The sequence below is a fragment of the Lysinibacillus sp. FSL M8-0216 genome (assembly GCF_038595555.1).
Lineage (GTDB): Bacteria > Bacillota > Bacilli > Bacillales_A > Planococcaceae > Lysinibacillus > Lysinibacillus fusiformis.
On record NZ_CP152007.1, the window covers coordinates 2940728 to 3056070 of the forward strand.

Consider the following 115343-nt stretch of genomic DNA (forward strand, 5'->3'; position numbering starts at 1 on the left):
CTGTCTCATTTCAATGAGGCAGATTTTTTTTCATTAGCAGAAAAATACTTCCAATGGCTTTTCTTCAAATCCACACTGCTCCCTCAACGATTAATGAACTTACTTCCCAGGGAAGCCGCATTGTCAGACATAGAAATGATCCATCCCCCTTTATAACCTACTATTCCTACGTGATTAACATAAAATAATCTAGCTAATTTTCTGAAATCACCCTTGTTCTTCTTGAATATCCATGTTAAATTGGTAACAATTATTGAGATTACTACTATTAAATGAAAAGCGAATAGTCCCGCTTTACATAATATTGGAGAAAAGAGTGACGTCATGACATTAAACAGAAGCATTGAAACAAAACTTGTACAACTAGGTAATTTAAGTGACCCAACAACGGGAGCGGTTAGTCCACCTATTCATTTATCAACGGCTTATAAACATGCTGGGATCGGAGAATCTACAGGCTTTGACTACACACGTACAAAAAATCCAACCCGTGCTCTTTTAGAAGCAGGCTTTGCTGATTTAGAGGGTGGCGATATGGGCTTTGCCTGTAGCTCTGGGATGGCTGCCATCCAATTAGTATTATCTATATTTAAACCAGGCGATGAATTAGTGGTGCCAGATGATTTATACGGCGGTACATATAGACTATTTAACTTCTTCCAAGAGACATATAATATTAAGCCTGTTTATTCAAAATTCGAATCAGTGGAGCAGGTAGAAGCATTAATAAATGAAAATACACGTGCATTATTCATCGAAACACCAACGAATCCGCTTATGCAGGAATTTGATTTACAAGTGTATGCTGAGCTTGCACATAAACACGGTGCTTTGTTAATTGTAGATAATACATTCTATACACCATACTTCCAACGTCCTATTGATTTGGGAGCAGACATTGTGCTTCACTCCGCAACAAAATATATTGGCGGACATAATGATGTCTTAGCTGGGATCGTAGTAGCTAAAGGCACAGAATTAGCTGAACGCATTGGCTTTATTCATAATGGTAGTGGCATGGTGCTTGGTGCTATGGATTCTTGGTTACTTATTCGTGGCTTAAAAACAATGCACCTTCGCTTAAAGCAACATGATGCCAATGCCAAAGCTATTGCTGCTTACTTAGAGGAAGAGGCACTAGTTACAGATGTCCTTTATACAGGAAAAGGTGGTATGCTGTCATTTCGTTTACAAAAACCAGAATGGATTGACCCATTCCTTCGTAACTTAAAGTTAATCACTTTTGCTGAAAGTCTTGGGGGTGTGGAAAGCTTTATTACATATCCAGCTACTCAAACACATGCAGATATGCCTTATGAAGAACGAGTTGAACGTGGCGTTTGTGATCGTTTACTACGCTTCTCAGTTGGTATTGAGGAAGCAGAAGATTTAATTGCAGACTTACAACAAGTATTTGATATCCTAAGAAAAGAGGCATAATGATGAAGCAACATATTGAAACTAGCCTCATTCATGCGGGTGTTCGTGATGGCTACTCAAATAAAAAAGGGGCAGTCAATGTTCCTATGTACCTTTCCTCTACTTTCCACCAAGAGAGTATAGATGAGTTTGGCGAATATGATTATGCGCGTTCCGGTAACCCTACGCGTGATGCTCTAGAAAAAGCGATAGCAGAGCTTGAAGGTGGAGTTCGTGCCCATGCCTTTTCTTCAGGGATTGCTGCGGTTTCAGCCGCCTTAATGCTGTTATCACAGGGCGACCATATCGTCATGACTGAAGATGTTTATGGTGGAACATATCGTTTTGTGACAAAGGTATTACCACGCTTTGGGATTTCCCACACTTTTGTAGATTTCACGGATTTAGCAGCCGTGGAAGCTGCAATAACGCCGGCTACAAAACTGCTTTATATGGAAACACCATCTAATCCAACGTTAGGCATTACCGATATTCGTGGTGTGGTAGAGCTGGCGAAACAACACCGATGTCTCACATTTTTGGATAATACATTTATGACGCCATTACATCAACGTCCGTTAGAACTAGGTGTTGATGTCGTTATTCATAGTGCGACGAAGTTTTTATCGGGGCATTCTGATATTATTGCAGGATTAACAGTCACAGCTGATGAAAAGCTAGGACAGGACTTATACTTTATCCAAAATTCATTTGGCAATATTTTGGGTGTACAGGATTCATTTACACTCTTGCAAAACATTAAAACGACAGATGTCCGTTTTAGCCGTTCTACACAATCTGCTCAAAAAATTGCTGAGTTTTTAGCAACTCATACACTGGTAGAACAAGTCTATTACCCTGGACTATCCTCACATCCAGGTCATGACATCCATCAGCGTCAAAGTACAAGCTCTGGAGCAGTTTTATCTTTCCGCTTACCAAGCTATGCTTCCGCAAAAGCATTAGTCGAGGCAATGAAAATCCCAGTTTTCGCTGTCTCACTTGGTGGTGTGGAATCCATTCTTTCCTATCCGGCAAAGATGAGCCATGCCGCTATGGAGCCTGAGGAACGTGCCAAACGTGGGATCACAGACGGACTTTTACGTTTTTCTGTAGGACTCGAGCATGTAGATGATTTAATAGACGATTTCGCACAGGCTTTAGAGGTCGCTGCAAAGGCTTAATCGAATAAACATTAAAACCGCGCCATTAATGACGCGGTTTTAATGTACGCTCAATTTTTCACCTTAGCCAATAGGCGATATAAATAATCGCCATGCCCCTTTGCTAACAAAGTATCCTGCTCAGCTGATATCCAGTAAAAAGAAAAAAGTAAATCTGCTTCATTCAACCCAGTAGGATAATGTTGCCAGGTTTCCATTGTTTCATCGGAGGTAGTTAAATGATAAAAATAACGTTTCTGTAAAACACCTGATGGATTGTTAAAGTAATCCTGTGCAATGAACCCTTGAACAACAAGTGTTGTTAGGCCTGTCTCCTCCAGCATCTCCCGCTTTACGGCCTCTAACGGTGTTTCCCCTTGTTCAATCGTACCTTTAGGAACTTGAATACCTGCCCCTACTGTATTTTGTTCAAATACGAGAACTTGAATTTGCTCCCCATGCTCTCTTGTAATATAGCCAAATGCTTTTTCAACTACTTCCATGAAGTCTTCCCCCTATCTAATTGTGCTTTACAATAAAGATAAAAATTGGAATTGCAGGTGAAAAGTGTTGACATCTATTATACGTCAGATGCAAGAAAATGACATTACTTTCGTACAAGAAATTACTATTCAAAGCCGGCTTCTAGTCACCTATTTTTGAGGGTCTTATTGGACTATTCTCATCAGAGCAGGAATTGGCATACATTTTTCAGTCTTATGCATTCTGCTATTTGCCCAGTACGCTACCACATGTTTTCTTTATGTAAGATTAATTTGTTCGGCCTGAATAACAAGCGCTGTTAATCCTGTTGTACTGCCAGATTCATGTGCTTGTCCTTGTTGCCAAAGAACGCCATCTCCTGTTTCAATATCGACTCTTTTTCCATCCTCACCACAAACCCAGCCTTCACCCTGAATAACAATCAATAATTGTGGTACAGGTGCTTCATGCATGCCTACCACACCATTTGGCTCAATATAGATAAAGCCTATATTCGTGGGAACTGCCGTTTTCATGATTTTTTGATAATACGCATTTATGGACTCATAAGAGTGAATTTGATTCGCTAAATCTTGAGAAAAATGAAATAGTTGCATTGAATTTAATTCCTTTCACGCTAAGCTAATTCTTCCTGGGCAAATGCTAATAATGTTCCATCCTCTTTTTTGTAATAAAAAACAAATGCATCATAGCCATTTCTTTTTACCGTCTCCCAATCTGTTGTTTCACCATTCATTAACTGTACATTTCCTTGTTCATCGACCTCATAGTCATCCACTTCTTCATCATAATCAATGTTATAAAAAAATGATAAGATAACCTCAGTGGCGGGCATATTATATAGCTGCAGAGGACGGTTGCCGCGTTGTTCTTCTGTATAGTCATCACAAAACAACGCATTATAACCGTGTAGAGTCGCATCAAAAAGCAAAATTTCCTCTGCTGTTAAAGGGTCCTTGGCAACGATTTTAGCAGTCGAACCTGAAATGAATGGTAAAACCTCCCCTTCTAAGGCTAATAAATCACCATAATACCAAATTTCAAATTGCGTATTATTTAAAGTAGAGCAAAGCTGTAATTGTGATTCGACCCCTTCTGGCTGTTGAATCCTTGTTGTGACATGCTGTAAATAAGTAGGAATAAGATTGTTCATAGTTGGCTTCACTCCCCTTTTTATTCAATTCCTTTTCAGTATTATCATACATTAAATTTTACACAAAAAGAAAAGCCCAGAAAATTTCTGGGCTTGATGACACTTACTTTTCTAGCATGATTAAAACTGACGGGCCTTTGCTTCGCTTCGCAAGAGACGGTTATGAAGAGTGATCTCCGTTTCCCCGTTTACTTGCGATTTTGATCGCTTAATCCTTGACCAGTTGCGGTGGATTTTTTGAGATTTGGGGTCTAATTGTTCGAACCTACTCATTTTTCATCCTCCTCATCATTATAGATTTCATAAGTGAAATCTTTTTTATTATGACCAGCTAGGATGGAATTATACAACGACGAAAATAACCGCTTACGTTTTCATATTATTTATTTTCTTGTAGCCAAGTTAACGCATATTGCACATATAATTCTGTTCCAATGCGCAAACCATCTTCGTCAATATCGAAATGGCCATTATGATGTGCCCAGCGTGTATCTTTTTCTGTATTTCCAGAACCTACTAATGCAAAACAGCCTGGCACTTCATCTAAATAAAAGCTGAAATCCTCGCCACCCATCGTTGGGTCGTCTAAATGATAAGCTTCAGTACCAAAATGCTCAATTGCTAAACGTTCAACTAAGTCGGCACTAGCTGTATCGTTGTTGACGGCTTGAGTACCGTATTCATAAATAACCTCAGCTGTTCCACCATAGAGTGTTGCAACTTGATCAGCATAATGGCGAATTTGTGCTTCCATATGCGTACGAACGTCTTGATCGAAGCAACGCACAGTTCCTTCCAAAATAGCGTCTTCGGCAATTACATTGAAACGGGTACCGACATCCATTTTACCAATGGTTAAGACAGCTGGTCGAAGTGGATTGACCGTACGCGATACAACCGTTTGAACATTCAACGCAAAGGTCGAAGCAATCATCACTGCATCGATAGCATCATGTGGCGCTGCAGCATGACCACCCTGACCTTTGAAAGTTACTTTAAAAATATCAGCAGAGGCAAACGCAGGTCCTTTATTGCACTGGATTTTTCCTGTGTCTATTTGTGACCAAATATGAATACCGAATGCGTTATCTACACCTTCCATAGCGCCTTGCTCAACCATTGCTTTTGCCCCTGTAGCAACTTCTTCAGCAGGCTGGAAAATAAATCGAACTGTCCCTTCTATTTCGTCACGGACTGCATGTAAAGTTTTAGCGGCAATTAATAGCATGGCTGTATGGGCATCATGACCACATGCATGCATCTTTCCATTTGTTTTAGATCGATATGGAATATCCTCTCGAATTTCATAAACGGATAAGGCATCCATATCCGCTCGTAGGGCAACTGTTTTTCCTTCCTTGTTCCCTTTTAATTCAGCAATAATACCTGTGGGTTCTGTTCGTCTATAAGGAATACCTAGCTTATCTAAATAAGCTGCTACATAATTCGTTGTTTCATATTCCTCCCACGAAAGCTCAGGCTCACTATGTAATTTTTGACGAATTGCCACAAGCTCGCTGTTAAGATCAGCAATGATAGGTTTAATAGTAGTCATGATTACTCTCTCCTTTTTTATAACCAATTGACGAAAATACCCGCTAAAATAACCGATGTTATGGTTACACTAATGAAGCCTCCAACAAGCATAGGTGGCAGCATACGACTGAGCAGCATTTCACGCTCTTTTTCATCCGTCGTCGATGATTTCACCACTTCATTCGTTAAAATATAATCTGCGGGGAAACCATATAGCGCTGTTAAGGAAACTGCAAACGCTAAGTTCGGGCTAACTTTTAATATTTTCCCTGCGATGAACGAGAAAATATACATGCCGACTACAGCTAGGACAATCGAAACAACTAACGGTACAATAATGCGCATTAGCATTTCAGGGGTTGCCTGTTTTAAGCCGTCGAATATAAAGAGCATTAAGCCCATAATGGCAAAGCCAAAGCCATTTGCTTTTTGTAACGGTTGTTTTTCTAAAAAACCAATTGTTGAAGCGAGTACACCAAATACTAAGCACAGTACTAGTGCATTAACTGTCACAATTGGAGCTAATACGGTCGATGTACCGTAGGCCAATAAACCAACAAGCGCTAAACGGAAAAATTTAAAATATTCTGTATTGTAATTTGCAGGTATCTTCCTCAATAATTTAGGCTGTTCAGTAGCAGCGTTTTCTTCTTCCTGCACTTGTGAAATCGTATGTAGCTTACCTTGTTGGTGTTCTTTTAATAAACGTTTTGCTTCACGTTTTAATACAATTGAAGTAATCGGATAGCCTGCAAATCCTTGAATGACATAAATAACAATTGCAAAAACTGCTAAATCCTCTAAGCCAGCTGCCGAGGCACCTTCTGACATGACTAATGCAGCCACAACTCCTCCAACTAATGGTGGAACTGCCACAATCATTGTTTTCAAATCAAAAATCATGGCGCCAATAGTAAATAAAATAGCAATAATTCCTACAATACCGGCCAATGAAATGACAATTGCCTTCCACTGGTTTTTCAATTCCTTGAGTGACAGAAGTGTCCCCATATTGGTAATTAATAAATACATTAACATCGTGGCAACTACTGGACCGATCCCGGCAATACTAACAATATCTTTCGGGAAAAACGTCCAATAGCCAATTAAAAATAATACCGCACAGACGAACACAGATGGAATCCAAGCCTTTGTTCTTGTTGCGACAATATCTCCGATGTAAAGAATAGCAAGTACTATCGTCAGTGCTAACATTTGAGACATATTAAATAATTCTCCTTACCTATTAATTTTTTAATGTCCTCTATAATAATACTTATTATTCTAAAAATTCTATTTTTACAGAAAAGAAGAAAATTAGCCCTTTTTCGAGCATATTCGCGACATTAAATTTTTAATTTCCTAAATATTCAGTTTTTTAAATATTGATAAAAAGTAGAACCATGCTTAATAGGCTCTACTTCATTTCATAAATTCTATGCTATTAATATATATAAAATAGTCATACAACATGCATAAATTATTGTCATTAGGACCAATCGCAGCATAGACCCTCCTCTAAAACAAGCCACCGAGGAGGGTTTATGTTTATGCTAAAACAAGTTCAGGTTATGTTGGTCACTGTTTCTTCTCTAATAAAACGTTGACAACTTTCTCTAGCTGAAGATCTAAAGAATATGGATCCTCCATGACGAATTCATCATCGAATTCACCATACATATAGACATTGCCATTTTTCACAGCAGGGGCTCCTTGCCAAATAGGGCTATTCAATATCTCCTCCGCATCTTCTTGCGAATTCACATAGACAAATACATGATCACCTAAATACTCGGGCAGCACCTCTAACGAAATATTTTCAAAGCCTTCTTTCATATTTAATGCTTGTTCTGTAGGAGGTAATTTCAACATCTGATAAATGGTATTACTACCATAATTCCCACCCTCAGCAGCTAACACAAACAAACCTGTAGGGCTTAATTGCACAATTGACACCGTTTCGCCTTCCTTAATGATACCTTCTATTTGTTCTCGAGCATCTTCTACCTTGCGTTCATATCCTTTTATCCATTCCTCCGCTTCTTGCTCTTTACCAAATACTTCAGCAATTCTTCTGAATTTTTCCAAAGGCCCTGCCGTTGAAAGTTCTTCCCAATACGGGATAAAAACTGTCGTTCCTATTTTTTCGTATTGTTCAATATTTTTTTCAATTGATCCAATAATTAAATCTGGCTCTAACATAATGAGTTTTTCCGGGTTCATTGGAAAATTACCTAAATTCTCAATTTTATCGAGTGTTTCTTGCGGAATACCAGATTTTTCTATCCACCCTTCCGTTAACATTCCTTCACGAACCCCGATTGGAATAATGCCTAGCTTTAATAGTTGTCCCATATATTGATCAGCCGCTACACGCTGTGGCTGTGCTGGAATTTCAACATCACCTCTTGGCGTAGAAACAATTCTTGTTTTCCCTTCCTGCATCACTTCTTGTCCACTATTCGCCTTTGTTTCTTGATTGGCAGCTGGTGTGGCTCCATTTGTAGTTGTTGCATTTGAGCATGCAGCTAATAATAATGATAGACACATAAACAACGTCATGGCCGTTACCTTCATGTTTTTAAACTTCGACATTTCGCTTGCTCCCTTTCGTTGATAATGATTTTCAATTTCATCATCAATATACCATTCGATATGATTGGGGAGAATAGCATATCTTCTTCTCCAAAGTGGCAATTCTTCATCTTCGCTTTTTTGTTTCCACGCTCTTTTAAATTGAGCTGGAGAAATGCCCTTATGTCGTTTAAAGCTTCGACTTAATGAATAGCCATCTGGATAACCAACATGATCCGCAATGTCCTGCAATGTCGCATCTGTTTGTACTAGCAATTTTGCTGCTTTATTTATACGTATTACACCCAAATAATGAATCGGGCTAGTATGCATTTTTTCTTTAAATAACTTAGATAAATAACCTACACTACAAGATAATTCCTGAGCCAGCTTTTCAAGTGTCAATGGCCTCTGATAATGTTCCTCTATATAACGAACTGCTTCTGTAACTATATCTGGCTTTATAGGGTGAATTCCCTGGGCATGCATTTGTCGTAGTAATTCATAAATATATTGATAAAACAATGCTTTTATATGTAAACGTTTCAGCTCTTTTTCATTGGGTTGTAGCCAAACCGTACTCATTTGCTCCACTTTATCAAGCAGAGTAAGTGGATTAGCTGGTGCGAAAGCATACTGGTATTGAAACGGATTGTCGTTTTCCAACAAAGCTACAATTTCTTGTCGATTTGGTAACGGTAGAGTGGTTTTATAGAAAATCAGAAAATACTCAAATTCCTTCTCTGCTACAATCTGTATACAGACCCCTTTGCCTGCATGAAAGGCATGAAAGGATTGTACCAAATGCCTATTTTTATCGACCCATATTTGAGCATCGCCTCTTTTTGTATACAGAAAGGCATTCGTAGGCAATGGATAAGGGCCGAATGCTTCTCCTTGTTCCATCATTGTAAAACGTATATCCATGATTTTAATGTACGCGTGATTCCACAAAAGTATATGGTCGTTTAATTTCATTTAGCTCAAGCACTCCTTCTAGTTTAACCATTGACATGGCTCTAGTTTAACAGAATTCTTGATAAATGATAATGATTCTCACACAAAGAAGGACTTGTCATTGTTGCGATCAAGTCCTTCTTTGTATTGTTTATTTTTTGAATCGATTGCCTGTGTTCATATAGATCATTAAAAAAATCGTAAGCACTACAAAAAGAACAAGACCGACAATAAATAACCACTGTGTGTGAAATAGTTCATTTAGCACCCATAAAAGTACACAAAAACAGTAGCCATACATCATCTTCCCCATAAATTTTGCAAGTGCTATTTCGTCATACGTATCTTTTTCGTCTTGTGACATTGTGTTAAAGCCAGCAATTAAAAAAGTTCCTTTCCCCTGTGATAATACAAGGGCAAAGATGAGAAATGGAAGCATGATGATTAAATATACAAAAACACCCACAGTGACTCAGCCTACTTTCCATAAATAAATTGTTGAATCGCTGGTAGTAAATCCTCATGTAGTGGAAGTGTTGGGTCTGCATACGTTGCTAAATTTGCGGCATAGTCTTCTGGTGCCTTTTTCAACACATGGTTCATCCCTTCCATATAAAGAAGCGTTGCATCAGGGTTACCTTTCTTCAATGCCTCTGCATCGACTTCCTTCACTTGTAAATCAGTCGTTCCTTGCACAAGTAGTACAGGACTCTTTACTTTTCCAAGCTCTGTGGCTGGATTATACTTTAACACGGAAATAAGGAAGGGCTGTACAGAAGGACGGAAGACTGCTTGTAATTCGGGCGAAATATTTTCCACTTGCTTTCCTTGCTTTAGAGCTGTCAAAATGTCCTTTGATTCTTTGAATAAATTTGGCGCTAGCTGACTTTTTAATTGCTCCACTAATACTTCATCCATTGGACGTCCAGCACCTGCAATCGAAACAAAGGATGCTACTCCTGTTTTTTGAGCCGCTAATAAACCAATTAATGAGCCTTCACTATGTCCAATGACATGAACACTTGTATAGGCTTTATTAGCCTGCAATGATTGGATGATTTGCACTGCATCTTCAACAAATTGGTCAAACGTCACATCTTCTTCTTTCGTCAAGAGTGCTTGATTATCCCCAATACCCCGTTTATCATAGCGTACAGTTGTGATTCCCTCCTGAGCCAAGCCTTCAGCCATCATTTTTAAACTATTATTTTTACCAGCTAAAACTGAATTACCATCCTTATCTGTCGGTCCAGAGCCAGCGATAATAACTGCGACGGGTGATGGAGATGTCGCATTGGCTTTTTGAAGAGCCACTATGAGGTCACCTTGCTGAACGGGAATCTTTACTGTTTCATAAGTTACTGGTTCCTCTTTATATGCTTGTAAGATAAGTGGGAAGGTCCCACCATTTTGTTGAAATGTAGCTTCTATTTGTTCATTTTTGAAAGTACCATTAATAGCAATTACTGAGCGGTTTAAATGAATGGAAACGCTTACCTGATCACCTGTATAGTTCACACTCTTCAACGGGAAATTAGATATGCCCTGTGCTGGCACGGATAGAGTACCACTATTTTTCTGTAAATCAACAATGATGGGTAGCTGTCCATTCGGTGTTTCAATATTGCCTTCCCATTTTCCAATAAACTGTTCGCTCATGGCACTTTCCCCTTTGGTCTCTTTATTTTCTACAATCTCTTCCTTTTGCCCACAGCCAGCTAAAAGTAAAAGCGTACAGCATAACACAAACAATTTTTTCAATTTAATCTCCCTCTCTATGTGAAACTTACTAATAAAATTGGCCATACTGCCCTACTGATTGTCATGTAACACCATTTTGCAAAATTGACTATCCCACCAATGCCTTATTGTTCTTAACTTACAAGGATGGATCGTATGTATTGGAATAAAAAATGCCCTTTTCCAAAGGTGAAATGGTGGTGCCAAAAATGCCTACTATTTATTAGCATAATACCCCTACTTCCATTGTTTTAAAATTCACTGGAATAATTTCGCTCTTTAGAGCAATCGCACAGCTATTCCATTAATTGATAGGCTAATGGACATCAAATAGAATCTGTTCTATATAGAGTAGTACAGATTGTTTTCATTGTCAAATGTAGGTATTATTGTAGTTTCTCCACCTCCCCCATTAAAAAGCAGCATAAAAAAGGATCCAGAAAAATTCTGGATCCTTGGACACTTATTGCTTCTATTTGATTTTTTACTGGAATGGTTTACGCTTCACCTTAATCTACAGTGAAACAGAACTCTGCTTCACCTTTAGGCTTAAGCTTTAAGAAGCTTCAACCATCCACAGTTGTGGCGGACTTTCCTGAGATTCTTGGTCTTTGGGTGTTTGACTATTACTCATTCTGCATCCTCCCCATCAGGTTAGATTAATAAGTGTTTCCGCTCTTATTATGAACCATTGCCCATTTGTTTATGCATGATGATAATCTTTTCTTTGGCGTACAATCATTTCTTATAAAAATCCCTCTACCATTTTTGTTCATCCAGTATGCAAGCCACGTTGAATATCTATGTTGGTCTTGTGGTGTTACACCATGTACAATTGCTGAGAAGCGACAATTATTAAGTCCTGATCGTGCATAGACACCACCATTCGAAAATTCAATAATCATTTTACGTAAACGATTCTATATCTACTAAAGCTTTGGATACGACCATCCTTGTAGCATCTTCTGCTGTAATCTATTGCTTAATTGTATCAAGTCTTTTAAAAAACGCTCAAGCATTTTGTCCTCTTACCACGTTTTCATACAAAAACCCCAATTCCGCGTCTCCAGAATTGGGGATTGTCCTTCACGTATGTAAGGTACTCTTTTTCACGTCACCCTCTGGCTTTGTTGAAAAAGGATAAGGTTTTCATAGCGCCTCACAGGACAGCTTTAATGAATATCTATGCAAAAGTCACGAGGACATGCACGCAAAATTAATGTTGGACAACTAGACAAGCTTGGGCTTTTTCAATTTGAATTTTGACTTGGTCAAAGCCAGTTCCCCCAAGGGAGTGACGGCGTCGGACAGCTGCTTCTGGCGCTAATACATCATAAATATCCGAATCAATTAGCTCGCTTTCACGCTTCATCTCATCCAATGGTAAATCTAATAAGTAAATGCCTTTTTGAATACATGTGAACACAAGTTTACCTGTCACCTCATGTGCCTCACGGAAAGGCATACCTTTTGTAGCAAGGTAATCAGCTAGCTCTGTTGCGTTCGAGAAGTCAGCATGAACAGCTTGCTGTAAACGTTCCTTATTGACAGTCATTGTACGAACCATACCTTCAAAGATTTTCAGAGAACCAAGAATCGTATGCACTGTATCAAACATGCCTTCTTTATCTTCTTGCATATCTTTGTTGTACGTTAATGGTGTTCCCTTTAAAACCGTTAACAAGCCCATTAGATTTCCATAGACACGTCCTGTTTTGCCTCGAATGAGCTCAGCCATATCAGGATTTTTCTTTTGTGGCATAATGGAAGAACCTGTTGAAAAGGCATCATCCAATTCGATAAATTTAAATTCATCTGTAGACCATAAAATAATTTCCTCAGCAAAGCGCGATAAATGAGCCATTAACAAGGATGCATTGCTTAAAAATTCTACAATAAAGTCACGGTCACTTACAGCATCCATCGAGTTGGCATAAACATCATTAAATCCTAGTAATTCTGCTGATTTTAAACGGTCTATTGGGAATGTTGTCCCTGCCATCGCTCCTGCCCCTAATGGCAAAATATCAATGCGTTTCATGGATTCTGTGAAGCGTTGCTTATCACGCTCTAGCATCCAAAAATAGGCCATTAAATGATGGGCAAAAGAAATTGGCTGAGCTCGTTGTAAATGTGTATAGCCCGGTGCAATCGTTTCAATATGCTCCTCGGCTTGGACTAATAAAGTTTGTTGGAATATAGCAATTAAATCAATCGTTTCCTGGACACGCTTTTTCAAAAAGAGATGCATATCCGTCGCAACTTGGTCATTACGGCTACGTCCTGTATGTAGTTTGCCACCAACAGGACCAATTAAATCAATGAGCATCTTTTCTAAATTTAAGTGTATATCTTCATTAGCAATGCTAAATTCAAGCTCACCTGCTATTGCCTTTTCTTTCAGTTGGGCAAGACCACTAAGTATGGCCTCTACATCAGCTGTTGGTAAAATCCCTGTTGCGCCAAGCATTGTGACATGTGCAACACTACCTTCAAGGTCCTCTAGCACAAGTTGTTGATCAAAGCCAATGGATGCACCGAATTCATCTACCCATGCTTCTGCTGATTTTTGGAAACGTCCACCCCAAAGTTTTGTCATGTCAGCTCACCTTTTCCTTTATTACTTTTCAAAAGGTGTAGGTCAAGCACAAATGCCTCACCCCACCCTGCTTATTACGATTACTTTTTATTAACAGCTGAGTTCACTACAGTCGGTAGACCCCATAGTTCGATAAAGCCAACAGCGGAAGCGTGGTTGAATTGATCTTCCTTCGAATATGTGGCTAATTTTTCATTGTATAGTGAATTTGGTGATTTACGTCCTTCTACAATGGCATGCCCTTTGAATAATTTCACACGCACTGTACCATTCACATATTGCTGTGATTGGGCAAGGAATGCCTCAAGTGCATCACGTAATGGAGAGAACCATAGACCATCATAAATTAATTCAGATAGTTTTTTCTCAATAACTGGCTTGAAGTGGGCTAATTCTTTGACAAGTGTTAAATCTTCAAGCTCCTTATGAGCCGTTAACAACACCTTAGCACCAGGAATTTCATAAACCTCACGAGATTTAATACCTACTAAACGATTTTCAACGTGATCGATACGTCCAATGCCATGTGCACCTGCAACTGCGTTTAATTCCTGAATTAAATCAGCAAGCTTCATTTCTTTGCCGTTTAAAGCAATTGGTTTACCAGCCACGAATTCGATTTCCACATACTCTGCTTCATTTGGTGCGTTTTCTACTGAAACCGTTAAGCCATAAGCTTCTTCTGGTGGAGATACCCATGGATCTTCCATAATGCCCGCTTCATTTGCACGACCCCATAAGTTTTGGTCAATTGAAAATGGAGAATCTAATGTTGCAGGAATAGGTACATTATGTTTCATCGCATATTCAATTTCCTCATCACGGCTCCAGCCCCACTCACGCACTGGTGCTAATACCTCTAGATCAGGATTTAATGCTTTAATAGAAACTTCAAAACGAACTTGGTCATTTCCTTTACCTGTGCAACCATGAGCTACAGCATCCGCACCTACTTGGTTCGCAATCTCAACCAATTTTTTCGAGATTAATGGACGAGAAAGAGCTGACACTAATGGATACTTTTGTTCATACCATGTGTGTGCTTGTAATGAAATTAATGCATAGTTTTCAGCAAATTCATCCTTTGCATCCACCATATAAGATTCAATCGCTCCTACTTGTAGAGCTTTGTTTTTTACAAACTCCAGATCTTTCCCTTCACCAACGTCAAGACATACTGCGATAACGTCCCAACCTTGTTCTTTTAACCATGGAATTGCTACCGAAGTATCAAGTCCACCTGAATATGCTAGTACAACCTTTTTATTTGCCATAAAAAATGCGCCTCCATTGCTCTACAGATATGTATGTTTATACATTCAATTAAAAGTTTATACACGAATAGTATCATGTTATAAAAATAAAAACAAGTGTATTTTTATAAATTAATAGTCTTTTATTTTTCTTATAAAAAGTCCGTTTACCCACACATTACTCTCAAGGAAATCAATGATAGATACTCAAAAAAACGCTTTTTCACTATAGACATAAATGTATACTGTATAAATTACAACAAAAAAGAATCCAATGTATAAACTGGATTCTTGTGACACTACTAATGGATAAATAAACGAACTATCCATTTTCATCTTAATCGGTCTTTGGGAGCCAATTGATTCATTGTTTACAAGTGAGAAGCGCTCACCCCCGCGGTAGTGTGGAAATCACCACATTGACTTTATGATGTCATTGGCTAGGTTTATTAGACCAAACCTTCTTTGGATTCATCAGTATAAGTAGAAAGGCTACTATTGAATACAGGATAGCGTTATACATCATTAAAATAATTAAATTCTCGTTTATAATGCCTATAAAAAAATTGAAGAATTGATGGATCATTATAGGAATGATTAAATTTTGATTAATTGTATAGAAGGCTGTCATAATAATGGTCGTAGAAATGATGGAAAGCATAAAGAATATGATGTATTTTAGTAGCTCCAGCCCTGTAAAACCTGTTGTGAACCAAATAGGTAAATGCCAAATTCCCCACCAAAATCCTATGATGATTGCAGATTGTAATGACCCATATTTCTTTTGGAGCTCAAGCAACGCAAAGCCTCTCCACCCTAATTCTTCTCCTATAGGTCCTGATAATAGATTTTTAAAGAAATAATAACTAAGCATTCCCCAGGAGGAAATAGTCAAAATAGCATCAGCTTTAGTATTCTTCATAACAACAAGTAAGATGATCATAAAGATGGTGGCTTGAATAAGCAGAACAGAAAGAATGACAGAAAATCGAAGTTGATTTTTAAATTTTTGTTTCACGAAATGTAAAAAATGCTGCCCTGGATAAATTTTTGAAAATAGTATGGCAAAGGCAAAAGTCGATGACCATGCAGATAGACAGCGTACTATATCGAATACCCATGTTGGAAAGCCTAACATTTTAACGGCTCCTACAAGGCAAAAAAGTGGCAAAAAGATGATATTAGTCAGGATAATGAAACTCGCTACTGGTCTTTTTAGCTTCTTTTTTTTGTTCATATAATAAATCCCCCGTTTCGTTCTGAATACTTTCAGCTTAAACCTGGGGGTTGCTCACAGGTCAATACATATTTCCATCTATCACTCTATCTTATGGGAACATACATTTCTAAAAATATTCGTTCTAGTCCTCCCTCGAAAGTAGCTAGTAATAAGTTAATATAAACGAGACCTAAAAGTTCATAGCCATTTTCTTTGGCTACTCTTCTAATTGTTGCTTCCACTTGGTCGTCTGTATTTTTGCCACCCGTCGACCATCTTCCATCTTCAATGACAGTATATAAACAGGTAGGATGATAAAAAACTTGCTCTTGTAACGCTTTCTCGTTTTCTTCTAGCTTTCGCACAATCATAAATTTATCTTCCTGCATGCCTTGTTCATTAAACTGTATTACTCTTCTTAACGATGTCAGGATAACCGCTTTTTTTAAACTGTCTGTATTTTCTTTAAGTGCGTCATATTCTTCATAAGCTGTATAATGGTCTATTACGCCTAACATGGCTAGTGGTTTCATTTCTTTTATCGTAAAGGTACCTAAGTATTGTTAAATTTTTTGGCAATCCTCTTGTGCATTTTGGAGTTTTTTTAACAGTAGGTTTTTATAGGCTATCTCCTCTAACACCTGTTGTTCTTTCTCCTCTAATAGGAGTTGGATTCCCTCAATACTCATGCCTTTTCTTACTTCTTGTATTCGTTTAATTTCAAAATCCAATTCTCGATAAAAATTGACGGTTGTTAAATTATATATATCCAATTGATTGTATGTTCTATAGCCATTCTCACTATTTTGTTGAGGCTTAACCAATTCCATTTCCTCATAATATTTGATCGTATCTCTAGAAATGCCTAAAAATTTTGCCACTTGTCCAATTGTATACATAATACCCCCCCTTTTCTTAGCCAGTATGAAAAAACTGTAGACATGAAAAGTACATGCTTACAGTTAGATGTTCATTATTTTTTATGGAAAAATGATTTCCCTAACAACTCAATGGTTGCAGGTGCCAGTGCATACAGTTTACTTGATAGCCCCATGATTTTGGGGAGGTTGATCTCTCGAACTGGGCGCTCAATTGTTTTAATTGTCGCCTGTGCCACTTCATCAGCTGATAATAAAAATCTACCTAAAGATTCGCGATAGCCACTTTGATCATTGGCCTTGTCTAAAAATGGTGTATCAATCGGACCCGGGTGAATAGCCGTTACTTTTACATGATATGGCGCAAGCTCCATCCGTAGTCCATTTGTAAATCCTACAATCGCATGTTTGGTTGCTGCATAAACACTTGCTTTCGGAGTGGCGACCTTGCCAGCCTGAGACCCAATAAAAATCAAATGCCCTTGATTTTGCTCCATCATCTTGGAAGCTAACCGTTTCGCAAGGTAAATAGGTACACTAATATTCACTTCAATCATTTGTGCAATATCCTCATCCATTAACTTTGGAGCCTCAGCAAATTTTCCAACACCAGCTGATAGGATGGCGACATCAATGGGTGGAAGCTGGGCACAAACAGCGTCGAGTGTATGTAAATGGGTTAAATCAGCTTGAATGACTTTGGCTCCCAAACGTTCTAAAACTTTTAAAGCTACAGCATTGCGGCCTGTGGCATAAACGGTATGACCTTGCGCTACTAGTAACTCCGTTATTTTTAAGCCTACACCACTTGTTGCCCCTGTCACAAAGATCGTCTTACTATTCATAAATAGTCCTACTTTCTTTTAAATAAATAGATGCCTTCTTCTGTCTTCGTTGAAGTAATATAATTATTTGCCTCTAAATAATCTAAATGCCCCAACGTTTTGGACAGTGTTAAACCAAGCATATGCTGGAAGATAGCTGGATACAATCGTTTCGTCACTTGCACAACCGTTAATTGATCTTCCCCTAGTAATTCACAAACTTTCATAGATTGCTGATGCTGTCTTTCTAGTCGTTTATCAATTAAGATCGGAATGTCTTGTAGTTCAGCCCCATGTCCTGTATACATCATTTTGACAGGCAATTGGCGTAAAATTTCTAGCGATTCATTATATTGTAATAATGATTTTGTGCGTCCCAATGAATGATCTAATGGTGGCTCAATTAAAGGGTTCGGCGTTATTTTTTCAAGTAATAAATCTCCGCCAATCACATGATGTGTTTGTTCATCCCAAAAAATAAAATGGCTTTGTGCATGCCCTAATGTTTCAATTGCCTTTAATCCTGGATGCCCAGGTACTTCATCTCCATCCGTCAAAATTTGTGTCAATGGACGTTCACCTACAAGCTCTAATTCGCGACGAACATGTACACTTTTAGCAATATACTCTTGTGGTACCCCATGTTCAAATAAACGTTCACTGTAAAATTGCTCGTGATAACGTAAAAACTCCTCGTCATGACGAAGCCACTTATCATTATAGGCATGACCTAAAATTTCAGCATGTGGAAATGCATCGACCCATCCCGCATGATCAGGGTGATGATGGGTGAGCACAACTTGTTCAATATCTCGCATATCGTAGCCTGCGGCGCGAATCCCCCATTTCAGAGCATCATAGGCTTCTACCGTTTTTGGTCCAACATCAAAAATGCTAAGTGCATCACCTTTCACAATAAATGCATTGACATCTCCTACTTCATAGGGTGTTGGTATTTCGATTTTGTATATAGACAAAGTTGTCTCCCCCTTTTTACTCGCTAGTGAATACTGATTCATTCTATTTTACAAGTTTTTTCTGTTTTCGTCATCTTCCTGTTGACAGGTTGCTTATCCATCACTATAATTTTGAATAATCTAATTATTAATGTGCGTTGAAGAAGCCGAGTACGTAATTGGTGAAGGTGTTAGAGAGTGTTACATTTGCTGAGAGTAACATCACCCACTCCCATTACCGAACCTATTTCTGAGCAGTTATGCAAACATAACCGTATCCCTTGCGATAAAAGGGCTAAGAGTTGTGCCAACATTGGCAAACAAAGGTGGTACCGCGGAAACAAAAGCGTTTTCGTCCTTCTAAATAAGGACGAGAGCGCTTTTTTATTTTGAACTGGAGGTTTTATTCATGAAAAAAATTTTATTTATCGGTGCGGGGTCAATGGCAGAGGCATTGATTCAAGGGTGGATAAAGCAAAAGGTATTTTCACCACAGGAAATTTACGTCACCAATCGCTCTGACAAAGAACGTCTACATTTTTTACAAGAAACATATGGCATTCACTGCATGTTTGATCAGGCCATTTTTCGTCAGGCAGATCTAATCATTTTGGCGATGAAGCCAAAAGACGCAATTGCAGCAATGCGTGAGTTAAAACCAAAAATCACAGCACAGTCTGCGATTCTGTCCATTCTAGCAGGTATTGGGATAGGGACGATTACTGAACTTTTAGGGAGCCGTCCAGTCGCACGAGTGATGCCTAACACGTCTGCCACTATCGGTATGTCCGCAAGCGGCATTGCATTTAATAACGAAGTATCTACTGCACAGCGTATTCTTTTTCTCCAGTTATTAGAGGCTGTTGGCTCCGTTATTGAAGTAGAAGAGGATCAATTACATGCAGTCACAGCCCTTTCAGGTAGTGGTCCTGCTTATATTTATTATTTAATGGAAGCGTTCGAGCGTGTAGGAACAGAGGTAGGTCTATCCAAAGATACAGTACGATTGTTGATGACACAAACACTTGCTGGTACTGCTGAAATGCTCAAGCAATCCGTAGATGAGCCGGATGTCCTACGCAAAAAAGTAACAAGCCCTGGCGGGACAACTGAGGCGGGGATTCAAGCGCTAGAGCAATATCAATTTAATGAGGCGATTGAAGCTTGTATTAAAGAAGCAGAAGCACGATCTCGTTCACTTGCAAATGGATAACATTAGGTGCAAAATAAAGTTTATCACTAGGAATTAGGGGGCTTTATTTTGAGTAAATTATTCGAACCTTATCAATTACAATCGATTTCCTTAAAAAACCGTGTTGTCATGGCACCAATGTGTATGTATTCAGCCGAGGATGATGGTATGGTCACACCTTTCCATCAAGTCCATTATGCGACACGGGCAGCTGGGCAAGTAGGATTAATCATTTTAGAAGCTACGGGTGTTGTACCAGAAGGTCGTATCTCCAACAAGGATTTAGGCATTTGGGATGACGCGCATATTGAAGGCTTACGTCAATTAGTAGAGGGCATGAAAGCATATGGGGCTAAAACAGGCATCCAGCTTGGTCATGCTGGACGTAAAGCAGCAATAGATGGCGAAATTTTTGCCCCATCAGCAATTGCCTTTAGTTCAGACTATCAAACACCAACAGCCATGTCTGAAGAGGACATTCATCATGTGATTGAAGCGTTTAAACAAGCGGCTATTCGTGCGGCAAAGGCAGGCTTTGACGTACTAGAAATTCATGGAGCACATGGCTATTTAATCAGTGAGTTTTTATCGCCTGCTACGAACAAACGTGAAGATCAATATGGTGGCTCACAGGAAAATCGCTATCGTATATTGCGCCAAATCATCGATGCTATTCGCAGTGTTTGGGATGGGCCATTATTGGTACGTGTTTCTGCAGAAGATTACGCAGAGGATGGCACTACAATGGAAGATTTCATCGTCTTTAGCCGCTGGATGAAGTCACAAGGAGTAGACCTAGTAGATGTATCAACAGGTGGCGTTGTCCCTGCTGCTATCAATGTTTTTCCAGGTTACCAAGTTTCTCATGCTGAAGCCATCAAACATGGGGCTGATATCCCTACTGGTGCAGTGGGCCTTATTACAACAGCCATTCAAGCCGAAGAAATTTTGCAAAATAATCGTGCAGATTTAATTTTCTTAGCTCGTGTTTTACTCCGTGAGCCGTACTGGCCCCTCCATGCAGCTAAAGAATTAAGCGAAGAACTGCAACCACCCGTACAATATGTTCGTGGTTGGTAATCCTCTTTCCATAACAAAACAGCTTGTGCGTTCACAAGCTGTTTTTTAATTAGAACAGTGGATTTTGTTTGATTTCTTCATCAATAGCCTGTACTAATGCCTCCGCATCATCCGCAGTGACGATTTCTCCGTTCACAATAGCAAAAATACCTTGCTCACAGATTTCACAATGCGATGTACAACCCGATTCCTCCATCTCAATATCTTCACGTTCTAGTAAGACATCATATGCATCTGCCGCACCTAACGATAAATTCGTGATGCAAAACTCAACTCTATTTTTTAATGGTTGTGAATCTTTCTTCTTTTTAAAAAGAGAAAATACCATGTTTATTCCCCCTTACAAACTATCATCTATCATACCATAATGGGACACTGTCTATGAAAACCCTTACAAACATTTCACTCAGATTCCCCTCATTTTTGAACATCGTGTGAATTATAAATAATTTCTAGTTAGTAACAACTCTAGTAAGTCATTTGGAACATTTGTCGACTCTTTATAGAACAAGTATACGGGTACATTTGGCAATGAAAAGCCTTCAAACGGTACAATATTAAAACGTCCCTCCATACGTTCTTTTCTTACGATCATACGAGGTAGAAAAGACATCCCTAACCCGTCTTTGATTAGTCTTTTTACGACATAGGATTGGGAAATTGATACTTGCCTCGTTAAAATATAGTTTTCTCTTAAATTATGTAAAAGCTCATTCCAAATAGTTGGGTGATGATGCGTAAATAATGTATATGTTTGAAATAGCTCTTCATAATCGATGTAAGCCCCTGTTTCATCATCATAAGCATCTAATGGAATCACTAATTCTAACGGGCTTTCAATAAGCAGCTCTTGATGCCAATGTCGATAGCGGGTCGGTAATAAGGAGATACCTATATGGGCTTGATGCTGATGAACTAAATCTTCAATTTTAGCTGAATCCTCCACTAAAATCGAAATTTCCAATGCAGGGTGATCATTGATAAATTGATACAAAACATGCGGTAAAATGGTTTCCACCATTAAAGGGGTCATAGCGATAATAACCTTTTCGTGAATGCCTTTACTCACTAAACGAATACGTTCAATACTTTGCTCCCACTGGAGGACCATTTGCTGTGCCTCTATTTGAAATAGCTTCCCGGCTTCAGTTAATTGGACACGGTTTCTTTCACGCTTAAACAATTGAACATGCAAAAATTCTTCTAACTGTTGAATGTGAACGGTGATACTTGGCTGTGAAAGATGAAGTTGTTGTGCCGCTGTTCGAAAATTACAAGTTTGAGCAGCTACAATAAAGGACTGTAACCATTTATACTCCATGTTTTCTCCTCCTTGATTACTATTTTTGATTAAGTTCATTACATATATTTAATTTACTTAATTATACAATAATAATAGACTGACTATTAAATAGATGATGCAAAAGGAGAGATATACATGTCTTATGCTACATTAAGTCGTCAATTTCGAATATTTGCCGAACAGGAATGTGTAGACTCTAGCCCCCTGTATGAACATTTAGCTAATAGTATTGCTGTGGATGAGGAGCTATTAGAGATTGCCTCCATGATTCCACCCAATCAACCCGCACCCAATTTATTGTTGGCGGCTGTGCAATATTTATTGGGTTCCTTGAAAGATCCTTTAGCTAAGTATTACGCGTCTTTTACGGCAACTCCAATTCCCATTCAAGGGGTTTACCCTGTCTTTAAGGCATTTGTAATGGCGCATAAAGCACAATTAAAGTCATTGTTTCAAGAAAAACTTGTCCAAACCAATGAAATTCGACGTTGTGCCTATCTCTATCCTATGATGACTGACATTTATCACAAGCATCAACGACCATTAGCCTTCATAGAAATAGGAGCAAGTGCTGGACTTCAGCTTGGTATGGATCACTACAATTATTGTTACAATCATCAATTATCCATTTACAATACGGACAATGGATGCACCATATCCTCAGAAAACCGTGGGGAAACACTTCCTGTGTCTGTGTCTAAGCCACCTGTTGTTTGTCAAAGGATTGGCATTGATTTAAATCCTATTGATCTCCGACAAAAGGAAGACAGTCAATGGCTACAAGCTTTAATCTGGCCTGAACACCATGAACGTCGATTGTTGTTAAATGAAGCTCTCCCTATCTTCGGTCAATTAGATATTCAGTTAATAAAGGGTGATGCAATCCAACTAATAAAAGAGCTTAGTCAAACAATTGAGCAAGAGGCAATGTTAGTCGTTTATCATACACATGTCGCCAACCAACTGCCATTACCATTACGGCATGAATTAATGGAGCAATTAAAGGAGATAAGCATGGAACGACCTCTTTATCATTGCTATAATAATTTATTTGACTTACAGCTACATCAAGATTTTATGCATCTTGGCACCATCGAGCCGATTCGTACAATGGAACGACCAGATGGGCATGCACGCTGGTTTAAATGGGCCAACTGCTAGCATGTACAATAAAAAGAAACGCTGTGCCCTATTGCTACACAGCGTTTCTATTAATCTTTAAAAATCGTATTCAGCATCTTTTTTCGCACGAATTTCTGCAAATGCGTCTGTTACCATTACAGTATCCTCTGCTAACCGTTCAAGACGGAAAAGAACATCATCATTGACAATTTCTTTGCGTAAAAAGTCTTTTTCTTCTATAAATACATAGGTTGGCACAATATGGGCCTTCATGTAAGCAAGAATTGGCTTTAATTGCTGCTCCACCATTAAGTAGTGCTTCGACGTACCTGCTGTGACAACAACACTGACCACTTTGTCGCGAAAGGCATTGACTGGTAATAAGTCAAAGATATTTTTCAATGTTGCTGGAATGGATGCCTGAAATGTTGGCGTACCAATAACAATAGCATCCGCAGCCATGATGGTTTCTGTCACATATTTTGTATCGCCCTCATAGTCAAAATAATTACGTCCATCACTAAAAATTAGTTGATAGTCAGCGAGATCCAGAAGTGTCACTTCATGCTCCGGGTATTTTTTTTGGACCATTTCGACAAATTTATGCATAGCTGTTCTTGTTTTTGAGCCGATAATAGAACCGGCAAGTGCGACAATTTTCATGACTGTTCGCTCCTTATTTTGCTGTATATTTTTTCATTGCAGGAATAATATCATTACCGATCATTTCAATATTTTTCATAATTTTATCGAATGGCACGCCTCCAAAATCAATTTGAGCCATAAATCGTTGCATACCATAAAGCTCATATTGATAAAGTAATTTCTCAATAATTTGCTCCTTGCTTCCGACCATTAACGCATCCCGTGTATCTGTTGCTTGTGCAAATTGCTGCTTTGGATAGCCTCCCCCACGAATCGCTTGGAAACCACCATTTAAATGTGGATACATCCCTTGCAATGCCTCTTTTGTTGTATCGGCTACATAAAACAGGCTTGTTGTGGCAACCGGCAATTCATTTGGATCAAAGCCTTGTCGCTCTGCCGCTTCTCGATATGCATCAACTGATGGCTTAAAGTTTGTAGCCGGCCCACCAAGAGTCGTTAGCATCATGGGAATTCCCATATATCCTGCCTTGATGGCACTTGCAGGTGGACCTCCAACAGCACGCCAAATTGGTAAGGAGCCATTTTTGGGCTGTGGTAAAATTTGAGCGTGATGAAGTGGAGCACGGAACTGTCCTTCCCATGTTACAAGCTCCTCTGCATTGATTTTCATGAGTAGCTCTAATTTCTCTTCAAAAAGTTCTTCATAGTCATGTAAATCTACACCGAGTAAATGGTAGGCACCTACTCGAGAACCGCGACCTGCCACAATTTCTGCGCGACCATCGGATAATAAATCAATAGTTGCAAAATCCTCATATACACGTACAGGATCGGAGACACTCAGTACAGTAGCAGAGCTTGACAGCTTAATTTTTGATGTTGCTTGTGCTATGGCGCCCAACACGACTGTATGTGCCTGCGTTGTAAAATACGATTGATGACTTTCGCCTACTCCAAATACATCAATACCCGCTTGCTCTGCTAATTGGCTAGCTTCAACTAGTTCTTGTAGTCGTTGCTGCGCAGAAATTCGTTCTCCTGTTAGTGGGTTGGGAATATGGTCTCCTAAAGAATACAGCCCAAATTCAAGTCCTTGTGATTGATCAATACGATATTTTTCCATTATGAATTATCTCTCCTTATTCAAGCGGCTCTAAAATCGCTTCAATTTCTGCTCGTTTTTCCTCTAAAAATGGCGGAAGATCTAGCTCTTTTCCTAGTTCATCTACTGTAGAATCCACCGTAAACCCTGGGCCATCTGTCGCCATTTCAAATAGAATTCCGTTACGATCTCTAAAATAAAGACTTTGGAAATAATAACGATCGACGACACCTGTACTAGTCAACCCTAGTTCTTTAATTTTTGTATCCCATTCTTGAAGCTCCTCCACCGTTGCTACACGTATAGCAAGATGGTGAATACTACCTTTACCTGGCTTTTCGCTTGGTCCTTCTAATTCTTTAACAAGAATCTCTCCAAGTACTTCTCCCTCTATCGATTGCAGGACTGTCCCTTGGTCATTTTCTGCAACAACGGTATAGTGAAATAAATCTTGTAGTAAATTCACAGTCCGTTGTAAATAACGCACCGTAATTTCAACTGTACCCATTCCTAAAATGCGATGCTCTTCAGGGATTTCATTGCCTTCCCATGGTTGCCATTGAGTTGGCGTTTCCTGACCATGATGATTTAATAACACCATTCTCAACCCTTCATGATCTTCAAAAAACAAGGCATCTTTCCCTGCATATGTGGTGATGTCACTATGTTCAACCTCAAGCTCTTGAAAGCGACCTTTCCAATAATGTAAACTCTCATAGCTTGGTACAAGTAGACCAATACGTGTTATCGCATTAGTTCCTCGCACTGTGCGGCCAGCAACAGGCATCTCAAAAAATGTTAATTCTGTTCCCGCTGAACCTGTTAAGTCCCCATAAAACAAATGATACATAGATGGGGAGTCTTGATTTACAGTTTTCTTCACACGTCGTAACCCTAAAATTTTTGTGTAAAAATGATTATTTTGTCTTCCATTTTTCGTTAGCATGGAAATATGATGGTGCCCACTTAATTTGTTCATTTGGCTGCTCCTCCTCGAAATCACTTGACTAAGCAAGTGATAGCGTAAAAAAAATTACGCTTGTGGCAATTTTTTTTCCTGACTATGCTTTTCCAGCTTTGTCATGACTTTATATAAAGTTTTCATTTCTTCATCTGTTAATACATCTTCAAAAAATGAGGATTGGAAGTGAAGCTGACTAGGTGTTGCTGCATCAATCATTTGCTCCCCTTTTGCCGTCAACGAAATCGCCTTCGTCTTCCAATTTTGCTTACGCTCAATCAGTCCCTCCTTTTCCAATCTTGCTAGCATGCGAGACATTCCACCTTGTGTGACCGTTACTTTCTCTGCTAGTTGACATTGTGTAATAGGTGCATAGGTTTTTATTTGGATCAGCACATCAAATTGTGCAGTTGTTAAATCAAAACGTTTTAAAAATTCATTGGATAATTGATTACTTTGGGCTGTAAAGCGCATCATGCGAATCCAGGTTAAAGTACCTAATGTATGATTTTTCACGACTTTATCCTCCCTTCTGTTATCACTTTACCACGCAAGTGATAAAGTAGCAAGGAAAATATCTCGAATTTGAGATATTAAATAAATAGGGAATATCCCTATATAATGCCGTGTGTGGTAATAGGATATAAATTGCCTTTAAAAGCAAAAGATATTCTCCCTGTCTCTTCTGATACGACCATAACAAGTGCATCACTAACCTCACTCAATCCCAATGCTGCACGATGTCTTGTGCCTAATTTCTTTTCACCTGTATAGCGCTCGGACAATGGTAATACATTGGCAGCCGATTCAATTTGATTATGATTGACTAATACAGCCCCATCGTGAAGAGGATTGCCCGGGAAAAAAATAGATTCTACTAATGAATGAGTTAAGTCCGCACCTATATGAATACCAGGCTGGACTAGATTCTCCAAAGCGTCTTCCCGCTGGATCACAATTAAACCACCATGTCTTCTCAGCGACATATTTTGTACACTATGCGATAGTTCTGGATACTTTTCAGTAAACGGGGAAAGATAACAATTTAAATAAAACGTGGCTGCTTTCATTTCTATTGCCACAAATTTTTCTTTAATTTTTTCGAAATTGCCAAGGAGACAATTTGTATCTGTATCCATCTGTTGAACACTTTGCTGTAATGACATACTCACTTGGAGAAGCTCATCTTTTAATGTTTCTTTCATTGGTGAAAAATCACAATTTATTGGATTCACAAAAAGCACCTCTCTTTTTTATAAAAGCTTTCCTCTCTTAGTTTCCCTGGAAAAGCTATTTTTATGCGTCACTGAAAGCTAGTGCTATGAAGCGTTCTTGTTTTCTAATAAGAAAGACAAGACAAACTCCTATGATACTAACAACAATACAGACGACTTTCTTCTCCTTGTCAAAAAAACGCGTTACCTGTAGAACTAATTTTCTACAAGTAACACGTATATGTTCTTACATATGTCCAGCCCTAATCTTTCTCACAATACTAAAAGTCGTATATGTAGCAGCTGGTGCCAAGACGACAATAAAAATAATCCAGACAGTTAGATTATTTGTTGCTTTCAAAGTTTCATAATTTGTTATGACAAACATGATGAGACCGAATAGTAATAAATAGCTCAGCACATTTGGGAAGATAACGATTAGTCTTAATAGTGCTGGCGGCATCTTTTGCTGATTCATTTTAACCACACCCCTTTTTTCAATTATACGGGAAATAAGTGATTTATCGTACTATATTTTTCCTTTTAGATACTATAAATGTATAGCATAAAAAATAAAAAACATCTATTAGCTGTCATTCCAATTAATAGATGTTTTCCAATATTAAAGCAATGTATTGTTTTGCCAACTATAAATCGCTTGATCGGAAGTTAGAAACGTTTGCGGGAAAGTTTCCTGAGCCTCTGCCAAAAATGGCGGTAAATCTTGTGGAAGAAAGCGAGCACTTAAATGATTTAGTAGTAAATATTGGGCCCCTGCTTGCTGTGCCACCTTGGCTGCCTCCACATTGGTTGCATGACCATAATTGGCTGCTAAATCCGTAGTTGTGCCGTCAAACGTAGCTTCATGGACAATGATGTCAGCACCCATTGATAGCTGAACAGCTTCCTCACAATATTTTGTGTCGCCTAAAATGGTCAGTGTAAAGCCTTTTTTGGCTGGTGCAACAACATCTTTCGCTTGTATGACATCGCCGTTATCAAGCACGACATCATGCCCTCTTTTCAATTGTCCTAAAAGAGGTCCCTTGGGAACACCTAAGTCCTTGGCTTTCTCGATTAATAATTCTCCAGGTAAATCCTTTTGTTCAATACGATATCCGTAGCATGGAACAACATGGCGCAATTCCTTCGCATATACCGTAAAACAATCATCCTCATATACAATCCCTTCTTGAACTTCTACAAAGTGCAAAGGATATGTTAAATGAGTCTTTGATAAAGAAAAAGTTTGTTCAATCCATTGCTGTAAGCCTGCTGGACCGAAGATCGTTAATGGTTCATCTCCACCTTGAAACGAACGGGAGCTTAAAAAGCCAGGCAATCCGAAAATATGATCACCATGCAGATGCGTAATAAAAATTTTTGACACCTTCCGCGGCTTTAACGACGTGTGTAAAATTTGATGTTGAGTCGCCTCTCCACAATCAAAAAGCCACATTTCGCTTATTTCGTCTAATAGCTTTACCATCAGGGCACTCGTATTTCGTTCTTTGGAAGGCATGCCTGCGCCTGTTCCTAAAAAATGTAGTTGCACAAATGCCACCTCACTTCATGTTTTATCATTTTATTGTACCTTATTGGGCCTCATAAGAAAAACCTTTGGTAAAAGCTTTCTCCAAAGGTTTTGTCGTTTATTTTGGTTGCCAAGAAACAAGGGCTGCATGAAAATCATGACGATAATAATAGCGTCCATCTTTTTCTTCAATAAAAGGTTGCAGCGATTCCTCAATGTGTTCTTGTTGGATATCTGTATTTAATATTTTTTTACTTTGAGTCGTCACTAGCTGTTCATAGCTTTCATAAGCATAGACGCGTTCCAAAGGAATGATTTGACAATCAGCGTAAATATCCATTTCGTATAGTAGATTTAAAAACTCTATATAATCTCTTCGGGGGAATTTGATCGTATAGCCGTACTTTTCATATAATCGTTCATAGTGTGGCTGAATGGGCCCAGTCGTCATCCCTATAATGGCCCGTTTCGTCGCGAGTCGATTCATATGTGCTAAAGCAGCTTTAATTTCATACATACGGTAAAAACAATTGACGCCTAAAACGATATCATGTGGCTCAATCTCATCTTTTTCTAAACGCTCCCATTTTGCATGGACATAGGAAACGTGCTCCTGATGAGGCATACACTGCTGTAAGTACTGCAACATACTTTGGGAGCTATCCACACATGTTAGCTTGTTTACTCTATCTGCTAAAGGAAAGGTGTAATTTCCCCAACCAGGTCCAATTTCTAATACAGAATGTTGGGGTTCAATACTTTTTTGAAGCTCCTGAAAAATGCGTGTAGCATACGGATCCGTTTGCCCCATATTTTTTCGAGCAACAGATTGAGCCCAAAATTGCTCTTCTAGCTGATCATTCAACATTCGCTCAGGCATATGCCCATGCCAGTCTTTCATACCTTCTTGCCATAATGCTTCGAAATTAATGGCTAATGGTCCTTTTCTCGTCATACAGATACCTCTATTGATAATAATTCATATATTTTTTTCATATCAAGATTTGCTCGTACGTGACTAGCTAACATATTGTAAGCATCTTCTCTTCGTTCAGCATCACTTTTTACCTCACGAGGTAAGGCAGCTAATCCTTTTTTTACACGGATGTCATTGATAAGCTGACGGGTATACGTACGATTATGGAATAAACCATGGAAATACGTGCCAATCACCTGTTCATCTTGACTAATAGCGCCATCCTCTCGACCATCCTCAAGCTGTAAAAAAGGTGTAACCTCATCACGTAAAATTTTTGTTCGTCCTAGATGAATTTCATAACCCGTCAATAGATCCTGTCCTCTTGTGCCAGTCATTTGTACCGTTTTTTTATTGCCTACAAAAATAGTTTCCATTGGCAATAAACCAAGACCATAAGCAGATTCACCATTGCCCTCCACTGCATCTGGATCTAATAGCGTCTCACCAAGCATTTGAAAACCACCACAAATTCCAATTATTTTAGTGCCATGCTCCCTTAATCGGGCAATAGCTTGATCGAAGCCATTTGCCTTTAACCAGGCTAAATCATCCATTGTGCTTTTCGTTCCTGGAAGTATGAGCAAATCTGGCGTACCGAGTTCATGTACTTTTCCAATTAATCGAACCCCCACTTCAGGCTCATCAAAAAATGGATCGACATCTGTGAAGTTTGAAATACGTGGTAAACGAATCATCGCCACATCCACAGCAAATTCCCCTGGTTTTGGCTTTTTAAAGCGTAATGATGATAAAGCGAGTGAATCTTCCGCTTCAATATTGACCTCTAAATAAGGGACAACACCTAGCACTGGAATGCCTGTTTCTTGCTCCACCCATGCCAAACCATCATCCAATAACTCACGCATACCTCTAAATTTATTAATAATTAGCCCTTTCACTCGTGCCCGCTCCGCATCATCTAGCAATGCCAGAGTACCAACAATCGAGGCAAAAACCCCACCTCGATCAATATCGGCAACAAGGACAACCGCTGCATCTGCTAAATGTGCCATTCGCATATTTGCAATATCACGATCCTTTAAGTTAATCTCTGCTGGGCTTCCTGCTCCCTCTAAGACAATGACATCATATGTATTTTGAAGCGTACGAACTGATTTTTCGACAATGGGCATCGCTTCCTGGACAAAATTATTGCGATATGTTTTGGCATCCATATTTAAAAAATGCTTTCCATGGACGATGACCTCAGACATCATATCTTGCTTTGGCTTGAGCAAAATAGGGTTCATATCAGTTGTCGCAACAACACGAGCAGCTTCAGCCTGTACTCCTTGTGCACGACCAATTTCCCCACCGTCTTTTGTTACAAATGAATTAAGCGCCATATTTTGCGATTTAAAGGGGACAACTTTAAAGCCATCATCCGAAAATATACGACACAACGCCGTACAAATCATACTTTTTCCAACATCGGAAGCTGTTCCTTGAATCATGATCGATTTTGCTGGCATAATCATTTTTCCTCCGTCATTATTGGTGTCACGCTGTCATATTTCTGTTCCACGAGACACGATTATTTGCCTTCGCTCTGGTAGTAATCACACTTATCCAACATGCGTTGCTCACCTAACTCAGAGTAATTCATCCACCCTGAAGGTGAAGGTGCTTTAAAATTCAAGCCCCTTCACAGCTGGAATACCTTCATCATAATAATGCTTAGTAGCGTCAATTGTAGAAACTAAATCAGCCATTGCTAGCAACGCAGGATTGGCACTTCTGCCTGTCACCACTAAATGCATAGTCGATGGACGTTGCTGAATTGCTTCGATAACTTCTGCCAGTGGAAGAACATCATCAATTGGAAACTTACTTATAGCTAATGCATTGTTTAGCTCATCTAGCACTAATAAATCAATACTGTCATCCTGTAGAGCAGCCTTCGTTTTTTTCCATGCCTTTGCTAAGGCTGCACGATGCTCCTCAGGTGTTTTGGTCCAAGTGAAGCCAATGCCCATTTGTTCCATTTCCACTCCTAGCTTACGCAAGGCAATTTGCTCTCCGTACGTACGCTCAGGTGATTTAATAAATTGCATATAGCGCACATTTAACCCACGACCAACCGCACGTAAAGTAACACCTAGAGATGCTGTCGTCTTGCCCTTTCCTTCACCTGTATATACTAAAAACAAGCCTTTTCTTGCCATGCTGTTAGCCTCCTTACAGCCAAGTTGTTTTTTCTTCAAATGGTGTACGCTTCTTGTCGTTAAGCTCTTGTTCTTCTGGGTAACCGATAAAAATCGTCCCTACCACTTTCTGTGCTTCACTTGCACCGATAAACGAATGCATGCGCGGATCATGAACAAGCCCAACACCACGTGTACGCCAAACAAAGCCAAGACCTAGCTCCTCGGCTGTTAGCCACATGGACATAATGGCACTGCAAACAGCAAAAACATTGTCCTCTGTCGCATCGGTATCACCCTCCACAACATCTGCTGTCACAACTATTGCGACAGGGGTTGTTTGTACAACCTTTAATGAGCTTTCCACTAAATTCGGCTTTGTTGGGAAGCGTTCCTGTAAATAAGCACTCGCCATTGCCTCATAACGCTCCATTGCTTCACCTTGAATGACGTAGAAATGCCAAGGCTCTCTCATTCTGTCATTAGGGGCAAATGTAGCTGCTTGTAAAATTTGCTCAATTTTCTCTTTTTCTACTAGCTGCGTTGTGTAATTTCGAATAGCTCGACGCTTTTTTAGTGCTTCGATAATTGTCATATTGCTTCCTCCTTCTGCTCTCCCAATGTGATGATTATGAGAAAGCAAGTCCCTGCTCTTCAAACCATTGAATTTTTTCACGTACATTGACGACATCACCAACTACAATCATGGAAGGATTATGATATCCTTCCCGTTCAATAATGTGCGCAATTTCATCTAGTTTTCCTGTTATAGTTCGTTGTTGAGCAGTCGTTCCCCATTCAATAACCGCTACAGGTGTTGTGGCTTTACGTCCATTGTCGATAAGTTTTCGAGCTATGTAGGCAATATTGCCAACGCTCATATAAAAAGCGACAGTATCAATTCCAGTAGCTAATGCTGGCCAATTCAAAAAATCCTGTCCTTTTTCTTCTCGGCCATGCCCCGTGACGAGGGCAAAGCTAGTGGCAAAGTCTCTATGTGTCACAGGAATCCCCGCATAAGCAGGAGCCGCAATCCCTGCTGTTATACCTGGCACAATTTCATAGGCAATGCCATGATTTTTTAAGATTTCAGCCTCTTCTGCACCACGGCCAAAGACAAAGGGATCGCCACCTTTAAGACGTGTGACAATTTTTCCTTGCTGCGCCTTCTCCACAAGTAATGCATTAATTTCATCCTGAATGAGGTGGTGCTTTCCTGGTAATTTCCCACAATAAACGAGCTCCGCTTCCTTTTTTGCGAAGTCTAGCAATGCTGGATTCACAAGACGGTCATACGCAATAATATCAGCCTTTTGGATACATTCCAGACCATAGACCGTAATGAGCTTTGGATCTCCAGGTCCTGCGCCAACGATATAAACTATTCCATCCTTCATTGCTTTTCTCCCATCAATAGTTGTTGTAAATAAGCTTCACGTCTATCCATCTCACCTTGACGTGTCCATTCAAGGATGTTTGGCTCTAGCAACGCCTGTAACGCCGCACGTCTTTGTGGGCCTTTATCAAACTTGGCAGCAACCATTAAACGAGCTTGCTGCAAAAAGCATACGTAATCCTCATAGGCATCATCAAATTGATCCTCTAACTCTGCTTTAATTTTACGAGCTAGCCCGGGACTTGCTCCTGATGTCGAGACAGTTAACACGAAAGGACCACGACGAACTGTCGCGGGGGTAATAAAATCACTTTCACTTTGTCTATCTGTTCGATTCATTAATTGCCAATGCTGTGCCGCCTCTTGCACGGCTTCGTTAACTGCCGTCACATTTGTGGCAGCAATAATAAGGATTGCATCATCCAAATCACGTGGTTCAAACTCTTTTCGTTTCCAGGTAATTTGCCCCAATTCGGCTAGTGGCTGTAAATCTTCATGTAAGGCCGGACTAACAATGACGACATTCGCCTTCACTGGTAAAAGGGATGCCACCTTTTGTGTAGCTACGTGACCACCCCCTACGATTACAACCGTTTTATATTCTAGATTCATATGAATAGGAAAATAATTAGTCATTATTCTTCACCTTCTTGCAAGCTGTTAACCAATTGTCAACTAGCTTTGGGTTTGATACAAAATGAAAATGCGTATAACCAGCCACCAAATTCCCTACTTGATAGCCTTCTTGCTTTTTGCCAAAGCGTCCAATCGTTTCGTAGGCCGGTGTGTGATGGGAGCCACTGTATTTTGAATAGTGGAATTCATGTCCCTTCGCCTGTTCCTCTGAACCGATTAAGAAATTACCTGCCGTACCAAAAATTTCACGATAGCCAAGCGCTGCTAGTTTTTTTTGCATCGCTACTTCCCCTGGGATTACACCTATCATGCCATAACGCTCCCCATGGCTATCTGTAATAGCTTCTGTTAAATACATAAAGCCCCCACATTCAGCCAATGTCGGTAGACCTTTGTTGATGGCTTCCCGTATAGATTGTTTGGCAATCGTATTTGCCGCAAGTGTCTGCGCAAATTCTTCAGGAAAGCCACCCCCTATATATAACCCATCCGCCTCTGCTGGTACTGGCTCATTGTCGAGTGGTGAGAAAAATTGTAATGTCGCACCTTTCGCCCGTAATAACGCCAAATTTTCTTCATAATAAAAATTAAATGCCGCATCTTTTGCTACAGCGAGACAAATATTTTGTGTAGGCTCCTCTGTAAATAATTTGCCTGTTTCCTGAAGTACAGGTGCCTTTGTTATGCGGAGTAATTGCTCTATGTCAATCGTCTCAGCCATTAGGTCTCCTAGCTTGTCAAAAAATGAATGAAGCTCTCCTCTTTCAATAGCAGGGACTAATCCTAAATGACGACTTGGAATATCAATCCCTTCCTCGCGCTTTAAGTAGCCGATTACAGGAATCCCACATTCTTGTTCAATAGCAGCCTTGGCAATTTCATAATGGCCAACACTACCAACTTGATTTGCTATTACACCCACGATATTTGGTTTATCTGATAATAATTGAAATCCTTTGACAACTGCCGCAACACTTCTAGCCATACTTGCACAATTCACGATTAAAATAACTGGACTTTCTGTTACTACACTAATATCAGCGGCAGAGCCAGCATCTGATAATGGACTTTTACCATCATAAAAGCCCATGACACCCTCGATAATAGAGACGTCTGCATCCCTACTGGCGCGAGCTACAATATCACATACTGCTTCATGCGAGAACATCCAACTATCAATATTGCGTGATACTCTACCTGTTACGGCTGTATGATAGGTTGGATCGATATAATCAGGTCCACATTTAAAGCCCTGCACGACTTTCCCTTTATTTTGTAGAGCCTTCATCAGTCCAATAGTAAAAGTAGTTTTACCTACACCACTGCCTGTCCCAGCTAGTACAAAGCGATTTGTTTGCATGGACTTCCTCCTTAAAATAGGTATCTAGCAACTGAAATCGTAGCATTACCTGATTTTTTCTTTTCTAAGATGAGTGATTTGACTTGAGCATAACGCATAGCTGCAGGTTCACTGACACCATATGCCCCTGTATATTTAAAGACTGTTTCTGAAGGTGATGGGAATTCAATTTCGTTTAATTCTGTCGGTGAGTAGGTAACGAACTCCCAATCATATTTTTTTGTAATATCCAGGAAGCATTGCTCATCTTTCTTCAGATCAATTGTACAAAGTGCCTTCACACTTTTTTTCGAAAGCTTAAGCTCTGCCAAGGTTTCATCAATGACTTGTTCAATCTCCTCAATAGATGTACCACGATTACAGCCCATGCCTAGGATAATTGATTTTGGTCGATAAATGACACCATTTTCAAGCAAAACCTCTTCTTCTCGTTCGATTATACGGTCCGTTATTAATAATGTTGCATGAGGTTTAGCCTCTATGGCCGTCCGTGTAGATGGATAAATTTTAATTTGCTCTGGCATTGGTGTATCACGCATCCACCAATCTCGCTCACCAGTTTCCTGTACAATAGCCACATGTTCCTCATTGACGACAGAAGCACTGACAGGCGTTAATTTATCGGCACTATCCCAAACCCAGCCAAAACGTGCACCAAATAGATCGACTGGAATAGTCTTTTGCACATCGGAGGCTGTTGTAATAATAGGGTTGGCACCAAGAGCTGCCGCTACCTCATGTGTTAGTTCATTGGCACCGCCAAGATGTCCTGACAAGACACTTATTACGTTTTCGCCTCGATCATCAATAACTACAACACCCGGATCAGTCTTTTTATCCTTTAAAATGGGTGCGATCATTCGGACAACTGCACCTAAAGAAATAATTAAAATCAAACCTTTGTATTGTTTAAATAGAGTCGGCAAAAGCAAACGCACTGTTCCAGTAAACAGTTGAATATGCTTTTCCTCCTCATCGCCCTGTTCAAATTTACTCATATAATACAAATCACTTGCTGCAAACGTTTGTTGGAGTCGACGTCCTATTTGAACACCATGCTTTGTAATCGCTACAACCGCATATGCATGGCGCTGATCAACTTCTGGTAATATCCCCTCTTGTAACTCAATCACTTGTCTTCACACCTTTTCTAAAGCCGTGTGTAAAGGTTGCATCATATAATTTCGAGCGATATTGATCCTTATCATGAATATCAGGGTCTAGCGCCCAGCCTGCTAGAATCATTGCATGCTTACGAATGCCATTCACGCGCATCGCTTCATCTAATTCGATTAATGTCGTACGAACAATTTTTTGATCTGGCCAAGAAGCACGTTGAATCACCGCTACGGGTGTGTCATCAGCCCAGCCAGCACTTTGTAGTTCTTTGACAATTTTCTTTGTGAGTGTCGCACTTAAGAATAGAGCAATTGTACAATGATGGCTTGCTAAATCACGTAATTTTTCAAATTCTGGTACAGGGGTGCGCCCTTCAGCACGAGTTAAAATTAAAGTTTGTGTTAAATCAGGAATCGTTAGCTCAGCCCCAATTGCCGCTGCTGATGCAAAAACAGAGCTAACCCCTGGAATAACTTCGTAGCCAATGCCTTGCTTTTTTAAGAGTGCTACTTGTTCCATAATCGCTCCATACATGGCCGGATCACCTGTATGCATGCGAGCTACTATTTTCCCACCATGGACCCGATCAGCCATCACAGCGACCATTTCCTCTAAATGCATACCAGCGGTACGAATAATTTCCGCATCTGGTCGAGCTTTCGCAATGAGATCTTCACTCACTAATGAATCTGTATACATAACAACATCTGCTGTTTGTAACATATGTAAGCCTTTAACTGTAATTAAATCTGGATCACCGGGACCCGCGCCTACTATATAGATCTTCTTCATTATTTACGCACCACCATTAATGTTAAATATTCTAAATCGACACCATCCAACTCGCGTACATCCCAAATTACTTCTTCGTCAGATGTTACCTTTGTCACAACAGATGCTTTATCTAGTAAATCTAAATCACGTAGTACCTGTAGCATTAAATCAATTACTTTTGCTACTTTAATAAAGACCACAGCATCATGACTTTCAATAGCTTCACGCATTGCCTCATAATCATCATAGGCAGGAATGATCGCGACACGGTCATCACCATCAGCTAATGCAATACCAAGTCGAGAAGCGGAGCCATTAAATGAGGATATCCCCGGAACCGTACGAATTTCTACATCTGGATGCATGTCCTGCATTAACTTCATCATATGGATAAACGTACTATATAATAACGGATCACCTTCTGTAACGAAGGCTACATCCTTACCCTCCTGTAATTTTTCATATACAAGCTCGACTGACTTTGTCCATTCACGCTCAAGGACAGCTTCGTCCTTCGTCATAGGAAATACAAGACCAAGCATATCTTTTTCCTCTGGATTAATATAAACATCTACAATACGATGGGCATAGCTCTTACTGCCTCTAAGTTTTTTTGGATAGGCAATAACAGGTGACTCTTGAATCACACGAAACGCCTTCACTGTAATTAATTCTGGATCGCCAGGACCTACGCCCAAGCCATATAAAACACCTAAATTAGTCATGATTTTCTTCCTTTCGATAAGCCGAAATAATATATATTGGATTTAATGGCACAAAGCGTGTCATATCTAAGATCGGTTTGCTACGCGCAAGCTGTGCCTGTAAAATATCAACCGCAAAATCACAAGCCTTAAACGCTTCCACTGCTTTATATAAATTTTCAATTGTCGCAGCATTTAAAACAATTCGACCATTTGGTTTTAAGCGATTACAGCACAATTGTAGTAATTCGACCATTTCACCACCAGTACCACCGATAAAAATGGCATCAGGGTCTGGGAAATGATCGAGTCCCTCTGGAGCTTTACTATGAATTGCTGTTATATCCACACGGAATTTTTGCTGATTGTGTAGACAGTTCTCTAAATCAGGTGCATTTTTTTCAACGGCGTATACTTCCCCCTCAGGTGCAAGCTTCCCCGCTTCAATGGCCATAGATCCTGTACATGTACCAATATCCCAAATAACACTATCCTGTTGAAGTTGCATCGCCTGTAAGCTTAAGACACGAATTTCTTTCTTAGTAATGAGTCCTTTATCTGGTTTTCGTTGTGAAAACTCTTCATCATCAATACCGAGTGTGTAGCGTTTTGGTTCAACAGTTTGTTGTAAAATAACTACGTTTAAAGGGGAAAAATGTGCATTCTCCATTTCATCTAGCGAATACCAATCACATTTTTCATCTTCACCCTGTAGATTTTCGGCTACAAATGCACGATATTCGGTCATACCAAAATGCTTTAAATAACGTGCGAGCGCATTTGGGCTATTTTCAGCATCTGTTAACAGAGCTATTTTCTTTTTCCCATCGATGCGCTGTGCCAAGCCTTTCATAGGTCGTCCATGAATACTTGTAACATAAGCATCCTGCCAGCTTTCTCCCATTTTCGCGAAGGCTAGCTGTACGGAGCTCATATATGGATAAACCTCCAAATCTAGCTTTTTCGCTAAATAGCCCCCAACGCCGTAAAACAATGGATCTCCTGATGCGAGAATAATCGTATTTCTTGTTTCCTCTGACAATCTCTCAACAAGTGCTGAAAGACCTCCTTTGATCATGATTTTTTCCCCTGTAAAATGCGGGAAAAAATCAAGCACGCGCTCACCACCTACAAGTACCTCACAGTCTTCAATCCACTGGCGGTATTGTGGGAATAAGCTTGCTAATCCGTTATCCCCGATCCCAATTAATTTCATCGATTGATGCAATGTCATCAGCCCTTCCTAATAATTGTCCCTGCATCGAATAAATCGATGTGGAAAGCGTTAAACCGCCCTTTATATGATGAATGGAGGAATAGCAGCAGGCCTCACACAAACGATGGAAAAATGATTCATATCCCTTTTCCATCATAATTTCACCTACTTGCGACGCTGTGTTGGCCTCTCGTATTTCGGCTATTGTGTCTGCATCTGCCCCTACATCTTCTGCAAGTTGTGCTAAAAAGTTAAAATCAATCGGAGCACTTTTGGAATGCACCATCATTACCCCTTGTGCCACCTTTGAAAATTTCCCCATCATCCCGACAAGGGACACTTGTTTAATACCAAGTCGCTTACAATGCTTTAAAGTAAAGCCAACAAAATCACCCATTTCAACAAAAGCTTCTTCAGGTAAATCGGGATATTGTTTCATCCCAAATTTTTCACTGCGACCACCTGTTGTCACTACTAAATGCTCACAGCCAGCCTCTTTAGCGACGCTAATGGCCTGTACAATACTAGCCATATACGCAGAACTTGAAAAAGGCACGACGGTTCCCCTTGTGCCTAAAATCGAGATGCCTCCAAGTATACCAAGACGACCATTTAACGTTTTTTTCGCAATCTCCTCACCCTTAGGGACGGAAATCACTACGTTAACCCCTCGTGTAATTTGAAATTCGTCCAATACTCCTTGAACAGTGCTGTGAATCATTTTCCGTGGGACAGGGTTAATGGCTGCCTCTCCAACAGGCACTGGTAAGCCGGGCTTTGTGACACGCCCGACTCCAATCCCACCATCTAAATGAATACCAGGTGTCTCTGCCCAGCTCACAGTACCGACGATGAGTGCCTGATGTGTGGCATCTGGGTCATCACCAGCATCTTTAATCGTTTCACAGCTGACGGCATTGTTTTCAAATAGGCATTTTTCAATGGTAAAGGTCGCATCCCTACCTATTGGCAAATGAATCGTGCTTGTTTCTTGCTCTTCATTTGTAATAAGGGCGAGTAAAGCGGCCTTTGTTACTGCAGTTGCACAGGCTCCAGTTGTATAACCGTGACGCATGTCCTTAGGATCCTTTTTTGGCTTCCGCTCCATTATTTTTTCGCCTGTTCATCCGCTAAAAGTGAAATGGCATTTAATGCGGCAACCGTCACTGTACTACCGCCTTTCCGACCAACATTTGTAATGTACGGAATACCTTCAAGTTTTAGCAGCTCTTCTTTCGATTCAGCCGCAGACACGAAACCTACAGGCATACCAATAATTAAATCTGGTTTTGCTAAGCCTTCCTTAATTAAACGAATCAATTCTAGTAATGCAGTTGGGGCATTACCAATGGCATAAATACCGCCTTCATGCAATTTTGAGGCTTTTTGCATCGATATAATGGCACGCGTTGTATTTTGCTTTTTCGCTTCTACAGATACATCCTCATCCGCAATATAGCAATGTAAATCGCCACCATGTTTTTGGAAACGTTTTTTACCAGAGCCACTTTCAATCATTTGCACATCCGCAATTACATGACGCCCTGCCAGAATAGACTTAACACCTGCTTCAAGTGCTCCTGGTGTAATAATAACGCTACGACCTAGCTCAAAGTCAGCAGATGCATGGATAATACGGCGCACAACCTTCCATTCATCTTCTGAAAAGTCATGCTCCCCCATTTCCTCCGCGATAATCGAGAAACTATAATCGTAAATTTTATCTGGGTCTACTGTTAATGGTTTGAAATCTGTTTTAAAATCCATTGTTATTGCCTCCTAAAGTGTATGTTGTACAGCCTGTAACACTTCTTCAAAAGTGGAATATTGCTGGCCATATTTAATATTGGGTCTTGCAATAAGAATTGTTTCTATAGAACAAGCAAGGGCTGCCTCTAGCTTCTCGTCTACTGAGCCGACTTTGCCACTTTCTTTGGTAATCATTAAGGTCACTCCATATTGACGGAATAATGCTTCATTTAATTCCTTTGAAAATGGGCCTTGAATGGCTACAATATCTCGCTGTGCCACACCGAGCGCCTCACATTTTTCCATATTGTCAAGTCGTGGGAGCATACGAGCAATGACTCTTGTATTTTCTAAGCCTTGTAAGACTTTCGTAAATGTAGCAAGCGTTTTACTACCTGTTGTCAGCATAATAACACCACGCTTTTCTGCTGCTAACTGAGCTGCTTCCTCATAATCCTTCACGACTGTTATAAGTGGGTGTTCATAATGTTCATGAGCACGTTCATAGCGAATATAAGGAACTTGCGCTTTTTCAGCTGCTGCCATGGCATTTTTCGATGCCTCTTCTGCAAATGGATGAGAGGCATCTACCACCAATTGAAAGCCTTGTTCCGATATAATAGTCGCCATTTCTTCCGCTGTAAGTCGCCCTATTAAATGAGGTAAGCCAGCGTCAGCAAGACTAGAGGCTGCCGATTCCGTCACAACGGTGGCAGTTACAGCATGTCCCGTCCTTTGCAGTTCAAGGCCTAGATTCCTTGCATCACTCGTCCCTGCTAACATGAAAATCATTTTACTGGCTCCTCTTCATGATGATGATGGTGATCGTGATCGTGATCGTGTCCATGATCATGGTCGTGGTCGTGGTGGTGATCATGGTCGTGATCATGATGGTGATGATGATGTGCATGCCCATGAATAGCAGCGTAAGCCCGATATTCTTCAAGATCTTTCATACCTGTTGATGTACCATTCACCGCTTGCTCAATACGTTCTAATAGAACATTTTGTAAACGTTCATGGTAGCCAAAGTAGTTGGCAATTTGAATCTCACATGCTGGAAATTGCTCATTGTATTTCTCACACATAACATGCATACGCTCCATTAAAATACCCGTGAATAAAAAGTAAGGAAGCATAATAATTTTTTTAGCACCTAGTTTGACACAGCGTTCAATGCCTTCTTCAACACGAGGGTCCGTTACGCCCATAAAGGCACTTTCTACGTATTTAACAGGTAGTTTTTCCCATAGTAATCGTGTAATTTTATAGAAATCTCCATTTGCATAAGGATCACTACCTCCTCGAGCAATTAATAAAATGGCTGTGTCTTCCTGTTCTTGTTCAGTATCAAATCCAATTTCAACTAAACGATCTTGTAATATCGCAAATATTTCTTCATGAATGCCAATTGTTTGACCATATGTGAATGTGATATTCGGATAATGCTCACGAGCATGCTCGATTTCTGCCGGAATATGTAGCTTAGAATGACCTGCATGAAGTAAAATAATCGGGATGACATGTACCTCTGAAGCACCCTTTTTCACACAGTTTGTAATACCTTCTTCGATGTTAGGAGAAGCAAATTCAAGGAAGCATGTTTCCACTAAATATTGTTCATCAATGCGAGATTTCATTTGCTCGATAAATGTACGCACCTCATCATTTCCTGCTGCTAAACGGCTCCCATGGCCAACAAATAATATAGCTTTCATCTCTTTTCTCCTCACTAGTCGCCGCACGGAGCTGGCTCTATTTTTATTTTGGAAGACATATCTTGATACGTAAAATGCAATATCTTTTTCACCCGCTTGAAGTATTTAAATAGACGCTCGTTTGGATGCGCATTTGCTTTATATTCTTCAATAATATCTGTAATTAAAGGGATTAATTGATCAGGCTCCAAACCTTCTACAACAGGCTGTGCTGCATGAGCCGTACGCCCGACTGGTTTCGCTCCAATAAAGACATCAAATTTACTTTTGCGATAGACAATCCCAATATCATCAAACACGGCTCGATAACAAGCCATTCCACAGCCATTGAAGCCAATATTTAATGTTTTCGGTAATGACATACCGCCAAGCTTTTCTTGAATTTCCTCCGCATATGGAATGGAATCTGCTTTTTCACCGTAGCAAAAATCACAAGCCTTCAACGATAACACATCACCAATTGGTGCTAATAAAAAGCCTACTTCCTGTAATTTCTCAGTGATACGTTCAGGCGTTGTTGTAGGTATTTTTAAATGGATTTGATGATCTGGTGTATATTCCATTGATCCTTCTTCTCCTACTACCTCTGCTAACGTCATCATTTGCTGTGGTGTGAAAAATTTATTAGCCACGCCAGGGCTCACTGCTAATTCAAAAATGGATTCTATTTTTTGTTGTACAAGCTTTGGAGTAACCTTGATAGCACTTGTTCCCTTTACCATTGCAAGTGCCGCTGTAGCCATTTCAAGTGCTGTTTTTTTCGGCTTTGGCATAACGGCTATACTGGGTTTATTCATTCTCCCTGCATTAGGGTCTGCCGCAAAGTCATTTCGTGCTGTTCCTGTCTCTTGATTCATCGCCCATGGCTCATTTTCTTCCCGTAAGCGTTGATGAGGACGTAATGGCTGTTTTTCCTCACCAAGTGTATATTTACGTTGGTAGCCTCGCGGTGTAATCATTTTATTATCATAGAAGAACGTAGATGAGTTTCCGATAATAACTGTTGTCAGCATACCAATATCATGTTCCAGCATTTCTGCCAATGTCGTCATCGTCACTTCCTGACGTTCTCGATAGGCACTTTTTACAAGCCCTACTGGTGTGTCAGGAGAACGATATTCTAAAAGAATTCGTTGCGCTTCGACAATTTGTCTTGTACGGCGACCACTTTTAGGATTGTATAAAGCAATAACAAAATCGGCCATAGCTGCGGCTTCCACACGCTTCGCAATTAAATTCCACGGAGTGAGATGGTCACTCAAACTAATGGTACAAGCATCATGCATAATGGGTGCACCAAGTAAACTAGCACATGAATTGATAGCTGAAATACCTGGGACAATCTCCACTTCAATACCAGTTGCCTCTGTCCAGCCTAGCTCAATTAATACTTCATACACCAATCCCGCCATACCATAAACGCCTGCATCTCCACTCGAAATGACCGAAACAATACTTCCTGCCTCTGCTTGACGAACGGCCTCCTGAGCACGTGACACTTCCTCTGTCATACCTGTACTGACAATGGATTTTGCGCTGACTAAATCTTGAATCAGTTCAACATAGGTTTTATAGCCTATGATCATGTCACTTTGTTGTAAAGCCTCTACTGCACGTGTCGTAATATGCTTAAAGTCTCCAGGCCCAAAGCCTACTACGAAAATTTTCCCTTTTTGCGCCATGTTTTTACCCCTCTTTCACCTTTTCAATCCCTTTAATGGCTGTTGTTTGCGCTGTTCGCTGTAATGTCCCTTCTCGAAGTGTAAAAACATGATCGTTATATAAGGATTCATGATGCAAATCCTGTACAAGTGTTCTAGCATGCTCCGTTGACGGTACACGATACCAATTCCCCTGAGGGTAAGCAATCACAACACAAGCATCCTTGCATCGTCCATTACAGCGCGTTCTTGTCGTATGTATTTCTTTATCTAGTGCGTTACGCTGTATTTCATCTCGTATAGCTTGGGTAATTTCCTCCCCATCCTTGTTCATACAGCTACTGCCATTGCAAATAAAGAGATGTGTTTTCATCCCCTCTAAATTCCACGTTGTCATCTTATATCTCCCCTCATTTGCTTTTGGAAAAAAGAAAAAACCTTTACTCTGCCGAAGAGTAAAGGTTTGTAGAAGCCAAATAAAAACGAATAGATTGAAAGACAGATCCTCGCTTTTGCTTCAACTTCTCCCTCCGAAAAGTTTGCATGCACAATCTGATAAGCAGGTTTCCTGACTTAAGCTTCATTTTACTGTCGCACCTTCCCTAGTTTGCACAGGTGGCATTGCGATTTCATCAGCTATTACAGTAGCGGGGGCTGTATTGGACTTTCACCAATTTCCCTATTATCTCGAGTTCTTCGAGCACTTATCGACGTTTTATATGAAATTTTTAATCGTATACATAATAGAAAACTGTCTTAATCATATCTTATTATTTTAAAATTTCAATATTTCTTTAAAAAATCATGACAAATTTATCAATTTCATAGGAGGGGTGAAAGCTATTAAAAATTTGAATTTGCCTTCTTTAATCCTAAAAAACGTTAGTTATCAGAATTTTCGACATTGATATTCTATTTTTAATTTTTTATAAAAAAAGTATAGCATAATTATGGAAATTCGTGATACACTTTGTCGTGAAATCTCACAACTTACTATTTTTCGGTGTAAAATGCTCGTCATTTTGCTTAAAAGGGAAGCCGGTTTAAGTCCGGCGCGGTCCCGCCACTGTAATAGGGAGCTTTATAGAAAATGTCACTGTCCAATGGATGGGAAGACCTATAAAGTGTTGAACTAGAGCCAGGAGACCTGCCGAACATAAGTGATCGTTTCAGCCTACGAGGATAGGTGTGCGGCTTAGCAGATGAAAATGTTATTTGCTTTTTTAGCTATGCACTTTTCCAACAACGGAAAAGTGCTTTTTTATTACGCACGCTACATTCTAAAAATCTATTTACAGTTTGGAGGAAAAAAATTGAAGCTGTCTTGGTGGAAACTTAGTTATTTTCTATTGGCTTTTTTAATGGTGCCAAAGCGTGCCTTCGCCATGCATATCATGGAAGGTTTTTTACCAATCGAATGGGCTATTTTTTGGTGGGTAATCTCCATCCCATTTATTATTTTAGGATTGCGCTCTATTCGTAAAACAATTGATGAAAACCCTGAAACAAAAATGATTCTGGGGCTGTCCGGTGCGTTTGCCTTTGTCCTATCAGCCTTAAAAATCCCTTCAGTTACAGGGAGCTGCTCACATCCAACAGGAGTAGGTCTCGGAACAGTATTATTTGGACCGTTAGCCATGAGTGTCATCGGGACAATTGTTTTATTATTTCAATCTTTACTTTTAGCTCATGGTGGGATCACAACATTAGGGGCTAATGCATTTTCGATGGCTATTGTAGGACCGTTTATCGCCTACTTTGTATTTAAAGGGGCAAAACAATTGGGGTTATCGTTTTCATTAGCTGTTTTCTTTGCGGCCATGCTTGGGGATTTAGGTACATATGTGGTGACTTCCATTCAATTAGCACTAGCCTTCCCATCTGAAGTTGGAGGCTTTATGGCTTCCTTTACAAAGTTCGCAAGTATTTTTGCCTTAACACAAATCCCATTAGCTGTGAGTGAAGGAATATTAACAGTTATTGTCATGAACTTCTTGAAAAAATATAATATTAGCGAATTAAAATCTTTACGTGTTTTCTCTACAAAGGAGGCGCACTAATATGAAACGAAATTTATTACTTTTAGCAATCGTCGTACTATTGGCGATTATCCCTCTTTTCGTCCAAAAAGGAGCAGAATTTGGAGGAGCCGACGGTGAAGCAGAAGCAGCCATTGGGGAGATCAATGCAGAATATGAGCCATGGTTTGATAGTTTGTGGGAACCACCTAGTGGTGAAATTGAAAGCTTATTATTCGTGCTACAAGCAGCTATTGGTGCTGGTTTTATCGGCTACTTTATTGGCTATATGCGTGGCAAGCATAAAGAAGGTTAAGGATTATGTTACTCATTGATAAGTATGCGTATCTCAATAAGCTAGCGTTCGTTCATCCGCTAGAAAAAATGATATTTTCATTAGGACTACTTTTATTCACGCTTATTATGAGAGATGAACGACTTTCACTCATTACATTTTTTGTAATGAGTGCTTTTATCATTTGGGGCGCGAAAATTCCACTAAACTATTATGCGAAGCTATTATTACTACCTGGTTTTTTCTTATTCACAAGTCTCTTATCAATCATCATTTCGATAGCTCCAGCAGCGCATACATTACCAGCCCATATGGGGGCATTTACGTATATGAACTGGACAATTTTTATTGGGAGAGCCAGTATCGCTACCGCCCAGCAACTATTCTTTATTGTACTTGGCAGTATAAGTTGCTTATATTTTTTAGTTTTAACGACATCTGTACAAGGAATTTGTTATGTGCTTCGACAATGGCGGCTACCTACTTTATTAGTTGAGCTAGTAGAACTCACCTATCGTTTTATTTTTATTTTTTTAGAAAGCATGCAAAAAATTCATTTGGCCCAGCAAGCCCGGCTTGGCTACCACTCACCCATGCAATGGTTACGTTCAGTGTCTATGCTAATTGCCGCGTTGTTTATTGAAATGTTTCAGCGCAGTCGAGAGCTTAATCATGCCATGCTGGCGCGTGGTGGTGAAACGGTTTATTGGCATGAAACGGGCGCCTATAGCAAAAAAAACTGGCTTGGTATAACGGCTATTTTTTTATTCCTCATCGTATACGGAGGGTACTTCTCATGACAGCATTTTATTTTAAACTAAACAACCTGTCATATGCCTATGCAGATGGTACGAAGGCTTTGACAGATATTACATTAAACATTCCAAAAGGGAAAAAAATCGCTATACTCGGTCATAATGGAGCAGGAAAATCCACTTTATTTCAGCACCTTAATGGTATTTTGAAACCAACAGCTGGGACCATTTCATTTGATGGAGAAAAACTTCAATATAATAGAAAGGCATTAAAGGCTCTTCGCCAACAGGTTGGAATCGTCTTTCAAGATGCTGATAATCAGCTTTTTTCAGGAACTGTTAAGCAAGATATAGCCTATGGTCCAATGAATCTAGGATGGCCTACGGAAAAAATTGAAGAAAAAATAGCATGGGCTGTTGCACAAACTGAAGTGACAGAGCTACTAGATAAACCCATCCACTTTTTAAGCGTAGGGCAGAAAAAGCGTGTGGCCATGGCAGGTGTATTAGCGATGGAACCGACTGTCCTTTTATTAGATGAACCAACAGCGGGTCTTGATAGCTATTACGCTACACAAGTTTTTCAATACTTAGCCAAAGTAGAAGACCATGAAAAAACGATTATCCTTGCGACTCACGACATTGCCCTTGCCTATGAATGGGCCGATCAAATTATGGTCATGGAGGCAGGAAAAATTATTTATAATGGTGACCCTGTCGCCTTATTTTATGAAGAAGAATTGCTAAAACGGGCACATCTTGAACGACCATGGGTATTTGACATGGCTTTGGCTCTACAAAAAAAGAAATTATGGCACGAAAATATTTCAATTCCTCGCTCTAAGCATGACTTACTGCAATTGATCGAACAGCTATATGTAGAGGCGTAATGGTATCATCCATAAAAAGTAACGGACAGTTCGTTTTTAAATCGCAGAGAAAAATTTTCCTCATTTGCGAAACTTTTCTAACGTTTAACCGTATTAGTATAGTCGAGACATATTATAGAACATCAAGGAGAGATACAATTGAAAAGTTGGTTTAAAAAATCAGTCGCTGTCGCAGCATCCGCTGCATTAATGGTTCCTGTCGCTTCAGCTTTTGCTGAGGAGACACCACAACAAAGTGCGAAGAACGTATTAGCAAGCAATTCACAACATGCAGGTAAGAATCTTACAAATGAAGACAAATGGATGAGTAAGGATACGATTATTATCAAGCATTCTGGCCTTGATAAAAACGTACATAAAAAAATCGGATCTAAGGTCATCCGCTCCATTCCTTCATTAGGCTATGATGTGATTCAACTTAACAAAGGTGTATCCATAGAAAAAGCCGTCTCTTACTATTTAAAGCAGCAAGGGATTTCAAGTGTATCCCCTAGTTATGTCTATCATTCTTTCAACAAAGAAACTGACCCAAAGAAACAAGATATGTATCATCTAAGCCTCTTGCAAATGGATCAGGCTCTAGCATTAGCTGGGGAACATGACGTAACAGTAGCTGTCATCGATTCTGGTGTTGATTTTAAACATCCCGATCTAAAATCTCAAGTACTCACACCTTATAATGCAGCTGCACCGGCAAATACATCTTATCCAGGTGATCATGGAACACATGTTGCTGGGATTATTGCCGCAGCTAAAGACAATGGCATTGGTGGACATGGAATTAATCCACAAGCGAAGCTACTACCTATTGATGTCTTTAACGGAAAAGAAGGAGCAAATGATTTTATCATTGCACAAGGTATTCTGTACGCCATTGAGCAAGGTGTTGATGTCATTAATATGAGTTTAGGAGGCTATGGTGAATCACCACTTATGCAGGATGCTGTTCAAAAAGCTATTGATAGTGGCATTACGATTGTCGCAGCGGCTGGTAATGAGTCGACGGATGAATATTCCTTCCCTGCTTCCTATGAAGGTGTAATTAGTGTTGGTTCCACGAATGATCGTAATAAGCTATCAAGCTATTCCAATTATGGTCCCTCTGTCGATGTCGTGGCTCCTGGCGAAGACATCTACAGTACTGTACACGATGACAAAAAAGGATCATCTTTTGTTAAGTTTAGTGGTACTTCCATGGCATCTCCCGTAGTGGCAGGCATCGTGTCCCTACTTAAATCAAAGCATCCGAATTTAAAGCCACATGAAATTGAAGCAATTCTTGAAATAACAGCACAAGATTTAGGTAAAAAGGGTTATGATCTTACTTATGGTCATGGGCTTGTCGATCCAGTGAAAGCCTTACAGTTCGATTTAAATAAATTACCTAAACATTATTCTGAATCTAAAGAAGAGCGTATTAAAAATGCCAAAGTTCTTGCTAAAAATACATTAAATATTGAACAAGGTGTTTTCGAACAGCAAGACGAGAAAAAATGGTACAAGGTTGAGTTAGAGGCAAATGAGTATGCTCAGCTAACATTAAAAGGCGCTGATCAATACGACTATGCCTTCGATTTATACTTTTACCCTACTAATGAACAAGGTGAAGTAGAGCCTATTAAAGTTAATGATGTTCGTGTAGGAAAAAAAGAAGGTCACCTTTTTAAAGCAGACCAAAAAGGAACGCTGTTAATTGGTGTGAAAGATCATAATGGTAGTTATAGCTTAAAAGGGAAATCTACTTATATCTTTACAGCACAAACTGCGAAAAACTCGAATTTGCCAATTGATGCTTTAAATAAGTCTTCAATGCAGCCTATTAAAAAATTCCCATATAATACGGCAGGTAAAAACTATACCCTACTGTCCAAAGATCAACAAAAGGATCAAGATTATTTTACGTTTTCAGTAACAAAACCAACAACATTGAAGTTTGATTTATCTGGAATTCCAGGTGTTACTGCCTCTATGGATCTTTACTTAAAAGAGGATTTCAATCCGATCCCACCAGAAGAGATAAAGCAAGCTAAAAAAGAGGAAATTGAAGAAGAGGAAGCCTTCCCTATTCAAAGTTCCTACGGTGCAGCTAAAGGTGAAGCCGTTAGCATGATTATCGATGCTGTTCCAGATCAAGAATACATTTTAAGTGTATCTAATGAAAGTAATAGCGAGTTTTCAATGGAGATGTTTTTCAGTGGTGGCATTGAAAAAGAGGAAACAGTCAGTGAGTCTATGATTCCATACACATTAAAAGGTGAGGTTGTTACACTTCCACCCGATGAGGATGGACTACCTTTAGAGGAAGCCATGTACGACGAAAACATCTCTCTCGACCAATTACCAATAACGCCAAGTACAACAAAAAAGCGAAATGAAATTGAAGGCATGATGAGTATGCTCATGAATTCCTTTACAACGGACAATTTAGAAAATGTTGATCCGATTATTAAGCAAGCTATTCGCTTCAACATTGGTGAGGATCAAAAAGCTTATTTCCAAACAGAATATGATGAGGACTACTTCTTATTTAAAACAAAGGAAGATGCCCTTTATAGTTTTAGCTTTAACAAAGGTGCTGGCCAAATGCCTGCTGGTACTGTCTTTGAATACGATGAAAAAGCAAATGAACTAATTCCTGTTTCGTCCTTAACCAATGATTTGGGCTTACTTTCATTGCTTCTTGGCTCAGCCGGCAATGAAAACGATGCAAAAGTGATGGCATTGAAAAAGGACAAAACATATGTAGTAGCCGTTGTAAATGCTGGGGAACGTTCTATTGAGCCATATACGTTGAAAACAAGTAAAATCGGTGATATTCCAAAAGATTATAATCCTGATAATTATGAAGAAGCAAAAGCTCTAAAAATTCAACCAGGTACAACTTATAAAGATCATCTAATTTACCAAGACGATGAGGATTACTATTATTATAAGCAAAACGGTAATGATGAAATTATGAGTTTATTAATTTCCTCTGTTCCATTTACCAATGAACAATTAAATCAATTGCCAAAAGAGTTACAGAAGGACTTGAAATTTGCAGGATCGATTATTGAAGATACAAATGGCAATATGAAAATTGACCCGAAAGAAATGGAGACCGCCATTCCATTTGGATTGAGCGATAATATTCTTGAGATACTCCTTGGCATGGTAGGAACGACAGACGTAAATACATCCTTTAAGGCTAAAAAGGATCGTGGTTACTTTATTCAAGTCAATAGCACAGGGCTTGGCCAACTGTCCATTCAGCCCTACACATTGACGATGTTCGACCATAAACGAGCAGATGAAGATGCAGATTCCCAATTAGTGAATGGTGTACCAACCAAACCATTAGCCCTTAAGAAAGAAGACGACAAATGGATAGCTACTCAATATTTAAATGCGGGTATACCATTTGGTGATAAGGATTACTTTGAATTTAACAACGTCCAAAAACGTGATATCTTCTTCTCACTTCAAACAGAAAAAGCACTAGATGGTGTGATTCGAGTGATAGATGCAAACGGAAAAACAGTCAAAACTTTAGATCTTTACGGAGCTGGAGATGCTGAGGTAGGTACAATTGAACTGGATGCAGGTAAATACTATATTGAAGTTAGTGAATATTATGGCCAAGCAAGTACACAGCCATATACGTTAGAAATTAAATAATATCAATAAAATCCCCTAGATAACGGAATATCTAGGGGATTTTTATACATATAAGCATTTTTATTCTAAACTAAAATGCTTATTACATAAAATATTTGACATAATTACAGTATTCATCTTGCTTCATATGAAGCTTTTCATACAGCTTACGCGCATTCACATTATCTGCTGCTGTTTGCAGTGTCACATAACGAGCATACTGTTGCTCACAATATTGAAAAACTTTTTCCATCAATGCCTTGCCCACCCCTAGGCCCCTAGCATCTTCCGTGACATAAATATCGTTCAAAATATAGGCACGCTGTAACGCTATGGAAGAAAACGTTGGATATAATTGTGTAAATCCAACCATCTTGCCGTCTACTTGCGCCATAAAAATGACCGACTCTTTGAGGGCCAATCGTAATTGTAAAAATGCCTTAGCGCTACTTACGTCCGATTCAATACCATAAAACTGACGATATTCATCAAATAGCTTTGTTAACTCTTCTAGTTCGTTCATCGATGCTTGCAATATTTCCATTCTTGTCTCCCCTTGTGTCTTCCCATGATTGTTTCTACCATTATAAAGCTAGTTTCATTATATAGGAAAAAATGGCACAAAGAAAAGAATACTCCTCTCCATCGAGAGAAGTTCTACTTTTTTTCATTTAAGTATGCAGCGACATCTTTCACGATATGCTGCCAGTTTAATTCCTTCCGCGCATCGGCTTGTAGCTGAAGACAAGTATTTTCTAACAATGCTTCCTGATGTGCGACTTGCTGCAACGTCCGAGCAATACTTTCCCAATCATGTGTTGGATGAATACGGCCAAAGCGTTGTTGTTGGGTAATATCAGCAGCCCCGTCCACATCGGTTGTCACAATATAACAACCGTTTTTAGCAGCCTCTGCAAAAACATGTGCAAAGCATTCAACTGTGGATGTTAAGCAAAAGATTTTTGCCTTGCGATACTCCTCCTCTAGCTGCATCTTGTCTGAGATTGGCCCTACCATTGTGACTTGCGCAGGATAAGGATGACTGTCCAGTAATTGTTTTATTTCCTGCTGAAACGATTCAGACATAGGTCCTACCAAACGAAGCTCCCAGTCTGTCAGCTGTGCTGCTAGAAAGGCTTTTATTGTAAAAATGGTCTGCTTCTCTGGTGCATCTAATCGGCCCACTGATAGAATTCTATTTTCTTTCTCATGAAATTGCACGGGCTCTGTGTGAAAATACTCATAAAAGCCATTTGGGATATGTTGAACATCTAATTGTGAAAACTCTCGAATGTCAGTTTGAATCGATACACATTCGGAGGTCAGAAGATCACAAAGCTGTAGCAATTCTAGAAAGTATGGATAGGTTTTTAATCGACTTAACCAAAATCGATTAACATCTAACTTCATATAAACTTTGCCATTAGGATTAAACTGCTTATATGTTTGAAGAATGGAAAGATAGGATGGGTATGGTCCTATAGCAAATACAAGATCAATGTTCTTGGCATGCTTCACTAAATAAGCATTCATATTGGCAACATAATCAATCCCAATTGGAACCTGCTCAAATTTAACAGCCGGAAAAGATTGTTGCAGAAGGGTTTCATTCATCTCTGTCGTCACTATACTAACTTCATAGCCTAAATACTCCCCTAGTAAAATAGGCACAAGACATAGATCTTTGAAAATGTGTGCATCGGAAAGTTTAGCTGATTCCACGCTACAAATAAATGCGATCCTTTTTGTCATCGAATCCCTCTTTCTTAAAAAGCGCTCTTTCCTAGTTTATGCCCACACCTGTCAAACGTGTATAACTTAGTAAAATGTCACAACCATCCCCATAGTTCTCTAGCAAAAATAAAGGCAATCCATAAAATTACTCTCTTAAAAAACTTATGATAGCAAGCAATTGCCTACAATAGCCCTCTATCCACGCATATTGTAATAAAGAATCTGTTCAGTAAACATGAAGAACTAAACTACTTAATCAGGATGGAGGGATAAAATGAAAATAAGCTTTTTATCACCTACTTATAATAGCGAAGAATGGATCCTAACAATGCTTGAAAGTATTCCTAAAGAATATGCCTATGAAATTATCGTTGTAGATGACGGCTCCACCGACAAGACGTTAGCCATTTTACAGGACTATCAAAAAAACTGTACAGCGTTAAAAATCATCGTTCATCCAACGAATCTAGGTGCAAGCGTTGCCTATAACCGATGCATCGCTGAAGCAACAGGTGATTATATTGCCATCATCGATAGTGATGACCACTATTTACCTGCCATCCGCAATGTATTAGCACAGGTGGATGGTGAATTTGATATTTACTATTACAACATGATCATTAAGAATGGCTATGCGTTTATTAAAGATGAATCAAATCGTTATTCCTTGCCGGGACAATTTAAAATCATACGAAGAAGCTTTATCGGGGATGCGAAATTTACTATACGTAAGGATATTGCAGGAGATTGGGATTTTAATTGTGCGCTCATGGACAAAAATCCAACCAGTAAATATACCCATGAATACGCTTATTGGTACAACTATCCACGAGAAAACTCAGAATGCGATTTGCATGAAAGAGGATTGAAATAACATCATGAACGGACCTAAGCATGTGGGAGGTGTAACAAGACAGACAATGTTTAAAGATAAAACTTTACTGATTACTGGAGGAACAGGATCTTTTGGTAATGCGGTACTAAATCGATTTTTAAATACCGATATTAAGGAAATACGGATTTTTTCAAGGGATGAAAAAAAGCAAGATGATATGCGAAAGCTTTATCAAAACTCTAAAATTAAATTTTATATCGGGGATGTACGTGATTTACAAAGCCTTCACCCTGCGATGTATAACGTAGATTATGTGTTCCATGCTGCGGCCCTCAAGCAAGTTCCCTCTTGTGAATTTTTCCCTTTAGAGGCTGTTAAAACAAATATCTTAGGAACAGATAATGTTTTAACTGCGGCGATTCAAGCTGGCGTTAAAAAGATTATTTGTCTATCAACAGATAAAGCGGCATACCCTGTCAATGCGATGGGGATATCCAAGGCGATGATGGAGAAAACATTTATTGCTAAATCACGGATGGTCGACCCAAAGCAAACATTGATTTGCGGCACACGATACGGGAATGTAATGGCTTCAAGAGGCTCAGTCATACCACTTTTCATCGAACAAATAAAAGCTGGTAAACCTTTAACTATTACCGATCCAACTATGACTCGTTTTATGATGAGCCTTGAGGAAGCAGTCGAATTGGTGTTATATGCATTCTCGCATGCGCAAAATGGCGATATTATGGTGCAAAAATCACCCGCTGCTACGATCGAGAATTTGGCACAAGCTCTCCTTGAAATTTTCCAAGTGAACAATGCGATTCACATTATTGGCACACGGCATGGGGAGAAACGGTATGAAGTATTATGTACAAAGGAGGAAGCAGCAAAAGCCATAGATTTAGGTAATTTTTATCGAATCCCAGCAGATAATCGAGATTTGAATTATGGAAAATACCTGGATGAAGGCTCTCCTAAAATTACCTTATCGGATGAATATAATTCCAATAATACACAAATGTTAAACGTGATGGCTATTAAAGAAAAATTACTAACCTTATCTCTCATTCAAGAAGAGCTTCTGCTTTGGACTGGAGGAACACCATGAAATTTTTAGTGCTCGGCGCTTCTGGCATGGCGGGTCATACCATATCCATCTACTTACGGGAGCAAGGATATGATGTGACAACGTATACGAGAACTGCTTTCGCATATGGAAATAATATTACTGGTGATATTACAGATTTGAACTTTTTACGTTCACTTCTTCAAGACCATCAGTATGATATTGTCATTAATTGTATCGGTATGTTAAATAAAGAATGTGAGGAAAATCCTGAGAAGAGTATTTTCTTGAATAGTTATTTACCACATGCTATCGTATCTCTCCTTGAAAATCGCCAGACGAAGCTTATTCATATGAGTACCGATTGTGTATTTTCAGGTGAAAACGCACCCTATTATGAAAATAGTGTAAAGGACGGAACTACCTTTTATGACCGTACAAAGGGTTTAGGCGAAATTGATCATACCAAACATTTAACATTCCGTAATTCAATTATTGGCCCTGATTTGAAAATGGATGGAATTGGGCTTTTCAATTGGTTTATGCACCAAAAAGGTCCGATTCACGGCTATACTGGTGCTATTTGGACGGGGGTCACAACCCTCACCCTAGCGAAAGCCATGGAGCAAGCAGCACATGAAGAATTAACTGGACTCTATCATCTTGTCAATACATCGCCTATATCCAAATACGATCTGCTTCAGTTATTGAATAAGCACTTTATGGACCATACAATAAAGATTACTCCACATCAGCTTATTAATGTTAATAAAACTTTAATTAATACTAGAAACGATTTTTCCTTTACGGTCCCTAGCTATGAAGAAATGATAATTGACATGAAGGAATGGATTTTGCAGCACAAGGATTTATATCCTCACTATATTTCTTAAAACTTCAACTCTATTACGAGTATTGTTACGTTACTCATAATGGAGTTTTTCTATTGAATGACTGTGCCCACTGGCAATTGTCCTTCCTTGATCCAATTCTCTACAAAACGATTAAAAAATGCAGGCTGGGCTAATGATACTCCATGCCCTATGTTGTTTAACATGATTCCTTTTGCATTTGGATGGCTTTGTACAAGCTTTTGTGCAGATTTTTTCATTATTTTTTTCTCTTGATTGCCAACAGTAATTAAAATATGCCCCTGTGCATTGTGGAAATTTCGTGGGATTGAAAACGTCATATTTTCTTGTAAAACCTGAATTAATGCATCGTATGTTATCTTAGTGCTATCATGATAATAGCGGTCAAAATAGCGATCATCGATGTATAAGGTTTTCGCTTGAAGCTTTGCGAAGGTTTTATTTTTGATAAGCGGGAATGATAGTCGGAGAAACGGCCGAATCATCCATGCTGTAGTAGGTGAAGGGATAACAAGAGCACTATTAATAATCGAAAAGTGGATTAAACTAGGCTTTATGCTTAACATTTGTATGGCAATTTGAGCACCTAATGAAAAGCCAATAACAATTACCTGCTTGCCATTCGCCTTTTCCTCTAAGAGCTGTACGAGATGTTGTGCACATTGCTCAATAGAAAATGAATGATCGGACACAAGCTCAGGCACTACACAGTGATACTTGGAGAAGTGCTGAATTTGTTGTTCCCACATCCATCCCCCAACACCACCCCCATGAAGAAACATCATCACTGGACCGTCGAAATGGCCATACTCTTTATATTGCATAATGGATTCATGCACCTACTTTCTTTACTGTTTAGCTTCTCAAAAGCTTGTTTGAGATTGATTGAATGTCTGGTTTTTTGTATTTCCTGGGCAATTGTTAACGTATGTCTTTCTCGATACGGAAATTAATTGCCTCAAACCTGTCAAAATGGAATCATTTACAAATGATCATCCCAAAAGTCCTTACTAAAACTCGTGTTTGCTTGATGCTTCCCTGCTGGTTTTACAATATCAGAACCTCTTAAAATGACACCTTTTCCAAATTTCTGTTCAATTTGATCTACCAATTTAATAATGGGTTCGTCTTTAATATGATCTTCAAAATCAAAAAAAGTTAGCTGCTGAGTCATCTCTTTAATGTCACTTACATTGGAAATAGTCACACCCAATAATCGAACAGGCTCCTCATTCCAGTTTTTATTAAACAGATTCCACGCCTGTTCAACTATATCCTCTTTTGAAAATATGGCGTTATTGACTGATTTACTCCGTGTATACGTTTCCCAAGAAGCTGTACGGATGATAATACTCACAGTCACTCCTGCGAGCTTTTTAGCCTTTAATCTTTCTGCTACCTTTTCAGAAAGAGTTGTCATTATTTTATATAATTCATCTCGGTCAGTCGTATCATGAGATAATGTTGTCGAATTCCCTACACTCTTCGTATCATATATTGCTTCTGGATCAACAGGTCGGTCATCCTCGCCATTGGCCTTCTGTTTCAAGCGAAGTCCATTGATGCCAAACTTCTGTTTTAATGTGTATTCATCAGCCGCAGCTAATTCTCCAATCGTTTGTATACCTAACTCTTTCAGTTTTTCTGCTGTGCTTTTCCCGATTCCATGCATCTCTTTAACATTCAATGGCCACAAAACTGAAGGGACATCACGTTTACGTAATATTGTAATGCCCATCGGCTTTCTCATTTCACTGGCCATTTTTGCTAAAAACTTATTGGGTGCAATGCCGATTGAACAAGGCAATTGTAGTTCGTTCCAAATTCTATCTTGTATACCATGTACATGTTCTAATACATTTTGTCCTTCGATTATAGGCAATTGTATATATCCTTCATCTATAGAAACGGGTTGAAGTATTTCACTATACTCTTTCAGTAATCCAAAAAAAGATTTTGAAGCAGCTCTATATCGTTCAAAATTTGGAGGTAGCACAATTAACTCTGGGCATTTTCTTCTGGCCTCACCGACATTCATGGTTGTATATACACCACTTTTTCTAGCTTCATAGCTACACGTAATAACAATCCCTCTACGTTCTTTTGGATTACCTGCAATGGCTATAGGTTTTCCCTTTAATGAGGGATCGTAAATTTGTTCCACTGAGGCATAAAAGCAATTAAGGTCAATATGTAAAATGATTCTTCCTTTATGCAATTTCGTTCACCTCACGTTGATTTTAATGTTAGCTATATTTTATCATATATGAGTCCTTTCACACTTAATCTACCGTCTAAGCAAAGCATGTTTTTATAGGTTTCACAATAAAATAAAAAGGTTCTTTTGATGTATACTCTCGGAAATCAAGTGACATCAAAAAAACCTTTTATTTTGGTTACCTATCCTATTAGAATCTATCCGATGAGCTCCCTTATTACTGATTAGTAAATGGTGAGAAATCATCACTTGTTTGGTCGTAATCTTCCATCCGCTTTTGAACCTTTATTTCATCAGAAGCTGCTATTCCTGTTATTAGTAGATTAAGTAGTGCAAAGGTTGGTGTAGCACCTTTTAGAGAAATAGGAGAAGGAGCAACCACCTTAAACAAAATGTCCGAAAGAAGCCCTAATGGCGACAATTCATCGTCTGTTATGCCTATCACTTGTGCCCCTTTTTTCTTTGCTGCTTTGACAAATGCATTCGTTTCTTTTGAATATCGAGGAAAAGAAATAGCCACCAATAATGTCTTTTCATCGATTAAGGATAATAAATAATTAGAATCCTCTATTTCTCCACGATATAAAAACGTATTTCCTACAACAACATTGAGACTAAACGATAGCCAGTTAGCAGGACCATATGAGGAACGGAAGCCTATGACGATTCTCTTTTCAGAACTAATTAAAAGATCTATAGCTTTTTTATACTGGGTGTAATCTATTTGTTCTAACGTTGCACGTATATACGAAGTATCTTTCTCGATTACATGTTGAATTAAATTTGTATCTTTTAAAGACTTGGACGTAGATCGAAGCCCTTCAATTGGATCTGAAATGGGTGAAGAATCTTCTAATAAAGTAGCTTGAATTTCTTTTTGCAATTCGCTAAATCCAGAATACCCAAGAGCATATGATAACCTAATCACCGTTGTATCGCTTGTTTCACTTGCAATACCTAGCTGCTTCGATGTTTGAAATGCAACCTCTTTCGGAAAGTCAACAATATATTTTGCAACTAATTTCTGTCTTTTTGTTAGTTCATTAAATTGTTTTCTAATTCTTTCATTATAATTATCCATACAGCCAGCCCTTCCAATGAGTTAATCTAGGTATGTAACTTATTTAATACAGGTTCAGTAAATGGTTGATGACTAAAAAAACTCCCATTTTATTATTCAGTATGCATCACTTTTATATTTAAAAAACCACTAAATCACTTAGAGATAATGAGCTCCAAGTTTTATACTTTTATCTGTCGGTGTAATGTATCCAATGAACAATTACTATAGTACAAACATTCAATCTATTACGTAGGTAATTTGGTAATTACACGAACCTTTATTGTGAGTTTTATGTATAATTTCAGTTTCATATTTTTAGCATATCCCTAACCCGTGTAACCTTTCAACCTTAGATTCTAGGGCATTCACTATAAATATATTTAGTGTGAATACCCCAACATTAATTGATTTTCAACAAGAAAATAACTTACTAGTTGTAACATCATCATACCATTTAGCTATGAGTTATGTTATAGTTGTATATTTTTTCATAACCGATTATATTTGATAAATTATTAATAGCCTTTTGGTTTAAAAGCTAAACGGTTACTTTATTAAGAAAATGATTATAAGCAACTCTCGATAATTTAGATATGATACTAGCACCTTCTGCTTCAGTATTATTTCCTATAGAAAATACTGAAATGATAAAATTACCTTTATTATCAGGTAGCTGGACTATCCCTGAATCATTGACAACACTTGCAATGGTGCCAGTTTTATGAGCAACAACTGTATTTTGAGGTAATAAATAAGGTATTCTACTTCGAAATTGTTGCTTGGCAAGGATTTCAAACATATCATGACAAGCTTTTTCAGAGATTAATTGCTTATTTGCCATTTTTTCTAATAAAAGTGCCATATCAGCTGCGGTTGTTACATTGTTTGCATGACTTTCTTTAAATACAATTGAATGATGATCAATTTCACCATTTTTAAATCGACGGTTAATGTCATTATAAGTGTCCATTGAGAATTTTTGTGGAGGTAATCCCACACAAGAGCAAAGAAGCTCCCAGCAGCTGAGACGAATGTAAGTATTGCTTAGTCCAATTTCTTTCATATATTGATTTACATTTTCTTTCCCTAAAATACTCAATAACTTATCTGTTCCCACATTATCACTAACAATTATCATCATAGTCGCTAAATTTTTTATCGTAACGTCGATTCCAGGAATTAACTCCTTAAATATACCTGATCCATTGACTAAATCCTCTTCTTCCAACCTAATATGTTCTTTTAGTTCGACCTTCCCCATTTGAACATCACGATATAAAGTGGCCAAAATAGGAATCTTAAAAACACTTGCAGCTTGAAATAAACGATTCTCATTTATTGCAGCAGTCTCTCCAGATTCCAGATGTTTCACATAAACCCCGAATGTCCCAGTAGCTTCTTGTATAATTTTTTCCAAACTCTCCTGTAATCCCATCATCAACATCCTCTCAAATTTCTACATAAGGAGTTCAATATGAAAACCTTGGAACTCACTAGTTAAGTGGTATATTTACGGAAACTTTAGGGAATTGTCTAAAATGATATGATATTCCGTATGCTTCACTATTATCATCCACTAGTATCTCAGCTATTTCTGTAAAGTCATTAAAATATGCTATAAACATGTTATCGCTCACAAAAGTTATTGGTATCTCTACATTTTGTGAGAGTAGAACTGGGTTTCCTTCCTTGATTTTAATGCACACTTTCGTCCCTTCATTCGATTGATATTCTCCTTGATACTGTTGAAGTCGTTCTTCTGAAATATCATATTCTTCAAAGGTAAGGTGATTGGCGTCTACCTCCCTTTCACTCAAAGCATTAAATGCAAGTTGCATAATTCGGGCAGCAGGTACACCTGCCAAGTTAGTTAATACAACACCTGTAACCCCTTTTTCAGGTAAAATACTTAATTGAGCTGAAATTCCCTTGAGCCCTCCACCATGTTCAATAAGAGTAGTGCCAAAATAATCGGGAGTAATCATAAAACCGTACCCATAGAATCTTCCAGGTTGTAATTGAATATGGGGTTTAGTCATTTCTTTTACACTTTCTTCTGATAATATTTGCTTACCATCTACTACACCAGCATTACGGAAAATTTCTGCATACAATAACATGTCTCTAGCTGTAGATTTCAAAAAGCCTGCTGCTCGCATTGAAGTAGAATCCCACCAAATTGGTGCAGCCAAAACGTGTTTTGTTCCATCGCTTTTGTCCTCTGTATAGCAAGTGGTGATATTTTCATAATCAGCGTACTCCTCAATTGTGAAATAGCTGTTTTCCATACCACAAGGTGTGAGGATATGATCATATATATATTGTTCATAACTTTTTCCACTGATTCGTTCGATGATTGTTCCTAATAAGGCATATGATTCATTGGAATAACTAAAATGTGTACCAGGTGCACCCAATAATTCAATATCTTGTTCATCAATAAACTGCATAAGTTGCTCATAAGTGTCAATTGGTCCGTGATCTTCAACATTAATATTTAAACCTGGATAATTTTTTACAGTTGGGTCAAGATCTAGTGACCTTTTCATTGCATAAAATAACGAAGACATTGGAGGCAATCCTGCTGTGTGAGTCATAAAGTGATGAATAGTGATATCTTTGATAGCCTCTTTATTTTTAACGTTGAATTCAGGCAAGTATTTACTAACAGGATCATGCACATTCAATTTACCGACTTCCTGCAGTTGCATAATAGCCACACAAGTAAATGATTTTGTTATCGAACCAATACCAAAAACTGTATTTTCAGTTACAGGTAGTCCATCGGCTACATTACGGAAGCCAAATCCTTTATGGTAAAGAATCTCCCCAGCTTCAGCAATTGCAACAGAAGTACCAGGAATCTTATGTTTTTCCGTTATCTTTTGACCAGCCTCTTCAAATGCTTTTAAATTCACATCTACTTTCATTTCTTTTCCTCCTTTAGAGTAGTTGTATATAATAATGTAGATCGAATCGATGATCTAACTATTATCCTCACATTATTGATTCTCAGTCGTTATCAAGTTCGAAAAATTTTCTACAGGTAAATGTCTGTTTATAAAATCGAGCATTGAATTCAACCTAGCTATTCTTAATTCGGGTTTGCCGTATTGGAGGAGCCCATGACTTGATTGTGGAATACGAACCAGTTCTACTTCTCCTCCTCGACGCTTAATATGGGAATAAAACTGTTCTGCCTGCTCTATTGGACATCGTAAATCATCTTCATTGTGTAGAAGTAGAAGTGGCGTTTTTACATTATCTACATAGGCAAGAGGAGAGAATTTCCAAAGATTCTCCAAATCTGTCTTTCCAAGAAACTCCTGATCAATAAAATATGGTGCTATATCGCTTGTGCCATACATGGAAATCCAATTCGAAATACAGCCTTCAGAAACTGCTGCAAAAAATCTATCGGTGTGAGAGATGAGCCAATTTACCATGAATCCACCATAGCTAATTCCATTAACGGTTACCCTATTTTTATCAAGATATCGATTTTTTTGTAAGGCAAAGTCCAGTCCGTTCAAAATATCATTCATATCCTTTCCACCATAATCACCATGTACAGCATTGGTAAATTCTACACCGAATCCTGAGCTTCCTCGTGGGTTCGTATAGATAACTGCATAACCTCGCGCAGCGAATAATTGCAATTGATGAAAATATGTGAAACCATAAGCAGAATGTGGTCCTCCATGAATATCTAATAGAACAGGATATTTTTTCTCAGGATCAAAGTTAGCGGGTTTTAAAATAAAACCTTGCATATACCAGTTATCAACAGATTTATAGGAAAAAACCTCAGGTTCAACTACGATGAGTTCGGATAATAACTTGTCGTTGCAGTCATCCAGACGAACTTCAGTTTCAGGGAAAATGGGTACATGTAATTGAGGAAAAGCTTCTGTTGGATACCGATAATTACAGTCGGCTGTATTCGTTTCATCAATTCTAATGGCTGATATCCTCCCAGGATGATTGACTGTCGAATAGGCCATACTAATCGTCTCTTCTCCATCAAATGAAAAATGAAAAATAGTACGGTCTCCACCAGCAATAATTACCGGATGATCGTCATTTTTATCATTCGAGAATCTAACAATTTCATTTCTTCCTTCATGGGTACTAAGCGCATAAATATACCTACTATTATTAGACCATTGAGGGCGAAGTGCATATCTGAGATTACGCATATCTGTAAAAGTCATATCAAGGAGGGTGTCTTGATATTTTTTGCTTAAAGATCTAACATCCCCTCCCTCTGAAGGTATGACTAATAATTCCTTCTGTTCTGCATGGTTGCCAAAAAACGCTATCCACTTTCCATCAGGTGAGTAAGAAGGTGAGCTTGCTTCCGTATCACTGTATAGCAACTCCGCATCTCCTCCGGAAGAAGAAACTCGATAAACCTTTCCTCCAAAAAGAAAATTTTCATTTTCTGCGTTTGAACTGAACACGATATATTCTCCATCTGGTGACACGTCAGGCTGATGAACTTCATTTATTCCTTTTGTTATCAAAACGAATGTTCCAGTATCTATATGAATAGCAACAATTTGACGTTTGTACGGTTTATGAAACCCAGTTCCATCATTTTTGTAATATAGATGATGATAGCGTTTAGCCCCATCTCTCCATAACTTATCCTCTTGTTCCTTCTCACTCTTTGCTTCATGAATTGTTGCATTTTCATGAAAGGTTTCTAGTTCCGAATGTACAATTACAGGTACCAATCCATATATCGTTTTACCGTTAGGAGCCCATACTATTGAGCTAATTCCTTGACGAAACTTTGTCAGACACCGGGCCTCTCCACCATCGAGAGATAACAGCCATGCCTGCATTCCGTAAGCACGGTCCGAGATAAATGCTATGGTTTTTCCATCGGGTGACCAGATAGGATTGACGTTCCTTGTGCCTGAGGATGTTAAAACTCTTCGTGTTTTTCCTTCTACATCGCTTAAATATAAATGTGTTTCGTAATTATTTTCTTTCACAGCTATGGTTCTTTCATAAACTACCTGTTGTCCATCAGGAGAAATGACAGGATTGCTTGGCCATTCAAAGTTATAAATATCTTCTGGCACTGTAGTTCTTAACATCTTTTATCACTCCTTATTAATAATAGATATTTCACTATTGCAATTCTTCAGAAAAATATTTTCGCAATATTCTAATCTAGTCTCTTCTACTAATTTTCACTAATACTATGGTTTAAATAATTTAATGGTAGTCATAGCAAGAATTTTTACACCATTTTGCAAAGCATCTAAGTTAAAATTCATATGAGGATGGTGCAGTCCAGGTTGTAAATCGGTTCCAAGTCCAATCATTGTAGCTTTAATATGAGGAAAATACTTTTTATAAAAATGGAAATCTTCCCCTCCAGGAGTAATGACTGGAGCAGCGATTGCGTCATTCCCTAGAGCTTCAATAATAGCTTCTCCCACTAGTTCCTCAAGTTGTGAACTAGGTTCCGCAGCAATCATCGATGCTAGTGTCTCTATTTCAACTATTGCCCCATTTGCTGAGCCCGAAGAAAGAACCGCATTTTCTACCTTTTTAAGTAAATCTTCCATAACATAGTTCTGTTGTGCACGGACATCAATGCCAAATTCAGCATAATCGGGAATGATATTAATATTGTTTCCACCGGCCTGAACCATGGTTATTTTGACAGATGAGGATAATGTCGGATCTGTTTTAACTGAGTTAACAGCCTGAATAATGGCTCCAAGTGAATCAACAACATTTATTCCTAGATTTGGTCGTGAACCATGAGCTTGAATTCCATGGATCTTCCCTTTCAATAGTGTTGTCGCGCCATGATAGATGGCAGGAGATGCTTGGCCAAATTTTAATTCTTGAATGGGACGTACATGTATCCCTAGTAAACAATCAACATCATCCATAACGCCTCTATCAATTAGAGCCTTAGCTCCTAAACCGGATTCCTCAGCTGGCTGAAAAATAATTTTAATAAGCCCCCTTGGTTGAAAACCTAATTTCTTTAGACAAGAAATAGTATGAAGAACCATTGTCATATGAGCATCATGACCACAGGAATGATTGGCTTTCCATTCACCGTCGACCAGCTGCCATAACGCATCAATGTCTGCTCTAATTCCAATGGTTGGACCAAGTTTTTCATTTCCCCAATATCCAACAACTCCGGTATGCTCCTCAAACCTCTCAAAAGGTATTTTCAAATATTCGAATTGCTTACATAAGTAATCCGTTGTCTCTTTTTCTTTCCAACTAATTTCCGCATTACAATGAAAATGATGATATGTTGATTTTATTAGCTCTTTATTCTCATCAACCCAATTATTGATTTGTTCAATCATATAGGGGCTCCATGGATTTATTTTCAATAACATAAAAATGAATGTTAGCTAAATTTTTTTTTAACATTCCGGTTACTACAAAACCTTTTGAGAAAGCATCATTTACTGCATCTCTCAACTTATACCTCCAAGCCTTCGCCGCTTCAAAATCCTCTTGTTTCAAAATCTGAAAATTAGCTGGAACAGGTATTAAATATCCGTCTTCATTCTTAATCGATTCTCTCTCATTGGGATATGGGATATTTCTACTATCACTATATGACAGCAGAGACTTATAGTGATTAACCAATGTATCCTTTTTGAGTACACCGGTAAGTGCATTCGCTACTCGGCTCGAACAAATATCCCATTCTACTAAAAAACGATCAGAAGGTAGACCTTTATTCAGTTTATCGCTCATTTCACCATAATAAGAAGGAAAGTACGTTTGAGAATAAGCTCCTAGCTTATTAAGATTAAAGTATGCATTTTTGGCTTCTAAAGGATCAAAAGTCCATACAATTTTTTGATAGCCGTATTCCACTGCCCACTCCCTTTGCTTAAGTTTTAGCTGTAAGCCTATCCCATAATTACGGTACTTACTATGGACGCCAGTCATATGAGAAATTAAATATTTTTTCCCATTCTTAAAGCCCGAAAAACCGTATGAAAACCCAATTAATTCACCTTCTTTAAACGCTCCAACGATGTTTCCACCATTGTGAGTTGCAGCAACAAGCTGCGGAAGAGGCGTTACTACATCTTTATCCCAGATATCCTCTTGAAAACTAACTACATCTTGTATTTCCTTTAAACTTATAATACTTTTATAGATGATTGGCTGTATGAAAACCATTGGTAAATCCCTCCAGACACCATGAAATAAAATCAACTTGAAAATCATTTAGTAGAACTTTATTTTATCTCTAATAAACTCTTTCTGGGTCACTGTAAGTTGATTAATGAATTCCTGATTAACCTCAAAACCAATTCCAGGTTGTTCTGGAACAATAATAGTGCCAGCCTTTGAAAGCTTTACTTCTGGTAAAATGATATCTTTATCAAAATAACGACTTGAAGCAGATGTATCACCCGGAATACTAAAGTTACTTAATGAAGCGATTGCGATGTTATGAGCCCTACCTATACCAGCTTCAAGCATTCCACCACACCAAACTGGGATATTTTTTTCCTCGCACAGATTATGCATTCGAATTGCTTCGAATAGCCCTCCTACACGACCAACCTTAATATTAATAATTTTACATGCATTAATTTCAATTGCCTTTCTTGCATCTTCTAATGAATGAATACTTTCATCTAGACAGATAGGTGTTGTTAATAATTTTTGTAATTTTGCGTGATCTATAATGTCGTCATGAGCTAACGGCTGTTCCACCATCATTAAATTAAACTGATCTAATTCTTGTAATAGTTGTAAATCATTCAAACTGTAGCAAGAATTAGCATCAGCCATTAGTGGAATTTGTTCTCCAAACTTTTTCCGAATAGCCTCTAAAGGTTTAATGTCCCAGCCAGGTTTTATTTTCACTTTAATCTTTTTGTAGCCATCCTCTAAAAAGCCTGCCACCTTGTTTAATAGAGTTTCTATGTTATTTTCAATTCCAATACTTACGCCCACTTCAATCTCTGATCGTTTACCTCCTAGTGTAGTAGATAGCGTTTGCCCTTTTTGCTTGCTATATAAATCCCAAATGGCCATTTCAAGTGCTGCCTTTGCCATGTTATTTCTACGTATATAGGAAAACAATTCTGAGAAATCTTTGGGCTCTTTAATTTCATTTTCTAATAGCTTTGGAATCAAGTAAGTTTCAAGCATGTGCCATACTGTACCTGTAGTCTCTTCATTGTATATAGGAAAAGGCATCGCGACACTTTCAGCAAAGCCAACTTTATCTCCACCATGAACCTTAACGATGATAATATCCTTTTCAGTCACTTTACCGAAGCTAGTTTCAAACGAAGATTTTAAGGGTAATTTAATTCTTTGTAACGAAATTTTATTTATATCCATTTAGTAATACCTTCCTTTTTATATAAAATTACTTTTGGTCTCTTACTTCCGTTCTTTCTGGTTCAAACAAGTGACAAGCTACAAAATGTCCCGGTTTAACTTCTATGTTTCGAGGTTTTTTTGTCCTACAAACCTCCATACACGCGAAGCACCGCGGATGGAAAGTACAACCAAGAGGAGGATTTACCGGATTTGGAACATCACCAGTTAAAATGATCCGGTCTTTTTTTTTACTTTCAGGATTTGGGACTGGAACAGAAGACATAAGGGATTTTGTATATGGGTGAAGCGGTTCAGCAAACAATTGATTTTTATCGGCAAACTCTACCATTCTCCCTAGATACATGACCCCAATTCTGTCACTAATGTGTTTTACAACACTTAAATCATGAGCAATAAAAATATAAGTTAGTCCTAATTCTTTTTGGAGGCTTTGAAAAAGGTTAAGTATTTGTGCCTGTACAGATACATCTAGGGCAGAAACTGGCTCATCTGCTACGATAAGTGACGGTCCAACCGCGATTGCTCGGGCGATACCAATTCTTTGTCTTTGCCCTCCACTAAATTCATGAGGATAACGATCTGCATGAAAAGCACCTAACCCCACCATTTGCAAAATCTCTATTACTTTCTGTCTTCTTTCTTTTTTAGTCGCTCCTATTCCATGTGTTAATAGTGCTTCTTCTAAAATAGAAGATATTCGTAGACGAGGATTTAAAGAAGCAAATGGATCTTGGAAAACAATTTGCATTTGTTTCCTGAGCTTTCTCAATTCCTGCTTGCTCAAGCTTAGAACATCTTTGCCTTCAAATAGGATGTTACCACTTGTTGGTTCAATTAATTTTAAAATACTTCTACCAGTTGTAGACTTGCCACAGCCGCTTTCTCCAACAATTCCTAATGTTTCTCCTTTAAATAGCTTGAAAGTAACGCCATCAACAGCTTTCACATAGTCTTTATTTTTTGAAAAAAAACGTTTATTGATTGGAAAATAGGTTTTTAGATTTTGAACTTCTAGCAATACTTCACTCATGCGAATGCCTCCTCCTTACTATATAGCCAACATCTAACAGAGTGTTCGTTATTCGTTTTTATGAGAGGTGGGTTGCTTTCAAAACATTTTAAATGAGCTTGGGTGCACCGAGAAAAGAAAGGACATCCTTTCGTTACTTCTCCGATATTAGGTACATTGCCTTCGATTGGTTTCAGCTTATCCTGTTCATCTTCAAGACTAGGAATAGAATTTAATAGACCAATTGTATAAGGATGTTGTGGATTTTTATAGATCGTTTTCACATGGGCTTCTTCAACAATTTGTCCATAATACATCACCATAACCCGATCAGCCATTTCTGCTACAACACCTAAATCATGCGTGATTAATAATATGGCTGTATCGTAGTTAGTTTTGAGATCATTCATTAAATCTAAAATCTGGGCTTGTATAGTTACATCTAATGCTGTTGTCGGCTCATCAGCAATTAATAGGCTAGGATTACACGCCATCGCCATTGCAATCATGATCCTTTGTCTCATTCCGCCAGAAAGTTGATGGGGATATTCGTTAACAATTTTTTCCGGACGTGGAATTCCAACCTTTTTTAATATATCTACCGTTTGCTTTTTTAACTCATCTCCTGAGGCATCTGTATGAAGCTTAAGAACCTCACTAATTTGCCTGCCAATTCTATGAACAGGATTTAAGGATGTCATAGGCTCCTGAAATATCATTGAAACGTCTTTCCCTCGAATCGAACGCATTTTCTTTTCAGATATTTGATTAAAATCCATATCTTTAAAAAGAATTTTCCCTTCAATTTCACCAACACCATTTGCTATTAATCTCATGATTGAAAGGGACGTAACGCTTTTTCCACATCCAGATTCTCCTACCAAAGCAAGTGTTTCACCTTTATTAATAGTAAAGTTCACCTGACTCACTGCATTGACAAAATCTTTCTTCCCCGTTTTAAATTTAATAGAAAGGTCTTCCACTCTCAGAAGCGCTTCATCTTTTATTCCCATATTTTTCACTCCCAAGCAGTTATTTTTGCCTTGGATCTAATGCGTCACGTAATCCATCACCTAGCAGATTAAAACCAAGGACGACTAACATAATGGCCATACCTGGGAAAAGGGACATCCACCAAGCCTGCCCTAAAAAAGCTTTCCCGACGTAAGCCATCGAACCCCATTCAGGAGTTGGAGGCTGAGCACCGAGCCCCAAGAAACTTAACGCTGCAGCTACTAGAATACTAGTTCCAAATTGTAAGCTGGATAAAACAATTACGGGTGATAAGACGTTTGGAAATACGTGCTTTACAATGATTTTAAAATCTGAAACTCCAAGGGCCTTAACTGCCTCTATATATTCTTTTTCTCTTATTGATAAAACCGATCCTCGAACTACCCTTACATACGAAGGTATTGCCGAAATTGCGACTGCGATCATCGCGTTCGTTAATCCGACCCCAAGTACAGCAATAATAGCGATGGCAAGAAGGAGTGAAGGAAAAGCCAGTAAAATATCCATAACCTGCATAATATAAATATCAAATTTACGATAATAGCCTGCTATCACTCCTAAAATGACACCGATAACACCTGCGATTAGCACTGCAACAAGCCCCATCATTAAGGAAACCCGACCACCATATAATATTCTTGAAAATATATCCCTCCCAAAATCATCTGTCCCTAAAAAATATTGTCCTCCTGGAGGTAAAAACCTTTGTTCGAAATTCATTACGTCAACTGGATGTGGAGCTATCCAAGGAGCAAGTAAGGAAATTGATACGAAGAACAATAAGATAAAGGCCCCACTAACAGCACTTTTGTTAGTTATTATTCTTTTCCCCACGACTGACCAGTAAGTTTTAGACTTTGCTTCAGAATCTTTATTGTGAGGCGGATTGAATTTAGTTTCTGAATCTGTAAGTTTAGGAGCTGAACTACTCAAAATACTTGCCTCCCTTTCTAATACTCAATACGAGGATCTATTAGACTGTAAACGAGATCCACGATCATATTAGTTATAATAAAAAGAAATGCCATAAATAGAACTAACCCTTGTACTGTTGGCAAATCCCTTTTAGTAATGGCTTCAATAGAAAAACTCCCTAACCCCGGTAGTGCAAATACCGTTTCTATGACTACTGCACCTGCTAATAGAAAACCAAACTGTAGACCAATTAAAGTAATAACTGGGATCATCGCATTTTGGAGGGCATGCTTAAAAATCATAGGAATCATGGCAAGTCCTTTAGCTTGAGCCGTTCTCATAAAATCTTGTTTAATAACTTCAAGCATGCTAGACCTCGTCATTCTTGCTATATTGCCAGCTGAGCCTAAACCCAGTGTTATAGATGGCAAAATTAACGAGTAAAACCCTTGATATCCAGAAATAGGGAAAATATTGAATTGGTAGGAAAACATCCAAATTAAGAATAATGCTATCCAAAAACCTGGTGCAGATATTCCTATTAAGGAAATCACCATAGCTAGTTGGTCAAAGATTGTGTTTTGTTTCACTGCTGCTAAAATACCCATTAAAATTCCAATGACGGCTCCAATGATTAAACTATAAAGTGCTAGTTGTACTGTAATTGGAAAGCGAGCCACAATCTCTTCACCCACTGTCAAACCCGTAATATAGGAAGTCCCTAAGTTCCCTTGCAACACATTTTTAATGTAATCAATGTATTGAATAAAAAGCGGTTGATCTAACCCTAAAGTCTTTTTCATTTCCACTATGGCCTCTTCTGAAGCAAAGTCTCCTAGAATATAAGTTACGGGATCACCCGGTATGAGATGCATCATCAAAAAGACTAAAATTGATACACCAATTAGAGTAATAACCATTGAAAGAGTTCGATTCAAAATATATTTAGACAAGTTTTAATCCCCCCTTTTAATAAGGCAGTTAGCGATGAGCGGTCCCTAACTTTACAGGTTAATTTTTATTTTGAAGTGATATCATTGAAAATAATTGATTGTGAGTAAGGATTTTGTTTAAATCCATTAATGTCACGGTAAGCGGTTACATTTTCACGTACAAATAACGGAACCCAAGGAGACTCTTCCACAAGGAATTGCTGTGCTTCCTCATAAATCTTCATCCGCACTTCCATATCCATCGTTTGACGTGCTTTAGTGAGTAAATTGTGTAATTCTTCAGGTTCGTAATGCATTCTTAATGAACTTCCTTTTCCAAAAAGCATATATAAGATATCTGGATCTGACCATCCGTACGTATTTAGAATGGCATCATGTAATCCCTTTGGTGTGTTTGCACTAATGGATGCTGGCTCTTGAACAGAAATATTAACTACAATACCAATCTCTTTTAATTGGCCTTGAAGAATTTGAACAATTCTTTGCATAACTGGTTCATCAGATAACCATATTTCAAATGAGAAAGGCTTTCCGTCCTTCTCTACAATGCCATCTCCATTTGTATCCTTCCACCCAGCTTCTTCGAGTAACGATTTAGCTTTTTCCACATTTTGCGTGTATTTTTGTGCTGCCTCTCCTTCAACTTTCTCACTATATCCAGGGATGCTTTGAGGCAGTGGACCAAAAAGTGGTTTTGCATAACCTTCCAAAGCAAATTCTACGAGTGGATCCCGATTGATACCAAGTGCGATAGCTTGCCTAACACGTTTGTCTTGGAACATTGGTTTTTTATTATTGAAGCCTAAGTAAGTTATGCCTTGTTCGAACATACGATCAATTTTCACACCCTCTGTTGTTTCGAGGTCTTTAATATAATTCGGGGGCACATTAGTCATAATTTGCGTGGTACCTTTTTTAAATTCTAGTACCCTCGTATCGTCATCCGTAATGAATCGGAATTCATATTTATCAAAACCAGGTGCGCCCTTATTGTCTACAAATGGTGGGCCCCAATTATAATCCTCATTTTTCATATAAGTAATAGAAGATCCACGTACTCTTTCCTCAAATTTAAATATTCCTGAAGCTGAAGGATTTTTTCCAAAATCCTCACCGTAATCATCAAGTGCCTTAGGATCCATCGGTGCTAAATAGGCGGTAGTTAATCCACTGGCAAAAGGTGCAAAAGGCTCTGTGAAATAAATCATTAATTTTTGCCCATCAACTTCCATTTTGTCCACTGGTCCAGCTAAAAACTTGACGGCAGAATACTCTAGGAACCTTTCAAATGACTTTTTAACCGCTTCAGCAGTAAGCGGTTCCCCAAAATGGAACGTGACATTTTCATCTAAATAAAAAGTCCAAATCTTACCGTCATCTGAAATATCATATTTTTCAGCAAGACCAGGTATTATATTTCCCTCCAGGTCTCTTTTTAACAATGTGTCATAAATATTAGCAGTTGAATTATCAACCCAAGTTGTTTTATGGACATCAATTGTATCCGGCTCACGAACAGAAGAGATGACTAATGTATTCTTTGATTTGCTATCGCCATTTCCAGAACTTTGTTCATTTGAATTTGGGGTACAGCCTGCTAAAATAACCATGATCATTACCATAACGATTAATTTAATTCCGCTGGTTTTCTTTTTCACCTTCATCCTCCTCTTTACTTAACTTTATCTTTCTGTAAAAATTCAACATCTTTTTTAAAAGGATAAACTTCTTTTGCAAGTCTTGAATGTTCAAAAGAAAACAGGTTAAAACTTGATAACCCAGGTGAGTCAACGGTAATGATTGTATGGGCTAAGGGTTCAAATCCGGCACGGAAATGCTGACTTGATTTTAAAGCGACAATTTTGTATGACCTAATATCAATCCCGTGTAATAAAAAGATTTGTTCATCCAGTGTTTGCGACCTTTTAGAACAAACAACAATATCAATATCGCCAACTACTAATCTTGCAGACTTACCATAATTTACTTTTGCACCTTTTCCCATTTGAGAAGACTGGATAAATCGGCCATCTGCTAGAGTTTTAACATAAGCAGTTACCTTGAGCGGTTTTCCATGTAAATCATCTGTTTTGCCACCTAGTAATACATCGATTGTTGCTCCTACTCCACTATTATGAGCAATATTCACTACTTCCGGGTCATAAATAAAACTGAAACAAGCATTTTCAAGATTTGCCTCTATCATGGCTGAAAGTAGATGAGTTCCATCACCTGGCGTACCCCCTCCAGGATTGTCTGAAGTTTCGTTAATGACAATTGGCTTTCCTTCTATTTTTAGTGCTCTTTTAATTCCTTCATCTGGATTAATAATGTCTGGAAAAAACATCTCTTTTGTATTCCAAATCTCCAAAGCGATTTCTTCTGCAGTTTGATCTGCAAGCTCCTGATCATTATTAGTGACGGTCACCACCGAAACTCCAACTTCAGGTATATTCGTGTAAGGAAAGCCATGAAAGAATGTGCAATCAATAATTTTTTCATTTACTTCATGTGCCCAGCACAGTTCATTGATATTTTTTGCTGGTGGTAAATTTGTAGTAGATGTAGGAATCATAAGTGGGAGTTTTTTTAGGCTCATTTTTGGTTGAAGCTCACCTGAAAGAATTTTTCGGGTAATATCGATTGCCTCGATTCCTCTTTCAAAACAATCAACATGTGGGTAAAAATTAACGCCCAATAGGACATCTGCTTCTTGAACCATCTGATCCGTTATATTTCCGTGTAGGTCTAGCGTGACGACAACAGGAATTTTATACCCGACAACTTCTCTAATAGCGGATAATATACCGCCTTCAAGATCATCAACGTCTTCCGCGACACCAGCACCATGAAGTGCAAGACAAATGGCATCATACTCTTTCACAGCTTTAATTGAATTCGTTAACTCCTGAAGAAGCACGTTGTAGGTTTCTTTTGTTATAACTCCAGAAGGCATGGCAAATGCTGAAAATAAAGGAATTATTTCTACTCCTGTTTCTTCAGCACGTTCCATCATTCCACCTAAGTAATCTCTTACTTTACGATGTTTCTGTAGGATCTCGTCGCCATGAATCCATTCCCATTCCTTAAACGACTCAACAGTTGTTTTCTCATTAGCAAACGTGTTTGTCTCATGTGCAATTTCGCCTATCAAGATTTTCATTATTTTACCCACCCTTTTTGAAGTATTTACTTTAAAATAAAACAAAAATAAAGTAAATGTTTTATTTTTTTAATCATATTGATTTTGGGCAAAGTTGTCAATACAGTTATTTATTTTTTCTAAAATTTCAGAATTTATAGATACATGTACCTGTTCAGCCAGCGCTATCATCAAAACAGGACAACAATCTACCGACTCTTGTCCAAATAAATCTAAAAAAAGCAACTGGACATAGCGATCGCCATGTTCAGTTGCAAAAAATTGCTTATTTATATAGAAAAGGCCCAGCACTTTTTTTATCGAGAAACTATGTCTGATCCATCAATTTTGTTTTCTAGCGCCAACTTCAAACCTTTTTGATAATATTGATTCATGATATCTTCCGGAACCATGCTCCCCCCAGTTCCCCAAATAATATGTGTACTGTTTTTCATTAATTGTTCTGTTAAATGAAGCTTGCTTAAATAATCAGTGCCCTCTTTATATAATTTTATTGGTCCTAACATACCAGCTAGTGCTGATGGTTCTAAATAAATGCCTTCAGTATCGACAAGGTCCTTAAGTAACCTATACAATTGTTCATCGCTAACAGTAAAATTACCACTTAAAAAAGGTTCTATAGTCTTACCAACAAATCCAGAGGGTCTTCCTACAGCAAGTCCATCTGCCTCTGTTACATTATCAATGCCAATCTCTTGCACAGAAACCTGATCATGCAGTCCTGTCATTAAACCGAGTAGCATACAAGGAGAGTGAGTAGGTTCAGCAAAGAAACAGTGAACATTATCTTCAAACAATAGCTTCAAGCCAAAAGCTATCCCCCCTGGACCGCCACCTACACCGCATGGAAGGTAAACCATTAAAGGATGGTGTTTATCTATCATTATATTCAGATCATCTAATTGTTTTTTTAAGCGTGACGCAGCTACTGCATAGCCTAAAAATAAATCATGTGAATTTTCATCATCCACAAAATAGCATGTTGGGTCCTTTTCTGCCTGAATTCGACCTTCTTCTACTGCTTTACTATAATCAGCTTCATATTCAATAACAGTGACATGACTATTTCTGAGCAAGTCCTTTTTCCATTGCTTAGCATCTGCTGACATGTGAACCGTCACATTAAAGCCTAATTTTGAGCTTATAATACCAATACTCAGTCCTAGATTCCCAGTTGAGCCTACTGCAATAGAATAGTGTGAGAAGAAAGATCGGAACTTCTCACTAGCCAAAATTGAATAATCATCATCGACCGTTAACAAATTATGTTGAATAGCCAAATTCTCTGCATGTTTGAGAATTTCATAAATCCCCCCTCTAGCTTTGATAGATCCAGATATAGGAAGATGACTATCACATTTCAGTAATAAATCACCTAAAATTGGCTGCTGAAAAGTATTCTGTAATGATTGCTTCATGGCAGGAACATCCACTAGAGGAGATTCAATCATTCCCGCTGTTCCTTCCGTTTCAGGAAAAACCTTCGCTATATATGGAGCGAAGCGTACCAACCTTTCCTCCGCATCCCTTACATCCGCTTCGTTCAGAGGGGATTTTTTAATTCCTGATTGGAAAATCTCCATATTCGGATTTATCCAAAATACTTCCTCCATTACTGTAAGCTTATCGAATATTGGATATTGTTCTTTCCATATTTGTTTATCTTTTTTCATCATCTAGCTGATCCCCCCATTTTTCTTGTAGTAGTTCTAGTTATAAAATATAATTAAATAATATTTAATAAAGTTTAACACATTTGCTGTTCCCGTTAAATAAAATTTAATAATGTTAAATAATTTTTAATTCATATGATAGGAGTTTCAAAATGGAGAATATTGATATTGGGAAGAAAGTTGAGAAATACAGAAAAATGAAGGATTTGACTAATAGAGAATTAGCAGCTTTAGCTGGCATTACCCCTTCCATGTTAAGCCAAATTGAACGGGGTCTAGCGAATCCATCCATTCAAACATTAAAAGTCTTAGCAAAAACTTTAGATGTTCCAACATTTAGCTTTTTTATGGAAGAAACAAACACTGAGGCTTTAATAGTGAGATCCAATAAACGTAAGAAAATGATTGTAGATAACTTGTCCTATGAGTTATTATCACCCGATTTCACAGGTAATTTGGCGTCAGCCATTTTGACCGTTCCACCCTATACGTCTTCTTCAGAGAAACTTTTGGATCATAGAGGCGAGGAAATAGCAGTTATTATAGAAGGAAGCATAAAAATTTATTTGGGTGAGGAAGAATATCTTTTAGAAGTTGGTGATAGTGTGAAAATACCAGCAAATTTGAAGCATAAATGGGAAAATAATTCTAATACAGTGGCAGTTGTATTATTTTCTGTTACTCCTCCTATTTTTTAAAACATTAAAAGAGATATGTATGAATACGAACAAAAAATATTTTTGTCTCACCTAAACAAATTTGAATATAGAAGGAGTTAGCATGGTAAGTTCAATTAGTGAAATCACCAAAAAAATTATATGGAGGTTTGTGAGTTAACAAGTAATAAAAATGGCAACTTACATTGTACGAAGAATTTATATGTAGTAATGCTGTATCTTTAACGGAATCTGTGTATTCTTCAAATATGCATCCTATGTCCCCTTATAATGATGAGGTTTTAATAAGTTTCTTTATGTATGAGCAAATCGAAAAAATTATATACATCTTATGGGTTTACGTTTACTAGGAAAGTAAACACTTTTACAGGGGACATGACAACTCATGAATATTATTATAGGCTAGATTTATAAGTTTGACTGTCAATACATAAACGAGTCTGTAGACAAACTTAACATTTTAAGAGTTTGTCTACGGACTTTTATGTTTTTCCTCATGGATAGTCATAGTTATGTAATGCCTAGCGCACTTAAAATTTTAGGTTTCCTACAATTGCAATAGACTTGCCCACCTAAGAATCACGCACTCTTCATTAATATCTCTATACCTCTTCGTATGACTTAAAGACGATTAATCAACAAATGTATAGTCACCATTACTTTCGAGAATATCCTTTAAGATGATTAATGCTTGCTCCAACTGATACTCTGGAGCTGCTATAGCCATACGCACAGCATTCACTGGCTTTGCATTGCCGACTGCGAAGCGTTCTGCAGCATAGACCTGTACACCCGCTTTTGAGGCCAGCAATTCAAATTGTACGCCTGTGAATTTGTCTGGCAATAGGAGCCATCTGAAAATACATTCCTCGTCACCTAAAATGTGATACTCTGCTAAATAATGATTAACAAGTGCATTTTGTTGTTTTGCATATGCTCGATGTTTTTCCAATATGGTTTGAGCAACTCCTTCATGTATCAATCTTGCTGCAAGCTCTAGCATAATTGGAGAGACTGATATATTGATATTATAGAGAGTTTCCATTATTTTTTTACGAAATGCAGGAGGTGTGACGATAAAGGATAGTCGCAGCCCTGGTGAGATTGTTTTCGACAGACTAGCAATATAGATCACTTTTTCTGGTGCATAGGAAGCAATCGGAGCATATGGATTTTCCTTAAGAAAGCTATAAATTGCATCCTCAATGACAAGCAAATTTCTCTGTCTTGCTACTTCTGCGATCATTTTTCTTGTTTCTACCGACATCGTATGTGTAGTTGGATTATGAAAATCAGGGATGACATAAATGCCTTTAATATGTTCATTTTTACAAGCATACAGCAGTCCTTCTTTTGTCATCTCACCCTGGCATTGTTGTATAGCGACAAGCTGAATACCTAGCATATTGGCAGCAGTTTTCACCCCAGCGTAAGTAATAGGATCTGTCCCAATTCGATCGCCTGGCTGGAATAATGCCGCAAGTGTTCCAACAATGGCATTTTGTCCACCAGCTCCAAGCAAAATGGGCTGATCTGTTTGAAAATTTACCAATTCGAAGAGCTTGAGCACGGCCTCATTTTGCCAAGCGTTACCCTCAGGTCGCCCATATTGAAATAGTTTAGGAAAGCTAGGTTCACCTACCATTTTTTTCATATAACGAGTAATGTCCTCATTGACAAAGTTATCTGGTAGTACGGAGCCCATTTCAATGATCGGTGTCGTACGGTTTGATGGTAATAAAATTTTATTGCTAGCTGCATCCGTTGAAACAAATGTGCCACTACCAATCGAGGCATATATTAATCCCTTTTGTCCACAGAGCTTAAATGCACGTGTAATCGTGCTTAAATTCACATCTAAAAAATCTGCTAATTCGCGTTGCGGTGGCAATTTTGTTCCTGGCGTTAGCCTTCCTTCTTTAATGTCTAGCTCTAGCTGTTGTGCAATGGCTATATATAATGGAGCCGTGCTATTACTAATATCTGGCTTCCAACTCATAGGATACGCATCAAATGAATTAATAGGCATTCGCAAAGCGCCTTCTTTCTATTAATTTGCATACAATAGTTTAATTGTCTTGCATACAATGATAATATTGTATGCAACCGATGACAATGATATAATTTTTAAAAAATCAGAAAAAAAGGACCGATCATTATGCAATATTCTGAAAGAATCTTAAATACTCCATCCTCATTTATTCGAAATATTTTGAAAGTGACAGATGCAGAGGATGTCATTTCCTTTGCAGGTGGGCTTCCAAACCCAATCTCTTTCCCAATTGATGCATTAAGAGCATCAGTAGATCAAGCTATCACAAAAAATGGTAGCCGTCTATTTCAATATTCTTCAACTCAAGGTTATGCACCATTACGTGAGTACATTGCTGCGAAGTATCAACGTGTCCACGGGCTTGATATCCATGCTGACGACGTCTTTATTACAACAGGTTCACAGCAAGCACTTGAATTAATTGGTAAAGTACTTATTAATAAGGGCGATGGCATTATTATCGAAGAGCCTGGTTACTTAGGGGCTATTCAAGCCTTTACATTAGCTGAACCAACCTTTCATGGGGTAACACTAGAAAACGATGGTCTTAATCTGGAAGAATTAGAGCAAGCCCTACAACAACCAAATGTAAAATTTATTTACACAGTTCCAAACTTCCAAAATCCAACGGGTCTCACATACTCGAAAGAAAAGCGTGAGCAAATATACGAATTGGTTGCCAAGTATGATGTTGCTTTAATTGAGGATGATCCTTATGGGGAGCTACGTTTCCAAGGCGAGCCACTTCCTTATATCGGCGCTGGTAAATTAGAAAATAGTATTTTACTAGGTTCTTTCTCTAAGACGGTCACACCTGGCATGCGTCTTGGTTTTATCATTACAAAAAATAAAGAGCTTTTACAGCATATCGAAACAGCTAAGCAAGCTTCTGATCTTCATACGAATATTTTCTCGCAATATGTTATCTATGATTATTTAGCAAGTAATGATTACACGGAGCATGTTAATAAAATAATTAGCTTATATAAAAATCAATCAGAAGCGATGCTAGATGCGATGCAAGAGTTTTTCCCTGCCCATGTTGAGTACACACGACCTGAGGGAGGCATGTTCATTTGGGCAACAATGAAGGATGGTACGTCAGCCCTTGATGTATTCCATAAAGCGATGGAACAAAAGGTTGCCTTCGTGCCGGGTGATCCATTCTATACATCGAAAACGAACGTGAATACAATGCGCTTAAACTATACAAATGCAACACCTGAAGTAATCCGCGAGGGTATTAAACGTTTAGCAAGTATACTGTAAAAAAATGAAACCGTATAAACGCTTTGAAGGCGTTTATACGGTTTATTAATGTGGATAGTATATGGTCATGCTGAGACGTGTTAAAGTCTTCCCAGGGTTGATATATGTGTGGGGGCGATCAGCTTTAAAACGGATGGCATCACCGCTTGCTAATCGATAGTCCTTACTTTGTATTCGAATGATTAATTCCCCATCAAAAACGGTTAAATATTCCTCCGTTCCTTCTCTATGTGCCTCAGCGTGTAATGTTCCATTCTCCTTTATCTCGATACTATAAATTTCAAAGCGGCTATCCTTTTGAAAAGGAAAATGAGGGTAGACGATATATTTCCCGTTATCTTCCTCTAATGCATGAATGTCATTGCCTAAGATGAGCTCTATCTCTGCTTGCGGTTGATGAATAAGCTCTGTGAAAGAAACTTTTAACCCATTAGCTATTTTCCAAATGGTAGTTAATGTTGGGCTCGACTCCCCTCTTTCAATTTGTCCAATCATGGCTTTACTAACCCCGCTTAGTTGCGATACCTTCTCTAGGCTTAATTTCTCTCTCTCACGAATAGCCTTTAAATTTCGAGCAAAAATCAGTTGAATATCATCCATATTTAATCTCCTTTTAAATATATACAATATAACGCACGTTATGTATAATAAAACAAACAACGTTATAATGTCTGTTTCGGACATTATAACATACAAATTGAAAGTGGTGATGGTCCTTGCCTATATTTTCCTTTTTAGTTTTTATCACGATTACAAGCTTCACTCCTGGCCCTAACAACTTTATGGCCATGGTATTTGCCAAACAGCATGGCTTATCAAAAACGTTGCCCTTCTGTTTTGGTGTGGGAATTGGATTTTTTATCATTATTGCTCTGAGCAGCTTTTTCAACATCGTCATGCTAAATATTTTACCGACCATTAAATTACCCTTAACCATTTTTGGTGTTGGCTATATGCTATACTTAGCCTTTAAAATTGTGACAAGCAAAGAACAGGAGGAAAGCAACAACGTAGAAGAAAGACGGAACTTATTTTTTATAGGAACCTTCTTACAATTTATCAATCCAAAAGGAATACTATTTGGGATTACCGTAGTTGCTACCTACATCCTTCCTTATAATTCTTCCTACATAAGCTATCTACTATTCTCCCTCTTTTTAGGCTTCATTGGGATCATTAGTACATTTAGTTGGGCATTATGTGGGTCTGTTTTCCAAAAGGTATTGCAGCAGCATCGACAATTGTTTAATATCATCATGGCTTTATTACTTGTGTATAGTGCCTTTTCAATTGTTGTTCATTAAAAAAACAGCCCTCAACTGTCGAGGGCTGTAGAAAAAAGAACTTTTATTTTGTATATGTTAAAACCGCATTTTTTTTGAATTTCGCCAAAGCCTCTGTTGCCTCATTTTTGTTTGCATACTCAAAAATTCGAACATCCTTTTTATCAAATACTGTAATAACCCACATGTAAAAAGCTCCCTTCTCTTATTTTTTGTACTATAACAATCACTAAAATTTGTGACACTACTCGTCAACTGTTTTACAACAATTCCTTACTTGATTCTTATTTTACGCTGAATTTATGAAAAAGAAAGCTTTATGTGAAGGTCTTCACAAACTGTTCAATTTCAAACCGCTTTCATTGAACAATTTGTGAATTTCTTTATTTTTTAGGTATAAAACCGGTTTGAGATGTTAGGTTTATCCGTCATTTTTCACTCACTATCCATTGCATTACGGCTTTTATCCGTAGATTCTTTCTATTGATCCATCATCATTACAACTGTATCCATCTTAAGCAAAAAACCGTACGAGTGCACGGTTCTCTTTAGTAGATTTTATTTCTAAAGCCCTAACAAAATGCTGCCTCTTGCTTTTGCGTTAATTCAATCTCAAAGCCTAAATCCTCCAACATACGATAATCACTATTGGCTTCCTGGCCTGCAGTTGTTAAATAATCCCCAACAAATATACTATTCGCTGCATAAAGGCCCAGTGGCTGTAGAGAGCCGAGATTGATTTCACGGCCACCCGAAATTCGAATTTCCTTTGTTGGATTGATGTAACGGAATAATGCCAAGACCTTTAAACAATAACGTGGATTTAAGTCCCTTGTCCCTTCCAGCTTTGTGCCGTCAATCGCATTTAAAAAGTTAACAGGAATCGAATCTGCATCTAATTGATGGAGGGCACGCGCAATATTGACGACATCCTCCCGAGTTTCCTTCATCCCAATAATGGCGCCCGAGCAAGGGGAGATACCATGTTTTTTAACAATCTCTACCGTATTGACACGATCCTCATACGTATGTGAAGTCGTAATGAAGGAATGGTGACGCTCAGAGGTATTCAAATTATGGTTGTAGCGATCCACCCCGGCCTCCTTTAATTGCTGTGCCTGTTCTTCTTTTAGCAAGCCAAGACAGGCACAAACCTTCAAGCCATATTTTTCTTTAATTTCAGCAACTGCCTCGCTTACGACATTGACGTCCTTCCTTGTCGGCCCACGACCACTTGCCACAATACAATACGTTCCAATCTTATTGTCAAATGCTCGTTTCGCACCAGCCAAGATTTCCTCTTTCGTAATAAAAGGATATTTTTCAATAGGTGCTGTTGATTTAGAGGATTGAGAACAATAGCCACAATCCTCTGGGCAGTAGCCGCTTTTAGCATTCATAATCATATTCAGCTTTACTTTTTTACCATAATAATGCCGACGAATAGCAAAGGCACCATCCATCAATTGTAATAGCTCATCATCCTTACTATTTAAAATAGCAAGTGCCTCCTCATTGCTAATGATTTTGCCATCAATTACTTCCCGTGCTACCTGTAAAAAATTCATATCATCGTCTCCCCTTCCCCTTGAGAAATACTTTCTCTTCTAGCTGAATGAAATACTTTATACAATTTCTCTGCTAATAAGCCGGCTGAAATAGCTAAGCCAAAATCAGCAATGATACTGCTTACAAAGCCAACAACAAAAACATGTGACCAGCTTGTTTTCATATCTAACCAGAAGTTTAAAGCTATATATAAATATGGAACAGCTACAGCATATACAATGAAAAGTCCTAAAATTGTCGCCCCAATAAAATGCTTTTTCGTTGGCTTTTCAATTCTCTCAACAATCATTCCAATCACATAGGCGGCAATAGCAAAGCCAATAAGATAGCCAAATGTGGGCTGTAATACATAAGTAATGCCTCCGCCCTGAGTAAAAACAGGTAGCCCTACTAAGCCAACACCGATATAAACAAGCTGACTATATAATCCATTGCGACTACCTAGTAAACATCCTGCTAAAAAAACGAAAACAATTTGTAAAGTAAACGGGACAATCGGTAATGGAATTTTAATAAACGCCCCGATCGCCGTTAATGCAGCGAACATGGCAATCATGACTAATGCTAATGTAGAATAACGTTTAATCAACCTCCTCCCCCCTATCTTTGAAGAATTGTTCAATCGTTTCTTTCGTTGTTTTCATCATGAACGTCATTTCTTCATTTGAAATGATATAAGGTGGCATAAAATACAAAATATTGCCAAGAGGTCGTATGAGTAGACCTTTTACTAATGCTTGTTGATAAATTTGGTAACCAATTCGTTCTTCACTGGCAAATGGCTCCTTCGTCCGACGGTCTGCAACAAGTTCTATAGCCCCCACTAAACCAACTTGTCGGTATTCACCCACATAAGGCATATCATCAAATGCTGCCATTGCTAGCTCTCGCATTTGTTGCCCCTTGCGTTGAATCATGTCCATTATTTGCTCTTCTTCAAATATTGTTAATACTTCCAGCGCCACACGACATGCCAATGTATTACCAGAATAGCTATGAGAATGTAAAAATGCTTTCATTGTCCCATATTCATCATAAAATGCGTTATACACTTCATTACTTGTGAGGACAGCAGATAATGGTAAATAGCCGCCTGTTATGCCTTTGGATAAACACATAAAATCAGGTGTGATATTCGCCTGCTCACAGGCAAACATTGTTCCTGTACGACCGAATCCAACAGCTATTTCATCAGCAATTAGATGAACATCGTATTGTGAGCATAATGCTCGAAGCCGTTTTAAATAAATGGGTGGATACATTTTCATCCCTGCTGCTGCCTGAATAAGTGGTTCTATAATAACTGCCGCGATTTCCTCATGATGCACCTTGAGCTGTTCTTCTACGAATTGACTGCATGGTGCGTCACAGCTTTCTGGTACTTTTTGAAACGGGCAACGGAAACAATCCGGCCCCTGGGCACGTACAGTATCCAATAAAAGTGGCTCAAATATTTCATTGTACAGTCCTACCCCTCCTACAGATAAAGCACCAATGGTTTCACCATGATACGCATCTGTAAACGCTAGAAATCTAGTCTTTGTTTGTTTTCCAGTTTGCATATGGTATTGAAAGCTCATTTTCAATGCCACTTCAACGGCAGAAGAGCCGTTATCCGCAAGAAACACTTTATGTAAACCAGGTGGTGCTAAAGCGACTAGTTTTTCAGCTAACCGAATAGCCGGCTCATGTGTAAAATTAGCAAAAATCGTATGCTCCAACGTAAAGGCTTGATGACTTAAGGCTTGACTGATCCGCGGATTGGCATGTCCAAATAAATTTACCCACCATGAGGAAACTGCGTCCAAATAGCGTTTATCATGCTCATCATAAAGCCACACACCTTGTCCTTTTTTTATGACGATTGGCGGAAATGCTTCGTAATCTTTCATTTGCGAGCACGGATGCCAAATATGCTGTAAATCTCTAGCTTGTAAGTCAGTTATTTCTCGTATCATTTCCATAAAGCCTTTCAAATAATGTTGTGTGTGTAATGTTGATATTCACTAGCTGTGAAATGTCCTGAAGACGTGGAATAACCGCATAGGGCAAAGGGTGATACTGTAAAATCGTTTTTATATTGTCCTGTTCCATCATACTGCCCGTGTCACCATTAAAAACAATGCCAAGAACGTCAATCTGGCGTGATTGCAATGCCTCCATCGTTAACAAGGTGTGATTGATGGTCCCAAGGGATGTCCTAGTAACAAGCACTACTGGCAATTTGCTACTCACAATGACATCGAGCAGTGTGATGCTTTGTTGAACATCTAAAGGCACAAACAATCCACCTGCTCCCTCAGCTATAACGACATCGTAGGATTCTTGTAAGCATTGAATACGCTGTAAAAGATTTTCTACATCAATTTGCTGTCCCTCCAGTTGAGCAGCAAAATGAGGCGATGCGGCTTCCTTAAACGAATAGCCATTCATATGCTCTTTATTTAAAGCTTGCAAGGAATACTTCTCATACATAGCCGTATCAGCATAATAGCTATGCAAATTGTCGTATACCTCTCCTGTTTGCACAGGCTTAAAAGGTGTAATTTTCAACCCCAGCCTTTGCAATTGACACATCAACAATGTGGTGACAATCGTCTTACCAACATCTGTATCAGTACCGACAACCCAAAAATGTTGCATTGTTAACCTCCCTCCTCTTTTTAAGTTAACCTAAGACACTTTAAAAGTTAACACATTTATTTTCTTTTTGTAAATGCCTATTCTTTAATTTCTCAGAAACTTGTACAAAAATAACAAAATCTTGTCATAGCTCCTTGAAAAGTTAGACCTTTCAAGGAATGCACCAACTTAATATGTTTTTTCATAAAATAAAGTAGGAGATACTTCTTAAATGAAAGGAGTTTTATCTAGCTGTGTAGTATTACACTATATGGGGGTGGTTGTATGTTTGGGATTTTTAAAGACGCAGAGAAAAGCATTGATACATATGAACAAGTGCATACAATTTTAAAATCATTGCTTACCTATGAACTAAGAGAATTACCGACTCGCTATGAATTTTGGTATCGTGTAGCTATTCGCCAGGAGGAGTGTCGTAGTCTTCAGTCGGAACATCGTGCAAAAATTTCGATGACCTCTGCAGTAGGACGTTTTCATCAAAAACAATATGAGGCGATGACCAAGAAACTAGCCAAACTGGAGCGCCTGGCTGATATCTATAAATTATTTTGTTTGGAGGAAGAACGAGCGAATCTAAACCATCGACTATCCTTCCATCAAGAAGACATTGCCGCACTATACGATCACATTCAGCATAAAGAGCTTTATACGTATTGCGACTCGGTTCAACTGCAATTTTGGGAAGCCATCCGCGATGATATTTTACAAGCAATCGCAGACCTTGATTAAATAAAAAAAGCCAACGTTTTTATTCAAAACGTTGGCGATACATATATTTAGGCAAAATGCTTTGACATTTTTAGTTGAAGCATTTGTTTAAATTCTTGTGACTGATCAACTTTAATCGCTACTTGATGATAGCTTTTTTTAATGCCTAACATAAAGGTCACTTCCACTGGCTCTTTCATTTTTAAAATAACGTGCGGATAAGCTTCACCAAAATCACGTGCCACGAAATCTATCGTATCCTTTGATAATTTTCCTTCTAACTGTACCTTATCCTCTACGATCTCTTCAATTTTATTAAAGTCGATTTCTGTACGCTTCATTAAACCTAGCGAAATATATATTGTCTCGTCTGTTACGTATACAGGATTTAATCGAACTGCCTGCATATCTGCGATAAAAAAGATGACTGAATACACATTAAAAATGAGCAAAATAATGGAAAGGATCATAGACTTCTCATGTAGCCACCAGTGAATGCCAATTGTTTCAATCACAATACCGTGGATAATCATCAGTTGAACAGCGATATAGCTTGAATTTTTATGCAAAGTGAAACCGGGTCGTTCTTGTCGCTTCCAGCTAGCAAATCCATAATAAAGGACAAGTAAATCGGAACAAACCATTTGAATGACAGGATGCTGCGGTATTTGTTTTTCCACAGCTTTTGAAAATGAAAATAAATCTGGTAATGAACTGGCGCGTACATCGGCAAGAACCCTTGGCAAATAGCGTACAAGGGTAGCAATGAGAAAAATTTCCAATACGATCATCATGCCTTCAATGGCAAAGCCTGCCCACGTGACTGCGACAAAAGGCTGAAGATGCTCTATCGGAATGATAAAACGTGCGGCAAGACAGCCAATTGCGGCTAATAAAATGGCTTGCTTTAATGAAAACTTCCCTTTATAAAGCATCCATAATACAGGTATGATGACTACTAAATCAATAAGGGAACCTAGGACAACTCCATTTGTTTCAATTGGCAAGATGGAAGAACCAAGCCCCGTATTATAAAGCGTATAATTGCTGACTAACACGATGAATAAAAAGGCTAGCCATATATGCTGCTTTTTCCTTAAAACCATCATTCTAACGCCCCCCACATACTATTAATTTCACTTTATTGTAAATGGTGAATCATGTATAGATTACAGGCATAAATAATCATATTTTTTCCATTTACGTTCAAGATTTTTTCACAATTTAATATTTTGCAGGAATTTCTTGCGATAAACATGTGGTGAATAGCCTGTATATTCTTTAAACTTCTCAATATAATAGCTGACTGTACTAAAGCCTGTATTGGCAGCTATAATCGTGACGGTTTGCTCGTCATCCCTCAATAATTCAATACTTTTGCGCAGTCGATATTGTAATAAATAAGTAAATGGTGTCCATCCAATTATTTTCTTAAAATAACGACTACACTCAGCCCTACTTACATACACATGCTTCGCTAAATCCTCTAACGTTATTTTTTGCTGATAGTGCGTATGTAAAAAATTCAGCATCACTTTAGCCCGTTCTTGTTGCACAATGACCGAGGGGTCTATAATCTCTTCAGTTAGCAAAGATTGGGTTAACATCAATTCCCAAATGTATAGCAGCTCTCTCCATACTTTTAGTTGATAAAAGGCATCTTGCTCTCGCAAAATATCAGCCATACATGCCACTTTTTGTGATAGCTCCTTTGTAAGCTTGACGTATGGCAGTCGCTGATTCGTTAAATAAGGTAGAACATAATTAGTTATAAAAATACTGCCTTCATGTCCACCGATGATTATAGGATCTACATTTATACAGTAAACAATAGCCTGCTCCATTTGAAATGGCTTTGCCTCATGTAATTGTGAGGCGTTGATGAATAGCCCTTCCCCCTCCTCTAAAACTATAACATTCGCTCCTATCCGATACTTAGCACGTCCACTTTTGAGATATACAAATTGAATTTCTTTATGCCAATGAAGCGGTAGAAAATCCATACTATCCATGCTCATTGTTGTTTCATACAAGGCAACTGGAAATTCTTTCGATCCATGCAATGTTAGCTCTTGTAAATCTTTCGCAACTTTTATATGTGTTAAAGGCATTCTCATCACCTCAATATATTGATATTTTTAACATGTTAACACGATATTTATTGGTTTATGGATCGCTTATAATCACTTTATATTGATAGTTTAGGAGATGTTCATCCATGAATCAAATCATCCCAAAAAATCGGTCCCTCGGTTTTTTACTAGTTATCCTCGGGGCAAGTTTTTGGGGAATCGGTGGAACCGTAGCCCAAAGACTGTTTCAGCAGGAGCAAATAGCTGTAGAATGGCTAGTTTCTAGTCGTCTACTTTTGTCTGGTCTATTACTCATAGGAATATATAAAATAACCCATCGACAAGGGTCAATATTTGTAATGTGGCGGACAAAACAAAATGCAATGAGACAACTTCTATTTAGTTTACTCGGCATGCTTGCTGTCCAATATACGTATATGATGTCTATTTCTATTGGAAATTCAGCAGTAGCCACGCTTCTACAATATTTAGCACCGTTGTTCATTATGGCGTATTACTTCTTATCTAAGCAAAGCCCGCTGACAAAACAGGATAGTATTGCTGTTACACTTACGCTTGTGGGAACCTTTTTATTATTAACAAATGGGTCCTTTTCAACACTGTCAGTTCCTTTTATGGCGGTCTTCTGGGGTGTAGTATCAGGACTTTCAGTTGCCTTTTATACACTATATGCAGTTCCACTTCTCCAGCAATTTCATTCCTTACTTGTTGTAGGTTGGTCCATGATCATTGGGGGAATCGTTATGAGTTTTTTCCATCCACCATGGGCTATTGATGTATCAGACTGGACATTTTCTACGATTGCCTATTTTCTTTTTATTATTATATTCGGCACCATGCTAGCTTTTTGGTTTTATATTGCTAGCTTGCATTATTTATCCCCAAAGGAGTCAAGCTTGTTAGGTAGTTTAGAACCATTAATGGCCGTCATCACAAGTGTATGGTGGTTAAAAATAAGCTTTGGAGGTTATCAATTTATTGGCACTTTGCTCATTCTTCTAATGATTCTATATCTCACAGTGTTTCAGAAGAAACAGGCTTAAACACCCAAATATCTGATTTTTCTAATTTCATGTAGTTAATACCTCCTATATTAAATATTGGTTTATATAAATTTATACATAAAATTTACATATTTCATATATCTTTTCTCCTTGTTTGTCTACTATACTGAAAATAAATGACAAACAAAAAAGGAGGTATTATTGATGAATAAAAAAGTTATTTTTTTCGAGGTTGAGGGTGGCACAGATAAAGGACCAGATGGCTATCGTCCAGATACAATGCCGATGGTGGAAGCTTTAAAGCAACGTGGACAAGATGCAGAGGTGCTTTTTTTTGATAATGCAAAAAAACAGCAAATTTTTGACTACGTGAAGGAACATGGTGCTGCCTATGTATCACGTATAAACCCTGGCAATTTACAACATGAAGAAGAATATTTTGCGATGCTCCGAGAACTTTGCCAAGTCGGCGTAATGGGCATGCCACATCCCGATGCGATGATTAGCTATGGCTCTAAAGATGTATTATCCAAGCTGATTGCTACTAATTTAGTACCTGATGATACGTTCGCCTATTATACGATTGAGGCATTTAAAGCGCAATTTCCTACTTCACTAGCATTAACAGAACGTGTTCTGAAGCAAAATCGTGGTTCTACAGGTGAAGGTATTTGGCGTGTAAAATTAGTAGAACCTCTAGCTGAAGGAATGACTGAAGTTCCACTAGATGCACAAATTAAATGTACGGAAGCGAAAGATAATCATGTTGAATATTGGTCGCTTGGAGACTTTATGACATTCTGTGAGCCCTATATTACTGGACTGAATGGTATGTTGATCGATATGCGTTTTCTTCCTCGTATTACAGAAGGTGAAGTTCGCTTATTGATGTTGCGCAATCACCCTGTTCACGTGGTACATAAAAAACCTGCTAATACTGAGGATGCCTTTAGTGCAACATTATTCTCAGGTGCACAATATCGCTATGATTCACCAGAGGATTGGCAAGAGCTGGTCGAAAACTTTTTATCGCAACTCCCTCAAGTAACGAGCCTATTAGGGGGTTATGACTTACCACTAATCTGGACAGCTGATTTTATGTTAGATACGGATGAAGCTGGAGCAGATTGCTATATATTAGGTGAAATGAATTGTTCTTGTGTGGGCTTTACGTCAGAGCTTACCTTAGCACATCAAGTAGCAGAAGAAATTTTGGCCTGTCTCCAAGAGCAGTCAACAGTCGTTTCACCATCATAAAAAAAGTGCGATCTGAGTGATCGCACTTTTCATATATAAATTTTAATTGCTTGTATAAATTCATATATAAAATATCCAGCAAAGCCAATTAACAAGAATCCTGCGACAATCGTAAATGTTTTAATCATTTTACGATTCATGGCTTTACGCGTAACTGAGACAATGGTTAGTAAACCAAGATCGTGGAGTAAAATTCCACTCAGAACGCCTGCAGCAATAATTAAAAAGCTTGATTGCTCCCCTTGTCCATAAGATTTAGCTAGAACCACGCCGAATACATTGACCCAAAAAACAAGGTTACCAGGGGAGATCGCTACCAATAATCCATTAAAATAAGACGCAAAAAAGGACTTGGTTACTTTTTCTCCTGCCAATGTAATATCATGATCGGCATTCTTAATAGAGTCATAGCCTAACAAGAATAAAAAGCCCGCTCCAATGATCCACATCGGAAGCTGTACCATAGGCATAGCCAAAATGGAGGCTAATCCCATATACAAGGCAAAAACTAATACGATGTCAATGGTCATGCCACCAAGCCCTACAGCCCAGCCGTGCAGAAAACCATTTTTGAGTCCTTGCTTTGTCATTTCGACTGTAATTGCACCTACAGGCATGGCAATGGCAAGTCCCACTAATACATACGCTACATATAAACTCAAAAAAACACTTCTTTCATGTCATCGATAAGCTTCATACGTCCGTTTATACATTAATAATAGCATAAATATACTCAAAAGTAAATAATTATTAATCGTTTGAACATCTCTTTTCTAGATTTATAGCATTTGTTTTTTCCATTGTCTTAACATATCATTTGATTTCACGAGATCCATTTTCAAGGTAATTTGCTTGGTAGAACAGCGTTTTTTAGCTCTTTCCCAAGCCTCTTCTAAAGCAGGTAAATAGCTTAAATTTTTCGTAGCAGCTACAAGCTGTAAAAAAATATTCCCTTGAATAAAGTGCCAGCGAGGATTCATACCATCCAGCTGTATGGCTTCCTCAATGAGTCTAAGTGCTAAATAAGGGCTCCCCTCATGACGATTTAAAAATTGAGCAAAAGCACCCCAATAGAGACCCTTGTTAGGCTGTAATTTGATTGCCTCCGCAAATTGTACCATTGCTTTGTCCTGTTCTTTAGTAAGAACGTAGTATTCAGCCATCGTATAATACGCGTTTGCCTGTGCTTCAATGGGTCCGGCTAATAATTCGTCAATTACCTTCCCAAACTGTTCATCATCTTGAGTACCGATATAGGCTGTAAGAACATCTCGCTCTGGGTACGAGCCATCTGTACGCTCGGCACTTTGTATGACTTTTTCATCAGTCGTTTCGGGCATATTGGCATATCCATTTGCCTCGAGTAATGCAACATGTTGCTGAATAAGCTGATGGGTCTCACCTTCTAAATTTGTCTGGTTGGCAAGTATCTCCTTTGCTAGCCGATAACTCTCTTTTACTTGACCACTTAAAAATAAGTCATTCATTTGCTGTACTTGCTCATCCATTTGTTTTACCACCATTAAATCCTCACCTTCACCAAAAGAAAAATCTTATTGATAGTGTACCATCTTAGACACGCAAGCAAAAGCTAACTTATTCTAATTTTTCTACAATTCTTTTAATTTAAATGCTTTTACGTGTTGCTCTAGTGTATGTGCCATATGGGTCGTTTCATTCGAACCTTGTGCAACCTCATCAATACTTGCTGTTGTTTGCTGAGCTGCTAAAGTAATTCTATTCATGGCTCCTTCGATGTCTCTAATGGATTCAGTTAATTGTTGTATCATCTGGACAATTCGAGCTGACTTTTCATTTTCAGCAGTCACTGCATGCGAAATACTTATAATTTCCTCAACGGTCTTCGCTACAGCGTTTGAAATATTTCCCAAAGATTGTGCTGTTAAACCGACAGTCTCTGTTCCTTTTTCAATATATTGCGTATTATCATTCGTTGACGACATTACTTGTTGAACATGTTTCATCATATCCTGAATAAGCTGTTCAACTTGTAATACTTCTGCATTGGACTGCTCTGCTAGCTTTCGCACTTCCTCAGCAACAATCGCAAAGCCTTTTCCTTGCTCTCCTGCTCTAGCCGCTTCGATAGAAGCATTCAGTGCTAATAAATTTGTTTGTGATGCAATACCAGCAATAGATGTTGTAATTGCCTGTATTTTAGCAGCAGACGTAACTAAGTTTTCAACAGTATGCTTCACTTCATCTGATCCACTTTGAATCGATGCCATATCATTATTTATGTCTTTGGCTAGCCTTTCTCCCTCTGTTGCTAGTTCCATTGTTTCTCGTGCATTATTAGCACTATCCGTAGCATTGTACTGGATTACCTGCAAGTCATCTGCTAAGGAGGTAAGCACTTCGGTAGCATTTTCAGCATGATGCATGCCTGCCGTCACAGTGCTTGTTACCTCTTCGATATTATGAGCGACCTCTTGAATGGTATTTGTCATTTCGTTTAAGGTGCAAGCGGTTTCATCTGCATTATTAGCAAGTGTATTAGAAGTAGAACGCATGGTCATGATCATACTTTGCAGGCTAGCGGTCATACGATTTAATGTCTTCGCTAAATCCTCCACCTCATCTTTGCTATTTATTTTTGTTTCAGCTACTGCTAAATTGCCATTCGCAATTTCTTTGGCCTGTTGAATGAGAACACTAATTGGCTTCACTTTTCGACGGATTAAAAACCCTGTAATAATTGAAGCAATCAGCATAGGGAAAATACTAATTAATATCCCACTTCGCACAACATCCCATGTACGCTCTTTGACAATATTGGCGTCAAAATCGATCACACTGATGGCAATGATTTCTTTACTTGAATCGTGGTCTTTGAAAATGGGCGCATAGCCCGATAAGCGATCCATGTCAGCATACGTATAGGGCTGAGAGTAAGTTGGATGCTTATCTTGTAACAACCTATCAATCGCCTCTTGATCCAAATAGAAAGAATCCCCAGGGGCAAATCCTTTCTCGGCTAAATGGTCGTCCAGCGCTAACAATGTACCGTCAAGGGACAGAATATATTGAGTTTGAAAAATATCTTTGTGTCCGGTTGTCCAGTTTAAGTCATTCCCAATCCGTTCCTGAGCTGCCTGGTCGCCACGCATGGCCTTGTCCATTAGTTCAGGAGCAATTAAACCAGTTGTAATATTGGCACACCCATATGCCTCCACACCAGCAGCATCATAAAGTTTATTGTAAGCAGTTATGTATGTAGCGAACGATGTAATCCCTAACATGACTACTAAAATACCAGCGATAATCGTTCCAAGTTGAAAAGTTAATGAATTTCGTAATTTCACGATTCATCTTCTCCCCCTTTCTTGTAATAATCTATGAATTTTCCCTTTATTTTCTCATCATACTATAAAAAGATGTATTAAAAAAGCATCTTTAATTTTTCCTATAAATAAAAGTATTGGATAAAAGTTCTGAATTATGCGATAATTGAAGTGGACTAACTTTATTTTGAGGCATTCAATCATTCATCTACAAAGGGGGGCTTACAATAAATAAACGTTTTCATTTTGTATCGCTTATTACTGGAAATTTGCTAACAATAGGAGCTATATTCATTTATGCCGTGCAAAGCCAAGTACATGTAGCCCTCAGTACGTATGCACTAGTGATGGGATTTTTAAGTACATTACTTGTGATTTTCTTTTATGTATGGGGAGATGAAAAGCAACAAATATCCAGTCGATTTTTAAAATAAAAAGAGTGAAATGATGTTCTAATGTTTCAAGCAATGATGTCCCTTGCTACCTTTGTAGAAAAGGGATTTTTTCATGTTTTCCAAGCTATTTTCTTCTGATTACGTCTAATTGATGTAGAAAAATTAAATTTTTTGTAGAAAATTTTAAAACAATGATTGAGTACTATATCAAATTTCTGTATAATCAGCTTGTTTGACAATACTTTTATGAACTTGGGGGTAGACAATTGGGTAAAGCATTGATTATCGGAGCTGGCGGAGTTGCCAGTGTTGTGGTACACAAGTGTGTTCAAAATTCGGACGTATTTGAGGAAATTTGTATCGCAAGTAGAACTGTTTCAAAATGTGACGCTCTAAAAGAAAAACTAGACGGCGGAAAAACAAAAATTCATACTGCACAGGTAGACGCAGATAATACAGAAGAGGTTATTGAGCTTATTAAAGCTTTCGGACCAGATGTAGTGATTAACGTTGCCCTACCTTATCAGGACTTAACGATTATGGATGCTTGCTTAGCGACAGGTGTGCACTATGTGGATACTGCAAACTACGAGCCACCTGAAACGGCAAAATTTGAATATAAATGGCAATGGGCTTATAAAGAGAAGTTTGAAAAAGCTGGCTTAACTGCATTACTTGGTAGCGGTTTTGACCCAGGTGTAACAGGCGTTTTCACTGCTCATGCGCAAAAACATGAATTTGATGAAATCCACTATATCGATATCGTGGATGCAAACGCAGGAGATCATGGTTATCATTTCGCAACAAACTTCAACCCAGAAATTAACATTCGTGAAATTACTGCGAATGGTCGTTACTGGAAAGAAGGCGAGTGGGTTGAAACGGCACCACTTGAGAAAAAAGAAGTGTATAACTTACCAGAAATTGGACCAAAAGATATTTACCTTCTATACCATGAAGAACTTGAATCACTAGCGAAAAATATTAAAGGTTTAAAACAAATCCGCTTCTGGATGACGTTCTCTGAAAAATACTTAACACACTTAAAAGTATTAGAAAACGTTGGTATGACATCAATCGAGCCGATCGAATTTGAAGGTAAAATGATTCAACCAATCCACTTCCTGACAGCGGTATTACCAGATCCAGCTTCTCTAGGACCACGTACAAAAGGTAAAACAAATATCGGTTGTATCATTCGCGGTCTAAAAGATGGCAAAGAAAAAACGTATTATGTGTACAACGTATGTGACCACGAAGAATGCTATAACGAAGTGGGCTCACAAGCAATTTCTTACACAACTGGCGTGCCAGCTATGATTGGTGCAATGCTTGTGATGAACGGCGAATGGCGTAAACCAGGTGTTTGGAATGTAGAAGATTTCAATCCAGATCCATTCATGGATGCATTAAATAAATGGGGTCTACCATGGCAAGAAAGCCATAACCCAGAGTTACTAGACCTTGATTTAGATGCAAAGGAATTAAGCCGATGAAACCAATTGATTTTTCAAAAGTTCCATCCCCTTCTTATGTAGTGGATGAGCGATTATTAACAAAAAATCTTGAGCTTTTAAAATCAATTCAAGATCGTACAGGCTGCCGCATTTTACTAGCCCTTAAAGGGTTCTCTATGCATTCAACTTTCCCTCTAGTAGGGGAATATTTAGCAGGCATTACAGCCAGCTCCCTGCATGAGGCACGTCTTGGCTATGAAAAAATGGGCAAAGAAGTACACGTTTATGCACCTGCTTATATTGAGCATGAAATGGACGAGCTTCTAGGCTATGTGGATCACGTCGTATTTAACTCATTTAACCAATGGGCTCAGTTCAAGGATAAAGTAAAATCTACTGGTAAAACAATTGAATGTGGTATTCGTGTGAATCCTGAGTACTCTGAAATTGAAACAGCTCTTTACGATCCTTGCTATACGAATTCCCGTCTTGGAACGACTTTGGCTAACTTCGATAAATCCCAACTTGACGGCATTGATGGCTTACACTTCCATGCAATGTGTGAACAAAACTCGGATACGCTAGAGCGTATTATTGAAGTAGTGGAAGAAAAATTTGGTGATGTATTACATCAAATGAAATGGTTGAATTTCGGTGGTGGTCACCATATTACACGTGAAGATTATGATGTAGAGAAGCTTGTGAACATCATTAATTATGTGCAAGAAAAATATAACCTGCTTGTGTATTTAGAGCCAGGTGAAGCAGTAGCCCTTAATACTGGTTATTTAGTAGCTACTGTGCTTGATATTCAAGAAAATGGGATGGATCTTGCAATTTTAGATACGTCGGCAACATGTCATATGCCTGATGTACTTGAAATGCCCTACCGTCCAATGATTATTGGTTCTGGTCAAGCTAATGAATTTGCCCACACATATCGCTTAGGTGGACTAACATGTCTTGCTGGTGATGTTATTGGTGATTATTCATTTGAACAGCCATTAAAACCAGGAGATCGTCTTGTATTTACGGATATGGCCCATTATTCAATGGTAAAAAACCATATGTTTAACGGTGTTAACCTGCCTTCTATCGTTTCTTACAATGATGAAGAAGGTATTAAAATTATTCGTGAATTTAAATTTGAAGACTACAGTGGTCGTCTTTCTTAAGAAGGCGACAAAGCCCTTCCGTTTTTGCAGGAAGGGCTTCTTTTTATAGCTGTGTAGTCTTGGAATCTGTTCATACGTCGCCTTCGCCTTGTCCCAACATTACATACTATTTGAACATAAGAAAAACGTAGAAGCCTAAGCCTCTACGTTTTCTTTTTCATTTTCAAGCATTTTGTGTAAATAATTGATAATTTCACGAATACCCTCTAATGAATTGACGAGTATTTTTGGGTCAACATACGTAATCATTCGGTTTTCAAGATTAGCCACAGCTGTAAAATAGCGAGTTTTACTATAATTCACAAGTCCTAGTTGTTGAAGTATAGACTCATCTAAATCAAGAATTTCACGAGCTTCCGTAACAAGCAACCCATAGTTAACAACATCTGTATTCAATACAATCACCCGAGCAGTTGTTGTATTGGAAGAGCGATTATATAATATTCGTTCAAAATCTAGAACAGGGACAAGTTCCCCACGAATTCTTGTAAAACCTAAAAGATAGTTAGGTAAATGAGGAATAGGTGTTACCTGCTCTAATTTTTCAATTGAAATCGCTTGCTCTACAGGCACTGCATATTCCTCTGTACCACAAGCAAAAACTACTGCTTTTACACTTTCCATATGGTCACACCCTTCAAATTCGACTATTATTTTTTCGCAGATTCTTTGACGATCTCAACTAGTAAATCTGCTAATTTTTCTAATTCTTCAACGGGTATTTTTTCATTCGTCGTATGAATATCCTCATACCCAACTGATAAATTAACTGTTGGGATACCAAAGCCTGCAATCACATTTGCATCGGACCCACCACCTGAAATACCTAATGTAGGTGTACGATCAATTTGGCGTGCCGCTGCCATTGCCACTTGAACGACTTTGTCTGATTCGGTTACACGGAAACCTGGATACATAAGCTTCACTTCAACTTCAGCTCGTGCCCCTAATGAAGCAGCTACTTGTTCAAATGTCTCTTGCATATGCTTTGTTTGAGCATCTAATTTTGTTTTATCAATCGAACGCGCTTCAGCTAGAATAGTAACTTCGTCGCAAACAATATTTGTCGCCTGTCCACCCTCAAAGCGACCAATATTGGCTGTTGTTTCTTCATCTAATCGACCTAGCTTCATCTGTGCAATACATTTTGATGCAACTGTAATAGCTGAAATTCCTTTTTCAGGCGCAACTCCAGCATGCGCAGTTTTGCCGATAATCTTCGCGAAAATTTTCGCTTGGAACGGTGCTGCTGTCACAATGCCTCCAACTTTGCCATCACTATCCACAGCAAAGCCATATTTTGCTTTAATAATAGAAGGGTCCAATTCTTTGGCACCAACAAGACCGCTTTCTTCACCAGCAGTAATAATAAACTCAATATCTCCGTGAGCAATATTTTGCTCTTTTAAGCGTTTTACCATTTCTAGTAGTGCTGCAAGTCCAGCCTTATCGTCCGCACCTAAAATCGTTGTGCCATCCGATACAATATAACCGTCTTCGCGTAATGATGGCTTTATGCCTTTACCAGGAACAACTGTATCCATATGAGAAGTAAAATAGATCGGCTCTACATCTAATGTGCCTTTTAATGTGGCAATAATATTGCCTGCACCATGTCCGTTACGTGTATGGGCGTCATCTTGGACTACTGTAAATCCAAGTGCTGATAACTTATCGACTAAAATTGGTGCGATTTCTTGTTCATATTTTGTTTCTGAATCAATTTGAACGAGCTCAAAAAACTCTTCCACTAAACGACTTGTCATGTTGTAAAACTCCCTTAGTTTACGTGATTTTCCACGTTATAGTATAAGTATTATTTTAGCACAACGTCAGAAGAGTTGAAATCATTCAACAATACTACCCATATAAAAAGTCTGAGAAATTAATCTCAGACTGAACTTACGCATTGAAAATGGCCCCTTGTTCTTGTTCGATTGTTTGTAAATAGTTCGCTGCTTTATTATGTTTATCCTGTAAGCGCCAAATTGTATTATGTACATCATCTTGGACACGTGAAACCTGTTCTCTTGCGGTTGAAATTTTGGAATGGACCGACCAAGCTGAAAAAAGATCATCGAAGAAGTAGTCCGCAAATTTAACAAAACCATCTGTTTCGACTTGTAGTGTCTTTGTAGACATCTCATGAACATCTAATAACTCATTGTAAAAACGTTGCAACGCAATTTGGGCACTATGTATGTAATTTTCTGATTGATCAAGTGCACCATGCTTTAAGTGTGTAGCGATTACTCCACCACCAAAGAAAGTATCCCAAGTCGAATATTCGTTGGCCGAATGAAGTGACGCAGCTGCTTGCCCCAACTTTGTCAGAGCTACCTCCCCTGCTCCTTCTGCTTCTTGAATTTCAGTAATGAGTTGCTTCGTGTGCATTTTTTCCTGAGCTAAATGCTCCAATCTCTCTGCCTGTGCAGGATTATGGATTTGTAAATAGCCCTTCTGTTTTGCGTGAATTTCTCGAAGCTCATCTTGTAAGGCTATTGTATTGATATGAGCTAATTTCTGAGTTATTTGAACTTTATCTTCGCTTAAATCCGTCTGTATTTTCTTCGCTTCTTTAATTTTTAATTCAAGCACGGCTGCTTTATCAATTTTTTCAGCCCGTAATTCATCTTGTTGCCCCGTCCAAGTACGAATCATATTCATAAATGAGAAACCCTCTAATTTATGTAGTTTGGACCGAATTTGATTGAGTGTACTAAAATGTTTGTCTATTTCCTGTTGTGTATGCTCAATCTGCTTGTCAATTAACTGTCCTTGTTCGTTTAGCCTTGCCGCTTTTCTTAGTTGTGTATGAATCTTTTCCTGCTCTTTTTGTAATTGCTTCCATTCCATTCATATCAACTCCTTATATATCAGTACGGATGACAAGGAAAAATGTTTCAATTTTCATTGATAATATCACATACTAATTTTTGGGAATAAAAAGCCTAGTAACTGTATAGCTACTAGGCTTGGACTTTTTATAATGGAATATTACCATGTTTTTTCTCAGGACGCGTTTCCTGTTTATTAGATAGCATATCAAGTCCTTGAATCAGTTTAATGCGTGTATCTCTTGGATCAATAACATCGTCCACCATACCACGAGATGCAGCAACGTATGGATTGGCGAATTTCTCTTTATATTCTTCAATTTTTGCCGCACGTGTTGCTTCTGGATCATCTGATTTTGCAATTTCACGGGCAAAAATGATGTTTGCAGCTCCGGCAGCTCCCATAACTGCAATCTCAGCGTTTGGCCAAGCAAATACAAGGTCTGCACCGATTGATTTAGAGTTTAGGGCAACGTAAGCGCCTCCATAAGCTTTACGTAAAATCACTGTAATTTTTGGTACAGTTGCTTCGGAATAAGCATAAAGAATTTTCGCGCCATGACGAATGATGCCACCATGTTCTTGTTTAACACCTGGGAAGAAACCAGATACATCTTCAAATGTAATGATTGGAATATTGTAAGCATCACAAGTACGGATAAAACGAGCTGCTTTATCGGAAGAGTCTATATCTAATCCTCCAGCAAGTACTTTTGGTTGGTTACAAACAAGACCAACTGACTCACCAGCAATACGTGCAAAGCCAACTACAACGTTTTTCGCAAATTCTGCATGAACTTCCATGAATGAACCTTCATCCACTACTTGTTCAACGACTTTACGTACATCATAAGGACGTGTTGTTTCAATCGGTACAGTATCTACGATTTCTGGACGGTAGTCATCCCCCTCTGGTCGATCTTGACGAGGTGCTTTTTCTTTATTATTTTGTGGTAGATAGCTTAATAGTTTTTTAATTTCTTGAATTGCCTCTTCTTCAGATGGTGCACGGAAATGAGCATTACCACTTACTGCATTATTTACTTTCGAACCACCTAAATCTTCAGCAGAGATTTTTTCACCTGTTACAGTTTCGATCACTTTAGGTCCTGTTATAAACATTTGAGATGTTTTATCTACCATTAAGATAAAGTCTGTGATTGCAGGAGAATAGACAGCTCCTCCAGCACATGGCCCCATTATTACGGAGATTTGCGGAATAACGCCCGAGTAAATCGCATTTCGGTAGAAAATATGACCATAGCCATCTAATGAAAGAACACCCTCTTGGATACGTGCGCCACCTGAATCGTTAATACCGATAAATGGTGTGCCATTTTTCGCAGCGAGGTCCATAACTGTTGCCATTTTTTTCGCATGCATTTCACCTAGTGCGCCACCAAACACTGTAAAGTCTTGAGAGAATAAGTATACTGGACGTCCGTTAATTTTACCGAAACCAGTTACAACACCATCACCAGGGCCTTCCATTTTTTCCATTCCGAAGTCTACTGTACGGTGAGTAATAAATGGATTGATTTCAAAAAATGTGCCTTCATCTAGTAACAAATCAATACGTTCACGAGCTGTTAATTTCCCTTTTTCATGCTGTTTTTCGATGCGCTCATAGCCACCACCAAGTTCAATTACCGTCTTACGATCATACAAGTCATTGATTTTGTCGAACATATCCATATTAATCACTTATCCCCTTTTCCACTTTTATCACATAATTCATATAACACCCCGAACGAAGATTTAGGATGCATGAACGCAACCTCTGCACCTCCAGCACCAGGTCCTGGCTCTTCCGATAAAAGACGTACACCTTTTTCACGAAGCTCCACCATACGCTCACGAATTCCTGTCACACCAAAAGCAATATGGTGAATACCTTCTCCACGTTTTTCAATAAATCCATGAATGGCACTTTTTTCACTCATTGGTTCTAATAGCTCCAATTTCACGTTGCCTGCGTCGATAAAGGCAACACGAACTTGTTGTGAATCTACTTCTTCCACTTTCAACAACTTTAAACCTAAAGTTTCTGTATAATATGTAATGCGTTCATCAAGATCGCGCACCGCAATCCCAATATGATCTACTTTCTCCATGGTGACATCTCCTTCTGTTATGGTACATACTCTATTTTACAGACTTTTTTGTCAAAACTCTACTACTTGAGAAATTTTTCAGATTTGATAAACTATTTATAAGAAAAGAAGGAGCGAACGAGCATATGAGTAATAAAAAGTTTCAAAAAATCGTTGTTTATACTATGGTCGCAATCATGCTAATCTCATCTCTAGCATTCGGCTTATCAATGCTAGTTTAAGGCAAGACCATAGCGTCCACACTACTGTGGGCGCTCTTTTTTTACCTTTAAACCTTTAAATGACTGCTTTATTTCTAAATACCTGTCCATTTCCTCAATAAACTGATAGAGTGCGGCTTGAGCGATAAATTGCTCATGATTTTGCGGCAATGGTAGCTGAGAGAAATCATGTTTCACCTGCTCTAGCTTTTCCCGATAATGACTCGCTGTATTTCCAGAATGAATATGTCCCCCGAGGTCTTGTAGAAAATCTGCCACAATTTCAGCCTCTTGTACTATAACAGGTAAAGTTGTAATTTTCGGTAATACCCTTTCGATAATTTCTAGCTGTTTTTCTCGCATATCGAAATACATATAGTAATCATTTTTACGTCTCGTAAAATGGTTTTCAACATCTTTAAATGCCAAGGACTTTGCATCATTTAATGTTCGAATAGCTTCAATGATCTCATGCCCATCCCATAACGTATCCCCTTGTCGTAAATAGCTAGCAATTTCTAAAAATATTTTGCTATATAGTTCCTCAATTTTAACTCTGTAGTAATTTAATTCCTTTTGAATATCTGGCATATACATATTGATGGCTATACCGGTTCCATAGCCGATTGCCATTAACGCCAATTCATTATAAACAAGCTCCATCGAAAAACTTTTAGCGGCGTAAATATGCATAATAATTACGACACTAGAAATAAATCCGTCTGCAACTCTTAAGGACACAATCGTTGGGATAAAAAGCAATAGCATACCTGCTAGTGTTAGTGGCTGGTAGGAAAAAAGCTCAAAGCTTACAAAGGCAAAAAACATGGCCACTATACTAGCAACTAATCGTGTATAGGCTGCATGAATGGATTTTTTCTTCGTTGGCTGTACACATAATATCGTTAGAATACCAGCAGAGGCATACGAGGCTAAATTAAAATATTGAGCAATGGCAATCGCAAGTGCTGCACCAATTGCTGTTTTTAAAGTTCGATAGCCGATTGAAAACTTCTTCAGGCCGACTGCCTCCTATCTTTTAGTACTCTTCAGTGAATATCGCTAATTATTTAGCCAATATTACAAAAATTTTAATGGTAATGCTGAACTATCTATACATGATAATTAAGTAGGAAGCCTGCATAGATAAACTTTCTATGAGGCTTTTCTACTTAAGTTATAAAGGATTGCTCTTATGCAAAAATTGACTTACAGCTCGTCACAATATTCTTCAAAGTTTGCTTGTAAGTTTGTCACAACTGACATCGGGTCATGCCCTTCAATTTCATAGCGCCCCACTTCAGCGACAACTTGTCCATCTTTTAATAGAATAAATGATGGTGATGATGGTAGGTGATCTTCCCCAAAAAGGTAACGAGCCGCTGCAGTCGCTTCTTTATCTTGTCCTGCAAATACTGTTACTAAGTGATCTGGGCGTTTATCGTAATGTACACATTGTGCTGCTGCTGGACGAGCAATACCACCCGCACAACCACACACTGAGTTCACCATAACTAATGTTGTACCTGGACGAGCAAACGCCTCCTCAACAGCCTCTGGTGTTTTTAGCTGTTCGTAGCCAGCCGTTTCAATTTCAGCACGAGCTGTTTTTAAAATTTCCTGCATAAATAAATCGTAATCCATATTCATATAGCGATAGCTCCTTTCAAATCGCGTCAATTCAGCTTTTTATAGTAGGTATTTGACGCACATACATCTCTTATCATAGCAGTTTGCAACGAATTTGTGCACCCACTTGCTCATACATGTCAGTTGAATTTTCTAAGCTTATAAAGAAACTAGTTTACTGATCTTCCTGTTCCTCGTTAAATAAACGATCTACACCTTGTGTAACCGTTAGTTGGCCACTTAAAATTTGACGTTCCAGAAGCTGTACCTGTGCTTTACGTTGTGGATTCTCATAGAACATATCTATTAAATGATCAGTAATCATGGATTGGAACCACTCTTTTGTTTGTTTTTGACGTCGAGTAGCCCAATAACTGTTTGATTCAACAATTTGTTTAAATTCTTCTATGGTTCCCCAAACCTTATCGAGACCCCGTTTTTCCAATGAACTAACTGGCATTGCAGTTGACATCCAGCCTGGTGTAGCAGGCTGTAAAAAATGCAGAATCTGTTTATACTCTGCGACAGTTTTCTTGGCAAGCCGCACATTGTCACCATCCGCCTTATGCACAACAATGGCGTCTGCTAACTCCATAATGCCCTTTTTCATGCCCTGCAATTCATCTCCTGCTCCAGTTAAAACTAAAAGCAAGAAGAAATCCACCATGCCTCGGACATAGGTTTCACTTTGTCCCACACCCACTGTTTCAATGAGAATGACATCATAGCCTGCTGCTTCACAAACTAACATCGTTTCACGTGTCTTTTTATGAACACCCCCAAGGGTACCAGCGGATGGTGAAGGGCGTACAAAAGCAGTAGGCTTCTTGACGAGCTCCTCCATGCGCGTTTTATCCCCTAAAATACTCCCCCCTGATAAAGAAGAGCTTGGGTCAATCGCAAGGACTGCTACTCGTTTTCCCATGTCACAAAGCATTGTTCCGAAAGCCTCAATGAACGAGCTCTTCCCCGCTCCTGGAACACCCGTAATCCCGATTCGAATACTCTTTCCTGTATGCGGTAAAAGCTCCTGTAAAAGCTCCTGCGCTTGGACTTTATGAGTGGCATTCGAGCTTTCAATGAGGGTAATGGCTTTTGACAAATGTGTGCGAGAGCCTGCACGTACTTGTTGTGCAAGCTCTCTAATATTAACAATGTCGGCTTTTTTCTTTCGGAATTTTTTAGGTGTACCATAGTGCATACCGTCGTGAGTCGCCTCGACTCCGTCCATCACAAATAGCGCACTTTCTTCCATTCCTTTGTTGTTGTCCATTATTCAGACACTTCCTCATAGCCTAAACGTTTGTAGATTTCCTCAATGATTTTCTGTGCGGATACAGGAATCACGGTACCTGGTCCAAAGATAGCTACTGCCCCAGCATTATAAAGGAAATCATAGTCTTGAGCAGGTATAACACCACCCACAATGATGATAATATCCTCACGTCCTAATTTTTCTAACTCCGCAATCAATTCAGGCACTAATGTTTTATGACCCGCTGCTAACGAAGAGACACCGATGACATGAACATCATTTTCAACAGCCATTTGTGCTGCCTCAGCAGGTGTCATAAATAATGGAGAAATATCTACGTCAAAGCCTAAATCAGCATAGCCTGTTGCGACAACCTTAGCTCCACGGTCATGTCCATCTTGTCCCATTTTAGCTACTAAAATACGTGGACGACGGCCTTCGTTTTCAAGGAATTCTTCTGTCATTTGCTTCACTTCTGAAATTTGCTCCTCATCAGAGAAGTTGGCAGAGTAGACACCTGAAATAGAACGAATGACAGCTTTATGTCGTCCGGAAACGGCTTCAATTGCATCCGAAATTTCTCCTAAAGAGGCACGTGCACGAGCCGCATCAACTGCTATAGCTAGTAAATTTTCTTCGCCATCTTGCGCCGCTTTCGTTAAACGAGCTAAATGTTTTTGAACCTCAGCCTCATCACGTGCGGCTTTCATCGCTTCTAAACGCTCTATTTGTTTTTGTCGCACTAGGGTATTATCAATATCTAGAATGTCAATTGGCTCTTCTTTCGTCAGACGATATTTATTTACACCAACAATCGTCTCTGTCTTGGAGTCAATTTTCGCTTGACGTTTAGCAGCTGCCTCTTCAACTTTCATTTTAGGAAGGCCTGTTTCAATTGCTTTCGCCATACCGCCAAGCGCTTCAATCTCTTCAATTAATGCCCATGCCGATTTAGTAATTTCTTCTGTTAATTTCTCCACGTAGTACGAACCACCCCATGGATCAATTACTTTCGTCATTGCTGTTTCCTCTTGCAAAAATAACTGCGTATTACGTGCGATACGTGCAGAGAAATCCGTTGGAAGTGCAATGGCTTCATCTAGTGCATTCGTATGCAGTGATTGTGTATGTCCCATTGATGACGCATTTGCTTCGATTAACGTACGTGCTACATTATTAAACGGATCTTGCTCTGTTAATGACCACCCAGATGTTTGCGAGTGGGTACGCAAAGCTAATGTTTTCGGATTTTTCGGATTAAACGTTGACATCATCTGTGCCCAAATACGACGTGCTGCGCGCATTTTAGCCACTTCCATATAATAGTTCATGCCAATGGCCCAGAAGAACGATAGACGTGGTGCAAATGCATCGATATCAATGCCTGCTTTTAGTCCTGTACGCACATACTCCAAACCATCTGCTAACGTATAGGCAAGCTCAATATCATTTGTTGCTCCCGCTTCTTGAATATGGTAACCAGAAATCGAAATTGAGTTAAATTTCGGCATATACTTTGCTGTATATTCAAAAATATCTGCAATGATTTTCATCGACATAGCTGGTGGGTAAATGTATGTATTACGCACCATATATTCCTTTAAAATATCATTTTGAATCGTCCCTGCTAATTTTTCTGGTGTTACGCCTTGTTCCTCTGCTGCTACAATATAGAAAGCAAGAACTGGTAGTACGGCACCATTCATTGTCATAGAAACGGACATTTGATCTAACGGGATTTGATCGAAAAGAATTTTCATATCCTCAACAGAGTCAATCGCTACGCCTGCTTTTCCTACATCCCCTGTAACACGTGGATGATCAGAGTCATAGCCTCGGTGAGTTGCTAGGTCAAACGCTACAGATAAACCCTTTTGTCCCATTGCCAGATTTCGCTTGTAAAAGGCATTGGATTCTTCGGCTGTTGAGAAACCAGCATATTGACGAACAGTCCAAGGACGAGCCACATACATGGTAGGGTATGGTCCGCGTGTATTAGGTGCAATACCAGCTACATCATTTAAATGTTTAGCATCCTTGATATCTTCTTTTGTATAAATATCTTTAATTTCAATACCTTCATTTGTCATAAACTTATCATCAGACGCTTGAGGTGCATTAGCTGATAAAACTTTTTCTATTTCAATTGCATTAAAATTTGGCTTACTCATCGTTGGACCTCCTTTATGCTCGCGAACACTGACTGTAATTTTTCAATGATGTTCTGTCCTGCGAAAATAAAGCCGTTTAAGCCATTTGCTAACCAAGCTTCTTCTTCGTCTTTAAATTTCCCAGCCACATCCACAAGTACACCTGCTGGTTTGTCTGCTAAAATGGCATGGACAAATTCCTTTGTATCCTCATCATTACCTGCAATGACAACATATTTAGCCTCTGTTGCCTTTAGCCAAGCTATTGCCTCTTCAACAGTTGCCGCCGGTTCACTTTTTTCAGGAACAAGACCTACCGTATTTAAGAAACCAGCAATAAAATCTGCTCTTGGCTTGGAGCTTTTTAATGTACCTAATGCTAAAATACCCGTTTTCACATCAGCTGCCGTCATTTCTGCACGCAGCTTTTCAAATGGAATAGCACTTCGTTTAATGCTAGCAAATAACGGATTCGTCTCACATTCAAGTGCATCAGCTGGGTTGGCATAAATATTCGTTCCAATCAATGATTGCTTACGTGTTTGTGCAGCATGATTACGAGATTGATACGATTTCTCTAATTCTTCAGCGAGCTTGCCAGATGCAGTGTATTCATCAATGCCGCCAGCTGCCTCTATTTCTAAGAATAACGCCCATGCCTCTTTGACAAAGTCTGCCGTTAACGACTCGATAAAGTAAGAGCCACCTGCAGGGTCTATTACTTTTAAGACATTTGTTTCTTCTTTTAAAATTAATGACACGTTACGAGCAATACGTATTGATTGTTCTGTAGGCTTTGTTAACGCATCATGTGGATGAACCGTAAAGAGATCAGCACCACCGATTAACCCAGAAAGCGCTTCATTAGAAGATCGTAATAAATTCACATAAACATCCAATTTAGAGAAGCTTCTTAAAGATGTTTCAGCAACAGTTGGAATTTTTACACTTTCTGTAACATCATAGGCAGATGAGAACGCTTTCCAAAGTACTTTAAAAGCACGGAGTTTTGCAATTTCTGTAAAGAATTGCGTATCAACAGCAAAGGATACAAAAAATTTCTTTGAAAATGCTTCAAAGCTTACTTCCTGTTCTACAAATTTTGCTGCTAATGCAAGTCCATAGGCCAATTCTTGAACGGCGTTGGCACCTTCATTGTGATAAAGGACTGTGTTAGCGCCGACTGAGCGCACGCTCGGAAAAGCATATAAAGAGATTGGTTCGTTCGAAACGATGAAACCTTTCACAGCTTCTCGTTGATCCAAAGCAATTTTGTCAAACACTGTTAATAATGGGTCTTTTGTATCTTTAATAGTAATTTTAAATGAATATTCTGAGAAATATGATGCTAATTTGACCAATACATCTTCTGTCCAGTCAAAATTAACACGACTATCAATGGTAATAACTTCATTACCTCGAGCTAAACTGTCATCAAGCTGTGCAAAAAACGCTTCACTCGTATCAGCATGAATTTGCTGAGCTACTTGAAATGCTTGACTATTTTGTAGGGAACGAATTGTGGCAACTTGTCGATCAAGCTCATCACCAAGCTTAGCTACTAAACTTTCTTGTGTGTACATGGGCTGTAGTGTAACACCCTCATTTGTTTTCGTGAATAGAGACTCAAATGGTTTCCCCTTTAAAGCTTTGATTGCTGCATCTTGCCAGTCGGAATAGGCCGGCTTTTCAAATTCAATATTTTTCATGTTGTTTGACATGCGGACGCTTAATCAGCTTCCCCCCTTAGTAGTTTCTATTTGTTATTCTACATGACAAATTGCGACTCGGAAAGCATAAAAAAAATCGGAAACCCTTATACAGCAGGTTTCCGACAAGTCATCAGTAGACTGACGTCGAAGATTTATTTGTATTTTCGAGTATTTCTTTTACTCTATTTAGGAATTTACCACATACTAGTCCATCCAACACACGATGATCTAATGATAAACATAAATTCACAATATCACGAGCGGCAAACATTCCACCAGGTAAAACGACTGGTTTTTTGACAATACTTTCCACTTGAAGGATAGCAGCTTGTGGATAATTAATGATACCCATTGATTGAATAGAGCCAAATGCTCCCGTATTATTTACGGTAAATGTACCACCTTTAATATCATCCATGGCTAATTTTCCAGTTCTAACCTTGTTAGCAAGCTCATGAATTTCTCTAGCAATTCCTTTAATGGATTTTTCATCCGCGTGTTTTATAACAGGCACGAATAATGCATCATCCGTCGCTACTGCAATCGAAATATTGATGTCATGCTTTTGAATAATTTTATCCTCAGCCCACATCGAATTCATCATTGGGAATTCTTTCAAGGCTTGAGCCACTGCTTTTACAAAGAAGGCAAAATATGTAAGGTTAAAGCCTTCTTTTTGCTTAAATTCACCTTTTAGGCTATCTCGATAAGCAACTAAATCTGTCACGTCTACTTCCATCATCATCCAAGCATGTGGAGCCTCATGAACACTTCTTACCATATTATTAGCAATGGCACGACGGACCTTCGTCACTGGAATTTCAATATCTCCCGGCTGAATAGGTTGTACCGGTGCGGCAGGTTTTTCTGCATGCTGAGCTTGTGCAGGAGCTGGCTGTTCAAATGGTGCTTGACTCGTTGCTGGCGTAGGTGCCGCACTAGTTGCAGTTGGGATATCGCCCGTTTCAATTAGTTGTAACAAGTCTTTTCTTGTAATGCGACCACCCTCGCCCGTTCCCGTAACTTGCTCGAGTGCAATATCATGCTCCTGTGCAAGTCGTAGGACAGCAGGTGAGTAACGCACTTTGTCCTTACGCACTTCTTTTGGAGCGGCTAAAGGAGGAGTAGAAACTGATTGTGATGCCTCTTGTTTCTTTTGAACACCTGCATTTAAAATCGCTGTGCTTACAGCAGATTTTTTCTCAGGAGGTGGAGGTGGTAATTCACTATCCCCTGCAATTTCAATCGAGCATACGACTGCACCAACTGGTAATGTTTGACCTTCTTGTGCAATTAGCTCTGTAATAACCCCTTCAAACGACGATGGAATTTCCGCATTTACTTTATCTGTCACAACTTCTGCTAAAGAATCATATTTTTTTACTGTATCGCCAGGCTTCACAAGCCATTTTTCAATTGTACCTTCTGTTACACTTTCGCCGAGCTGTGGCATAGTAATATTTTGAACCGCCATCATTTATTCCTCCCATCAATTAAGCCTAGGCGACATTGTACCTGATGCAGCGCTAAATTAATAAACGAAGATAGGCAAATAGACAGATTTTGACTTTCAAACGGCTAAGTCAAAATCTGTTCTTCCGTCTGAGGCTTTCATTTTTTCAATCAGCCTTGCTTGGTATGTTAAAATGCCGCAAGCTCTCGCATCGCACGTTCAACTTTATCAGGATTAATCATAAAATATTTCTCCATAGTTGGTGCATATGGCATTGCTGGCACATCAGGTCCTGCTAGACGTTGAATTGGTGCATCAAGCTCAAATAAACAATGCTCCGCTATAATTGCGGCAACTTCACTCATGATACTGCCTTCTTTATTATCCTCCGTAACAAGTAATACTTTTCCTGTCTTACTTGCTGCCTCAATTATTGCTTCCTTATCAAGTGGATAAACTGTGCGTAGGTCAAGTATATGCGCAGAAATACCATCTGCAGCTAGACGCTCTGCCGCTTGTAGCGCAAAGTGTACAGCTAAACCATAGGTAATGACCGTCACATCATCCCCTTCACGCTTCACATCAGCCTTGCCGATTGGTAACGTGTAATCGTCTAGCGGTACCTCACCCTTAATTAATCGATAAGCACGTTTATGTTCAAAGAACAATACTGGATCCTCATCACGAATAGCTGCTTTCAGCAATCCTTTAGCATCATACGGAGTTGATGGTATAACTATTTTTAAACCAGGTGTACCCGCAAAAAGGGCTTCAACGGATTGAGAATGATAAAGTGCCCCATGAATTCCTCCACCAAAAGGTGCACGGATTACCATTGGACAAGTCCAATCATTATTAGAACGGTAACGGATTTTAGCTGCCTCAGAGACGATTTGGTTGACAGCTGGCATAATGAAATCAGCAAATTGCATTTCTGCGATCGGACGCATACCATACATCGCTGCCCCAATACCAACTCCTGCAATAGCACTTTCTGCAAGTGGCGTATCTAGTACACGGTACTCACCGAATTGATCGTACAGACCATTAGTCGCTTTGAATACACCGCCCTTACGGCCAACATCTTCTCCTAAAATGAAAACTCGCTCATCACGTTCCATTTCTTCTTTCATTGCTAATGTAATCGCATCAATATAAGACATAACTGCCATTACATGTCACCTCCGTCCACTGGTGCATAAACATATTTCATGGCATCCTCTGGTTGTGCATATGGAGCCGCTTCTGCATAATCAGTCGCTTCATTCACTTCTGCCATCACACGTTCTTCAATTTCTGTACGTACTTTTTCAGTCATGACGCCAGCATCTGTTAAATACTTTTCGAATAACACAATCGGATCTTTTGCCTTACCTTCTGCTATATCTTCAGCCGTACGATATTGACGATCATCATCATCCGAAGAGTGGGCTGTTAAACGATATGTGACTGTTTCGATTAAGCTTGGGCCTTCTCCATTACGTGCACGGTCCGCTGCTTCTTTTACCACTTTGTAAACTTGTAATGGGCATTTCCCATCAACCGTGACACCTGGCATACCGTAGCCAATTCCACGATCAGAAACCTTCGCGCAGCCTAACTGGCGTTCAACGGGTACAGAGATCGCATATTGATTGTTTTCTACCATGATAATAACTGGCAATTTATGAACACCTGCGAAGTTTGCCCCTTCATGGAAATCTCCTTGGTTAGAAGAACCTTCACCAAGTGTCACGAAAGAAACAAAATCCTCTTTTTGTAGACGTCCTGCAAGTGCTACGCCAACTGCGTGCGGCACCTGCGTTGTTACAGGCGAAGATCCTGTTAAAATACGATTTTTCTTTTGACCAAAATGCCCTGGCATTTGACGTCCACCAGAGTTTGGATCTTCCGCTTTTGCAAATGCAGATAACATCAGCTCTCTTGGTGTCATACCAAAGTGTAAAACAACACCCATATCACGATAATATGGTGCAATATAATCTTTATCTTTATTTAGTGCAAAGGCTGCCCCAACTTGTGCTGCCTCCTGACCTTGACAAGAAATAACAAACGGAATTTTACCAGAACGGTTTAATAACCACATACGCTCATCTAATCTTCTGGCCATTAACATTGTTTCGAACATAGCAAGTACATCTTCATTTGACAAACCTAAATCTTCATGTTTGATTTGAACATCTTGCATACGAACACCCCTTTCGTATTATAGAGAAATAACTATCTTATCCTATATCCCCACATTTGGATACGTTAGTTATGAAATTCAGAAAAATTTAAAAATGGATAGCACGACCATCAACTGCTAAAGCTGATTCCACTAATACCTCATTTAATGAAGGATGTGGATGGATTGCCTGACTAATTTCCCATGGCGTTGCATCCAATAATTTAGCTAAAGATGCTTCTCCAATTAAATCTGTCACGTGCGGCCCTACCATATGAATACCCAAAATATCATCTGTTTCTTCATCAGCAATAATTTTTACAAAACCTTCTGCTTCTCCATTTACCAATGCCTTACCAATTGCCTTGAACGGGAATTTACCAATCTTTAATGAAAGGCCTCGCTCTTTGGCAGCAACCTCTGTTAAACCGATGCTAGCAACTTCCGGATATGAATAAACGCATTTTGGTACGTTCAGATCATTTAAATGCTCGGTTTTACCTGTCGCAATATGCTCGATCGCTGACAGTCCTTCATGAGAAGCAACATGTGCTAACTGTAAGCCACCAATCACATCTCCAATGGCATACATATGTGATTCCTTCGTTTGATAAGAATCATTCACTTTAATGAAGCCATTTTCCACTTCGATTTCTGTATTTTCCAAACCAATATCTTGCGTGTTGGCTTCACGTCCTACACAAAGTAAAAGTTTATCAGCGTCAAAGATTTCTTCCTGATCATTCACTTCGGCAGAAATGAAAACGTTATCATTTTCTATTTTGAATGTATCTGCCTCTAAACGGGCATTTGTCACAATGCGAACTCCACGCTTTTCAAGCTGCTTTGTTACTTCTTTTACGATATCTGCATCTTCTGCAGGTAAGATAGTTGGTCCGTATTCTACCACTGTTACATTTACGCCAAAATCGCAAAGCATAGATGCCCACTCAATACCAATGACACCACCGCCAACGATTAACAATGATTTCGGTAAATGATCAAGCTCCAACGCATGATCTGAATTCATCACATATTGACCATCAACTGTTAATCCAGCCATACCTCGCGGCTTTGAGCCAGTTGCAATGACAACATTCGTCGGTACAAGCATTTCATTTTCTTCCCCATTAGACATTTCTACCGAGATCGTTCCTGGCATTGGTGAGAAAATAGAGGGACCTAAAATTCGTCCTGTACCATGATAAACATCTATTTTACCTTTTTTCATCAGTGTATTCACACCTTGGCTTAATTGCTCAACGATTGCTTGTTTCCTAGCTTGAACTTTGTCAAATTGCAGTGTTACACCTTCAATATCGACACCATATTCACTAGCTGTTTTATTAGCCATTCGATATACTTCTGCACTTCGAAGTAAGGCTTTACTTGGAATACAACCTTTATGCAAGCATGTTCCGCCTAAACGCTCCCGCTCTACAATAGCTGTTTTCAAGCCTAGTTGTGCAGCTCGGATGGCCGCAACGTAACCGCCTGTACCTCCACCTAAAATGACAACATCATAATTTTGAGCCATGTTTATTCCCCCTTTTGAGAAAAGTGCTAAAGTATTCTATCTATTAAACAAGCACCCTATCAATTAGCTTACGGTCTATTCTTGCTTAAGAAGAACTTTAGCTTTACTACAACGATGCTCTTATTTGTTGGTAAAATTAGAAGAAGTCGACAATGCGACTTCTCCAAATTTTCAAACCTTGTATATTAGCGACCGTGTAAAATATTTTTTTCATTTTTTAAGAATTGGCTGCGAGATTTCGCCACACGCGCAATGCGTTCTTCAGCTAAACGATTCGCTGCCACATATGTTGGAATGCCATCTCGTTTTGAAATAGCAAAGATCTTTTCAATACTATCATAAATACCGTCAACGCGTTTCAGAGCACGTTCACGATTATAGCCATATAATTCATCCGCAACGTTAATAACGCCACCAGCATTAATCACATAGTCTGGTGCATAGACAATCCCTAATTCATGTAGGTAATCACCATGACGTGAATCTTTTAACTGGTTATTAGCAGATCCAGCAATTACTTTTGCTTTTAGTTGTGGAATTGTTTCATCATTTAATATTGCACCTAAAG

General features: G+C 38.7%; 107 protein-coding genes, 1 pseudogene and 2 riboswitches (1 of these 110 cut by a window edge). Of the genes and pseudogenes, 22 read left to right on the forward strand and 86 right to left on the reverse strand.

Annotated elements, in window-relative coordinates; all coding sequences use genetic code 11:
* Nucleotides 1-324 precede the first annotated feature (324 nt).
* A complete protein-coding gene (locus tag MKX57_RS14430) occupies nt 325-1440 on the forward strand; it encodes a methionine biosynthesis PLP-dependent protein (protein ID WP_008180469.1) in 1116 nt (371 codons plus the stop codon).
* Nucleotides 1441-1442: 2 nt separating this feature from the next.
* Complete coding sequence (locus tag MKX57_RS14435; protein WP_089986325.1) at nt 1443-2603, forward strand: aminotransferase class I/II-fold pyridoxal phosphate-dependent enzyme; 1161 nt, start codon at nt 1443-1445, stop codon at nt 2601-2603.
* Nucleotides 2604-2653: 50 nt separating this feature from the next.
* Here MKX57_RS14435 and MKX57_RS14440 read toward each other — a convergent pair whose 3' ends face one another.
* The 15 genes and pseudogenes from MKX57_RS14440 to MKX57_RS14510 form a co-directional block, all read right to left on the reverse strand.
* Nucleotides 2654-3085, reverse strand: a complete 432-nt coding sequence (locus MKX57_RS14440) for an NUDIX domain-containing protein (protein ID WP_342550373.1) — start codon at nt 3083-3085, stop codon at nt 2654-2656.
* 258 nt (nt 3086-3343) lie between these two features.
* On the reverse strand, nt 3344-3682 hold the full coding sequence (locus tag MKX57_RS14445; protein WP_107922512.1) for a cupin domain-containing protein: 339 nt from the start codon (nt 3680-3682) through the stop codon (nt 3344-3346).
* Between the two features lie 20 nt (nt 3683-3702).
* Nucleotides 3703-4239, reverse strand: a complete 537-nt coding sequence (locus MKX57_RS14450; RefSeq protein ID WP_089986322.1) for a hypothetical protein — start codon at nt 4237-4239, stop codon at nt 3703-3705.
* Between the two features lie 120 nt (nt 4240-4359).
* Entirely contained in the window at nt 4360-4512 is a 153-nt protein-coding gene (locus MKX57_RS14455) for a YpzG family protein (RefSeq protein WP_004231380.1), read from the reverse strand.
* A gap of 106 nt (nt 4513-4618) precedes the next feature.
* Nucleotides 4619-5797, reverse strand: a complete 1179-nt coding sequence (locus MKX57_RS14460) for an amidohydrolase (protein WP_170844138.1) — start codon at nt 5795-5797, stop codon at nt 4619-4621.
* 14 nt (nt 5798-5811) lie between these two features.
* A complete protein-coding gene (locus tag MKX57_RS14465; RefSeq protein ID WP_089986320.1) occupies nt 5812-6999 on the reverse strand; it encodes a hypothetical protein in 1188 nt (395 codons plus the stop codon).
* Between the two features lie 354 nt (nt 7000-7353).
* Nucleotides 7354-9327, reverse strand: a complete 1974-nt coding sequence (locus tag MKX57_RS14470; RefSeq protein ID WP_175445548.1) for an AraC family transcriptional regulator — start codon at nt 9325-9327, stop codon at nt 7354-7356.
* A 130-nt stretch (nt 9328-9457) separates the two neighbouring features.
* On the reverse strand, nt 9458-9772 hold the full coding sequence (locus MKX57_RS14475) for a DUF3784 domain-containing protein (RefSeq protein WP_008178323.1): 315 nt from the start codon (nt 9770-9772) through the stop codon (nt 9458-9460).
* A gap of 11 nt (nt 9773-9783) precedes the next feature.
* Nucleotides 9784-11067: an alpha/beta fold hydrolase gene (locus MKX57_RS14480; RefSeq protein ID WP_342550374.1), complete on the reverse strand. Its 1284-nt coding sequence runs from the start codon at nt 11065-11067 to the stop codon at nt 9784-9786.
* A gap of 1195 nt (nt 11068-12262) precedes the next feature.
* Nucleotides 12263-13645 (reverse strand): argininosuccinate lyase, encoded by a 1383-nt coding sequence (gene argH / locus MKX57_RS14485; RefSeq protein ID WP_008178319.1) that lies wholly within the window; start codon nt 13643-13645, stop codon nt 12263-12265.
* Nucleotides 13646-13725: 80 nt separating this feature from the next.
* Nucleotides 13726-14919 (reverse strand): argininosuccinate synthase, encoded by a 1194-nt coding sequence (locus tag MKX57_RS14490; RefSeq protein WP_008178318.1) that lies wholly within the window; start codon nt 14917-14919, stop codon nt 13726-13728.
* A 412-nt stretch (nt 14920-15331) separates the two neighbouring features.
* Nucleotides 15332-16135, reverse strand: a complete 804-nt coding sequence (locus MKX57_RS14495) for a CPBP family intramembrane glutamic endopeptidase (protein WP_090002600.1) — start codon at nt 16133-16135, stop codon at nt 15332-15334.
* An 86-nt stretch (nt 16136-16221) separates the two neighbouring features.
* Nucleotides 16222-17016: pseudogene (locus tag MKX57_RS14500) on the reverse strand (MerR family transcriptional regulator).
* 74 nt (nt 17017-17090) lie between these two features.
* Nucleotides 17091-17840: an SDR family NAD(P)-dependent oxidoreductase gene (locus tag MKX57_RS14505; protein ID WP_342550375.1), complete on the reverse strand. Its 750-nt coding sequence runs from the start codon at nt 17838-17840 to the stop codon at nt 17091-17093.
* An 8-nt stretch (nt 17841-17848) separates the two neighbouring features.
* Nucleotides 17849-18838: an MBL fold metallo-hydrolase gene (locus MKX57_RS14510; protein ID WP_008178313.1), complete on the reverse strand. Its 990-nt coding sequence runs from the start codon at nt 18836-18838 to the stop codon at nt 17849-17851.
* A 346-nt stretch (nt 18839-19184) separates the two neighbouring features.
* Between MKX57_RS14510 and proC the strand changes: the two genes are divergently transcribed.
* Entirely contained in the window at nt 19185-19988 is an 804-nt protein-coding gene (gene proC / locus MKX57_RS14515) for a pyrroline-5-carboxylate reductase (RefSeq protein ID WP_008178312.1), read from the forward strand.
* A gap of 48 nt (nt 19989-20036) precedes the next feature.
* A complete protein-coding gene (gene namA, locus MKX57_RS14520; protein ID WP_008178311.1) occupies nt 20037-21047 on the forward strand; it encodes an NADPH dehydrogenase NamA in 1011 nt (336 codons plus the stop codon).
* A gap of 49 nt (nt 21048-21096) precedes the next feature.
* Here namA and MKX57_RS14525 read toward each other — a convergent pair whose 3' ends face one another.
* Nucleotides 21097-21375 (reverse strand): DUF1450 domain-containing protein, encoded by a 279-nt coding sequence (locus MKX57_RS14525; protein ID WP_008178310.1) that lies wholly within the window; start codon nt 21373-21375, stop codon nt 21097-21099.
* 111 nt (nt 21376-21486) lie between these two features.
* Entirely contained in the window at nt 21487-22368 is an 882-nt protein-coding gene (locus MKX57_RS14530) for a LysR family transcriptional regulator (protein ID WP_170844131.1), read from the reverse strand.
* Between the two features lie 117 nt (nt 22369-22485).
* Here MKX57_RS14530 and MKX57_RS14535 point away from each other — a divergent pair, with 117 nt between their 5' ends.
* On the forward strand, nt 22486-23511 hold the full coding sequence (locus tag MKX57_RS14535) for a DUF2332 domain-containing protein (protein WP_342550376.1): 1026 nt from the start codon (nt 22486-22488) through the stop codon (nt 23509-23511).
* Between the two features lie 57 nt (nt 23512-23568).
* Here MKX57_RS14535 and MKX57_RS14540 read toward each other — a convergent pair whose 3' ends face one another.
* The 24 genes from MKX57_RS14540 to MKX57_RS14655 form a co-directional block, all read right to left on the reverse strand.
* A complete protein-coding gene (locus tag MKX57_RS14540; RefSeq protein WP_008178303.1) occupies nt 23569-24135 on the reverse strand; it encodes an NADPH-dependent FMN reductase in 567 nt (188 codons plus the stop codon).
* Nucleotides 24136-24148: 13 nt separating this feature from the next.
* Nucleotides 24149-25204: an LLM class flavin-dependent oxidoreductase gene (locus MKX57_RS14545; RefSeq protein ID WP_008178301.1), complete on the reverse strand. Its 1056-nt coding sequence runs from the start codon at nt 25202-25204 to the stop codon at nt 24149-24151.
* Nucleotides 25205-25220: 16 nt separating this feature from the next.
* Nucleotides 25221-26162, reverse strand: coding sequence for a ring-cleaving dioxygenase (locus MKX57_RS14550; RefSeq protein WP_089986311.1), 942 nt, complete (start codon nt 26160-26162; stop codon nt 25221-25223).
* 54 nt (nt 26163-26216) lie between these two features.
* Complete coding sequence (locus tag MKX57_RS14555) at nt 26217-26660, reverse strand: MarR family transcriptional regulator (RefSeq protein ID WP_008178298.1); 444 nt, start codon at nt 26658-26660, stop codon at nt 26217-26219.
* A gap of 98 nt (nt 26661-26758) precedes the next feature.
* On the reverse strand, nt 26759-27379 hold the full coding sequence (gene cdaS, locus MKX57_RS14560) for a sporulation-specific diadenylate cyclase CdaS (RefSeq protein ID WP_089986309.1): 621 nt from the start codon (nt 27377-27379) through the stop codon (nt 26759-26761).
* 226 nt (nt 27380-27605) lie between these two features.
* Nucleotides 27606-27836: a hypothetical protein gene (locus MKX57_RS14565; RefSeq protein ID WP_008178293.1), complete on the reverse strand. Its 231-nt coding sequence runs from the start codon at nt 27834-27836 to the stop codon at nt 27606-27608.
* Between the two features lie 144 nt (nt 27837-27980).
* On the reverse strand, nt 27981-28913 hold the full coding sequence (gene rnz / locus MKX57_RS14570; RefSeq protein ID WP_089986308.1) for a ribonuclease Z: 933 nt from the start codon (nt 28911-28913) through the stop codon (nt 27981-27983).
* A gap of 97 nt (nt 28914-29010) precedes the next feature.
* Nucleotides 29011-29847 carry a class I SAM-dependent methyltransferase gene (locus MKX57_RS14575; protein ID WP_008178289.1) on the reverse strand — a complete coding sequence of 279 codons (837 nt, stop codon included), beginning with the start codon at nt 29845-29847 and terminating at the stop codon, nt 29011-29013.
* Entirely contained in the window at nt 29844-31343 is a 1500-nt protein-coding gene (locus MKX57_RS14580; RefSeq protein WP_107922521.1) for a cobyric acid synthase, read from the reverse strand. Before MKX57_RS14580 ends, MKX57_RS14575 begins: the two co-directional genes overlap by 4 nt.
* Nucleotides 31344-31499: 156 nt before the next feature.
* A complete protein-coding gene (locus MKX57_RS14585) occupies nt 31500-32036 on the reverse strand; it encodes a cob(I)yrinic acid a,c-diamide adenosyltransferase (RefSeq protein WP_043990458.1) in 537 nt (178 codons plus the stop codon).
* A gap of 13 nt (nt 32037-32049) precedes the next feature.
* Entirely contained in the window at nt 32050-32610 is a 561-nt protein-coding gene (locus tag MKX57_RS14590) for a nitroreductase (RefSeq protein WP_043990457.1), read from the reverse strand.
* A 34-nt stretch (nt 32611-32644) separates the two neighbouring features.
* Nucleotides 32645-33412 (reverse strand): uroporphyrinogen-III C-methyltransferase, encoded by a 768-nt coding sequence (cobA, locus tag MKX57_RS14595; protein WP_107922522.1) that lies wholly within the window; start codon nt 33410-33412, stop codon nt 32645-32647.
* On the reverse strand, nt 33409-34047 hold the full coding sequence (locus MKX57_RS14600) for an NAD(P)-dependent oxidoreductase (RefSeq protein ID WP_107922523.1): 639 nt from the start codon (nt 34045-34047) through the stop codon (nt 33409-33411). The genes cobA and MKX57_RS14600 overlap by 4 nt, the downstream gene beginning before the upstream one ends.
* Nucleotides 34040-35407, reverse strand: a complete 1368-nt coding sequence (locus tag MKX57_RS14605) for a cobyrinate a,c-diamide synthase (protein WP_239355180.1) — start codon at nt 35405-35407, stop codon at nt 34040-34042. Before MKX57_RS14605 ends, MKX57_RS14600 begins: the two co-directional genes overlap by 8 nt.
* Nucleotides 35408-35418: 11 nt before the next feature.
* Complete coding sequence (locus tag MKX57_RS14610; RefSeq protein WP_008178277.1) at nt 35419-36540, reverse strand: cobalamin biosynthesis protein; 1122 nt, start codon at nt 36538-36540, stop codon at nt 35419-35421.
* The gene (gene cobM / locus MKX57_RS14615) at nt 36533-37318 is read right to left on the reverse strand and encodes a precorrin-4 C(11)-methyltransferase (protein WP_090002593.1); all 786 of its coding nucleotides are present in this window, start codon (nt 37316-37318) and stop codon (nt 36533-36535) included. The genes MKX57_RS14610 and cobM overlap by 8 nt, the downstream gene beginning before the upstream one ends.
* The gene (gene cobI / locus MKX57_RS14620) at nt 37318-38025 is read right to left on the reverse strand and encodes a precorrin-2 C(20)-methyltransferase (RefSeq protein WP_008178274.1); all 708 of its coding nucleotides are present in this window, start codon (nt 38023-38025) and stop codon (nt 37318-37320) included. The genes cobM and cobI overlap by 1 nt, the downstream gene beginning before the upstream one ends.
* Complete coding sequence (gene cbiE / locus MKX57_RS14625; protein WP_342550377.1) at nt 38018-39238, reverse strand: precorrin-6y C5,15-methyltransferase (decarboxylating) subunit CbiE; 1221 nt, start codon at nt 39236-39238, stop codon at nt 38018-38020. Before cbiE ends, cobI begins: the two co-directional genes overlap by 8 nt.
* Entirely contained in the window at nt 39195-40328 is a 1134-nt protein-coding gene (locus MKX57_RS14630; protein ID WP_008178270.1) for a cobalt-precorrin-5B (C(1))-methyltransferase, read from the reverse strand. The genes cbiE and MKX57_RS14630 overlap by 44 nt, the downstream gene beginning before the upstream one ends.
* The gene (locus MKX57_RS14635; protein ID WP_008178269.1) at nt 40328-40987 is read right to left on the reverse strand and encodes a precorrin-8X methylmutase; all 660 of its coding nucleotides are present in this window, start codon (nt 40985-40987) and stop codon (nt 40328-40330) included. Before MKX57_RS14635 ends, MKX57_RS14630 begins: the two co-directional genes overlap by 1 nt.
* Before the next feature lie 12 nt (nt 40988-40999).
* Nucleotides 41000-41761, reverse strand: a complete 762-nt coding sequence (gene cobK, locus MKX57_RS14640) for a precorrin-6A reductase (RefSeq protein ID WP_342550378.1) — start codon at nt 41759-41761, stop codon at nt 41000-41002.
* The gene (locus MKX57_RS14645; protein ID WP_342550379.1) at nt 41758-42687 is read right to left on the reverse strand and encodes a sirohydrochlorin chelatase; all 930 of its coding nucleotides are present in this window, start codon (nt 42685-42687) and stop codon (nt 41758-41760) included. The genes cobK and MKX57_RS14645 overlap by 4 nt, the downstream gene beginning before the upstream one ends.
* 14 nt (nt 42688-42701) lie before the next feature.
* Entirely contained in the window at nt 42702-44369 is a 1668-nt protein-coding gene (gene cobJ / locus MKX57_RS14650; RefSeq protein WP_008178263.1) for a precorrin-3B C(17)-methyltransferase, read from the reverse strand.
* A 4-nt stretch (nt 44370-44373) separates the two neighbouring features.
* Nucleotides 44374-44745 carry a (2Fe-2S) ferredoxin domain-containing protein gene (locus tag MKX57_RS14655; RefSeq protein ID WP_008178261.1) on the reverse strand — a complete coding sequence of 124 codons (372 nt, stop codon included), beginning with the start codon at nt 44743-44745 and terminating at the stop codon, nt 44374-44376.
* A 143-nt stretch (nt 44746-44888) separates the two neighbouring features.
* Nucleotides 44889-45071: riboswitch (cobalamin riboswitch) on the reverse strand.
* Between the two features lie 261 nt (nt 45072-45332).
* Nucleotides 45333-45518, forward strand: a riboswitch (cobalamin riboswitch).
* 143 nt (nt 45519-45661) lie between these two features.
* On the opposite strand from MKX57_RS14655, the gene MKX57_RS14660 reads away from it, so the two are divergent.
* The 5 genes from MKX57_RS14660 (at nt 45662) to MKX57_RS14680 (ending at nt 51963) form a co-directional block, all read left to right on the forward strand.
* Nucleotides 45662-46408, forward strand: a complete 747-nt coding sequence (locus tag MKX57_RS14660; RefSeq protein WP_043990468.1) for an energy-coupling factor ABC transporter permease — start codon at nt 45662-45664, stop codon at nt 46406-46408.
* A 1-nt stretch (nt 46409) separates the two neighbouring features.
* Complete coding sequence (locus tag MKX57_RS14665; protein WP_008178258.1) at nt 46410-46682, forward strand: energy-coupling factor ABC transporter substrate-binding protein; 273 nt, start codon at nt 46410-46412, stop codon at nt 46680-46682.
* A gap of 5 nt (nt 46683-46687) precedes the next feature.
* Nucleotides 46688-47461 (forward strand): cobalt ECF transporter T component CbiQ, encoded by a 774-nt coding sequence (gene cbiQ / locus MKX57_RS14670; protein WP_089986299.1) that lies wholly within the window; start codon nt 46688-46690, stop codon nt 47459-47461.
* Nucleotides 47458-48306 (forward strand): ATP-binding cassette domain-containing protein, encoded by an 849-nt coding sequence (locus MKX57_RS14675; protein WP_089986298.1) that lies wholly within the window; start codon nt 47458-47460, stop codon nt 48304-48306. The genes cbiQ and MKX57_RS14675 overlap by 4 nt, the downstream gene beginning before the upstream one ends.
* A gap of 138 nt (nt 48307-48444) precedes the next feature.
* Entirely contained in the window at nt 48445-51963 is a 3519-nt protein-coding gene (locus MKX57_RS14680; protein WP_107922527.1) for a S8 family peptidase, read from the forward strand.
* Nucleotides 51964-52045: 82 nt separating this feature from the next.
* On the opposite strand, the gene MKX57_RS14685 is transcribed toward MKX57_RS14680, so the two are convergent.
* On the reverse strand, nt 52046-52486 hold the full coding sequence (locus MKX57_RS14685; RefSeq protein ID WP_008178250.1) for a GNAT family N-acetyltransferase: 441 nt from the start codon (nt 52484-52486) through the stop codon (nt 52046-52048).
* Between the two features lie 113 nt (nt 52487-52599).
* Nucleotides 52600-53694, reverse strand: coding sequence for a glycosyltransferase (locus MKX57_RS14690; RefSeq protein WP_008178247.1), 1095 nt, complete (start codon nt 53692-53694; stop codon nt 52600-52602).
* Nucleotides 53695-53950: 256 nt separating this feature from the next.
* Here MKX57_RS14690 and MKX57_RS14695 point away from each other — a divergent pair, with 256 nt between their 5' ends.
* From MKX57_RS14695 to MKX57_RS14705, 3 genes are read left to right on the forward strand one after another with little or no spacing between them, the layout of a single operon-like run.
* Nucleotides 53951-54550 carry a glycosyltransferase family 2 protein gene (locus MKX57_RS14695; RefSeq protein ID WP_342529851.1) on the forward strand — a complete coding sequence of 200 codons (600 nt, stop codon included), beginning with the start codon at nt 53951-53953 and terminating at the stop codon, nt 54548-54550.
* A 46-nt stretch (nt 54551-54596) separates the two neighbouring features.
* Complete coding sequence (locus MKX57_RS14700) at nt 54597-55625, forward strand: polysaccharide biosynthesis protein (RefSeq protein WP_043990467.1); 1029 nt, start codon at nt 54597-54599, stop codon at nt 55623-55625.
* A complete protein-coding gene (locus MKX57_RS14705; RefSeq protein WP_239355183.1) occupies nt 55622-56476 on the forward strand; it encodes a sugar nucleotide-binding protein in 855 nt (284 codons plus the stop codon). The genes MKX57_RS14700 and MKX57_RS14705 overlap by 4 nt, the downstream gene beginning before the upstream one ends.
* A 50-nt stretch (nt 56477-56526) precedes the next feature.
* Here the strand turns inward: MKX57_RS14705 and MKX57_RS14710 are convergent, their stop codons facing one another.
* From MKX57_RS14710 to MKX57_RS14785, 16 genes are all read right to left on the reverse strand, one after another.
* Entirely contained in the window at nt 56527-57279 is a 753-nt protein-coding gene (locus MKX57_RS14710; RefSeq protein ID WP_089986294.1) for an alpha/beta hydrolase, read from the reverse strand.
* A 158-nt stretch (nt 57280-57437) separates the two neighbouring features.
* Nucleotides 57438-58673 carry a DNA polymerase IV gene (locus tag MKX57_RS14715; protein WP_089986293.1) on the reverse strand — a complete coding sequence of 412 codons (1236 nt, stop codon included), beginning with the start codon at nt 58671-58673 and terminating at the stop codon, nt 57438-57440.
* Between the two features lie 217 nt (nt 58674-58890).
* Nucleotides 58891-59754 carry a MurR/RpiR family transcriptional regulator gene (locus MKX57_RS14720; RefSeq protein ID WP_008178234.1) on the reverse strand — a complete coding sequence of 288 codons (864 nt, stop codon included), beginning with the start codon at nt 59752-59754 and terminating at the stop codon, nt 58891-58893.
* Nucleotides 59755-60274: 520 nt separating this feature from the next.
* Complete coding sequence (locus tag MKX57_RS14725) at nt 60275-61174, reverse strand: serine hydrolase (protein WP_342529856.1); 900 nt, start codon at nt 61172-61174, stop codon at nt 60275-60277.
* 55 nt (nt 61175-61229) lie between these two features.
* Complete coding sequence (locus MKX57_RS14730; protein WP_342550380.1) at nt 61230-62666, reverse strand: serine hydrolase domain-containing protein; 1437 nt, start codon at nt 62664-62666, stop codon at nt 61230-61232.
* 72 nt (nt 62667-62738) lie between these two features.
* On the reverse strand, nt 62739-64844 hold the full coding sequence (locus tag MKX57_RS14735; RefSeq protein WP_342550381.1) for a S9 family peptidase: 2106 nt from the start codon (nt 64842-64844) through the stop codon (nt 62739-62741).
* Between the two features lie 105 nt (nt 64845-64949).
* Nucleotides 64950-66089, reverse strand: a complete 1140-nt coding sequence (locus MKX57_RS14740; protein WP_008178227.1) for a M20 peptidase aminoacylase family protein — start codon at nt 66087-66089, stop codon at nt 64950-64952.
* Nucleotides 66082-66924 carry a GNAT family N-acetyltransferase gene (locus MKX57_RS14745; protein ID WP_342550382.1) on the reverse strand — a complete coding sequence of 281 codons (843 nt, stop codon included), beginning with the start codon at nt 66922-66924 and terminating at the stop codon, nt 66082-66084. Before MKX57_RS14745 ends, MKX57_RS14740 begins: the two co-directional genes overlap by 8 nt.
* A 48-nt stretch (nt 66925-66972) precedes the next feature.
* Complete coding sequence (gene menC, locus MKX57_RS14750; protein WP_342550383.1) at nt 66973-68103, reverse strand: o-succinylbenzoate synthase; 1131 nt, start codon at nt 68101-68103, stop codon at nt 66973-66975.
* A gap of 28 nt (nt 68104-68131) precedes the next feature.
* Nucleotides 68132-69136 carry a dipeptide ABC transporter ATP-binding protein gene (locus MKX57_RS14755; protein WP_171365113.1) on the reverse strand — a complete coding sequence of 335 codons (1005 nt, stop codon included), beginning with the start codon at nt 69134-69136 and terminating at the stop codon, nt 68132-68134.
* On the reverse strand, nt 69133-70128 hold the full coding sequence (locus tag MKX57_RS14760) for an ABC transporter ATP-binding protein (RefSeq protein ID WP_239355190.1): 996 nt from the start codon (nt 70126-70128) through the stop codon (nt 69133-69135). Before MKX57_RS14760 ends, MKX57_RS14755 begins: the two co-directional genes overlap by 4 nt.
* Nucleotides 70129-70147: 19 nt before the next feature.
* The gene (locus MKX57_RS14765; RefSeq protein WP_008178216.1) at nt 70148-71062 is read right to left on the reverse strand and encodes an ABC transporter permease; all 915 of its coding nucleotides are present in this window, start codon (nt 71060-71062) and stop codon (nt 70148-70150) included.
* A gap of 17 nt (nt 71063-71079) precedes the next feature.
* Complete coding sequence (locus MKX57_RS14770; RefSeq protein WP_342550384.1) at nt 71080-71997, reverse strand: ABC transporter permease; 918 nt, start codon at nt 71995-71997, stop codon at nt 71080-71082.
* A 65-nt stretch (nt 71998-72062) separates the two neighbouring features.
* On the reverse strand, nt 72063-73661 hold the full coding sequence (locus MKX57_RS14775; protein ID WP_342550385.1) for an ABC transporter substrate-binding protein: 1599 nt from the start codon (nt 73659-73661) through the stop codon (nt 72063-72065).
* A gap of 8 nt (nt 73662-73669) precedes the next feature.
* A complete protein-coding gene (locus MKX57_RS14780; protein ID WP_089986284.1) occupies nt 73670-75160 on the reverse strand; it encodes a M81 family metallopeptidase in 1491 nt (496 codons plus the stop codon).
* A 296-nt stretch (nt 75161-75456) separates the two neighbouring features.
* A complete protein-coding gene (locus MKX57_RS14785; protein ID WP_107922546.1) occupies nt 75457-76833 on the reverse strand; it encodes a D-serine ammonia-lyase in 1377 nt (458 codons plus the stop codon).
* Between the two features lie 152 nt (nt 76834-76985).
* On the opposite strand from MKX57_RS14785, the gene MKX57_RS14790 reads away from it, so the two are divergent.
* A complete protein-coding gene (locus MKX57_RS14790) occupies nt 76986-77531 on the forward strand; it encodes an XRE family transcriptional regulator (protein ID WP_089986283.1) in 546 nt (181 codons plus the stop codon).
* Between the two features lie 610 nt (nt 77532-78141).
* On the opposite strand, the gene MKX57_RS14795 is transcribed toward MKX57_RS14790, so the two are convergent.
* Nucleotides 78142-79539, reverse strand: a complete 1398-nt coding sequence (locus MKX57_RS14795) for a PLP-dependent aminotransferase family protein (protein ID WP_090002576.1) — start codon at nt 79537-79539, stop codon at nt 78142-78144.
* 129 nt (nt 79540-79668) lie between these two features.
* Here MKX57_RS14795 and MKX57_RS14800 point away from each other — a divergent pair, with 129 nt between their 5' ends.
* Nucleotides 79669-80832: a PLP-dependent aminotransferase family protein gene (locus MKX57_RS14800; protein WP_107922534.1), complete on the forward strand. Its 1164-nt coding sequence runs from the start codon at nt 79669-79671 to the stop codon at nt 80830-80832.
* A gap of 45 nt (nt 80833-80877) precedes the next feature.
* Here the strand turns inward: MKX57_RS14800 and MKX57_RS14805 are convergent, their stop codons facing one another.
* Entirely contained in the window at nt 80878-81432 is a 555-nt protein-coding gene (locus MKX57_RS14805) for an XRE family transcriptional regulator (RefSeq protein ID WP_089986281.1), read from the reverse strand.
* Between the two features lie 116 nt (nt 81433-81548).
* Here MKX57_RS14805 and MKX57_RS14810 point away from each other — a divergent pair, with 116 nt between their 5' ends.
* The gene (locus MKX57_RS14810; protein ID WP_043990450.1) at nt 81549-82136 is read left to right on the forward strand and encodes a LysE family transporter; all 588 of its coding nucleotides are present in this window, start codon (nt 81549-81551) and stop codon (nt 82134-82136) included.
* Between the two features lie 43 nt (nt 82137-82179).
* On the opposite strand, the gene MKX57_RS14815 is transcribed toward MKX57_RS14810, so the two are convergent.
* The 5 genes from MKX57_RS14815 to bioD form a co-directional block, all read right to left on the reverse strand.
* Entirely contained in the window at nt 82180-82302 is a 123-nt protein-coding gene (locus MKX57_RS14815; protein ID WP_008178200.1) for a hypothetical protein, read from the reverse strand.
* Nucleotides 82303-82687: 385 nt separating this feature from the next.
* Nucleotides 82688-83683, reverse strand: coding sequence for a biotin synthase BioB (bioB, locus tag MKX57_RS14820; protein WP_107922535.1), 996 nt, complete (start codon nt 83681-83683; stop codon nt 82688-82690).
* Entirely contained in the window at nt 83680-84273 is a 594-nt protein-coding gene (locus tag MKX57_RS14825; RefSeq protein ID WP_089986279.1) for a biotin transporter BioY, read from the reverse strand. The genes bioB and MKX57_RS14825 overlap by 4 nt, the downstream gene beginning before the upstream one ends.
* Nucleotides 84266-85642, reverse strand: coding sequence for an adenosylmethionine--8-amino-7-oxononanoate transaminase (gene bioA / locus MKX57_RS14830; protein WP_342550386.1), 1377 nt, complete (start codon nt 85640-85642; stop codon nt 84266-84268). The genes MKX57_RS14825 and bioA overlap by 8 nt, the downstream gene beginning before the upstream one ends.
* A complete protein-coding gene (gene bioD / locus MKX57_RS14835; RefSeq protein ID WP_089986278.1) occupies nt 85623-86327 on the reverse strand; it encodes a dethiobiotin synthase in 705 nt (234 codons plus the stop codon). Before bioD ends, bioA begins: the two co-directional genes overlap by 20 nt.
* Nucleotides 86328-86591: 264 nt before the next feature.
* Here bioD and MKX57_RS14840 point away from each other — a divergent pair, with 264 nt between their 5' ends.
* Complete coding sequence (locus MKX57_RS14840) at nt 86592-87056, forward strand: hypothetical protein (protein WP_008178191.1); 465 nt, start codon at nt 86592-86594, stop codon at nt 87054-87056.
* 47 nt (nt 87057-87103) lie between these two features.
* Here the strand turns inward: MKX57_RS14840 and MKX57_RS14845 are convergent, their stop codons facing one another.
* Together MKX57_RS14845 and MKX57_RS14850 are read right to left on the reverse strand one after the other, a co-directional pair.
* Entirely contained in the window at nt 87104-88144 is a 1041-nt protein-coding gene (locus MKX57_RS14845; protein WP_239355194.1) for a beta-carotene 15,15'-monooxygenase, read from the reverse strand.
* Between the two features lie 108 nt (nt 88145-88252).
* Complete coding sequence (locus tag MKX57_RS14850; RefSeq protein WP_239355195.1) at nt 88253-89146, reverse strand: AraC family transcriptional regulator; 894 nt, start codon at nt 89144-89146, stop codon at nt 88253-88255.
* A 107-nt stretch (nt 89147-89253) separates the two neighbouring features.
* Here MKX57_RS14850 and MKX57_RS14855 point away from each other — a divergent pair, with 107 nt between their 5' ends.
* Nucleotides 89254-90171, forward strand: a complete 918-nt coding sequence (locus MKX57_RS14855; RefSeq protein WP_107922538.1) for a DMT family transporter — start codon at nt 89254-89256, stop codon at nt 90169-90171.
* 165 nt (nt 90172-90336) lie between these two features.
* On the forward strand, nt 90337-91389 hold the full coding sequence (locus tag MKX57_RS14860) for a Cj0069 family protein (protein ID WP_008178186.1): 1053 nt from the start codon (nt 90337-90339) through the stop codon (nt 91387-91389).
* A 29-nt stretch (nt 91390-91418) separates the two neighbouring features.
* Here MKX57_RS14860 and MKX57_RS14865 read toward each other — a convergent pair whose 3' ends face one another.
* From MKX57_RS14865 to MKX57_RS14875, 3 genes are all read right to left on the reverse strand, one after another.
* On the reverse strand, nt 91419-92051 hold the full coding sequence (locus tag MKX57_RS14865; protein WP_008178185.1) for a LysE family transporter: 633 nt from the start codon (nt 92049-92051) through the stop codon (nt 91419-91421).
* Between the two features lie 117 nt (nt 92052-92168).
* Entirely contained in the window at nt 92169-92912 is a 744-nt protein-coding gene (locus MKX57_RS14870) for a hypothetical protein (protein ID WP_008178182.1), read from the reverse strand.
* 87 nt (nt 92913-92999) lie between these two features.
* Nucleotides 93000-94715, reverse strand: a complete 1716-nt coding sequence (locus tag MKX57_RS14875; protein WP_090002568.1) for a methyl-accepting chemotaxis protein — start codon at nt 94713-94715, stop codon at nt 93000-93002.
* Nucleotides 94716-95355: 640 nt separating this feature from the next.
* Between MKX57_RS14875 and MKX57_RS14880 the strand changes: the two genes are divergently transcribed.
* Nucleotides 95356-96585 carry a saccharopine dehydrogenase family protein gene (locus MKX57_RS14880; protein WP_008181665.1) on the forward strand — a complete coding sequence of 410 codons (1230 nt, stop codon included), beginning with the start codon at nt 95356-95358 and terminating at the stop codon, nt 96583-96585.
* Nucleotides 96582-97721: a carboxynorspermidine decarboxylase gene (gene nspC / locus MKX57_RS14885; RefSeq protein ID WP_025116106.1), complete on the forward strand. Its 1140-nt coding sequence runs from the start codon at nt 96582-96584 to the stop codon at nt 97719-97721. The genes MKX57_RS14880 and nspC overlap by 4 nt, the downstream gene beginning before the upstream one ends.
* A gap of 135 nt (nt 97722-97856) precedes the next feature.
* Here the strand turns inward: nspC and MKX57_RS14890 are convergent, their stop codons facing one another.
* From MKX57_RS14890 to mce, 5 genes are all read right to left on the reverse strand, one after another.
* Nucleotides 97857-98345 carry a CheW domain-containing protein gene (locus MKX57_RS14890; protein ID WP_090002567.1) on the reverse strand — a complete coding sequence of 163 codons (489 nt, stop codon included), beginning with the start codon at nt 98343-98345 and terminating at the stop codon, nt 97857-97859.
* Between the two features lie 26 nt (nt 98346-98371).
* Nucleotides 98372-99487 carry a M20/M25/M40 family metallo-hydrolase gene (locus MKX57_RS14895; RefSeq protein WP_008181660.1) on the reverse strand — a complete coding sequence of 372 codons (1116 nt, stop codon included), beginning with the start codon at nt 99485-99487 and terminating at the stop codon, nt 98372-98374.
* A 136-nt stretch (nt 99488-99623) separates the two neighbouring features.
* Entirely contained in the window at nt 99624-100577 is a 954-nt protein-coding gene (locus MKX57_RS14900) for a hypothetical protein (protein ID WP_008181657.1), read from the reverse strand.
* Between the two features lie 128 nt (nt 100578-100705).
* Nucleotides 100706-102253 (reverse strand): acyl-CoA carboxylase subunit beta, encoded by a 1548-nt coding sequence (locus tag MKX57_RS14905; protein WP_025116102.1) that lies wholly within the window; start codon nt 102251-102253, stop codon nt 100706-100708.
* A gap of 5 nt (nt 102254-102258) precedes the next feature.
* Entirely contained in the window at nt 102259-102672 is a 414-nt protein-coding gene (gene mce, locus MKX57_RS14910) for a methylmalonyl-CoA epimerase (RefSeq protein ID WP_012295035.1), read from the reverse strand.
* A gap of 125 nt (nt 102673-102797) precedes the next feature.
* Here mce and prli42 point away from each other — a divergent pair, with 125 nt between their 5' ends.
* Complete coding sequence (gene prli42 / locus MKX57_RS14915; protein WP_150907189.1) at nt 102798-102893, forward strand: stressosome-associated protein Prli42; 96 nt, start codon at nt 102798-102800, stop codon at nt 102891-102893.
* 21 nt (nt 102894-102914) lie between these two features.
* Here prli42 and MKX57_RS14920 read toward each other — a convergent pair whose 3' ends face one another.
* From MKX57_RS14920 to MKX57_RS14965, 10 genes are all read right to left on the reverse strand, one after another.
* Nucleotides 102915-103892, reverse strand: a complete 978-nt coding sequence (locus MKX57_RS14920; protein ID WP_036126910.1) for an aromatic acid exporter family protein — start codon at nt 103890-103892, stop codon at nt 102915-102917.
* Nucleotides 103893-104081: 189 nt separating this feature from the next.
* On the reverse strand, nt 104082-104522 hold the full coding sequence (locus MKX57_RS14925; RefSeq protein WP_008179942.1) for a BrxA/BrxB family bacilliredoxin: 441 nt from the start codon (nt 104520-104522) through the stop codon (nt 104082-104084).
* 154 nt (nt 104523-104676) lie between these two features.
* A complete protein-coding gene (gene meaB / locus MKX57_RS14930) occupies nt 104677-105774 on the reverse strand; it encodes a methylmalonyl Co-A mutase-associated GTPase MeaB (RefSeq protein WP_089986065.1) in 1098 nt (365 codons plus the stop codon).
* Nucleotides 105774-107927 (reverse strand): methylmalonyl-CoA mutase, encoded by a 2154-nt coding sequence (scpA, locus tag MKX57_RS14935; protein ID WP_008179938.1) that lies wholly within the window; start codon nt 107925-107927, stop codon nt 105774-105776. The genes meaB and scpA overlap by 1 nt, the downstream gene beginning before the upstream one ends.
* Nucleotides 107924-109627 (reverse strand): methylmalonyl-CoA mutase family protein, encoded by a 1704-nt coding sequence (locus MKX57_RS14940; protein WP_342550387.1) that lies wholly within the window; start codon nt 109625-109627, stop codon nt 107924-107926. The genes scpA and MKX57_RS14940 overlap by 4 nt, the downstream gene beginning before the upstream one ends.
* A 121-nt stretch (nt 109628-109748) precedes the next feature.
* Nucleotides 109749-111092: a dihydrolipoamide acetyltransferase family protein gene (locus MKX57_RS14945; RefSeq protein WP_342551129.1), complete on the reverse strand. Its 1344-nt coding sequence runs from the start codon at nt 111090-111092 to the stop codon at nt 109749-109751.
* Between the two features lie 167 nt (nt 111093-111259).
* Complete coding sequence (locus MKX57_RS14950) at nt 111260-112243, reverse strand: alpha-ketoacid dehydrogenase subunit beta (RefSeq protein ID WP_008179931.1); 984 nt, start codon at nt 112241-112243, stop codon at nt 111260-111262.
* Nucleotides 112243-113259 carry a thiamine pyrophosphate-dependent dehydrogenase E1 component subunit alpha gene (locus tag MKX57_RS14955; protein WP_008179928.1) on the reverse strand — a complete coding sequence of 339 codons (1017 nt, stop codon included), beginning with the start codon at nt 113257-113259 and terminating at the stop codon, nt 112243-112245. The genes MKX57_RS14950 and MKX57_RS14955 overlap by 1 nt, the downstream gene beginning before the upstream one ends.
* 88 nt (nt 113260-113347) lie before the next feature.
* Nucleotides 113348-114775 (reverse strand): dihydrolipoyl dehydrogenase, encoded by a 1428-nt coding sequence (lpdA, locus tag MKX57_RS14960; RefSeq protein ID WP_342550388.1) that lies wholly within the window; start codon nt 114773-114775, stop codon nt 113348-113350.
* Between the two features lie 185 nt (nt 114776-114960).
* On the reverse strand, nt 114961-115343 hold the end of the coding sequence (locus MKX57_RS14965; RefSeq protein ID WP_089986068.1) for a Glu/Leu/Phe/Val dehydrogenase. The gene runs 712 nt beyond the window's last position; the window shows 383 of its 1095 coding nt (coding positions 713-1095); the start codon falls outside the window, past its right edge; its stop codon occupies nt 114961-114963.

Excerpts from the sequence above, each read along its gene's own strand:
- MKX57_RS14430 (WP_008180469.1), top strand. The coding sequence starts at position 325 with ATGACATTAAACAGAAGCATTGAAACAAAACTTGTACAACTAGGTAAT.
- MKX57_RS14435 (WP_089986325.1), top strand. The coding sequence starts at position 1,443 with ATGAAGCAACATATTGAAACTAGCCTCATTCATGCGGGTGTTCGTGAT.
- MKX57_RS14440 (WP_342550373.1), bottom strand. The coding sequence starts at position 3,085 with ATGGAAGTAGTTGAAAAAGCATTTGGCTATATTACAAGAGAGCATGGG.
- MKX57_RS14445 (WP_107922512.1), bottom strand. The coding sequence starts at position 3,682 with ATGCAACTATTTCATTTTTCTCAAGATTTAGCGAATCAAATTCACTCT.
- MKX57_RS14450 (WP_089986322.1), bottom strand. The coding sequence starts at position 4,239 with ATGAACAATCTTATTCCTACTTATTTACAGCATGTCACAACAAGGATT.
- MKX57_RS14455 (WP_004231380.1), bottom strand. The coding sequence starts at position 4,512 with ATGAGTAGGTTCGAACAATTAGACCCCAAATCTCAAAAAATCCACCGC.
- MKX57_RS14465 (WP_089986320.1), bottom strand. The coding sequence starts at position 6,999 with ATGTCTCAAATGTTAGCACTGACGATAGTACTTGCTATTCTTTACATC.
- MKX57_RS14470 (WP_175445548.1), bottom strand. The coding sequence starts at position 9,327 with ATGAAATTAAACGACCATATACTTTTGTGGAATCACGCGTACATTAAA.
- argH (WP_008178319.1), bottom strand. The coding sequence starts at position 13,645 with ATGACAAAACTTTGGGGTGGACGTTTCCAAAAATCAGCAGAAGCATGG.
- MKX57_RS14490 (WP_008178318.1), bottom strand. The coding sequence starts at position 14,919 with ATGGCAAATAAAAAGGTTGTACTAGCATATTCAGGTGGACTTGATACT.
- MKX57_RS14495 (WP_090002600.1), bottom strand. The coding sequence starts at position 16,135 with ATGAACAAAAAAAAGAAGCTAAAAAGACCAGTAGCGAGTTTCATTATC.
- MKX57_RS14505 (WP_342550375.1), bottom strand. The coding sequence starts at position 17,840 with ATGAATAGTAAGACGATCTTTGTGACAGGGGCAACAAGTGGTGTAGGC.
- MKX57_RS14510 (WP_008178313.1), bottom strand. The coding sequence starts at position 18,838 with ATGAATCAGTATTCACTAGCGAGTAAAAAGGGGGAGACAACTTTGTCT.
- proC (WP_008178312.1), top strand. The coding sequence starts at position 19,185 with ATGAAAAAAATTTTATTTATCGGTGCGGGGTCAATGGCAGAGGCATTG.
- MKX57_RS14525 (WP_008178310.1), bottom strand. The coding sequence starts at position 21,375 with ATGGTATTTTCTCTTTTTAAAAAGAAGAAAGATTCACAACCATTAAAA.
- MKX57_RS14530 (WP_170844131.1), bottom strand. The coding sequence starts at position 22,368 with ATGGAGTATAAATGGTTACAGTCCTTTATTGTAGCTGCTCAAACTTGT.
- MKX57_RS14535 (WP_342550376.1), top strand. The coding sequence starts at position 22,486 with ATGTCTTATGCTACATTAAGTCGTCAATTTCGAATATTTGCCGAACAG.
- MKX57_RS14540 (WP_008178303.1), bottom strand. The coding sequence starts at position 24,135 with ATGAAAATTGTCGCACTTGCCGGTTCTATTATCGGCTCAAAAACAAGA.
- MKX57_RS14545 (WP_008178301.1), bottom strand. The coding sequence starts at position 25,204 with ATGGAAAAATATCGTATTGATCAATCACAAGGACTTGAATTTGGGCTG.
- MKX57_RS14550 (WP_089986311.1), bottom strand. The coding sequence starts at position 26,162 with ATGAACAAATTAAGTGGGCACCATCATATTTCCATGCTAACGAAAAAT.
- MKX57_RS14565 (WP_008178293.1), bottom strand. The coding sequence starts at position 27,836 with ATGAATCAGCAAAAGATGCCGCCAGCACTATTAAGACTAATCGTTATC.
- MKX57_RS14575 (WP_008178289.1), bottom strand. The coding sequence starts at position 29,847 with ATGACGAGAAAAGGACCATTAGCCATTAATTTCGAAGCATTATGGCAA.
- MKX57_RS14580 (WP_107922521.1), bottom strand. The coding sequence starts at position 31,343 with ATGCCAGCAAAATCGATCATGATTCAAGGAACAGCTTCCGATGTTGGA.
- MKX57_RS14585 (WP_043990458.1), bottom strand. The coding sequence starts at position 32,036 with ATGGCAAGAAAAGGCTTGTTTTTAGTATATACAGGTGAAGGAAAGGGC.
- MKX57_RS14590 (WP_043990457.1), bottom strand. The coding sequence starts at position 32,610 with ATGACAATTATCGAAGCACTAAAAAAGCGTCGAGCTATTCGAAATTAC.
- cobA (WP_107922522.1), bottom strand. The coding sequence starts at position 33,412 with ATGAAGGATGGAATAGTTTATATCGTTGGCGCAGGACCTGGAGATCCA.
- MKX57_RS14600 (WP_107922523.1), bottom strand. The coding sequence starts at position 34,047 with ATGACTAATTATTTTCCTATTCATATGAATCTAGAATATAAAACGGTT.
- MKX57_RS14605 (WP_239355180.1), bottom strand. The coding sequence starts at position 35,407 with ATGCAAACAAATCGCTTTGTACTAGCTGGGACAGGCAGTGGTGTAGGT.
- cobM (WP_090002593.1), bottom strand. The coding sequence starts at position 37,318 with ATGAAGAAGATCTATATAGTAGGCGCGGGTCCCGGTGATCCAGATTTA.
- cobI (WP_008178274.1), bottom strand. The coding sequence starts at position 38,025 with ATGACTAATTTAGGTGTTTTATATGGCTTGGGCGTAGGTCCTGGCGAT.
- cbiE (WP_342550377.1), bottom strand. The coding sequence starts at position 39,238 with ATGACATTGCATCAATCGATGAAATTAATTGGGATCGGGGATAACGGA.
- MKX57_RS14630 (WP_008178270.1), bottom strand. The coding sequence starts at position 40,328 with ATGGAGCGGAAGCCAAAAAAGGATCCTAAGGACATGCGTCACGGTTAT.
- MKX57_RS14635 (WP_008178269.1), bottom strand. The coding sequence starts at position 40,987 with ATGGATTTTAAAACAGATTTCAAACCATTAACAGTAGACCCAGATAAA.
- cobK (WP_342550378.1), bottom strand. The coding sequence starts at position 41,761 with ATGATTTTCATGTTAGCAGGGACGAGTGATGCAAGGAATCTAGGCCTT.
- MKX57_RS14645 (WP_342550379.1), bottom strand. The coding sequence starts at position 42,687 with ATGAAAGCTATATTATTTGTTGGCCATGGGAGCCGTTTAGCAGCAGGA.
- cobJ (WP_008178263.1), bottom strand. The coding sequence starts at position 44,369 with ATGGCGCAAAAAGGGAAAATTTTCGTAGTAGGCTTTGGGCCTGGAGAC.
- MKX57_RS14655 (WP_008178261.1), bottom strand. The coding sequence starts at position 44,745 with ATGACAACGTGGAATTTAGAGGGGATGAAAACACATCTCTTTATTTGC.
- MKX57_RS14665 (WP_008178258.1), top strand. The coding sequence starts at position 46,410 with ATGAAACGAAATTTATTACTTTTAGCAATCGTCGTACTATTGGCGATT.
- cbiQ (WP_089986299.1), top strand. The coding sequence starts at position 46,688 with ATGTTACTCATTGATAAGTATGCGTATCTCAATAAGCTAGCGTTCGTT.
- MKX57_RS14675 (WP_089986298.1), top strand. The coding sequence starts at position 47,458 with ATGACAGCATTTTATTTTAAACTAAACAACCTGTCATATGCCTATGCA.
- MKX57_RS14685 (WP_008178250.1), bottom strand. The coding sequence starts at position 52,486 with ATGGAAATATTGCAAGCATCGATGAACGAACTAGAAGAGTTAACAAAG.
- MKX57_RS14690 (WP_008178247.1), bottom strand. The coding sequence starts at position 53,694 with ATGACAAAAAGGATCGCATTTATTTGTAGCGTGGAATCAGCTAAACTT.
- MKX57_RS14695 (WP_342529851.1), top strand. The coding sequence starts at position 53,951 with ATGAAAATAAGCTTTTTATCACCTACTTATAATAGCGAAGAATGGATC.
- MKX57_RS14700 (WP_043990467.1), top strand. The coding sequence starts at position 54,597 with ATGTTTAAAGATAAAACTTTACTGATTACTGGAGGAACAGGATCTTTT.
- MKX57_RS14705 (WP_239355183.1), top strand. The coding sequence starts at position 55,622 with ATGAAATTTTTAGTGCTCGGCGCTTCTGGCATGGCGGGTCATACCATA.
- MKX57_RS14710 (WP_089986294.1), bottom strand. The coding sequence starts at position 57,279 with ATGCAATATAAAGAGTATGGCCATTTCGACGGTCCAGTGATGATGTTT.
- MKX57_RS14720 (WP_008178234.1), bottom strand. The coding sequence starts at position 59,754 with ATGGATAATTATAATGAAAGAATTAGAAAACAATTTAATGAACTAACA.
- MKX57_RS14725 (WP_342529856.1), bottom strand. The coding sequence starts at position 61,174 with ATGATGGGATTACAGGAGAGTTTGGAAAAAATTATACAAGAAGCTACT.
- MKX57_RS14730 (WP_342550380.1), bottom strand. The coding sequence starts at position 62,666 with ATGAAAGTAGATGTGAATTTAAAAGCATTTGAAGAGGCTGGTCAAAAG.
- MKX57_RS14735 (WP_342550381.1), bottom strand. The coding sequence starts at position 64,844 with ATGTTAAGAACTACAGTGCCAGAAGATATTTATAACTTTGAATGGCCA.
- MKX57_RS14740 (WP_008178227.1), bottom strand. The coding sequence starts at position 66,089 with ATGATTGAACAAATCAATAATTGGGTTGATGAGAATAAAGAGCTAATA.
- MKX57_RS14745 (WP_342550382.1), bottom strand. The coding sequence starts at position 66,924 with ATGGTTTTCATACAGCCAATCATCTATAAAAGTATTATAAGTTTAAAG.
- menC (WP_342550383.1), bottom strand. The coding sequence starts at position 68,103 with ATGGATATAAATAAAATTTCGTTACAAAGAATTAAATTACCCTTAAAA.
- MKX57_RS14755 (WP_171365113.1), bottom strand. The coding sequence starts at position 69,136 with ATGAGTGAAGTATTGCTAGAAGTTCAAAATCTAAAAACCTATTTTCCA.
- MKX57_RS14760 (WP_239355190.1), bottom strand. The coding sequence starts at position 70,128 with ATGGGAATAAAAGATGAAGCGCTTCTGAGAGTGGAAGACCTTTCTATT.
- MKX57_RS14775 (WP_342550385.1), bottom strand. The coding sequence starts at position 73,661 with ATGAAGGTGAAAAAGAAAACCAGCGGAATTAAATTAATCGTTATGGTA.
- MKX57_RS14780 (WP_089986284.1), bottom strand. The coding sequence starts at position 75,160 with ATGAAAATCTTGATAGGCGAAATTGCACATGAGACAAACACGTTTGCT.
- MKX57_RS14785 (WP_107922546.1), bottom strand. The coding sequence starts at position 76,833 with ATGAAAAAAGATAAACAAATATGGAAAGAACAATATCCAATATTCGAT.
- MKX57_RS14790 (WP_089986283.1), top strand. The coding sequence starts at position 76,986 with ATGGAGAATATTGATATTGGGAAGAAAGTTGAGAAATACAGAAAAATG.
- MKX57_RS14795 (WP_090002576.1), bottom strand. The coding sequence starts at position 79,539 with ATGCCTATTAATTCATTTGATGCGTATCCTATGAGTTGGAAGCCAGAT.
- MKX57_RS14800 (WP_107922534.1), top strand. The coding sequence starts at position 79,669 with ATGCAATATTCTGAAAGAATCTTAAATACTCCATCCTCATTTATTCGA.
- MKX57_RS14805 (WP_089986281.1), bottom strand. The coding sequence starts at position 81,432 with ATGGATGATATTCAACTGATTTTTGCTCGAAATTTAAAGGCTATTCGT.
- MKX57_RS14815 (WP_008178200.1), bottom strand. The coding sequence starts at position 82,302 with ATGTGGGTTATTACAGTATTTGATAAAAAGGATGTTCGAATTTTTGAG.
- bioB (WP_107922535.1), bottom strand. The coding sequence starts at position 83,683 with ATGAATTTTTTACAGGTAGCACGGGAAGTAATTGATGGCAAAATCATT.
- bioA (WP_342550386.1), bottom strand. The coding sequence starts at position 85,642 with ATGATACGAGAAATAACTGACTTACAAGCTAGAGATTTACAGCATATT.
- bioD (WP_089986278.1), bottom strand. The coding sequence starts at position 86,327 with ATGCAACATTTTTGGGTTGTCGGTACTGATACAGATGTTGGTAAGACG.
- MKX57_RS14840 (WP_008178191.1), top strand. The coding sequence starts at position 86,592 with ATGTTTGGGATTTTTAAAGACGCAGAGAAAAGCATTGATACATATGAA.
- MKX57_RS14845 (WP_239355194.1), bottom strand. The coding sequence starts at position 88,144 with ATGATGGTTTTAAGGAAAAAGCAGCATATATGGCTAGCCTTTTTATTC.
- MKX57_RS14850 (WP_239355195.1), bottom strand. The coding sequence starts at position 89,146 with ATGCCTTTAACACATATAAAAGTTGCGAAAGATTTACAAGAGCTAACA.
- MKX57_RS14855 (WP_107922538.1), top strand. The coding sequence starts at position 89,254 with ATGAATCAAATCATCCCAAAAAATCGGTCCCTCGGTTTTTTACTAGTT.
- MKX57_RS14860 (WP_008178186.1), top strand. The coding sequence starts at position 90,337 with ATGAATAAAAAAGTTATTTTTTTCGAGGTTGAGGGTGGCACAGATAAA.
- MKX57_RS14870 (WP_008178182.1), bottom strand. The coding sequence starts at position 92,912 with ATGGTGGTAAAACAAATGGATGAGCAAGTACAGCAAATGAATGACTTA.
- nspC (WP_025116106.1), top strand. The coding sequence starts at position 96,582 with ATGAAACCAATTGATTTTTCAAAAGTTCCATCCCCTTCTTATGTAGTG.
- MKX57_RS14890 (WP_090002567.1), bottom strand. The coding sequence starts at position 98,345 with ATGGAAAGTGTAAAAGCAGTAGTTTTTGCTTGTGGTACAGAGGAATAT.
- MKX57_RS14895 (WP_008181660.1), bottom strand. The coding sequence starts at position 99,487 with ATGACAAGTCGTTTAGTGGAAGAGTTTTTTGAGCTCGTTCAAATTGAT.
- MKX57_RS14900 (WP_008181657.1), bottom strand. The coding sequence starts at position 100,577 with ATGGAATGGAAGCAATTACAAAAAGAGCAGGAAAAGATTCATACACAA.
- MKX57_RS14905 (WP_025116102.1), bottom strand. The coding sequence starts at position 102,253 with ATGGATATGTTCGACAAAATCAATGACTTGTATGATCGTAAGACGGTA.
- mce (WP_012295035.1), bottom strand. The coding sequence starts at position 102,672 with ATGGAGAAAGTAGATCATATTGGGATTGCGGTGCGCGATCTTGATGAA.
- prli42 (WP_150907189.1), top strand. The coding sequence starts at position 102,798 with ATGAGTAATAAAAAGTTTCAAAAAATCGTTGTTTATACTATGGTCGCA.
- MKX57_RS14925 (WP_008179942.1), bottom strand. The coding sequence starts at position 104,522 with ATGAATATGGATTACGATTTATTTATGCAGGAAATTTTAAAAACAGCT.
- meaB (WP_089986065.1), bottom strand. The coding sequence starts at position 105,774 with ATGGACAACAACAAAGGAATGGAAGAAAGTGCGCTATTTGTGATGGAC.
- scpA (WP_008179938.1), bottom strand. The coding sequence starts at position 107,927 with ATGAGTAAGCCAAATTTTAATGCAATTGAAATAGAAAAAGTTTTATCA.
- MKX57_RS14940 (WP_342550387.1), bottom strand. The coding sequence starts at position 109,627 with ATGTCAAACAACATGAAAAATATTGAATTTGAAAAGCCGGCCTATTCC.
- MKX57_RS14945 (WP_342551129.1), bottom strand. The coding sequence starts at position 111,092 with ATGGCGGTTCAAAATATTACTATGCCACAGCTCGGCGAAAGTGTAACA.
- MKX57_RS14950 (WP_008179931.1), bottom strand. The coding sequence starts at position 112,243 with ATGGCAGTTATGTCTTATATTGATGCGATTACATTAGCAATGAAAGAA.
- MKX57_RS14955 (WP_008179928.1), bottom strand. The coding sequence starts at position 113,259 with ATGCAAGATGTTCAAATCAAACATGAAGATTTAGGTTTGTCAAATGAA.
- lpdA (WP_342550388.1), bottom strand. The coding sequence starts at position 114,775 with ATGGCTCAAAATTATGATGTTGTCATTTTAGGTGGAGGTACAGGCGGT.